The sequence below is a fragment of the Curtobacterium sp. MEB011 genome, from assembly GCF_030209655.1.
GTDB lineage: Bacteria > Actinomycetota > Actinomycetes > Actinomycetales > Microbacteriaceae > Curtobacterium > Curtobacterium poinsettiae.
The window spans coordinates 1-112205 of sequence record NZ_JARVRN010000006.1; the positions used below are offsets into that span (position 1 = coordinate 1).

117 protein-coding genes, 1 tRNA gene and 1 pseudogene (1 of these 119 running past the window's edge) are annotated in these 112205 nt (G+C 70.6%); 52 read left to right on the forward strand and 67 right to left on the reverse strand.

What is annotated here, in order from left to right:
* The 3 genes and pseudogenes from QRN30_RS07235 to QRN30_RS07245 form a co-directional block, all read right to left on the reverse strand.
* Nucleotides 1–244: pseudogene (locus QRN30_RS07235) on the reverse strand (acyl-CoA desaturase); the annotation flags it as partial.
* A gap of 134 nt (nt 245–378) precedes the next feature.
* The gene (locus QRN30_RS07240; protein WP_262160095.1) at nt 379–1422 is read right to left on the reverse strand and encodes a helix-turn-helix domain-containing protein; all 1044 of its coding nucleotides are present in this window, start codon (nt 1420–1422) and stop codon (nt 379–381) included.
* Nucleotides 1416–1748, reverse strand: coding sequence for a hypothetical protein (locus QRN30_RS07245; protein WP_140449285.1), 333 nt, complete (start codon nt 1746–1748; stop codon nt 1416–1418). Before QRN30_RS07245 ends, QRN30_RS07240 begins: the two co-directional genes overlap by 7 nt.
* A 184-nt stretch (nt 1749–1932) precedes the next feature.
* On the opposite strand from QRN30_RS07245, the gene QRN30_RS07250 reads away from it, so the two are divergent.
* The 4 genes from QRN30_RS07250 (at nt 1933) to QRN30_RS07265 (ending at nt 5291) form a co-directional block, all read left to right on the forward strand.
* Nucleotides 1933–2739: a helix-turn-helix transcriptional regulator gene (locus QRN30_RS07250; protein ID WP_284760747.1), complete on the forward strand. Its 807-nt coding sequence runs from the start codon at nt 1933–1935 to the stop codon at nt 2737–2739.
* A complete protein-coding gene (locus QRN30_RS07255; protein WP_056071097.1) occupies nt 2732–3445 on the forward strand; it encodes a GAF and ANTAR domain-containing protein in 714 nt (237 codons plus the stop codon). The genes QRN30_RS07250 and QRN30_RS07255 overlap by 8 nt, the downstream gene beginning before the upstream one ends.
* The gene (locus QRN30_RS07260; protein ID WP_284760748.1) at nt 3442–4155 is read left to right on the forward strand and encodes a GAF and ANTAR domain-containing protein; all 714 of its coding nucleotides are present in this window, start codon (nt 3442–3444) and stop codon (nt 4153–4155) included. The genes QRN30_RS07255 and QRN30_RS07260 overlap by 4 nt, the downstream gene beginning before the upstream one ends.
* A gap of 89 nt (nt 4156–4244) precedes the next feature.
* Nucleotides 4245–5291 (forward strand): LacI family DNA-binding transcriptional regulator, encoded by a 1047-nt coding sequence (locus QRN30_RS07265; RefSeq protein ID WP_284760749.1) that lies wholly within the window; start codon nt 4245–4247, stop codon nt 5289–5291.
* A gap of 130 nt (nt 5292–5421) precedes the next feature.
* On the opposite strand, the gene QRN30_RS07270 is transcribed toward QRN30_RS07265, so the two are convergent.
* The 4 genes from QRN30_RS07270 to QRN30_RS07285 are packed head-to-tail and all read right to left on the reverse strand — an operon-like array spanning nt 5422 to nt 11068.
* Nucleotides 5422–7881 (reverse strand): glycoside hydrolase family 31 protein, encoded by a 2460-nt coding sequence (locus QRN30_RS07270; RefSeq protein ID WP_194590119.1) that lies wholly within the window; start codon nt 7879–7881, stop codon nt 5422–5424.
* Nucleotides 7882–7891: 10 nt separating this feature from the next.
* Nucleotides 7892–8803 (reverse strand): carbohydrate ABC transporter permease, encoded by a 912-nt coding sequence (locus QRN30_RS07275; protein ID WP_042540454.1) that lies wholly within the window; start codon nt 8801–8803, stop codon nt 7892–7894.
* Nucleotides 8800–9771 (reverse strand): carbohydrate ABC transporter permease, encoded by a 972-nt coding sequence (locus QRN30_RS07280; protein WP_017886934.1) that lies wholly within the window; start codon nt 9769–9771, stop codon nt 8800–8802. The genes QRN30_RS07275 and QRN30_RS07280 overlap by 4 nt, the downstream gene beginning before the upstream one ends.
* 25 nt (nt 9772–9796) lie before the next feature.
* A complete protein-coding gene (locus QRN30_RS07285; protein WP_159557859.1) occupies nt 9797–11068 on the reverse strand; it encodes an ABC transporter substrate-binding protein in 1272 nt (423 codons plus the stop codon).
* A gap of 241 nt (nt 11069–11309) precedes the next feature.
* On the opposite strand from QRN30_RS07285, the gene QRN30_RS07290 reads away from it, so the two are divergent.
* Both QRN30_RS07290 and QRN30_RS07295 read left to right on the forward strand, forming a co-directional pair.
* Complete coding sequence (locus QRN30_RS07290; RefSeq protein ID WP_017886936.1) at nt 11310–11594, forward strand: YrhK family protein; 285 nt, start codon at nt 11310–11312, stop codon at nt 11592–11594.
* A 53-nt stretch (nt 11595–11647) separates the two neighbouring features.
* Nucleotides 11648–13477, forward strand: a complete 1830-nt coding sequence (locus QRN30_RS07295) for a BCCT family transporter (protein WP_228501053.1) — start codon at nt 11648–11650, stop codon at nt 13475–13477.
* 135 nt (nt 13478–13612) lie between these two features.
* Here QRN30_RS07295 and QRN30_RS07300 read toward each other — a convergent pair whose 3' ends face one another.
* Nucleotides 13613–14767, reverse strand: a complete 1155-nt coding sequence (locus QRN30_RS07300; protein WP_284760752.1) for a low temperature requirement protein A — start codon at nt 14765–14767, stop codon at nt 13613–13615.
* 151 nt (nt 14768–14918) lie between these two features.
* On the opposite strand from QRN30_RS07300, the gene QRN30_RS07305 reads away from it, so the two are divergent.
* From QRN30_RS07305 to QRN30_RS07315, 3 genes are all read left to right on the forward strand, one after another.
* A complete protein-coding gene (locus QRN30_RS07305; RefSeq protein ID WP_284760754.1) occupies nt 14919–20390 on the forward strand; it encodes a discoidin domain-containing protein in 5472 nt (1823 codons plus the stop codon).
* A 374-nt stretch (nt 20391–20764) separates the two neighbouring features.
* On the forward strand, nt 20765–21010 hold the full coding sequence (locus tag QRN30_RS07310; RefSeq protein ID WP_284760756.1) for a hypothetical protein: 246 nt from the start codon (nt 20765–20767) through the stop codon (nt 21008–21010).
* Between the two features lie 5 nt (nt 21011–21015).
* Nucleotides 21016–21324: a hypothetical protein gene (locus QRN30_RS07315; protein WP_042540463.1), complete on the forward strand. Its 309-nt coding sequence runs from the start codon at nt 21016–21018 to the stop codon at nt 21322–21324.
* Here the strand turns inward: QRN30_RS07315 and QRN30_RS07320 are convergent.
* The 6 genes from QRN30_RS07320 to QRN30_RS07345 form a co-directional block, all read right to left on the reverse strand.
* Nucleotides 21293–22213, reverse strand: coding sequence for an NmrA family NAD(P)-binding protein (locus QRN30_RS07320; RefSeq protein ID WP_284760757.1), 921 nt, complete (start codon nt 22211–22213; stop codon nt 21293–21295). The two genes, QRN30_RS07315 and QRN30_RS07320, sit on opposite strands and share 32 nt — an antisense overlap.
* Nucleotides 22210–22803 (reverse strand): MarR family winged helix-turn-helix transcriptional regulator, encoded by a 594-nt coding sequence (locus QRN30_RS07325; protein ID WP_042540505.1) that lies wholly within the window; start codon nt 22801–22803, stop codon nt 22210–22212. The genes QRN30_RS07320 and QRN30_RS07325 overlap by 4 nt, the downstream gene beginning before the upstream one ends.
* Nucleotides 22804–22978: 175 nt before the next feature.
* Nucleotides 22979–23623 carry a signal peptidase I gene (locus QRN30_RS07330; RefSeq protein WP_284760759.1) on the reverse strand — a complete coding sequence of 215 codons (645 nt, stop codon included), beginning with the start codon at nt 23621–23623 and terminating at the stop codon, nt 22979–22981.
* The gene (locus QRN30_RS07335) at nt 23620–24888 is read right to left on the reverse strand and encodes a ricin-type beta-trefoil lectin domain protein (protein ID WP_284760760.1); all 1269 of its coding nucleotides are present in this window, start codon (nt 24886–24888) and stop codon (nt 23620–23622) included. Before QRN30_RS07335 ends, QRN30_RS07330 begins: the two co-directional genes overlap by 4 nt.
* Nucleotides 24885–25472: a hypothetical protein gene (locus QRN30_RS07340; protein WP_017886943.1), complete on the reverse strand. Its 588-nt coding sequence runs from the start codon at nt 25470–25472 to the stop codon at nt 24885–24887. Before QRN30_RS07340 ends, QRN30_RS07335 begins: the two co-directional genes overlap by 4 nt.
* Entirely contained in the window at nt 25469–26038 is a 570-nt protein-coding gene (locus QRN30_RS07345) for an alternate-type signal peptide domain-containing protein (RefSeq protein ID WP_017886942.1), read from the reverse strand. The genes QRN30_RS07340 and QRN30_RS07345 overlap by 4 nt, the downstream gene beginning before the upstream one ends.
* Nucleotides 26039–26376: 338 nt before the next feature.
* Here QRN30_RS07345 and QRN30_RS07350 point away from each other — a divergent pair, with 338 nt between their 5' ends.
* Both QRN30_RS07350 and QRN30_RS07355 read left to right on the forward strand, forming a co-directional pair.
* Nucleotides 26377–27024, forward strand: coding sequence for a MerR family transcriptional regulator (locus tag QRN30_RS07350; protein ID WP_017886941.1), 648 nt, complete (start codon nt 26377–26379; stop codon nt 27022–27024).
* Nucleotides 27021–27980: a hypothetical protein gene (locus QRN30_RS07355; RefSeq protein WP_017886940.1), complete on the forward strand. Its 960-nt coding sequence runs from the start codon at nt 27021–27023 to the stop codon at nt 27978–27980. Before QRN30_RS07350 ends, QRN30_RS07355 begins: the two co-directional genes overlap by 4 nt.
* 35 nt (nt 27981–28015) lie before the next feature.
* Here QRN30_RS07355 and QRN30_RS07360 read toward each other — a convergent pair whose 3' ends face one another.
* Nucleotides 28016–28582 carry a TetR/AcrR family transcriptional regulator gene (locus tag QRN30_RS07360; protein WP_262118572.1) on the reverse strand — a complete coding sequence of 189 codons (567 nt, stop codon included), beginning with the start codon at nt 28580–28582 and terminating at the stop codon, nt 28016–28018.
* 78 nt (nt 28583–28660) lie between these two features.
* On the opposite strand from QRN30_RS07360, the gene QRN30_RS07365 reads away from it, so the two are divergent.
* From QRN30_RS07365 to QRN30_RS07405, 9 genes are all read left to right on the forward strand, one after another.
* On the forward strand, nt 28661–29596 hold the full coding sequence (locus QRN30_RS07365; RefSeq protein ID WP_284760763.1) for a ketopantoate reductase family protein: 936 nt from the start codon (nt 28661–28663) through the stop codon (nt 29594–29596).
* A gap of 116 nt (nt 29597–29712) precedes the next feature.
* A complete protein-coding gene (locus tag QRN30_RS07370) occupies nt 29713–30885 on the forward strand; it encodes an ROK family transcriptional regulator (RefSeq protein WP_056071133.1) in 1173 nt (390 codons plus the stop codon).
* A gap of 187 nt (nt 30886–31072) precedes the next feature.
* Nucleotides 31073–32188 (forward strand): sugar ABC transporter substrate-binding protein, encoded by a 1116-nt coding sequence (locus tag QRN30_RS07375; protein ID WP_042540478.1) that lies wholly within the window; start codon nt 31073–31075, stop codon nt 32186–32188.
* Between the two features lie 130 nt (nt 32189–32318).
* Entirely contained in the window at nt 32319–33083 is a 765-nt protein-coding gene (locus QRN30_RS07380) for an ATP-binding cassette domain-containing protein (RefSeq protein ID WP_111038920.1), read from the forward strand.
* On the forward strand, nt 33080–34348 hold the full coding sequence (locus tag QRN30_RS07385; RefSeq protein WP_056071139.1) for a sugar ABC transporter permease: 1269 nt from the start codon (nt 33080–33082) through the stop codon (nt 34346–34348). The genes QRN30_RS07380 and QRN30_RS07385 overlap by 4 nt, the downstream gene beginning before the upstream one ends.
* A gap of 134 nt (nt 34349–34482) precedes the next feature.
* The gene (locus QRN30_RS07390; protein WP_284760765.1) at nt 34483–35097 is read left to right on the forward strand and encodes a TetR/AcrR family transcriptional regulator; all 615 of its coding nucleotides are present in this window, start codon (nt 34483–34485) and stop codon (nt 35095–35097) included.
* Nucleotides 35094–35441: a DMT family transporter gene (locus tag QRN30_RS07395; protein WP_111024483.1), complete on the forward strand. Its 348-nt coding sequence runs from the start codon at nt 35094–35096 to the stop codon at nt 35439–35441. The genes QRN30_RS07390 and QRN30_RS07395 overlap by 4 nt, the downstream gene beginning before the upstream one ends.
* Entirely contained in the window at nt 35441–35755 is a 315-nt protein-coding gene (locus QRN30_RS07400) for a DMT family transporter (protein WP_194590128.1), read from the forward strand. The genes QRN30_RS07395 and QRN30_RS07400 overlap by 1 nt, the downstream gene beginning before the upstream one ends.
* Nucleotides 35756–35806: 51 nt before the next feature.
* Nucleotides 35807–35950, forward strand: coding sequence for a hypothetical protein (locus QRN30_RS07405; RefSeq protein ID WP_502869532.1), 144 nt, complete (start codon nt 35807–35809; stop codon nt 35948–35950).
* 24 nt (nt 35951–35974) lie between these two features.
* Here the strand turns inward: QRN30_RS07405 and QRN30_RS07410 are convergent, their stop codons facing one another.
* The 5 genes from QRN30_RS07410 to QRN30_RS07430 form a co-directional block, all read right to left on the reverse strand.
* On the reverse strand, nt 35975–36982 hold the full coding sequence (locus QRN30_RS07410) for an SPFH domain-containing protein (protein ID WP_284760955.1): 1008 nt from the start codon (nt 36980–36982) through the stop codon (nt 35975–35977).
* A gap of 209 nt (nt 36983–37191) precedes the next feature.
* Nucleotides 37192–38025 carry an acyl-CoA thioester hydrolase/BAAT C-terminal domain-containing protein gene (locus QRN30_RS07415; protein WP_197068609.1) on the reverse strand — a complete coding sequence of 278 codons (834 nt, stop codon included), beginning with the start codon at nt 38023–38025 and terminating at the stop codon, nt 37192–37194.
* A 22-nt stretch (nt 38026–38047) separates the two neighbouring features.
* Entirely contained in the window at nt 38048–38416 is a 369-nt protein-coding gene (locus QRN30_RS07420; RefSeq protein WP_082046784.1) for an SdpI family protein, read from the reverse strand.
* A 51-nt stretch (nt 38417–38467) separates the two neighbouring features.
* Nucleotides 38468–39070, reverse strand: coding sequence for a hypothetical protein (locus QRN30_RS07425; RefSeq protein WP_284760767.1), 603 nt, complete (start codon nt 39068–39070; stop codon nt 38468–38470).
* Nucleotides 39067–39933, reverse strand: coding sequence for an SMP-30/gluconolactonase/LRE family protein (locus tag QRN30_RS07430; RefSeq protein WP_201300458.1), 867 nt, complete (start codon nt 39931–39933; stop codon nt 39067–39069). The genes QRN30_RS07425 and QRN30_RS07430 overlap by 4 nt, the downstream gene beginning before the upstream one ends.
* A 57-nt stretch (nt 39934–39990) precedes the next feature.
* Between QRN30_RS07430 and QRN30_RS07435 the strand changes: the two genes are divergently transcribed.
* Nucleotides 39991–41022 carry an LLM class flavin-dependent oxidoreductase gene (locus QRN30_RS07435; protein WP_284760769.1) on the forward strand — a complete coding sequence of 344 codons (1032 nt, stop codon included), beginning with the start codon at nt 39991–39993 and terminating at the stop codon, nt 41020–41022.
* A 96-nt stretch (nt 41023–41118) separates the two neighbouring features.
* On the opposite strand, the gene QRN30_RS07440 is transcribed toward QRN30_RS07435, so the two are convergent.
* From QRN30_RS07440 to QRN30_RS07450, 3 genes are all read right to left on the reverse strand, one after another.
* Entirely contained in the window at nt 41119–42333 is a 1215-nt protein-coding gene (locus QRN30_RS07440) for a glycosyltransferase family protein (protein WP_027464806.1), read from the reverse strand.
* The gene (locus tag QRN30_RS07445) at nt 42330–43142 is read right to left on the reverse strand and encodes an HAD-IIB family hydrolase (protein WP_284760771.1); all 813 of its coding nucleotides are present in this window, start codon (nt 43140–43142) and stop codon (nt 42330–42332) included. Before QRN30_RS07445 ends, QRN30_RS07440 begins: the two co-directional genes overlap by 4 nt.
* Nucleotides 43143–43312: 170 nt before the next feature.
* Nucleotides 43313–43699, reverse strand: coding sequence for a MerR family transcriptional regulator (locus QRN30_RS07450; protein WP_284760774.1), 387 nt, complete (start codon nt 43697–43699; stop codon nt 43313–43315).
* 213 nt (nt 43700–43912) lie between these two features.
* Between QRN30_RS07450 and QRN30_RS07455 the strand changes: the two genes are divergently transcribed.
* On the forward strand, nt 43913–45430 hold the full coding sequence (locus tag QRN30_RS07455; protein ID WP_284760776.1) for a SulP family inorganic anion transporter: 1518 nt from the start codon (nt 43913–43915) through the stop codon (nt 45428–45430).
* Between the two features lie 35 nt (nt 45431–45465).
* Here QRN30_RS07455 and QRN30_RS07460 read toward each other — a convergent pair whose 3' ends face one another.
* Nucleotides 45466–45663 (reverse strand): hypothetical protein, encoded by a 198-nt coding sequence (locus QRN30_RS07460; RefSeq protein ID WP_017887151.1) that lies wholly within the window; start codon nt 45661–45663, stop codon nt 45466–45468.
* 144 nt (nt 45664–45807) lie between these two features.
* Between QRN30_RS07460 and QRN30_RS07465 the strand changes: the two genes are divergently transcribed.
* The 3 genes from QRN30_RS07465 to QRN30_RS07475 all read left to right on the forward strand — a co-directional run bounded on the left by QRN30_RS07465 (nt 45808) and on the right by QRN30_RS07475 (nt 48230).
* Nucleotides 45808–46752 carry a GNAT family N-acetyltransferase gene (locus tag QRN30_RS07465; protein WP_017887150.1) on the forward strand — a complete coding sequence of 315 codons (945 nt, stop codon included), beginning with the start codon at nt 45808–45810 and terminating at the stop codon, nt 46750–46752.
* 133 nt (nt 46753–46885) lie between these two features.
* Nucleotides 46886–47425 (forward strand): RNA polymerase sigma factor, encoded by a 540-nt coding sequence (locus QRN30_RS07470; RefSeq protein WP_083389453.1) that lies wholly within the window; start codon nt 46886–46888, stop codon nt 47423–47425.
* A 25-nt stretch (nt 47426–47450) separates the two neighbouring features.
* Entirely contained in the window at nt 47451–48230 is a 780-nt protein-coding gene (locus QRN30_RS07475) for a hypothetical protein (RefSeq protein ID WP_071252399.1), read from the forward strand.
* 61 nt (nt 48231–48291) lie between these two features.
* Here the strand turns inward: QRN30_RS07475 and QRN30_RS07480 are convergent, their stop codons facing one another.
* Together QRN30_RS07480 and QRN30_RS07485 are read right to left on the reverse strand one after the other, a co-directional pair.
* The gene (locus tag QRN30_RS07480; protein ID WP_284760780.1) at nt 48292–49362 is read right to left on the reverse strand and encodes a magnesium and cobalt transport protein CorA; all 1071 of its coding nucleotides are present in this window, start codon (nt 49360–49362) and stop codon (nt 48292–48294) included.
* Between the two features lie 239 nt (nt 49363–49601).
* Nucleotides 49602–50153: a hypothetical protein gene (locus tag QRN30_RS07485; protein WP_159557817.1), complete on the reverse strand. Its 552-nt coding sequence runs from the start codon at nt 50151–50153 to the stop codon at nt 49602–49604.
* A 111-nt stretch (nt 50154–50264) separates the two neighbouring features.
* Between QRN30_RS07485 and QRN30_RS07490 the strand changes: the two genes are divergently transcribed.
* On the forward strand, nt 50265–50960 hold the full coding sequence (locus QRN30_RS07490) for a helix-turn-helix transcriptional regulator (protein ID WP_159557815.1): 696 nt from the start codon (nt 50265–50267) through the stop codon (nt 50958–50960).
* Between the two features lie 112 nt (nt 50961–51072).
* Nucleotides 51073–51450 (forward strand): VOC family protein, encoded by a 378-nt coding sequence (locus QRN30_RS07495; protein WP_284760781.1) that lies wholly within the window; start codon nt 51073–51075, stop codon nt 51448–51450.
* Nucleotides 51451–51460: 10 nt separating this feature from the next.
* On the opposite strand, the gene QRN30_RS07500 is transcribed toward QRN30_RS07495, so the two are convergent.
* Nucleotides 51461–51856 (reverse strand): MerR family transcriptional regulator, encoded by a 396-nt coding sequence (locus QRN30_RS07500; protein WP_194590138.1) that lies wholly within the window; start codon nt 51854–51856, stop codon nt 51461–51463.
* Between the two features lie 56 nt (nt 51857–51912).
* Here QRN30_RS07500 and QRN30_RS07505 point away from each other — a divergent pair, with 56 nt between their 5' ends.
* A complete protein-coding gene (locus tag QRN30_RS07505) occupies nt 51913–52623 on the forward strand; it encodes an SDR family oxidoreductase (RefSeq protein WP_262160122.1) in 711 nt (236 codons plus the stop codon).
* A gap of 9 nt (nt 52624–52632) precedes the next feature.
* On the opposite strand, the gene QRN30_RS07510 is transcribed toward QRN30_RS07505, so the two are convergent.
* Nucleotides 52633–53286 (reverse strand): FMN-dependent NADH-azoreductase, encoded by a 654-nt coding sequence (locus QRN30_RS07510; RefSeq protein WP_262160124.1) that lies wholly within the window; start codon nt 53284–53286, stop codon nt 52633–52635.
* Between the two features lie 124 nt (nt 53287–53410).
* Here QRN30_RS07510 and QRN30_RS07515 point away from each other — a divergent pair, with 124 nt between their 5' ends.
* From QRN30_RS07515 to QRN30_RS07530, 4 genes are all read left to right on the forward strand, one after another.
* Entirely contained in the window at nt 53411–53845 is a 435-nt protein-coding gene (locus tag QRN30_RS07515; RefSeq protein WP_308113199.1) for a winged helix-turn-helix transcriptional regulator, read from the forward strand.
* Nucleotides 53846–54064: 219 nt separating this feature from the next.
* Nucleotides 54065–54643 carry an NADPH-dependent FMN reductase gene (locus QRN30_RS07520; protein ID WP_228501061.1) on the forward strand — a complete coding sequence of 193 codons (579 nt, stop codon included), beginning with the start codon at nt 54065–54067 and terminating at the stop codon, nt 54641–54643.
* 402 nt (nt 54644–55045) lie between these two features.
* On the forward strand, nt 55046–56242 hold the full coding sequence (locus QRN30_RS07525) for an MFS transporter (protein WP_194590141.1): 1197 nt from the start codon (nt 55046–55048) through the stop codon (nt 56240–56242).
* Between the two features lie 57 nt (nt 56243–56299).
* Complete coding sequence (locus tag QRN30_RS07530) at nt 56300–57547, forward strand: MFS transporter (protein ID WP_284760782.1); 1248 nt, start codon at nt 56300–56302, stop codon at nt 57545–57547.
* A 150-nt stretch (nt 57548–57697) separates the two neighbouring features.
* Here the strand turns inward: QRN30_RS07530 and QRN30_RS07535 are convergent, their stop codons facing one another.
* Both QRN30_RS07535 and QRN30_RS07540 read right to left on the reverse strand, forming a co-directional pair.
* Complete coding sequence (locus tag QRN30_RS07535) at nt 57698–58762, reverse strand: amidohydrolase family protein (RefSeq protein ID WP_081612183.1); 1065 nt, start codon at nt 58760–58762, stop codon at nt 57698–57700.
* Between the two features lie 99 nt (nt 58763–58861).
* Nucleotides 58862–60052 (reverse strand): ABC transporter permease, encoded by a 1191-nt coding sequence (locus QRN30_RS07540; RefSeq protein ID WP_284760783.1) that lies wholly within the window; start codon nt 60050–60052, stop codon nt 58862–58864.
* Between the two features lie 78 nt (nt 60053–60130).
* Here QRN30_RS07540 and QRN30_RS07545 point away from each other — a divergent pair, with 78 nt between their 5' ends.
* Nucleotides 60131–60748, forward strand: a complete 618-nt coding sequence (locus QRN30_RS07545) for a TetR/AcrR family transcriptional regulator (protein ID WP_017885862.1) — start codon at nt 60131–60133, stop codon at nt 60746–60748.
* Between the two features lie 72 nt (nt 60749–60820).
* Here QRN30_RS07545 and QRN30_RS07550 read toward each other — a convergent pair whose 3' ends face one another.
* Complete coding sequence (locus QRN30_RS07550; RefSeq protein ID WP_284760784.1) at nt 60821–61486, reverse strand: SDR family NAD(P)-dependent oxidoreductase; 666 nt, start codon at nt 61484–61486, stop codon at nt 60821–60823.
* A gap of 117 nt (nt 61487–61603) precedes the next feature.
* On the opposite strand from QRN30_RS07550, the gene QRN30_RS07555 reads away from it, so the two are divergent.
* Nucleotides 61604–62167 carry a TetR/AcrR family transcriptional regulator gene (locus QRN30_RS07555; protein WP_052481587.1) on the forward strand — a complete coding sequence of 188 codons (564 nt, stop codon included), beginning with the start codon at nt 61604–61606 and terminating at the stop codon, nt 62165–62167.
* Between the two features lie 88 nt (nt 62168–62255).
* On the opposite strand, the gene QRN30_RS07560 is transcribed toward QRN30_RS07555, so the two are convergent.
* Nucleotides 62256–62678 carry an ester cyclase gene (locus tag QRN30_RS07560; RefSeq protein ID WP_017885865.1) on the reverse strand — a complete coding sequence of 141 codons (423 nt, stop codon included), beginning with the start codon at nt 62676–62678 and terminating at the stop codon, nt 62256–62258.
* 44 nt (nt 62679–62722) lie between these two features.
* Here QRN30_RS07560 and QRN30_RS07565 point away from each other — a divergent pair, with 44 nt between their 5' ends.
* The 8 genes from QRN30_RS07565 (at nt 62723) to QRN30_RS07600 (ending at nt 70164) form a co-directional block, all read left to right on the forward strand.
* Nucleotides 62723–63217, forward strand: a complete 495-nt coding sequence (locus QRN30_RS07565) for a MarR family transcriptional regulator (protein WP_042536897.1) — start codon at nt 62723–62725, stop codon at nt 63215–63217.
* A complete protein-coding gene (locus QRN30_RS07570) occupies nt 63214–64197 on the forward strand; it encodes a zinc-binding alcohol dehydrogenase family protein (protein ID WP_284760786.1) in 984 nt (327 codons plus the stop codon). The genes QRN30_RS07565 and QRN30_RS07570 overlap by 4 nt, the downstream gene beginning before the upstream one ends.
* Nucleotides 64198–64286: 89 nt before the next feature.
* Nucleotides 64287–64472: a hypothetical protein gene (locus tag QRN30_RS07575; protein WP_017885868.1), complete on the forward strand. Its 186-nt coding sequence runs from the start codon at nt 64287–64289 to the stop codon at nt 64470–64472.
* Between the two features lie 127 nt (nt 64473–64599).
* Entirely contained in the window at nt 64600–66420 is a 1821-nt protein-coding gene (locus QRN30_RS07580; protein WP_284760787.1) for an LAVTG motif-containing sortase-dependent surface protein, read from the forward strand.
* 177 nt (nt 66421–66597) lie between these two features.
* Nucleotides 66598–67527 carry an ABC transporter ATP-binding protein gene (locus tag QRN30_RS07585; protein ID WP_284760788.1) on the forward strand — a complete coding sequence of 310 codons (930 nt, stop codon included), beginning with the start codon at nt 66598–66600 and terminating at the stop codon, nt 67525–67527.
* Nucleotides 67524–68294 (forward strand): ABC transporter permease, encoded by a 771-nt coding sequence (locus QRN30_RS07590; RefSeq protein ID WP_017885871.1) that lies wholly within the window; start codon nt 67524–67526, stop codon nt 68292–68294. The genes QRN30_RS07585 and QRN30_RS07590 overlap by 4 nt, the downstream gene beginning before the upstream one ends.
* A 23-nt stretch (nt 68295–68317) precedes the next feature.
* Entirely contained in the window at nt 68318–69535 is a 1218-nt protein-coding gene (locus tag QRN30_RS07595) for a sensor histidine kinase (protein WP_284760789.1), read from the forward strand.
* On the forward strand, nt 69532–70164 hold the full coding sequence (locus QRN30_RS07600) for a response regulator transcription factor (RefSeq protein WP_159557791.1): 633 nt from the start codon (nt 69532–69534) through the stop codon (nt 70162–70164). Before QRN30_RS07595 ends, QRN30_RS07600 begins: the two co-directional genes overlap by 4 nt.
* A gap of 62 nt (nt 70165–70226) precedes the next feature.
* On the opposite strand, the gene QRN30_RS07605 is transcribed toward QRN30_RS07600, so the two are convergent.
* The gene (locus QRN30_RS07605) at nt 70227–71093 is read right to left on the reverse strand and encodes an ATP-grasp domain-containing protein (protein WP_056071205.1); all 867 of its coding nucleotides are present in this window, start codon (nt 71091–71093) and stop codon (nt 70227–70229) included.
* A gap of 445 nt (nt 71094–71538) precedes the next feature.
* Between QRN30_RS07605 and QRN30_RS07610 the strand changes: the two genes are divergently transcribed.
* The 4 genes from QRN30_RS07610 to QRN30_RS07625 all read left to right on the forward strand — a co-directional run bounded on the left by QRN30_RS07610 (nt 71539) and on the right by QRN30_RS07625 (nt 74884).
* The gene (locus tag QRN30_RS07610; RefSeq protein ID WP_139179885.1) at nt 71539–71982 is read left to right on the forward strand and encodes a hypothetical protein; all 444 of its coding nucleotides are present in this window, start codon (nt 71539–71541) and stop codon (nt 71980–71982) included.
* 105 nt (nt 71983–72087) lie between these two features.
* Complete coding sequence (locus QRN30_RS07615) at nt 72088–72945, forward strand: hypothetical protein (protein ID WP_140449250.1); 858 nt, start codon at nt 72088–72090, stop codon at nt 72943–72945.
* Nucleotides 72933–74225: a hypothetical protein gene (locus tag QRN30_RS07620; protein WP_284760792.1), complete on the forward strand. Its 1293-nt coding sequence runs from the start codon at nt 72933–72935 to the stop codon at nt 74223–74225. Before QRN30_RS07615 ends, QRN30_RS07620 begins: the two co-directional genes overlap by 13 nt.
* Nucleotides 74222–74884, forward strand: coding sequence for an ABC transporter ATP-binding protein (locus QRN30_RS07625; RefSeq protein WP_017885878.1), 663 nt, complete (start codon nt 74222–74224; stop codon nt 74882–74884). The genes QRN30_RS07620 and QRN30_RS07625 overlap by 4 nt, the downstream gene beginning before the upstream one ends.
* 243 nt (nt 74885–75127) lie before the next feature.
* Here QRN30_RS07625 and QRN30_RS07630 read toward each other — a convergent pair whose 3' ends face one another.
* Nucleotides 75128–75643 (reverse strand): GNAT family N-acetyltransferase, encoded by a 516-nt coding sequence (locus QRN30_RS07630; protein WP_284760794.1) that lies wholly within the window; start codon nt 75641–75643, stop codon nt 75128–75130.
* Between the two features lie 693 nt (nt 75644–76336).
* Here QRN30_RS07630 and QRN30_RS07635 point away from each other — a divergent pair.
* Nucleotides 76337–77191: a DUF2510 domain-containing protein gene (locus QRN30_RS07635; protein ID WP_140449247.1), complete on the forward strand. Its 855-nt coding sequence runs from the start codon at nt 76337–76339 to the stop codon at nt 77189–77191.
* Between the two features lie 138 nt (nt 77192–77329).
* Here the strand turns inward: QRN30_RS07635 and QRN30_RS07640 are convergent, their stop codons facing one another.
* Nucleotides 77330–77509 carry a hypothetical protein gene (locus tag QRN30_RS07640; RefSeq protein WP_284760796.1) on the reverse strand — a complete coding sequence of 60 codons (180 nt, stop codon included), beginning with the start codon at nt 77507–77509 and terminating at the stop codon, nt 77330–77332.
* Between the two features lie 269 nt (nt 77510–77778).
* On the opposite strand from QRN30_RS07640, the gene QRN30_RS07645 reads away from it, so the two are divergent.
* On the forward strand, nt 77779–78195 hold the full coding sequence (locus QRN30_RS07645; protein ID WP_156155311.1) for a hypothetical protein: 417 nt from the start codon (nt 77779–77781) through the stop codon (nt 78193–78195).
* A gap of 241 nt (nt 78196–78436) precedes the next feature.
* Here the strand turns inward: QRN30_RS07645 and QRN30_RS07650 are convergent, their stop codons facing one another.
* From QRN30_RS07650 to QRN30_RS07680, 7 genes are all read right to left on the reverse strand, one after another.
* Nucleotides 78437–79246, reverse strand: coding sequence for a class I SAM-dependent methyltransferase (locus QRN30_RS07650; protein ID WP_017885883.1), 810 nt, complete (start codon nt 79244–79246; stop codon nt 78437–78439).
* Nucleotides 79243–80046, reverse strand: a complete 804-nt coding sequence (locus tag QRN30_RS07655) for an ABC transporter ATP-binding protein (protein ID WP_042538413.1) — start codon at nt 80044–80046, stop codon at nt 79243–79245. The genes QRN30_RS07650 and QRN30_RS07655 overlap by 4 nt, the downstream gene beginning before the upstream one ends.
* Nucleotides 80043–81068, reverse strand: coding sequence for an ABC transporter substrate-binding protein (locus tag QRN30_RS07660; protein ID WP_017885885.1), 1026 nt, complete (start codon nt 81066–81068; stop codon nt 80043–80045). The genes QRN30_RS07655 and QRN30_RS07660 overlap by 4 nt, the downstream gene beginning before the upstream one ends.
* Before the next feature lie 43 nt (nt 81069–81111).
* Nucleotides 81112–82218 (reverse strand): FecCD family ABC transporter permease, encoded by a 1107-nt coding sequence (locus QRN30_RS07665; RefSeq protein WP_284760799.1) that lies wholly within the window; start codon nt 82216–82218, stop codon nt 81112–81114.
* A gap of 366 nt (nt 82219–82584) precedes the next feature.
* Nucleotides 82585–82658, reverse strand: a tRNA-Pro gene (locus tag QRN30_RS07670).
* A 137-nt stretch (nt 82659–82795) separates the two neighbouring features.
* Nucleotides 82796–83377: a DUF2238 domain-containing protein gene (locus QRN30_RS07675; protein ID WP_140449293.1), complete on the reverse strand. Its 582-nt coding sequence runs from the start codon at nt 83375–83377 to the stop codon at nt 82796–82798.
* Nucleotides 83374–84204 carry an endonuclease/exonuclease/phosphatase family protein gene (locus tag QRN30_RS07680; RefSeq protein ID WP_284760801.1) on the reverse strand — a complete coding sequence of 277 codons (831 nt, stop codon included), beginning with the start codon at nt 84202–84204 and terminating at the stop codon, nt 83374–83376. The genes QRN30_RS07675 and QRN30_RS07680 overlap by 4 nt, the downstream gene beginning before the upstream one ends.
* A gap of 70 nt (nt 84205–84274) precedes the next feature.
* Here QRN30_RS07680 and QRN30_RS07685 point away from each other — a divergent pair, with 70 nt between their 5' ends.
* Together QRN30_RS07685 and QRN30_RS07690 are read left to right on the forward strand one after the other, a co-directional pair.
* On the forward strand, nt 84275–85750 hold the full coding sequence (locus tag QRN30_RS07685) for a hypothetical protein (protein WP_284760802.1): 1476 nt from the start codon (nt 84275–84277) through the stop codon (nt 85748–85750).
* A gap of 76 nt (nt 85751–85826) precedes the next feature.
* A complete protein-coding gene (locus tag QRN30_RS07690) occupies nt 85827–87983 on the forward strand; it encodes a RecQ family ATP-dependent DNA helicase (protein ID WP_209082408.1) in 2157 nt (718 codons plus the stop codon).
* A 99-nt stretch (nt 87984–88082) separates the two neighbouring features.
* On the opposite strand, the gene QRN30_RS07695 is transcribed toward QRN30_RS07690, so the two are convergent.
* The 16 genes from QRN30_RS07695 to QRN30_RS07770 all read right to left on the reverse strand — a co-directional run bounded on the left by QRN30_RS07695 (nt 88083) and on the right by QRN30_RS07770 (nt 102402).
* Nucleotides 88083–88406, reverse strand: a complete 324-nt coding sequence (locus QRN30_RS07695; protein ID WP_017885891.1) for a hypothetical protein — start codon at nt 88404–88406, stop codon at nt 88083–88085.
* Between the two features lie 46 nt (nt 88407–88452).
* Nucleotides 88453–88974, reverse strand: a complete 522-nt coding sequence (locus tag QRN30_RS07700; protein WP_017885892.1) for a hypothetical protein — start codon at nt 88972–88974, stop codon at nt 88453–88455.
* Between the two features lie 172 nt (nt 88975–89146).
* Nucleotides 89147–89773 carry a hypothetical protein gene (locus QRN30_RS07705; protein ID WP_156155312.1) on the reverse strand — a complete coding sequence of 209 codons (627 nt, stop codon included), beginning with the start codon at nt 89771–89773 and terminating at the stop codon, nt 89147–89149.
* A 127-nt stretch (nt 89774–89900) separates the two neighbouring features.
* Entirely contained in the window at nt 89901–91421 is a 1521-nt protein-coding gene (gene der / locus QRN30_RS07710; protein ID WP_284760805.1) for a ribosome biogenesis GTPase Der, read from the reverse strand.
* Between the two features lie 145 nt (nt 91422–91566).
* Nucleotides 91567–92262, reverse strand: a complete 696-nt coding sequence (gene cmk / locus QRN30_RS07715; RefSeq protein WP_042538571.1) for a (d)CMP kinase — start codon at nt 92260–92262, stop codon at nt 91567–91569.
* 194 nt (nt 92263–92456) lie between these two features.
* A complete protein-coding gene (locus tag QRN30_RS07720; RefSeq protein ID WP_071252367.1) occupies nt 92457–93569 on the reverse strand; it encodes a prephenate dehydrogenase in 1113 nt (370 codons plus the stop codon).
* Between the two features lie 58 nt (nt 93570–93627).
* Nucleotides 93628–94416 carry a pseudouridine synthase gene (locus tag QRN30_RS07725; RefSeq protein WP_284760956.1) on the reverse strand — a complete coding sequence of 263 codons (789 nt, stop codon included), beginning with the start codon at nt 94414–94416 and terminating at the stop codon, nt 93628–93630.
* Between the two features lie 1129 nt (nt 94417–95545).
* Nucleotides 95546–96244 (reverse strand): SMC-Scp complex subunit ScpB, encoded by a 699-nt coding sequence (scpB, locus tag QRN30_RS07730; protein ID WP_259496364.1) that lies wholly within the window; start codon nt 96242–96244, stop codon nt 95546–95548.
* The gene (locus QRN30_RS07735) at nt 96234–97037 is read right to left on the reverse strand and encodes a segregation and condensation protein A (RefSeq protein WP_017885899.1); all 804 of its coding nucleotides are present in this window, start codon (nt 97035–97037) and stop codon (nt 96234–96236) included. Before QRN30_RS07735 ends, scpB begins: the two co-directional genes overlap by 11 nt.
* Nucleotides 97021–97896, reverse strand: a complete 876-nt coding sequence (locus QRN30_RS07740) for a ParA family protein (RefSeq protein WP_017885900.1) — start codon at nt 97894–97896, stop codon at nt 97021–97023. The genes QRN30_RS07735 and QRN30_RS07740 overlap by 17 nt, the downstream gene beginning before the upstream one ends.
* Nucleotides 97897–97955: 59 nt before the next feature.
* Nucleotides 97956–98771, reverse strand: coding sequence for an SseB family protein (locus tag QRN30_RS07745; RefSeq protein WP_056071245.1), 816 nt, complete (start codon nt 98769–98771; stop codon nt 97956–97958).
* A 4-nt stretch (nt 98772–98775) separates the two neighbouring features.
* Entirely contained in the window at nt 98776–99522 is a 747-nt protein-coding gene (priA, locus tag QRN30_RS07750) for a bifunctional 1-(5-phosphoribosyl)-5-((5-phosphoribosylamino)methylideneamino)imidazole-4-carboxamide isomerase/phosphoribosylanthranilate isomerase PriA (protein ID WP_042538431.1), read from the reverse strand.
* A gap of 97 nt (nt 99523–99619) precedes the next feature.
* Nucleotides 99620–100258, reverse strand: a complete 639-nt coding sequence (gene hisH, locus QRN30_RS07755; protein WP_017885903.1) for an imidazole glycerol phosphate synthase subunit HisH — start codon at nt 100256–100258, stop codon at nt 99620–99622.
* Nucleotides 100255–100857 (reverse strand): imidazoleglycerol-phosphate dehydratase HisB, encoded by a 603-nt coding sequence (gene hisB, locus QRN30_RS07760; RefSeq protein ID WP_027464776.1) that lies wholly within the window; start codon nt 100855–100857, stop codon nt 100255–100257. The genes hisH and hisB overlap by 4 nt, the downstream gene beginning before the upstream one ends.
* Complete coding sequence (locus QRN30_RS07765; protein WP_042538436.1) at nt 100854–101960, reverse strand: histidinol-phosphate transaminase; 1107 nt, start codon at nt 101958–101960, stop codon at nt 100854–100856. Before QRN30_RS07765 ends, hisB begins: the two co-directional genes overlap by 4 nt.
* Nucleotides 101961–102024: 64 nt before the next feature.
* Nucleotides 102025–102402 (reverse strand): LysM peptidoglycan-binding domain-containing protein, encoded by a 378-nt coding sequence (locus QRN30_RS07770; RefSeq protein ID WP_284760809.1) that lies wholly within the window; start codon nt 102400–102402, stop codon nt 102025–102027.
* A 236-nt stretch (nt 102403–102638) separates the two neighbouring features.
* Between QRN30_RS07770 and lexA the strand changes: the two genes are divergently transcribed.
* Nucleotides 102639–103283 carry a transcriptional repressor LexA gene (gene lexA / locus QRN30_RS07775; protein ID WP_017885907.1) on the forward strand — a complete coding sequence of 215 codons (645 nt, stop codon included), beginning with the start codon at nt 102639–102641 and terminating at the stop codon, nt 103281–103283.
* A 209-nt stretch (nt 103284–103492) separates the two neighbouring features.
* Here the strand turns inward: lexA and hflX are convergent, their stop codons facing one another.
* On the reverse strand, nt 103493–105034 hold the full coding sequence (gene hflX / locus QRN30_RS07780) for a GTPase HflX (protein WP_056071260.1): 1542 nt from the start codon (nt 105032–105034) through the stop codon (nt 103493–103495).
* Nucleotides 105035–105095: 61 nt separating this feature from the next.
* Between hflX and QRN30_RS07785 the strand changes: the two genes are divergently transcribed.
* Nucleotides 105096–105707: a class I SAM-dependent methyltransferase gene (locus tag QRN30_RS07785; RefSeq protein ID WP_017885909.1), complete on the forward strand. Its 612-nt coding sequence runs from the start codon at nt 105096–105098 to the stop codon at nt 105705–105707.
* A gap of 41 nt (nt 105708–105748) precedes the next feature.
* On the opposite strand, the gene dapF is transcribed toward QRN30_RS07785, so the two are convergent.
* The 8 genes from dapF to QRN30_RS07825 form a co-directional block, all read right to left on the reverse strand.
* Nucleotides 105749–106639 carry a diaminopimelate epimerase gene (gene dapF / locus QRN30_RS07790; RefSeq protein WP_194590163.1) on the reverse strand — a complete coding sequence of 297 codons (891 nt, stop codon included), beginning with the start codon at nt 106637–106639 and terminating at the stop codon, nt 105749–105751.
* Nucleotides 106636–107631 (reverse strand): tRNA (adenosine(37)-N6)-dimethylallyltransferase MiaA, encoded by a 996-nt coding sequence (miaA, locus tag QRN30_RS07795; protein ID WP_284760813.1) that lies wholly within the window; start codon nt 107629–107631, stop codon nt 106636–106638. Before miaA ends, dapF begins: the two co-directional genes overlap by 4 nt.
* A complete protein-coding gene (gene miaB / locus QRN30_RS07800) occupies nt 107618–109114 on the reverse strand; it encodes a tRNA (N6-isopentenyl adenosine(37)-C2)-methylthiotransferase MiaB (protein WP_263137238.1) in 1497 nt (498 codons plus the stop codon). The genes miaA and miaB overlap by 14 nt, the downstream gene beginning before the upstream one ends.
* A 26-nt stretch (nt 109115–109140) precedes the next feature.
* Nucleotides 109141–110055 (reverse strand): regulatory protein RecX, encoded by a 915-nt coding sequence (locus tag QRN30_RS07805; protein WP_052481723.1) that lies wholly within the window; start codon nt 110053–110055, stop codon nt 109141–109143.
* Nucleotides 110052–111113 carry a recombinase RecA gene (recA, locus tag QRN30_RS07810; protein WP_027464767.1) on the reverse strand — a complete coding sequence of 354 codons (1062 nt, stop codon included), beginning with the start codon at nt 111111–111113 and terminating at the stop codon, nt 110052–110054. The genes QRN30_RS07805 and recA overlap by 4 nt, the downstream gene beginning before the upstream one ends.
* Nucleotides 111114–111385: 272 nt before the next feature.
* Nucleotides 111386–111610 (reverse strand): DUF3046 domain-containing protein, encoded by a 225-nt coding sequence (locus QRN30_RS07815; RefSeq protein ID WP_017885915.1) that lies wholly within the window; start codon nt 111608–111610, stop codon nt 111386–111388.
* Nucleotides 111611–111696: 86 nt separating this feature from the next.
* Nucleotides 111697–112005, reverse strand: a complete 309-nt coding sequence (locus tag QRN30_RS07820; RefSeq protein WP_027464765.1) for a helix-turn-helix domain-containing protein — start codon at nt 112003–112005, stop codon at nt 111697–111699.
* A 154-nt stretch (nt 112006–112159) separates the two neighbouring features.
* On the reverse strand, nt 112160–112205 hold the final stretch of the coding sequence (locus tag QRN30_RS07825; protein WP_052481724.1) for a CinA family protein. Its footprint extends 482 nt past the window's final position; 46 of the gene's 528 nt are visible here — the last part of the coding sequence; its start codon lies beyond the right edge, outside the window; the stop codon is at nt 112160–112162.

Below are 112205 nucleotides of genomic sequence, written 5' to 3' on the forward strand. Positions count from 1 at the left end.
CCCCCAGCGCACCGGCCACGATCAGCTGGAACCACGAGTCACCCAGGAACGCGAACGCGACCCAGGTGAGGGCAAGGCTGCCGACGAGTGCGCTGAACAGTGCCCAGTAGAAACCGGTACGACGGCGGAGCAGGCCGTTCTCCTTCACCTGCGCCAGGAGCGCGGAGTAGGTCGAGGTGCCCTTTCGGGCTCCCGTAGCGGGGCGAGTGCGGGTGTAACCCGGAGCGAGCGGAGTAGTGGTCATGTGGACCGCTTTCAGTCACGGATCGGTCCTTCGACCGGTTCGAGAGAGTTCACGCGATTGCGCTTGCGGCGACCCTAGGGGCCGAACTTGCGTGTTCACCGTGGTGTCCGGAACACGTCGCACGACCTTCGAGATCACCCCGCGTGTCGCTCCGGACCCGCTGCGCACGCACCGGACGATGCGCGCAACGTCTGGCCCGGGTACTCGCCGAATCGGCGGAAGTAGGTGCCTGAGAAGCGCCCCAGGTGACGGAAGCCCCATGTCAGGGCCGCCTCGCTCACACTGGTCTCCTGCCGGCTGCCGGACTCCAGCGCCGCGCGCACCCGGTCGAGCCGCATCCGCAGCAGGAACGTCATCGGCGAGACGCCGTGTTCCCGCATGAACGCCGTCTGGAGCGTGCGGGGGCTCACACCCACCGCGTCGCAGATGTCGGCGAGGCAGAGCTGCTGATCGCAGTGTCCTTCGAGGTACGCCATGGCGAGTTCGACCGTCGACGGGGTCACGGCACGCCGGAGGATCACGGGCACCCGCGTCCCGAACGCTCCGAGGACGGCCTCGACGAGCGCGACCTGCGCGCTGGTCCTGGCGCCCTGGGTGAAGCCGTCACGCGTCGCGGTGACCGCCACCTGTTCGACGCACCGGCGCAGGTGTTCGAGCACCCCCGCGGCGGGTTCGGCACCTCGGTCCGGCAGCTCCGGCGCCGCGGCTCCGAGCGAGGAGCGCACCTGGTCGAGGAGTGACCGGTCGATGCTCACCAGCTGCAGCGTGCCCGTCGGGGCGCGGACGGAGAACTCCCCCGACGTCGGCATCCGGACGGGCGTGCCGGGCCGGGTCTCGAGGACGGCACCGTCCTGGACGGCGATCCGGACGCCACCGGTACTCGACCACCCGACGACGATGCGGTCGACGGGTTCGAAGGTCCCGGAGAAGCCGGAGGTCGCCGACGCCGTGACGAGGCTCACGCATCCGTCCCGGCGGGTTCGGTACCGGAACCGGAAGGGCAGCCGGGAACTGTCGTCGTCGACGTCGAAGCGGACGTCACGACCGTGCCCGGCCTGGGCGAGCACGCGCGCGGCGAAGGACCGGTCGGTGCCGGAGCGTTCGGTGTGGCGGCGCTGGGTGTCGATCCGCGCGGTGACGGTCCGGGCCGCGTCGTCCCCGTGGACCGCGGTCAACACGGTGCCTCGTCGAGGTGCTGTCCGCATCGCTGCTCGAACCAGGAGCGGGCGTCCCGCAGGCTCGCAAGCCGTTCCTGTTCGTGCAGTGTCGCCATGAGCGTGCAGTCGACCCCGTCGACAGTGCGCTCGACGCAGCCGAGGAGCATGTCCGGGTCCCCCCAGGCGGATGCAGCGTCGACGACCCGCCAGCACCCGGCGTCGACCGGCTGCACCCGGATGTCCGTCGGGTCCGTCGGGGCGAGTGCCCGGATCCGTTCGGTGTGGACGACCTGCTGTCGCACGACGGAGTCGATGACCATGGTCGAGGTTCCCTGTGCGTGTCCCATCGCGCCTCCCTGTCGGTTCGATGTGGTGCACTGCTTCGACCAGCGGCGCACGAGACACTTTCAGTATCAACAGGACGTTTCCCGTCACGTCAGGGGTTGACACCTGACCGCGTCCGGCGGATCATCCGCGGCCCGGATCGGGGTCCTGGCAACGCACCGTGGACGGTTCCCGTACGGTCGGCCCATGAACGACGGGAGCGGTGCGGCACGGGACGTCCCGCCTCGGCTCTCACGTGCTGTGCGGGACGCGCTCCGGTTCGTCCAGGAGCACGCGACGACCCACATCACCGTCACGGACGTCGCCGCGGCGGTCCAGCTGTCGCCGCGGAGTCTGCAGAAGCGGTTCCGGACGGAGATCGGGCAGACGCCGGGCGCCTTCCTGCGCGCAGTGCGGCTCGAGGGGGTGCGTCGTGACCTGCAGGCGGCATCCGGCACACCCGACCGGCGGACCATCGCGGCGATCGCCCAGCGGTGGCAGTTCAGCAACGCGGGTCGGATGGCTGCGGCGTTCCGTGAGGCCTACGGGATCGCGCCCTCGTCGGCGCTGCGCTCCTTCGCGCCCGAGGACGGCGAGGACTGCGAGGACGACGAGGACGGCGCGCCGAGCCTGTCGGACCGGAACCAGCGGCGCTTCCGGCTGGTGCTGGACTGCGAGGTGGACGTCGACGACCCCCAGACGGTGCTCGCCGGGGCGCTGCAGCGTGCTGGGGCCGGTCCATGGCGCGACTACCGGCCGGACGGCGGCAGCGAGGACCTGATGGCGTTCCTGCTCGGCAACGCGGTGCGGACGGTGGTGCGCGAGACCTCCGGCCTGACGCTGGTGGCCCTGGACGCGATGCTCCGGGTGCAGGACGAGCAGGGGACGTACCCGCCCGCCGAGCTCCCGGCCTGGCGTGCCGGCCCACCGCCGAACGTGCCCGCGCCGTCCGGATCGTCCGACACCGCCCAGCGCGTAGGATCGAGAGACGGCAGGGAAGGCGCCCATGGATGACGCATTCGAGCGTGCACTCCGTGCGCTCCGGTCGGCGGACGTCGCCGACGACCAACTCAGTCGGCCGTTCGCGCTCGCGCTGCCGATGGGCGGTGTCTCGATCTCGACCTTCGGTGAGCTGTGCCCGAGCGAGACCGTGTCCGCGACCGACGAGGTCGCCACCCGGATCGACGAGATCCAGCTCGACCTGTCCGAGGGACCGTGCTGGGCCGCGCTCTCGACCGATGCCCCGGTGCTGGAGACGGATCTGGTGGAGCGTCCGAACGCCGCGTGGCCAGCCTTCAACGAAGCCGTCCGGAGCGAACCCGTCGGCGCGGTCTTCGCCTTCCCTGTCGCCTTCGGGCCGTTCCCGCTCGGCGCGATCGACGTGTACGTCCCGCAGCCCGCGACGATCGAGGACGACACCGTGCGCCAGGCCATGACCCTCGCCTCCGCAGTCAGCCGCCGGGTGCTCCGCCGAGCCCTCCGCTCCATCGCGGACCAGGACGACGCCCTGCTCGACCGGAGCCCGTCGTCCAGGCGTGTGGTGCACCAGGCCACCGGTGTGGTGCTCGCGCAGCTCGACATCAGCCCCGAGGACGCCTACCTGCTGTTGCAGGGCCATGCCTTCGCCCGCCGGACGACCATGCGCCGGGTGGCGGAGGAGATCCTCGACGGCACGGTCCGGTTCGAGAAGCGAGGCGACCTGATCGAGGAGGTCCAGTGACGACGGCAGGCCGAGAAGCCCGGATCCTCGAGACGTTCACGTCGCTCGCCGACACCCTGGTGGACGCCTACGACGTCGTGGAACTGCTGCAGACCCTGGTCGAGACCTGCGCCGAGGTACTCGGCATCGACGCTGCGGGCATCCTGCTGGCCAACGACGACCAAGAGCTCGAGGTCGTGGCCTCGACCTCTGAAGCGAGCCGGCTCGTCGAGGTCCTGCAGCTCGACGCCGAGGCCGGACCCTGCATGACCTCGTTCGCGACCGGACGGGTCGTGGCCTGCCCGGACATCGAGTCAGCGCCGGCGGAGTGGGCGATGTTCCGCACGGGCGCGGTCGAACTCGGGTTCCGGTCGGTGCACGCCGTCCCGCTCCGGCTGGGCAGCACCGTCATCGGCACACTCAACGTGTTCGGCATCGCCGTGGGTGCCCTCGGGGAATCGGACCTGCGCGTCGCCCGTGCCCTGGCCGACGTGGCGACGATCGGCATCCTGCACGAGCGGTCCCTGCGCGAACACGAGGTCGTCCGCGCGCAGCTGCAGCGCACCATCGGCTCGCGCGAGGTCATCGAGCAGGCCAAGGGCGTCGTGTCGTACCTGCGGGGTGTCTCGATCGAGGAGGCCTTCGCGGTGATCCGCGGGTACGCGCTCGAGCACCGCGAGCCGCTCTCCGAGGTGGCCCGCGCGGTCGTGCAGCGCCGACTCGTCCCCTGACGACCGCGGGCGAGCAACCCCGACCGCGGGGGAGCACGCACGACCACGGGCGAGCAACCACGGCCCCCGCCGCCCGCTACGGTGAGCGGATGGGCAAGGTCACGCTGCAGGACGTCGCCGCGCACGCCGGCGTCTCGATGAAGACCGTGTCCAACGTCGTCCGTGGCTACCAGCACGTCAGCGACCCGATGCGCAGCCGGGTGCAGGCCGCGATCGACGAACTCGGGTACCGCCCGAACGTCTCGGGCCGGTCCCTGGCGACCGGACGTTCGAACATGCTCGCCTTCGCGTTCCCCGACCTCCGACGCCCGTACTTCGCCGAACTGGCCCACGTCTTCTCGCGGGTCTGCGCCGACCGCGGCTACCAGCTCCTGCTCGAGGAGACCGGCGGCGACCCCGACGGTGAACGCTCTGCGGTGCGGGGACGCGAGGCCGGTGTGGTCGACGGGGTCGTGATCCACCCGCAGGTGCTCACGCCCGAGGCGATCGACCGGATCCGCGGCGACACCGCCGTGGTGTTCCTCGGCGAGGACGTCCGGCCCCCGCACGCCGACCAGGTCGTGATCGACAACGCCGGGGCCGCCACCGAGGCCGTCGCGCACCTCGTGGCGCTCGGCTGCCGCCGCATCGGGTTCTTCGGGCACGAGACCGGCCCGTCGTCGCGCACGTCCGGACTGCGCCTGGACGGCTACCGCGCCGGACTCGTCGCCGCGGGCCTGCCGCTCGACGACGCGCTGCTGGTCCCCCGCGAGGTCGGCGACGCCGCCGGTGCCGAGGTCGCCTTCGGCGCTGCACTCGACGCCGGACTCCGCGTCGACGGCCTGCTCTGCCGCGACGACCTGGCCGTACTCGGAGCGCTCCGGGCGATGCGCCTGCGCGGCCTGGACGCCCCCGGCGACGTCGCCGTCGTCGGGTGGGACGCGGTCGGCCTCGGGTCGAGCCTGGTGCCGAGCCTGACCTCCGTCGCGCCCGACACGGTCGCCCTCGCCGACACCGCGCTCGACCTGCTGGTCGAGCGGATGGACGGCTCCGACGTGCCCGGCCGGCTGGTCACGGTCGGCCACCGCCTGCTCGTCGGCGAGAGCGCGCCGCACGCGGACGGCACGTCCGACCGGGCGGCGCCCCAGGGCGCGTGAACGGCGGACGGGAGGCCCGTGGCGGCGCCGCCACCCCTCCCTCGCAGGCTCGGTCGGCGCGGCCCGCGTGCCGCTGGCGCGACACTGCTGAGCGAGCCGCGCCCGTCCGCCTTTCCCCCGTCGCGTGCCGTCAGCGACCTGCGGGAGCCGACTCCCCCGGGTGCACGCTGCCGAGCAGTTCGACGACGACGTCCCGCAGGGCGTCGGGCAGCCCGACGGTGCCGAGCTCGACGATGCGGTCCGCACGCGGCAGATCCTTCGCCACGACCTCCCACGCCTCGAGCTTCTCCGCGTTGCCGGCCTGCGCGCCCTCGAGGACCTGCCGGACGGCGTCCCGCGCGTCGACCCCGACGACCGGAGCACCGACCAGCGTGATCGATCCGCCCGACGCCGAGTCGACGGACAGGTCGACAGAGAACCGGTCGACCGAGCGAGCCGATGTCGGTTGCCCGTCGGCCGGCGCGGCGAGGAACGTGATCCGCCAGTCGCGGTGGGTGGGGACGACGTCGAGGGCTCCGGTGGTGCCGTGCACCCGGAACTCGGCGTGTTCGGGATCCCAGGTCAGACGGGTCCGGGCGGTGCGGCTGCCCTCGCCCTCGTGGTCCTCGACCAGGGTGAACTCGCCGGGTGCACCCGGTGCGACGAGGACCTCGAACGCCGTCGGGTTGACGGTGGCGTCGAGCTGGTCGGCCGCCGCGAGCGGCAGGACCCCGCCGGCGCGCAGCAGGGCCGGCACCGTGTCGAGCGTGCGGTGCAGGTCGACGAACCGGTCACCCGCGTACACCGTGCCGGTGAAGACGTCGGTCCAGGAGCCCGGCGGCAGCCAGGCCCGGGCGACCCCGTGCCGGCTGACCGGGTCGCGCGGCGCCACGATCGGGGCGACGAGCAGCTCCGAACCGAACGCGTAGGTGTTCGGCGCCCGGTACGCCTCGTCGCGGCGCGGCTCCAGGTGGTAGAGCGGCCGGACCAGCGCGGTGCCCTCGGCCGTGCCGTGGTTCATCGTGTGCAGGTACGGCACCAGGCGGTGGCGGAAGCGGAGCGCCTCGCCCATCGCGGCGCGGGCCTCGGCCGGGAACACCCACGGCTCCTTGCGGATGAACGGGTTGTTGGCCGAGTGCAGGCGCATGATCGGCGAGAACACCCCGAACTGCACCCAGCGGGTGGCGAGCTCGTCGTCGCGGACGCCGCGGGTGTGGCCGCCGATGTCGTGGCTCCACCAGGGGTAGCCGATGTTCGCGGCGGTGGCGGTGAACTCGGGCTGGAACGCCAGGGACGCCCACGACACGACGGCGTCGCCGGAGAACCCGACGGCGTACCGGTGGCTGCCGGGGCCGGCGTAGCGCGAGAAGGTCATGCCGTCGACGGGGGCCGGCGCTGCGTCGGCGTCCGGGCCCGCGTCGGCGCCGCCGGACGGCGCGTGTCGTGCCGAGTCGAGCAGGTGGAAGTGGTTGAGCAGCCAGAGCGGGTCCACCCCGGGTAGCCCGGTCTCACGACCCTGCTGCCAGTCGATCCACCAGAAGTCGACGCCCTGCTCCTCGAGCGGGCGGTGCAGCTGTTCGAAGTAGGCCTGCAGGAACCGGCGGTCCGTCGGGTCGAACGGGATCGGCTGCTCGGTCTCCGGGTCGACGCCCATCGCCCGGGCCACCGCGGGGTAGGCATCCTCGAACGCCCGCACGCCGTCGGCCGGGTGCAGGTTCAGCGTCGTGCGCATCCCCCGGCGGTGGAGTTCGGCCAGGAACGCCTCGGGGGCCGGGAACAGCGACGGCTCCCACGAGTACCCCGTCCAGCCGTTGCCGAAGCGCGGCGGCACCGAGTCGACCCGGTGCCAGTCCATGTCGATGACGGCGACCGAGAACGGCAGGTGTTCGTCGGCGAAGCGGTCCAGCAGCTCGAGGTACGAGGTGTCGCTGTACGGGTGGTACCGGCTCCACCAGTTGCCGAGTGCCCACCGCGGCATCCGTGACGGCGGGCCGGAGACGGCGTGGTACGTGCGGAGCGCAGCGTCGTAGTCGCGGCCGTACGCGAAGACCGTGACGTCGCGGCGACCGGGGACCCGCGTGCCGATCCAGCCGTCGTCGGCGAACAGGAACGACTCGCTGTCGTCGAGTGCGGTGATGCCGTCGCGGGCCAGGATCCCCGCCTCGAGCGGCATCCGGCCGTCGACGTCGTCGAGGGTGCGGCCGGTGCCGCCGAGGTCGCGCGGCTCCTGCCCCCACCGCCAGCGGTTGGCGTCCGGTCCGGTGGTCTCGACCACCAGGCCGCTCGGGCTGAAGGGGCGGCCGTCGTAGCGCAGGCGTGCGCGGTCGGTGGTGACGACGACGCCGTCGGTGCCGGTGCCGTCGGTGGCGGCCGTCTGCTCCACGGTGAAGGCCGGCACGGGCAGGCGGCGGCGCAACGCGAAGGTCGAGGCGCGGTCCTCGAACCCGCCGTCGTCGCTCCACTCGATGCGGAACGCTCCGGCGTCGAGCACGGTGATGCGCCAGCGGTCGCCGGTGACGACGGCTGCAGGGTCGGCGACCGGGTCCGAACCCGGGAACGGACGGATGGTGGGGAGGACGGTGCCGGTGGTGCCGGTGGTGCTGCTGCTCACGTGGTGCCTCTCAGCTCTTGACCGCACCCTGGGTCACGCCGCTGATGACCCAGCGCTGCGCGAACAGGTAGACGATGATCGTGGGGGCCATCGCCATCAGGTACGAGGCGAAGGCGACGTTGTAGTCGGTTCCGAACTGACTCTGGAAGATGTTCTGCACCACGGGCAGGGTCTGCAACCCCGGGTCCGCCGTGATGAGCGACGGCATCATGAAGTCGTTCCACGATGCCAGGAACGCGAAGATGCCGACCGTCGCGTTCATCGGGCCGAGGAGCGGCAGGATGATCCGCCAGAAGATCTGCCACGTGGACGCCCCGTCGATGCGGGCGCTCTCCTCGAGTTCGACCGGGATCGACCGCAGGTACGCCGAGTAGAGCAGCACGCTGAACGACAGTTGGAACATGGCGTGCAGGATCCCGACGCCGATCGGGTTGTCGAGGCCGATCTCGGCGGTCAGCTTGATCTGCGGCAGCGCCACGACCGGGAACGGCAGGAACATCGCCGCGAGCAGGTAGACGAACGAGTACCGGAAGAACCGCTTGTGCCAGTTCCGGACGATCGCGTACGAGGCGAACGAGCTGAGCAGCAGGGTCGCGACGACGGTGAGCGCTGCGACGCCGAGCGACACCGAGAAGGACACCGGGAACCGGGTCAGCTGCCAGGCCTCGGCGAACGAGCCCGGGTTGAACGGGAACGGCAGCGAGAGTGCATTGCCGTCGACGGACTGCTCGGTCGTCTTGAACGCCATCGAGAGCGTCACGTACAGCGGGACGAGCACGGTGAGCGACGCGAGGCCGAGGACCACGGTCAGCGCCCAGTTCGTGCCGCCCAGTCGTCGGCGGTGTCCGCGGCCGGAGCGTCCGCCGCCGCCGGTGGTCACGGCTCGGGTGTCGGTCGGGGGTCGTGTGTCGGTGGCGGTCATGCGAGTCGCAGGTTCCTTCCGCGGGTCGCCGCGAGCTGCAGCACGGAGATGAGGACGGTGATGATGAAGAACACGGTCGCGTTCGCCATCTGGTAGGCGTAGTCGCCGCCGGTGAAGCCGCCGAAGATCGTCATCGCGACGCTGCTGGTCGCGCTGCCGGGGCCGCCGTTGGTCAGACCGACGATCACGTCGTAGGCGCCGAGGTAGCCCTTCACACCGAGCACGGTGTTGATGACGATGAAGCCGCCGAGGAGCGGGAGCGTGATCGCCCGCAGCTGCTTCCAGCCGGTCGCCCCGTCGAGTGCACTGGCCTCGTACAGCTCCTCGGGGATGGACGTCAGGCCTGCCGTGTAGATGAGGAGCGCGCCGGGCACGGTCTGCCAGGCGGACACGATGACGATCGCGAGCCAGGCCAGGTTCGGGTCGCCGAGGATGCTCTGCTCGAGCGGGCCGAAACCGACGCTCGTGGCCAGGGCCGGCACGGTGTTCGAGAACAGGAAGTTGAACACGTAGGCGACGATGATCCCCGAGATCACCATCGGGATGACGAACACCGAACGCAGTCCGGCGGCGAACCGGATCTTCTTCGCCAGGGCGATCGCGAGCGTCAGCGCGACGACCTGCGTGACGACGACGGTGACGGCCGCGAAGCCGAGGGTGAACCCGTACGACGCCAGGATCGCGGGGTCGGAGACGAGCGCCTTGTAGTTCTCGACGCCGATGAAGTCCCACTGCCCGAACCCGAGGTAGTCGGTGAAGCTGTAGAAGACGCCGACGCAGGCGGGGGCGACGACGAACGCCGTGAACAGCACGAGGGCCGGCACGAGGAACAGGTAGTACATGCCCTCGGTGCGGCTGAGTGAACCGACGCCGCGGGAACCCACACGACGGTGCGTGCGGGCTGCGTCGGTGGCCGGCCCGGACGTCGCCGGGTCGGTGTCGCGGGAGAGCGGGGTCTGCATGGTCATGGTGACTCCTGGTTCCTGGTCCGGCTCAGACCGTCGCGGAACGGCCGGCGAGCCGCCGCCAGTCCGAGTCGAGCCGCCGCAGCATCGAGGTGAAGTCCCCGCTCCGGATCGCCGACTGCAGGTAGTTGCCGAGCGGGATCGACGTGGGGATGAAGGTGCCGGCGCCCTGGTAGAACGCCGCGTCGTCGACGTACTGCTGCAGGCCGGCGAGCCGCTCGTCCTGCTGCGGCGGTGCGTCGATGCGGGGCGAGTACGCCAGGTTGTCGCGGTTGTAGGCGTCGATGACATCGGGCTGCATGAGGAACTCGACGAGCTCCTTCGCCTGCTCCGGGTGCTCGGACGCCGTGGGGATCCAGAGCCCGAGGTCGATGTTGACCCGGGCCTTGCGGTCGGCCGGGTCGTTCGACACCGGCAGGGCGAAGGTGCCGACGGGCAGCTCCGCGTCGATCAGCGCGATCTGCCCGAGCGCCCACGGGCCCTGCAGGTACATCGCGGCCTCGCCCTTGCCGAACGCCAGGTTGCCGTCGGCGTAGGCCCGGGTGGCGTGGTCGCGGTTGAAGAACGACGAGATGGTCTTCGCGCGCTCCATCGGCACCGCGAAGTCCTGCTCGAACGACACCTCGGAGTCCGGGCCGACGTCAGCGCCCAGGGCCTTCATCTTGCGGAAGAACGAGCCGGTGTCGACGAGGCTGCCCACCGAGTAGTCGAACAGGCCCTGCCAGAGCGTCCACGTGTCGCGGTCGGTGGCGTAGATCGGCGTGACGCCGGCCTTCTGCAGGGTCCGGCAGACCTCGACGAAGTCGTCCCACGTCGTCGGGACCGGCAGGTCGTGGTCGGCGAAGATGCGCTTGTTGTAGATCACGCCGGCCGCGGCGAGCGAGTACGGCAGCACGCTCGTGCGGTCCTCGAACGTCGCGTACTGGTTCGTCAGGGTGTCGATGTCGGGTCGGACCCGCGCGGCCGACGGCAGGTCGCCGAGGTCGCTGAGCACGCCGCGCGAGATGTACCGGGCGAGCTCGAGGTTGTCGTTGAAGCACCCGACGTCCGCCGGTTCGCCGCGGACGAACTGCGGGGCGATGGCCGCGGTGCTGTCGTGCACGACCGACGTGCCGGCGTGCTCCCCCTCGAAGTGCCGCAGCAGCTTGTCGAAGTACGCGATGACCTCCTGCTTCTGCTCGTAGAAGCGGAGCGTCGTGGCTCCACCGGCGGCACGCCCCGGGGTCGCGCACCCGGCGAGCGCCATCGTGCCGAGTGCGATGCCTCCGGCCGCGCCCGCGAGGAACCCCCGCCGGCTCACCGCGGCCTGGAGTGTTGCGGTCCTGCTTCCCACCATCGGGTCTCTCCCTCGTCGCGCATCGTCGCGCAGGCTCCTGTTTACAGCGCTGTAAAGCGTACGTCAACGTTGTAATCGCATCTGGCCGTGCCTGGAGGGACGGTGCCAGCCCGCCCCGCGCCTCCCGTCCGCCGCGCAGCGCTTCCACGGCCGCGCCCCGCCACCCACGGGGCCGGACGCGCCACAGAACTGACAGGATCGTCTGATGGCGCAGGACGAACGGGACATCGCACTCCGGGTGGGGCACGAAGAGCTCCGCATCCGCGGGCTCTACGAGACCATCAGCATCGTCAACGACGTGATGGTGGCGCTCTGGTTCATCGTCGGCAGCGTCCTCTTCTTCTCCGAGAGCACCACGACGGCCGGCACGTGGCTGTTCCTGATCGGGAGCATCCAGCTGCTCATCCGCCCGGTCATCCGGCTGTCGCGGAGGCTCCACCTGGGTCGGGTCGGCCGCGGGAACCCCTCGGAGTCCGCGCGCGACTTCTGACCACGACACGCCTGGGCGAACACACAGGAACGCGAGCAGGCACCATGGACTGCATGGCAAGCACCACTCCTCCCCTGCCCGGACCCGTGACCACGACACCGCAGTTGCGGCGGTGGGTGTTCTGGCCCGCCGCCGTCATCGTGCTGGGGTTCGTGGCCTTCACCCTGATCTCCCCCTCCACCGCCGAGGCGATGTTCCTCGGACTGCAGGACGGCATCGTCCAGAACTTCAGCTGGTACTACGTGCTGATCGCCGCGTTCTTCGTCGGCTTCTCGCTGTTCGTCGGCTTCAGCCGCTTCGGTGACATCAAGCTCGGCAAGGACCAGGACGAGCCCGAGTTCTCGACCGGTTCGTGGTTCGCGCTGCTGTTCGCCGCCGGCATGGGCATCGGCCTCGTGTTCTACGGCGTCTCCGAGCCCCTCAGTCACTTCGCCTCCCCGCGCCCGGGCGTCACCGGCAACGAGAAGGAACTCGCGCAGCAGGCACTGACCCAGACCTTCCTGCACTGGGGCCTGCACGCATGGGCGATCTACGTCGTCCTCGGCCTCGCCCTGGCCTACGCGATCCACCGCCGGGGTCGCCCGGTGTCGATCCGCTGGGCGCTCGAACCGCTGCTCGGCAACCGCGTCCGCGGCGGCTGGGGCAACCTGATCGACGTCATCGCCCTGGTCGGCACGCTGTTCGGTGTCGCGACCTCGCTCGGCCTCGGCGTCATCCAGATCGGCGCCGGACTCGAGAGCGCCGGCATCGCCGACAGCAGCATCGTCAGCCAGATCGCCATCATCGCGGTGATCACCGCCGTCACGATCGTCTCGCTCGTCACCGGTGTGACCAAGGGCATGAAGATCCTGTCGAACTTCAACCTGCTGCTCGCCGCCGCGCTGCTGCTCTTCGTGCTCATCGTCGGTCCGACGCAGTTCCTGCTGCGTGACTTCGTGCAGTCGATCGGCTCCTACCTGCAGAACATCGTCGGCCTGTCGTTCAACGTCACCGCGCAGCAGGGTGCCGAGGGCGAGGCCTGGCAGGGCGCCTGGACCACCTTCTACTGGGGCTGGTGGATGTCGTGGGCGCCGTTCGTCGGTGTCTTCATCGCCCGCATCTCCAAGGGCCGCACGGTCCGACAGTTCGTGTTCGGTGTCCTCCTGGTGCCGACCGCGCTCACGTTCCTGTGGTTCGCCGTCCTCGGTGGTGCGGCCATCCACCGCCAGACCGACGGTGCCGGCGGCCTCGTCGGCTCGGACGGCTCGGTCGACATCGAGGGGTCCCTGTTCGCGCTGCTCGGTGACCTGCCCGCCGGCGTGGTGCTGACCTACGGCGCGATCCTGCTCATCGGCGTGTTCTTCGTGACCTCGTCCGACTCCGGGTCGCTCGTGATGGCGATGATCGCCTCGGGTGGCGACATCGAACCGAAGAACTGGCTGCGCGTCTTCTTCGCCGCTGTGTCGGCACTGCTCGCCGTCGCACTGCTGCTGAGCGGCGGGTTGAACGCGCTGAAGACCGCGGCGATCACGACCGCGTTGCCGTTCAGCATCGTCCTGATCCTGACCTGTTGGTCGACGATCATCGCCTTCACCCGCGAGCGCCGGGCCTACGACAAGGCCGAGCGCGAGGTCCTGCTCGAGCACGTCGGCGCCTACTACGGGCTCGAGGTCGAGGCGCCCTCCGAGCGTCCCGCACGGTCCGCTCTCGGCCGTCCGTGGGCAGCGGTGAAGAGCCGCGTGCGCGGTGGCCGCGGAGCCGCGGCTCCGACGGTGGAGGCCGGTGCGCTCGAGGACTTCCCCGTGCGACCCGAGTCGATCTCGGCGGACCCGGCGGTCGACCCGAGCCTCGACGCGCGTCCGACGTCGGCCGACACGTCGGCGACGGAGCAGCCGGAGCGCTGACGCGCCGTCGACGCGACCACCTGACGGACGGGAGGCACGGTGCCAGCTGGCACCGTCCCTCCAGGCACGGTCGTCCCGCCGCTGGCGCGTCGCGCCGGTACCGGCTGCTGGGGCCCGCCTCCCGTCCGTCGTCCGTCAGGTGTCGGTCCGCGCGGACGCGACCTCGAGGGTCACGACGACCGCCGCCACGGCGAGCGCGGTGAGCGGCAGCGACACCGCCGGCACCGCGATCGACGCGAGGACGACGAGCACCAGGGCCACCACCGCGGCGTTGGCCCGCGTGGACAACGACGGCCGGATCGCGAGCGCCCAGATCGACAGCACGAACACCGCGACCGGCACCGCGACGGTCGCGGCGACCGAGGCGGACGACAGTGCGACGTGTCCGGCGTCGGCGCTGACCGCGACCTCGATGCCGGCCGGCAGCGCGCCGGCGGCGGCGAAGACGAAGAAGTGGCCGTAGCCGAACACGAGCGCGGTGGGCAGCGAGCGGATGTGCGCGTGCTGCTCGCGGGAGAAGTAGATCCACCACATCCCGCCGGTGATCACCAGTCCGCAGCCGGCGAGCGCCAGCAGGGCTCCGAGGTGCTCGGTGTGCGCGAGGGCGTCGATCACCGCACCGGCCGAGGCCACCAGTCCCTCGCCCAGGACGATGAGGGTGAACAGCGAGAACCGCTCGGCCAGGTGCCGGGTGTGCCACGGGGTCGTCCCCGTCGAGGTCTGTGCCCAGATCGGCACGGACAGCTCGGCGAGCACGAGGAACGGTGCCGCGTACCCCCAGACCTCGTCGGGCAGGGCCAGGGAGAGCACCCAGAGAAGCTGCACGACCGTGACGCCGACGGCGTGCAGGACGGCGGTGCGGCGGGAGCGGGTGGAGGACACGGCGGCGCGGATCCACTGCCCGACCAGCGCCAGCCGCATGACGACGTAGCCGATGACGCCGATCGTGAAGTCGTCCTCGACCATGGCCGCGTGCACCCCGGCGGCGAGGACGAGCACCCCCGCCATCTGCACGAAGGTCATCACCCGGTAGAGCCAGTCGTCGGTGTCGAACGACGTGGCGAACCAGGTGAAGTTCATCCACGCCCACCAGATCGAGAAGAACACCAACCCGTAGGCCAGGACGGCCGAGGTGACGTGCCCCTCGACCTCGATCTCGTGCAGGTTGGTGGCGGCGAACCCCACGGCGACGACGAACACCAGGTCGAACAGGAGCTCGAGCGGACTCGCTGCCCGGTGTCGTTGGTCGGGGTCCCGCGGCACCATCCGGCGCAGTCCGATGGTCGGCATGGGGCCAACGGTAGGGCATCCCCAGAACGCGGACTGCTGACGGCGGGACCGGTGCTGCCGATCTGTCCGGGTGCAGGCCCAGCACCACCAGACCCCGCCGTCCACGGCCGTGTACGTCGTGCGCGGCCGAACCGTTCCGACAGGAGTCCCGGTGAGCTCACCGCGTCCCGCCGTCCGTCCCAGGTCGTTCCGCCGAGCGGCCGTCAGCGCCGCAGCCGGCGCCCTGACCGTCGCCACACTGCTGGCGTCCGCCGTCACCACGGCGCACGCCGCGACGTCCGACACCCGGCGGTCGCCGGCTGATCCGGGTGCTGCGGTTGCCGCACCGCAGGGACAGCCTGGAGGCTCGTCCCGCGTCGGTCCCGCCGCCGACGGCGTGCAGGTGGGTGCCGGCTCCTACGCGCCGGCCCCGCCCGACGAGATCACCGACATCGCGGACGTGCGGAAGACGCTCGACCAGGAGCTGTACATCGATCCGTCGAAGGCCGGCGAGCCGGTGCCCACGAACCAGTGGTGGACGGACCTGCTGGTCAGCAAGTACTCCGGCGACATGTGGGCGTACCCGTTCGTCTCGTCGAACAGTGCCGCCGGCACGAAGCTCACGATCCCGACGCGGTGGAACAGCGACGGCACGGCGATGCGTCTGGAGGCACCGGTGACGGTCGGCGGGACCGTCGAACCGAGCCCGGACGCGAGCGACCGCACCCTGGCGGACTTCGAGGACGGGCTGCCTGGCGGCTGGACCGCGACCGGTGACGCGTTCACGGCAACGGCCACGGGGACGGCCGCCGGGCAGAGCGCGGTCTCCGGGTGGCTCGGCGGACGCTTCCTGAACTCGTTCAGCGACGAGGACGGCGACGGCGCGACCGGCACCCTCACGTCGCCGGCGTTCACGATCGACCGTTCGACCCTGGCGTTCCTGGTCGGCGGTGGCCGGCACCCCGACCACGAAGCCGTGCAGCTGCTGGTCGACGGCGACGTCGTGGCGAGCAGCACCGGGACGGACAGCGAACAGCTGCGGTGGGACAGCTGGGACGTCTCCGCGCACCGGGGGCAGTCCGCGCAGCTGCGGATCGTGGACGACCTGCGCGCCGGGTGGGCACACGTCCTGGTCGACCAGGTCCTGCTCACCGACGCCCCGGACGGCCTCGCCGAGCGCTTCGCGACCACGTTCCGGGCGAAGCAGGCCGACGCGCTCCGCTGGGGTGACTGGAACGTCAGCTGGCGGATGCCGCAGGACGGCCCGGGCGGACAGTACATGGACGTCACGAGCGTGCAGGGTTCGCCGTACGAGTGGTTCGAGTTCCACGGCATGACCCCGCGCCTGACCCTGCAGGACGGCGCCGAGATCACCGACGGGGACGGCGAACCGCTCGACCTGCCGGTGACGACGGACCGGTTCGAGATCCGCCAGGACGGCCACGTCTTCGGGGTGCACGCCCCCGACGACACCACCTTCACCCGGGTCGGGAACACGCTGGAGGCCTCGTCGGGCACGCCCTACCTGGTGCTCAGTGCGGTGCCCGAGCAGGGGTTGTCCCTCGACGACCTGCACCGCACCGCGTTCGCGGTCCCCCGTGACACGACGATGACGTACGCGTACGACCCGGCGGCGGCGAACGTCCGTCAGCAGTGGTCGATCCGCACCGACACGCTGCAGGGCGACAGCCACGACACCGTCCAGGGCTGGCTGCAGCACCAGTACGCCGACGCCACCACGAACCTGCGCTTCACCGGCGCCACGTACGAGACCCCGCGCGGCACCATGCGGACCACCGTCGGCCACGGCGGCTGGACCCTGGACTACGCGTTCACGGGCATGACCCCGATCGGCGCCACACCCGAGGCGGTCGGCGACGACCCGTACTCCGAGCGCATCATGCGCGAGTACCTGCACGACTACGCCGCGAAGACGACGTACGGCGGGGACACCTACTGGGGCGGCAAGGACGTCCTGCAGCTCGCCGAGTACATGACGATCGCGCGGCAGATCGGTGCCACCGAGGACGCCCGGACGCTGCAGGACACCCTCGAGCGCGCCCTGACCGACTGGTACACGTACACGGACGGCGAGGCGGAGCACTTCTTCGCGATGTACCCGACGTGGAAGGCCCTGATCGGGTTCGCCGACTCGTACGGGTCCGCGCAGTTCAACGACAACCACTTCCACTACGGCTACTTCGCGGTCGCGACGGCGATGCTCGGCCGGGTCGACCACGCGTGGGCGGCGAAGTACCAGGGCATGGCGACGCTCGTCGCGAAGCAGTACGCGAACTGGGACCGCGACGACGCCCGGTTCCCGCACATGCGCACGTTCGGGGTCTGGGAGGGCCGGTCGAACGCCGGTGGTGTGTCGTCCCCCGGCGGCAACAACCAGGAGTCCTCGTCCGAGGCGATCCAGTCCGAGGCGGGGCTCTTCCTGCTCGGCTCGGTCCTGGGCGACGACGAGATGCAGGCCGCCGGTGCGGTGCAGTACGTCACCGAGCGGGCCGCCGTCCGCGCGTACTGGCAGAACGCCCGCGGCAACCCTGCCTCGGCGTCGTACGACGGCAACGGCGCGTTCCCGGACGAGTACGAGCACGGGCAGGCGGGGATCCTGTTCGACTCCGGGCAGGCCCACGCCACGTACTTCTCCGGCGACCCCGCCTGGATCTCCGGCATCCAGTGGATGCCGATCGCCCCGTGGTTCGACTACTTCGGCTGGGATCCCGGCTTCTCGAAGGCCCTGATGGCCGAGATGATGGCCGCCCGCCCGGAGTCCATCGGGCAGGCCGGGGTCACCGACGGCAACGCGGCACGCATCCAGATGCTCACGAAGAAGTGGTGGGGCGTCGGCAGCTACGGCGACGTGAAGATCACCCGTGACCGGCCGGCCGCGATCGGCGAGCTGCAGGACGCGATCCGCGCCGTCGAGACGAACCACCCCGGGTACGTCACCCGACGAACCGCAGCGAACCCCCTGTACGACCCGGCCACCGACACCCTGCTGGTGAGCGTGGACGACGACGGACGGGTGGTGTTCCCGGACCGGTACTGGACCCCGGAGAACCTGCCCGACTCGCTGGTGCCCGCCGAGCTCGACGGCCCCACCGCCGACCGGAGGCCCCAGGACTGGCCGACCCCGTCCCCGCTGATGCCGTTCCTGGTGGACGACTTCCGCGCCGACACCCGGACCATCGACCAGCTGTACGGCGTCGACCTCACCGACCACACGCCCGGCGAGGACACCGAGCACGCCGCACGGGTGTTCAGCGGCATGGGCGACGCGCTCGGCAACGTCGTCCTCGGGTTCCTCGGGCAGTACGACCCGGACACCTACGCCGACGTGCACGCCGCGCTGTGGAAGGCCGACGACCCGGCCGTGACCGGGCAGTCGATGGCCGGCCTTGTGTACCACCAGGCGATGTCGAACCGGACCGTCGGCACCGAGGTCACCGACCGGCACACCTCGGACCCGCTCAGCCAGGTGTTCCGCGCACCCGACGGCACGATCAGCTACGTGCTCGACAACCCCGACACCGTGCAGCACACGTACGACGTCTACGAGGGCGCCGAGGTGATCGGCCAGATCGCGGTCCCGGCGCAGACGCAGATCACCTCGCACCTGGACGCGCGGCTCACCGAGGTGGTCGTCAGCGCCCAGGGAGCCCCGAAGACGATCGTCCCCGGTGCGACCACGACCTTCACCGCCACCGGCTACGACCAGTACGGCGCCACCGTCGCGCTGGACGACGTCACCTGGTCGACCGACACCGGCACGATCAGCGCCGACGGCGTCCACCGTGCATCGGAGCGCGCGGAGCGGGCGACCGTCACCGCCACGATCGGCGGCGTGCACGGGTCGTACGCCTTCCGGGTCGCACCGGCACCGGTCCTCACCGGGTTCGACGTCACGCCCGGCTTCGACCGGCTCGTCGTCGGGACGCCACAGCGGTTCCGTGCCGCCGGCCACGACCAGTACGGCGACCCGGCGGCCCTGCCCGCCGACGTCACCTGGTCGTACACCGGTGCCGGAAGCGCCGGGAGCGACGGCACCGTGACGACCACAGCCGCGGGCTCCGGGTACGTCGTCGCGACCGGTGGCGGTGTCGAGGGCTCGGCGGTCGTCGCCTCGGTGACGTCGATCCCCGACGCCGCAGCGGGTGCCGACGTCGACGCGAGCTCCTCGGACGGCGGCAACGTCGCCGGGAAGGCCGTCGACGGGGACCGCAGCACCCGGTGGGAGAGCGCGCACGGTGTGGACGAGGTCGACTACACGATCGACCTCGGGCGGCTGACCGACGTCGACACCGTGCGGGTGGACTGGGAGAACGCGGCCGCCGCCCGGTACGTGCTGCAGGTCCGGGACACCGCCGACAGCCCCTGGCGCGACGTGCGGACCGTCGACAAGACCACCGCCGACGCGGACACGGTGCCCGTGGGCGAGACCGCCCGGTTCGTGCGCCTGCACCTGACCGACCGCCTCACCGGGTACGGGTACTCCATCTGGGAGGTGCACGTGTCCGGCACCCCGGCGGCCTCGACCGTCGACGTCGAGGACGTGCTCGTCGCACCACGCACCACGACCGTCCGCGCCGGTGACACGGTCCGGATGGCGGCCTACGGGTTCGACCACGACGGGTTCGGCGGGCGGCTCGCCGCGGACCGCCCGGAGTGGGCCGTCGACGGCGGCGGAAGTGTCGAACCGGACGGTGTCGTCACCGCAGCGGCCGAGGGCGGTGTGACCGCGACGGTCACGGCCACCGTGCCGGGAGCATCCGGGACGGCCACCGTCACGACCCTCGACGAGGCGACCGACGGTGACGACGACGGCGGAACGGCACCCGCCCGCTCTCGCGACGTGGCCGCCGGCAAGCCCGTCACCACCTCGTCGGACGAGCGCGGCGACCTGTCCGGCGGCAACGCGGTGGACGGCGACGCCCGGACCCGGTGGGCCAGCGCAGCACGCGACGGTGCGTGGTTGGCGGTCGACCTCGGGCAGGTCGTGCCGATCGACCAGGTGCAGCTCGACTGGGAGGCCGCGTGGGCCGAGGCCTACCGCGTCCAGGTCCGCGACGACGCCGACGCCCCCTGGCGGACCGTCGCGGAAGAAGCCCACGGGACCGGCGGCGAGGTGATCCACCGGCTGGAGGGCGACGACGTCACCGGCCGCTGGGTCCGGGTCGTCGCGGACCGCCGGCACACCGCGTTCGGCGTCTCCCTCTGGGCGCTCCGCGTCACCTCGACGCAGGGCGAACCGACGCCGGACCTGGCACGACGGGCGACCGTGTCGTCGTCGGCCGACGAGGGCGACGGCGTCCCCGCACGGAACGCCGTGGACGGCGACCCGGGATCGCGCTGGGCGAGCGGGCGCACCGACGACCAGTGGCTCGCCGTCGACCTCGGCGCACCGCAGCGCCTGCACGGAGCGGTGCTCCGGTGGGAGGACGCCTTCGGACGCTCCTACCGGATCGAGGCGCGGAACGCGGGCGACGACGGGTGGACGACGCTCGCCACCGAGACCGACGGTGACGGCGGGACCGACCGGCACGCCCTGGACGGCTCGTGGCGGTACGTCCGCGTGCACGGCGTCGAGCGGGCGACCCCGTACGGCTACTCGCTGTACGAGCTCGAGATCCGGTAGCGCTGACGCCCCGCTTCCCGCACACCTGTCCGGCGGCGACGTCGTCGCGAAGGCCTCCACGATCCGGACCACCTGACCGCCGTCCGCAGGTTCCGGCGTCCGACTCGGTCCGAGCGGTGGACGCGACCAACCGGCAGACTGGAGGCGCGGTGCCAGCTGGCACCGGGCCTCCAGTCCGCCTGTCGGCACGACTGAGTCGTTGCAGGATCGAGACACCGGTCCGGTCCGGCGTGCGGCATGGTTGAGTAACCGATCGCGGACAGGACGGAGCGCACGGTGGAACGCGTGCGGATCAACTGATGCCGCTCGGGGAATGTGTCGCGGAGCGACCGTGCGAGGATTCGTCAACCGCACTCCCGAGGGGAACGACCACCATGACCACAGCCCGCACACTCCACTGGGTCAGCACCGTGCTCCTCGCCGTGGGGTTCCTCGGCGTCGGTGCCCTGATGTACGAGGCGTTCTTCGGCCCCGAAGGCGGCGGGGCGAACATCGGCCTCGGCCTCGTCCTCATCCCGTGTCTCGGATCAGGCGTCGTCGGGCTCGCCCTCGGGGCAGCAGCCTTGGTCGCGACGTGGTGGGGCACCCGGGCCGAGCGCTCGCGTGCCGCGGCCCGGTGACACAGATGCCGGCCCAGTCCGCTTCGCGCCCGTGGACCCTGATCGCCGTCGTGGTGCTGGTGGGTTGGGCGCTGGTGACGGCACTGCTGTTCCCGGTCACGGGGATGGACGAGCACGAGGGGCCCGGCGACCAGGTCTGGCGGACGTCGTCGAGTGCACTCGGTGTGCCGCTCTCGCCCGAGTGGGACGTCCTCGTCTGGCTCGCCGCACTCACGCTGGTGCCGGTCGTCGTCGTCGGGCTCGCGTTCCTGCTGCGCCGCCGACGACCGCGCACCGCGCCCGTCAGTCCGTCGCCGGGTGGCCCTGCGCGTTGAGGTGTGCGCGGAGCACGTCACGGACGCTCGTCCACGACTGCACGCCGTAGCGGTCGTTGTCGACGTGGTGCAGCTCCGCCTGCCCGCTGAACATGCTCACGAAGTACTGCATCCCCTGCCACGCCGGGAACGTCTGGTCCGGGTTCTTCGACAGACGCCTACCGACGGCGCTCATCGCGGACAGCGTGCCGGTGGTGCCGGCCCACTGCAGCCGGAAGCGCTCCCCCGTCAGTTCGCCCATGGTGAGCGCGACGTCGCGGGCGGTGACCCGGTCGCCCGCCATCTCGATCACCCGCGGAGCATCGTCGTCCAGCGCGGCGAGCGCCGTGACCCGGGCGACGTCGTCCTTCGTGGTGAAGTCGAGCACCTGGTCCGCCGACGACCAGAACAGCACGAGCCGACGGCCGAACAGGATCATCGGGGCGTCACCGGTGAGCAGGTCCGTGAACATGCCCGTCAGGATCGAGGTCGCCTGCACCGGGGCGGCGTCGAGGTCGGCGGCGAACTCGCGTCGCAGCTCGAAATTGCGGTTCGTGCCGGGTGCGATCCGCCGGTAGTCGGCGGAGTAGTCGGACGGGATGAACCGCCGGACGCCCGCCGCCACGGTCGCCGCGAGCAGCGCGCGCTGGGCGTCGACGATCACCGGGCGGGTCCCGCTCACGGCGGAGACCACGACGTCGGATCCGCTGACGGCCCGGGTCAGGCCGTCGTGGTCGCTGTACTCGGCGGTGACGATGTCGACCCGGGGGTCGTCCCCGAAGCGCTCGTCGGCGGTCGTGCTGCCGGGCCGGGTGAGGACCCGCACCCGCACGTCGTGCTGGGTGAGTTCGCGGACGATGCGGTGCCCGAGGTCACCGGTGGCGCCGGCGACGAGGATGGTGGTGGTCATGGGCGGGGCCTCACTGCAGTGGTGGTCGACGTGGTCGTCGTGGTGCGCCGTCGGGATCGCTCCGGGACGGCGAGGGGGTGTTCGAACGAGGGGTCGGCGTGGTCGGGTCCGGCGGGGCCGAGCCCGGCGGTGAGGGCGACGCGGGCCAGCAGCCGGCGCAGCGTCGTCTGTTCGTCGTCGTCGAGGTGCCGCATGAGCACGCCCTCGGCGCTGCGCAGGGCGGACCGCGTCCGGGCGAGCAGGGCCCGGCCGGCGTCGGTGGGGTGGACCTGCCGCACCCGCCGGTCCGTCGGGGCGGGGCGGCGTTCGACGAACCCGCCCGTCTCGAGCGCGTCGACGATGTAGGTCATCTGCGTCTTGTCGATCCCGAGGCGCTGCGCGAGTCCGAGTTGCGACGACGGTTCCTCGGTGGTGGTCGCGACGAGCACCTGGTAGCCGCGGGGACCGCCCGGTACGTCGGCGACCGCTTCGCTGCCCAGCCGCGTGAAGCCCTGGAGCGCCAGCGGCAGCGCCCACCCGAGCTCGGATTCGATCCCCTCGGCACCCCAGTCGATCTCGGGGAGCGCATCGGTCGGCATCGGACTGTCCATGGCGAAGAACGTACCGCAACAAGATCGTCTTGTTCAAAGAACATCTGCGATCAGGACGGAGCGCATCACCCCGTTCACCATCGACGTCCCCCGGACAGAGCTCGACGACCTGCGCCGACGCCTGCTGGTCGAACACTGGTCGACGCGCGACGCCGGTACACCGACCTGGTGTTCTTCAACGAGGTCGCGCGCGGCGGGCACTTCGCGATGCTCGAACAGCCGGGCCTGCTCGTCGGCGACGTCCGTGCGACGTTCCGCGGGCTCCGGTGAAGGCCACCGACCGCACCACCAGGAACAGGGCGTAGCCGATCATCGCGGCGCCCAGCGTCGGCACGAGCCACGCGCGGGCGTCGCCGTCGACGGCGGTGTTCACGAAACCGAGTCCGGGGATCGAGTACCAGACCCGGCCCATGACCTGCGCGGCGACGACCCGCTCGGGGTCGACGGCTGCGTTGTTGTCACCCTTGAAGGTGAACAGGCGGCGACCGTCGGCACCGACGGCGATGGCGACGACCCGGTGCGAGATCACCCCGGGCCGGTCGACCCGGATCTGGTAGGTGACGATGTCGCCGACGCCGATGTCCGCGGGGTCCACCGGGCGGACGACCGCCAGGGTGCCCGGCGGCATCCCCGGCTCCATCGAGCTCGTCAGCACGGTGAGCGGCACCGACCCGGTGATCCGCGGCACCGCGATCGCCAGCGCGGCGATCCCCACCACGGCGATCAGGAGCAGGACCGCGACCGTCTGCCCCAGCAGCCGGAGTGCGCCCGACCAGCGGGTGACCGGCGCCTGCTCCCGCTCCGGCGGCGCGGACGTCACGACGTCGATCGCAACGAGAACAGCTGGAGGGCGGACGTGCTGCAGTCGGCGACGGTCATCGTGTTGGTGCTGCCGGACCCGTTCGACGCCGTCAGGCACAGGTCGTTCCGGTTGCGGAACCGGAAGAGCCCGCTGCCCGCGCCGACCGCTTCGGCCGTCCACTTCTGGGCGCTGATGTCGTTGACGGGACGGAGCACGGCGGACCGGTCGCTCGGGGCGTCCCAGTACAGCGACGAGTTCGACGGTGAGGTGACCCGGAGCCAGGACTCCTCGGGCGTGAACTGCCAGGTCTGGGTCGCGCTCGTCGTGCAGGACGTCGTGACGATCGGCGAGCCGGAGGCCGTCCCCCCGCTGGCGATGCACGTGCCGGTGGCGTCGTTCCGCAGGACGTAGCGGCTGGTGGCGGTGAGCCACCCGGTGGCGTGCTGGATGCCCGGCGACATCGGCGAGGCGTTGCCGCCCGTGCCCGTGGCGACCGAGCGCACGGTGTACGCGTAGTACTTCGAGACCAGCAGCCCGGTGTCGGTGAAGGACCGGACGGACGCCGGCACGACGCGGACCAGGACGCCGTCCCGGTACACGGCGTAGGAACCGATGCCGCTCGTGTCCGCGGGTGCTGCCCACGTGAGCGTGATGCTGCTGTCCGTCTCGGCGGTCTTCGACGGCACGGACGGTGTGACGGTGTCGGCGATGACCTGGGCCGCGCGGGCGTGCGCGGTGCCGGTCCAGGACCCTTGTCGGGCGGTGACGGTCGCGTCGAGCGTGGTCGCGCCTCCGGACAGGTCGAAGCGCTGCCCTTGACTGACCGACGTCCGCACACAGGTCGAACGGCTGACACCGGCAGCGAGGGTGGCGACCACAGGGGCGATCGTCGCGCCCGAACCGGTGATCGCAGCACTGGACGGAGCGCCGGAGCAGGGGTTGGCGTTGGTGGACTGCCAAATGTCGACCTGGACGGCGCTCGACAGGGCCGATCCGGCGGTCGCGGCGAGCGTCAACGTGGTGGCCGCGGGGACGGACCCCGAGTTCGACACCGTGACGAGCGCGGTGTGAGTCAGCGCGTCCGAGGAGTACGTGGTGGCGAGATCCTCGACACCGCGGATGCCGACCGAGACGGAGCCGGTCGTCGCGGCGGCCCGGACGGACTGCGCCGGGGCGGTCCAGGTCGCCCAGGCAGTCCCGCCGCCCGCGAGCTCGATCGCGACGACCGCGGCGGCCGTCGCTCCGAGCAGGAGCACTCGTCGACGTCGTGTGCTGTCGGTCATGATCCTGCCTGCGTCCCGCTGATGGTGGTGGTGAAGTCGGCGCTGAGGCCCTGCTGCGAGGCGGCCGCGTCCGCCGGCATCGCGACGGCGAGGCACAGGACGACGTCGGCCCCCGGCCGCAGGGTGATGCCTGCGGACCGCGGCGAGGTGGAGTCGAGGCTGCCGGACCACGTGGGGCGCACGCTGCCGGACCGGCACGCAGCCGCCGACGTCGCAGCGCCCACGGTCACCCGCAGGTCACTGCGCACGGCGGACGCCGAACCCGACGCCGTCGTCGTGCCGGCACGTCCCGTCGCGACACCGAGGTCGAGCGGGACGTCCCCGGTGTTCGTCGCGGTGACCACGCCGAACTCGGTGGCGCCCGGGTACAGCGGTGCAGACGGCAGCGTGAGGCTGCTCAGCGACAGGTCCGCCGAGCCGGCAGTGATCGTCGCCGGTTGAGTGGACGACCGGGCGCTGAGGAGTGCGAACGTGCCACCGTCGGTCGAGATCGCGACGACGGCCACGACCCCCACCGCGGCGACGGCGAGCAACGTCGCCGCCGGCCAGCCGGTCAGCGCAGCCCCACGGCGCCGGTGTTTCACGCCTGGGTCAGGGTCACGGCGATGGCGTCGAGGTCGACCGACCCGTTCTGCATGCCGTCCTCGACACCGGCGGTGGTGCTCTTCGGGAACGTGATGGTCACCCCGACGCGGACGTCCTGCTGCGAGCCGGTCTGCCCGGTCACCGTGTACGGCGCACCGGCACCGGAGACCCCGTCACCGCTCGCGGTGAGCACGGCGTTCGCCGACAGGTACTTCGCCAGCGCGACGTCGGCGGGGGCGGACGTCGAGGTGGCCTCGACCGAAGCCGGATCGACGGCCAGGGTCGCCTTCAAGCCCTTGCCGTTCGCGGTGACGACCATGTCCTGCGAGTAGGTGACGACGTCGCCCGGCACGATCGGGTAGCCGTCCAGGGTCGAGAGCGGCGACCCACCGTTGACGGTCCAGCTCGCCGCCTGCGTGGTCGGCTTGATCGCGAGCGCGCCGGCGACGATGTGGCCCCCGGCGGTCGCTGCGCTGGAGTTCCAGAGCGCGAACGTCCCGGCGCCTCCGAGCAGGAGTGCGACGCCAGCGGCGCCGATGATCGAGGCGGTGATGATCTTCTGCATGGTGTGCTCTCTACGACGTCGGACGTCGGATACGCGTCGACCATGTCCAGTCGAACAGCTCGATGAGCTGGTGGCAGCCGGCCCCTGGTGAGGGGGCGGCGCATCGACCGAGGGACGTGGTGCTCGACCTGCTGGGAGTGGCAGGTGCAGGAGACGAACCCTGCGAGCAGTGACCGGCCGACGGCCGACCTTGCTGCTGCGCTGAGTATGACATGACAACGACCCACGTGCCGAACTGCGCGGAGGCACAGGCGGACTGACAGCTTGACGGTCCCTCATGGATCGGCAACGGTCCGCCGCCCCTTGTCGGCAGGTTCAGATAGCGCTACTCTCCGATAGTGCGAATATCCGAACTTGCCCGAGCGTCGTCGACGCCGGTCACCGCCGTCAAGTACTACCAGCGCGAGGGCCTGCTGCCCCCTGGTGAGAAGTCCGCGCCGAACCAGACCGCCTACGACGACCGGCACGTCGAGCGGGTCCGGCTCGTCCGGGCACTCCTGGAGACCGGCGGGCTCTCCGTCGCCGTCGCGAAGCAGGTCCTCGCCGTGCTGGACGCCGAGACGGCACCGCTGGCCGAGGTCTTCGCCGTCGCCCAGTACGCGATGACCACCCCGCGGTCCCCCGAGTCCGCGGCGACGCCGGAGGCACGTGCCCGGATCGAGGAACGGGTGTCGGCCGCCGGCTGGTGCGCGACGTCGGACAACCCGGGACTCGAGACCGCGGCGCGGGCACTCGACGGGCTGCGCACCATCGGGTTCGACGCCCCGGACGACTACCTCGACGCCTACGTGTCGGCAGCGGCGAGCGCGGCACGTGCCGACGTCGCCGCGCTGCAGCACCGCGACGGCCGGACCGCGATGGCGGAGCTGATGGTGATCGGCACCGTCCTCGGTGATCCGCTCTTCGCGGGACTCCGGCGCCTGGCGCAGCAGGACGCCACCCACGACCTGTTCCCCGTCGCCGACACGGACGAGGCCGGCGCATGAGCGCGCCAGGCCGGATCGCCGCCGTGCGCCGAGCGGTGGCGTGGCACCCGGCACTCATGGCCGTGGCCGGCCTGATGGTCGTGGCCACCGCGGTCTGCGTCGTCGGCCTCGTCGTGGACCCCCGGACCATCCTGGGGGCACCGGCGTGGGCGAAGCCGCTGAAGTTCTCGCTGTCGATCCTGCTCTACGCCGTCACCTGGGCGTGGCTCATCGCCCACCTGCCGAAGTGGCGGACGCTCGCTCGGCGGCTCGGCACCGTGGTCGCCGTGGCCCTGGTGGTCGAACAGGCACTGATCGTGTGGGCCGCCGCGACCGGCACGACGAGCCACTTCAACGTGTCGAACAGCGTGCACGTGGTCGTGTGGGCGGTGATGGCGGTGGCGATCACGACGCTCTACCTCTGCACCTTCGTCACCTCGATCGCCCTGTTCTTCCTGCGCCTGCCGACCCCGGCGCTGACGATCGCCGTCCGTGCCGGTGCCGTCATCGCACTCGTCGGCATCGGGGTCGCCTTCCTGATGACCGGCCCGACCCCCACCCAGCTCACTGCTCCGGACGGGATCGTCGGCGCCCACACGGTGGGGATCGCGGACGGCGGCCCAGGGGTGCCGCTGCTCGGGTGGAGCACCGTCGCCGGTGACTACCGCGTCGCCCACTTCGTCGGCATGCACGCCCTGCAGGTACTCCCGCTGGTCGCGCTCGTGCTCGCCGCCGCCGGTCGGCGCCTGCTGTGGCTGGCAGACCAGACCACGCAGGTGCGGATCGTGGTCATCGTGGCGGTCGCGTGGGCAGCGGGCACCGTGCTCCTCACCGTGCAGGCCGCGGTCGGACAGTCGGTGGTCCACCCCAACGGCGTGGTGGCAACCGCGGCGTGGGCACTCGTGCTGCTCGCCGCGGCCGCGAGCGTGACCGTCCTGCTCCGCGCCCGCACCGCTCCGGTGGGGCGACTGCGCTGACGGGTCGCGGGCCGGACGACCCCACCGGTCGCCGGTCAGCGGGCCCGGAGCCCTCGGGAGACCAGGTCGGCGGCAGCACGGGCTTCCATCGCCCACCCGGGGCGATCGATCCCGGCCCCGATGCCGTGCAGCAGCATGAGCACCGTGCCGGAGGTGACGTCGGACCGGATGGCACCGTCGGCGGCCGCGCGCGCCAGCAGCTCGGCGAGCGTCCGCTCGAGCTCTCCCCCGCCTTCCGCCTGGGTGGTGGCGTCGACCACGGCTGCGAGGGTGCGCGCGAGCCCCGCGTGGTCGACCACGTACTCCACGAACCCGCGCAGGAAGTCGTCGAGGCTCTCGCCCGGGGGGAGCGTCGAGTCGCGAGCACGCCGGCACAGGACATCGACCTCGCCCCGGTACACCGCCGCCGACAGCGCTGCACGCGTCGGGAAGTGCCGGTAGAGGGTGCCGACCCCGACCCCGGCGCGTCCGGCGAAGTCGTCGAAGCGCAGCTGCTCGTCACGCTCGAACGCCGTCCGGGCAGCGGCGATGATCGCGTCGCGGTTCCGTCGGGCGTCAGCACGCATCGGCTTCTCGGCGGGCATCGGCTGCTCGTCCGGCACAGGCACTCCTTGACAAGTGGAAACGATCTCCATATCTTCCAAGTGGAGATCGTCTCCAGACTAGCGGACAGGTGCCTGATGCGGATCCTCATGCTCGGACGGGGCGTCATCGCGACGATCTACGGCCAGGCCCTCCAGCACTCCGGACACCACGTCGACCACCTGGTGCGGCCCGGGCGCGCGGCCGAGTACGGCGACACCGTGCAGACCGACGTCATCGACGGCCGCCGCGGCCCCCTGGGCCGGCGGACCCGGACGACGTCGCCGACGCGACTGGTCGAGTCGATCGAGACGGCGGACGCGTACGACCTCGTCGTCGTCAGCGTGGGGCACCATCGGCTGCAGGATGCCGTGAGCTCCCTGGCGCCCCACATCGGTGACGCGACGGTGCTGGTCCTCGGCAACGTGTGGGACGAACCACTCGCCGCGGTCGCACCGCTCGCCGCGGACCGGGTGCTGTTCGGGTTCCCGGGCGCCGGCGGCGGGTTCGACGCCGACGGGGTCCTGCACGGTGCCGTCCTCCGGTCGGTCCGGCTCGGGACGACCGGCACGGCTCCGGGCCGGCAGGAGCTCGTGCGGTCGGTGTTCCAGCGGGCCGGGTTCACCGTGCAGGACGAGGACGACATCCGCGGGTGGCTGTGGCTGCACGTCGTGCTCGACGCCGGCATGTTCGCGCAGGCCCTGCACAGCGGTGGTCTGGCGACGATGGTCGGGGATCGGCGGGCGCTCCGCGAGGCGTTCCGGATCGGGCGGGAACTCCTCCCGGTGCTGGAGGCGCGGGGCGTCGACCTCTCCCGACACCGCTCCACGACGCTGCCCGTCCGGCTGCCGGGGACGTCGGCAACGCTCGTCGCCGCGGGCACTGCGCTGGTCCCGATCGCGCGTGCGAGCCTCGCCGCGCACGACGACCCGACCGCCGCGGAACCCCTGGCGGTCCTCGAGGACGTCCGGCGGACCGCCGCCGCCCTGGGCATCCCGACCCCGCGCCTCGACCGGGCGGCGCGACGCGCCTGACGACGGGTGCGGGCGGTGGACGCGACCAGCAACGGCCTGGAGGCTCGGTGCCAGCTGGCACCGAGCCTCCAGTCCGGCACGGCGAGCGTTCCGGACCCGCCCGTTACGCTGTCCCCGTGTCAGAGCCGCGCCGCAGTCCGGGGAACCAAGCTTCACTGCGTGAAGCCAACCGGGGCCGGGTCGTCAGCGCGGTCAAGCGGCACGGCGGGCTGACCCAGGTCGAGCTCGCCGGGGTCACCGGACTCTCCCCCGCGACCGTGTCGAACATCGTCAAGGAGCTCGTCGCGACCGGCGCCCTGCACGCGACGCCGAGCACCTCGAGCGGCCGCCGGGCGCTCCGCGTGACCCTGCCGCACGGCCTCGGGCTGGTCGCCGGGGTGCACGTCTCACCGCGGCACCTACGGCTGGCGCTGTCGGACCTGAACGGCGCCGTGCTGGCCGAGCGGCACATGCCCCTGGCCCGCGACCACCGGGCCGATGCCGAGCTCGACAAGACCGCGCTGCTGGTGCTGGACATGGCGGAGTCCATCGAGTCGTCGATGGACGAGGTGCTCGCCGTCGGCCTCGCCGTGGCCGCCCCGATCGACGCCCGCACCGGGATGACGGCGCGCGGCGGGATCCTGCGCGGCTGGGACGGCATCGCACTCGGCCAGTCACTCGCCCGGCGGATGGACAAGCCCGTGCAGGTCGACAACTCGGCCAACCTCGCCGCCCTGGCCGAACACCGGAGCGGCGCCGCCCGGGGTCGCGACACCGTCGTGACGCTCGACGTCGGCAACGGCATCGGCGCCGGACTCGTGCTGGGCGGGCACCTGTTCCGCGGGCACCACGGCATCGCCGGCGAGTTCGGGCACACCCCCGTCCTGCCGAACGGGCCGCTGTGCCGGTGCGGCAACCGCGGGTGCCTCGAGGCGATCGCCGGAGCACCCGCCGTGCTCGAGGGCGTGCGCGACGAGGTCGGCACCCTCAAGCTGGCGGACCTGATCCTGCGCGCCATGGCCGGTGACCAGGTCTGCATGCGCGCCGTCGCCGAGGCCGGGCGGGCGATCGGTTCGGCGGCGGTGGGCCTGTGCAACGTCCTCGACCCCGAGCGGGTCGTCGTCACCGGCGAGTTCGCCCGTGCCGGGGAGCTGCTGCTCGGCCCGATGCGGCACGCCCTCGAGTCGTCGTTGATCGTCGACGTCGACGGCACCCCGGACGTGGTGCAGGGACAGCTCGGCGAGAAGGCCTCGGTGACCGGCGCGCTGGCCCTGGCGATCGAGGCCGTGGACGTGACGCGCGCACGCTAGGCGGACCCGCGCCGGGGCGTGCCGGCCGGGGCGCTCCGTGTTGCACCGGCCGCACCGCTCCGCGCCCACCGGATAACGTTTTCGTCACGGCACGCGGTCCTTGCGTTCAACTCTTGCAGCCAAGAACGCTCACTGTCACACTCAGGGCACCGCCGATGGGGGCGGTCCACTGTTGGAGGACGTTTCAATGAAGAAATCCACCACACGAGCGATGCTGGGCGTCAGCGCCCTGCTGCTCGCGATCACCACCCTGGCGGGCTGTTCCAACGGCGCGGACGCCGGGACCGGTTCCGGCGGAGGCGGCGGAGACGCGTCGAAGGCCAAGATCGGCCTGCTCCTGCCCGACTCCGTCACCGCCCGGTACGCCAGCGCCGACCGCCCGCTCTTCACCGCCGAGGTGAAGAAGCAGTGCAGCGGCTGCTCCGTCATCTACGCGAACGCCGACGGCGACGCGTCGAAGCAGCTGCAGCAGGCCCAGTCGATGCTCACGCAGGGCGTCAAGGTCCTGGTCCTCGACCCGTTCGACGGCGAGGCCGCTGCGTCCATCGTCCAGCAGGCGAAGGCCAAGAAGGTGCCGGTCATCTCGTACGACCGACTCATCAACAGCCCCGACCTGAGCTACTACATCTCGTTCGACAACGAGAAGGTCGGTGAGCTGCAGGGGCAGGCCCTGGTCGACGCCCTCAAGGCCAAGAAGGTCCCCGAGGGCTCGGGCATCATCATGGTGAACGGCTCCCCGACCGACAACAACGCCTCGCAGTTCAAGAAGGGCGCCCACTCGGTCATCGACGACAGCGGCTACAAGGTGCTCGCCGAGTACGACACCCCCGGATGGGACCCCGCCAAGGCGCAGGACTGGGCAGCCGGCCAGATCAGCAAGCTCGGCAAGGACAAGATCACGGGCGTCTACGCGGCGAACGACGACACCGGCGGCGGTGTCATCGCGGCCCTGAAGTCGGCCGGCGTCACCGAGCTCCCGCCCGTCACCGGGCAGGACGCCTCGCTCGCGGGCATCCAGCGGATCCTCGCCGGTGAGCAGTACATGACCGTCTACAAGGCCTTCAAGCCCGAGGCGTCGAAGGCCGCCGACCTGGCGATCCAGTTCGCCAAGGGTGAGACCCCGAAGGGCGACACGACCGTCGACACCGCCGGCGGCGCCAGCGTCCAGTCGACGCTGCTCGACCCGGTCGCCGTCACCACGGACAACGTCGAGTCGACGGTCGTCAAGGACGGCCTGTACGAGGTGTCGAAGATCTGCACCGCGCAGTACAAGTCGGCCTGCGACAGCGCCGGTATCAAGTAGGTCCGACCCCCCTCTGCCCGCCCGGCCCGACTGCGGACCGGGCGGGCCTCACCGATCGAGGACGACACCCGTGAGCACGACACCCGTGAGCAACGCGTCACCAGCAGCACACCCCTCCGCCGAACCGGTGATGTCCCTGCGCGGGATCACCAAGCGGTTCGGCGCCGTCCAGGCCCTCAGCGACATCGACTTCGACGTCTACCCGGGCGAGGTGGTCGCCATCGTCGGCGACAACGGCGCCGGCAAGTCGACGTTCGTGAAGATCCTCGCCGGGGTCTACACGCCGGACGGCGGCACGATCACGTTCGGCGGCGACGAGGTCACCGTCCCGAACCCCGCGGCGGCCCAGACCCTCGGCATCGCGACGGTGTTCCAGGACCTCGCCCTCGCCGACAACCTCGACGTGGTCTCGAACCTGTTCCTCGGCCGCGAGATCGCCCACCCGTTCCTCGACGAAGAGGAGATGGAGCGCCGCTCGTGGGAGCTCCTGCAGCAGCTCGCGGCCCGGATCCCGTCGGTGCGGATCCCCATCGCGTCGCTGTCCGGTGGGCAGCGGCAGACCGTGGCGATCGCCCGTTCACTGATCGGCGACCCGCAGGTGGTCGTCCTCGACGAGCCCACGGCCGCACTCGGTGTCGCGCAGACCGCCGAGGTCCTGAACCTCGTCGAACGCCTGCGCGAGCGCGGCCTCGGCGTCGTGCTCATCAGCCACAACCTCGCGGACGTGCAGGCCGTCGCCGACCGGGTCGCGGTCCTGCGGCTCGGGCGCAACAACGGCACGTTCCGCATCGACGACGTCTCCTACGAGGAGATCATCGCGGCCATCACCGGCGCCACCGACAACGCCGTCACCCGTCGCGCCGCCGCCCGGACCGAGCAGGAGACCAGCGCATGAGCAAGACCGACGAGACCCTCACCGCGGCGACCCCGACCCCCTCGGCGGCCGACCTGCAGGACGAGCGGCTCCTGCGCGACCAGGGGATCGGCGGCGCGGCGAAGGCGTTCGTCCGGCGGGTCCGCGGCGGTGACATCGGCTCGCTGCCGGTGGTCGTCGGGCTCATCGTCATCTGGGCGGTGTTCCAGGCGCTCTCCCCCGACTTCCTGTCCCCGGGCAACCTGGTCAACCTCGCCCTGCAGTGCGCCGCGGTCGGCACCATCGCGATCGGCATCGTCCTCGTGCTGCTGCTCGGCGAGATCGACCTGTCCGTCGGCAGCGTCAGCGGGCTCTCCGCCGCGATCCTCGGTCAGGGCCTCACGACGCTCGGCTGGCCGCTGTGGCTCGTGATCACCGTCGCCCTGGCCGTCGGCGCCGCCGCGGGCCTGCTCTACGGCCTGCTGTTCACCCGCTTCGGGGTGCCGAGCTTCGTCATCACGCTCGCCGGTCTGCTCGGGTTCCTCGGGCTGCAGCTGCTCATCCTCGGCCCGAACGGCTCGATCAACCTGCCGTACGACTCGCCGATCGTGCAGTTCGCCTCTGCGTCGTACCTGCCGCCGTGGCTCGCCTACCTGCTCGCCGTCCTGGCCGCCGGAGGACTCTTCTTCACCGAGATCCGCCGCGCTGCCCGTCGCCGTCGCGCCGGACTGTCGACCGGGGCGGTGTCCCTGACGATCGTGAAGTCCGTCGCCCTGTTCCTCGGCCTGGCGCTGATGGTCTGGTACCTGTCACGCGACTTCGGCACCGGCACCTCGTTCGTGTTCTTCATCGTGCTGGTCGTGCTGATGAACTTCGTGCTCAAGCGCACCCGCTGGGGCCGTTCGGTCTTCGCGGTCGGCGGCAACGTCGAGGCTGCACGGCGCTCCGGCATCCGGGTGAACCGCATCTACATCTCGGTCTTCATGCTGACCTCGCTCTTCGCCACCGTCGGCGGCATCCTCGCCGCCGCCCGCCTCAACTCGGCGAGCCTGTCGTCCGGTGCCGGCGACACGAACCTCAACGCGATCGCCGCCGCGGTCATCGGCGGGACCAGCCTGTTCGGCGGCCGCGGCAGCGCCTGGTCGGCCCTGCTCGGCATCATCGTGATCCAGTCGATCTCGAACGGCCTCACCCTGCTGAGCCTCGACTCGTCGATCCGCTACATGATCACCGGCGCGGTCCTGCTGCTGGCCGTCATCATCGACTCGCTCTCACGGCGCAGCCGCGCCAGTCATGGCGCGGCCTGAGCGGGGCCCTGGACCCCGCCACGTCGGCGGACAGGAGGCACGGCGCCAGCTGGCACCGTGCCTCCCGTCCGTCGTCCCTGACAGTTCACTGCCGTACTTGGCCATCTGGCCAAGTCCGGCGGTACGGTCGGTCCATGACCCTCCACCAAGAGCACCGCAGCATCGAGGAACGGCGGCAGCAACTCGTCGACGCCGCGATCGCCGTCCTGCGCGACGGCGGGATCGCCGCGCTCACCACGCGCGCCGTCACCACGGCCGCCGGACTGCCGCACGGCGCGTTCCACTACTGCTTCGCCTCGAAGTCGGCGCTGTTCCGGGCGGTGCTCGAACGACAGCTGCGGGGCGCGATGGCGGCCGCGTTCGCGACGCCGACCACACGGCTCGTTCCACGGGCGCGGATCGCCGCGGGCCTGGCGGCGCACCTCGGGCAGACCAAGAGCGACCCGGCGACCGCACTCGCCCTCGTCGAACTCGTCACGCACTCCCGTCGCGATGCCGACCTGGCAGAGCTCGCCGTGTGGGAACAGGGGGCGTACCTCGAAGCCGTCCGCGCGCACGTCGACGCCTGGTCGAGCGAGGACGGGATCACGTGGGCGGTACCCGTCGAGCAGGTCGCACGCCTGCTCATCGCGACCGCCGACGGCGTCAGCGGGTCGTGGCTCGCCGATCGTGACGACACCGCCGCTTCCGAGACCGTCGCCACGGCGGCTCGGGCGATCGCCAGCCTCGTCGGCGGCGGTGCCTCGTGAAGTGGCTCTTCCTCGGGACAGCGATCGTCGCCGAGGTCACGGGAGCCCTGTCGATGCAGGCGGCCGTCGAGCAACCCGCCTGGTACGCCGTCGTCGCCGTCGGGTACGTCACCGCCTTCGTCATGCTCATCCGGGTGCTCCGGAGCGGCATGGCCGTCGGGGTCGCCTACGGCATCTGGGGCGCGTCCGGGGTCGCGCTGACCGCGGTGCTCGCCGCCGTCCTGTTCGGGCAGGCCCTGACGCTCACGATGATCATCGGGATCGCGCTCATCGCGGTGGGCGTGCTCCTGGTCGAGATCGGGTCCCAGCGGGCGCTGGCACGTCGCGAGCAGGAGGCCCGCTGATGGGGTGGGTCCTGCTCGCGATCGCGATCGTCACCGAGGTCGGCGCGACGATCAGCCTCAAGCTCGCGACGGACGGGAAACGCGTCTGGTACGTCGCCGTCGTCGCGGGGTACCTGACCGCGTTCAGCCTGCTCGCGGTCGCGTTGACGCTCGGCCTGCCGATCGGGGTGGCCTACGGCATCTGGGCCGCGACCGGCGTCGCCCTGACCGCCGTCCTCGGACGAGTGCTCTTCCGCGAACCGCTCACGGCGCTCATGCTCGGCGGGATCGCGCTGATCATCGTCGGCGTGCTCCTCGTCGAGCTCGGGCACTGAGCGCCGTGCCAATTTCGCCTGGTGCGAGGTTGCACGCGTGGTGCGACCCTGATGCCTCGCACCACGTGTGCAACCTCGCACCGACTGACCGCCGTCCTCGGACGCGTACTCTTCCGCGAACCACTCACGGCGCTCATGCTCGGCGGGATCACGCTGATCATCGCCGGCGTGCTCCTCGTCGAACTCGGGCACTGAGCGCCGTGCAGGGGCCCGCCGCCGTCACTTGCTCTTCGAGCCAGAGGTCCCCGGCAGGCTGAGGATGTTGTCCGTGCCCTGCGGCACGACGATCAGCGAGCCGTTGTCGCCGGCGCTCTTGAGGGCCTCGATCTCGCGCTGCTTGAGGGCGGCGTCCGACAGCGGGTGCTCGTTGAGGACCTCGTTCGCGTCGGCCTGCCCCTGCGCCTCGGCGACCTGCTGCTGCGCCTGCACCTTCTTGGCGTCCAGGAGCGCGCGCTCCTTCGTGACCTGGATCTGCGCCTGCTGCGCGGTGGCGTAGGCATCGATGACCGACTTCGGCGGCGTGATCTCCTGGAGCGCGAAGTTGTCGACGTGCACGCCGGAGCCCTTCCACCGGGCCTCGAGCGCCTGGATCATCGCCTTCTCGACCGTGCCGCGCTTGGTGATGAGCTCGATCGTCGTGAAGTCGTTCGGGACCTGGCGGACGACGCTGCGCACCGAGTTGCCGATGAACTGCGTCTTGAAGTTCTCCTCGGTCTTGTAGGACCGGTAGATGTCGGTGACCGACTTCGCGTCGATGCTGTACTGCAGGTTCAGGCTGACGTTCGACGAGACGCCGTCCTGGTCCTGCACCGTGACGTACGGGCCGGAGCGGACGTTGCCGTTGTTGTCCGAGTCGGAACCGTTGACCGCGTTGATGTAGGTGACGGTCTGGTTCCGGATGTTGAACGTGTGCAGCGTGGCCCACGGCGCCTTGAAGTGGAACCCGGAGTCCGTGGTCTGCCCGACGATGTTGCCGGAGATGTCGACCTGGACCTTCGACTCACCGGTGTCCTGCGCGTACAGGGTGCTGCCGAGCTTGAGTCCGACGAACAGGACCCCGGCGGCGGCGGCGGTCCACGCGGCGATGAGGTTCGGGCGGCGCGTGGTGACGGCGGGACGCGCCTCGCGACCGGGTGTGGCGGGGCGCGCGGCGGTGGAGTAGGTGCGTGTTCGGAAGAAGAGCGCAACGAGCGCGATGACGAGGAAGACGATGGCGGCGACGAACATGACGATCACTCCTGGATGCTGGTCCGTCGAGTCTGCCGTACGCGGAGGGGTGCGGGTGACGCGGGTGCGCGTGGTGGCGGGTGGGGTCGCGCCGCGTGTCACGCGTGGCGCTGGTTCCGCCTGGTGCGAGGTTGCACGCGTGGTGCGAGCCTGATGCCTCGCACCACGTGTGCAACCTCGCACCGATCGGCGACAGACAGCCCCTGCGGTCAGCTCGATGAACGGAAGCGGTCCTGAGCAAGGGCGATCCGGATCGTCTCGAGTGCCGTCAGCCCGAGCGCCGCGTCGGCGGTGGCGGTACCGCCGCGCACCATCGCGATCCCTCCGGCCACGACCGGCTCGGTCGGCAGGACTGCCCGGTGCCCTGCGTGCCGATGGATGACCACGGTCGTGGTGTGCCCGGCCGCGGTTCGCCGAGCTGCGATGCGGCGAACGCTCTGGGCGCTGGGCCAGACCTGGTCGTCCTCACCGGCGATCAGGACGAGCTGCGGTATCCGCTCGACGGGTACCGCCGCTGCCCGAACCCGGTCCGCGGCAGCTTCGTACGAGTGTTCGTAGAGCGATCGGAAGCGCGGTGGTTCTTCCCGCCGCCAGGTGTCCCACGCCAACGGCACGTGCGGCAGTGGCGAGCCGTCGAGGGTCCAGTGCGATCGTTCCACGCCCTCGTCGTCCGGCCAGGGCCACACCACGTCGGTGGGCGCGAACGCGATGACACCCGCGACCGAGGGGCGGAGGGCGCCGAGGACCAGCGCGGCCTCGGCCCCGAGGGACGTCCCGACGAGCCAGACCCGATCGCAGGTCCGCTCGAGATCGTCGATACGGGCGAGGAACAGCTCGAGGGGGACGGACCACGGTCCCGGTTGCTGGCCGGCTCCCCCGAACCACCGGATCGATTCAGCGACGTGCCCGAGTTCCGCGAAGACCCGCGCGCGGTCCTCGTCGATCCGCCCGCTCGACCCCGCGAGCACCAGGACGCCGGTCCCCGATCCGCGGGGAGGGACGAACCGAACACCTTCTGGGTCGCTGAGCCCGATTCGCTGCACGGGACCAGCATGGCCGCTCCGATCAATCGTCGCGAGGAACGCTGTTCGCAGCACGGGACGCCGACACCGCACCGACGACGAGCGCCGCCAGCGTGGTCGCCAGGGACAGCCCGAGCAGCACCACGTAGAGCACCGGGATGAGCTGGGCCGGTACGGACACGATCGCCACGACCGCGGCGGCGATGAGCAACGGCCGCATGACCCGGCGGGCGGCCCGGTGTCCGGCGTGCCAGGCAGCGTCGCTCCGCATGAGCGACGGCAGTCGGATACCCGCTGCGCGGTTCCGTCCCAGGCCCTCTGCAGCGATCGACACGATGCCCCAGATCGCCGCCTCGACGATGAGCAGGAGCACGGCGCAGCCGATCGCGGCCCACCAACCTGGACTGTCCATCACGGCCTCCCCGCACCACGCTAACGCGCGGTGGAGGCGGCGCGCGCGAGGTCAGGAGACCGGCGCGCCTGCCGAATCGATCTCGGCCAGGATCCAGTCGCGCCGCCGCTTCTCGATCATCGACAAGACGGTGACGAACGCTGCAGCGCAGACGATGAGCACGACGAACAGCCAGCGCCACGGACCCAGCGTGGCGAGTGCGGACCCCGCCAGGCCGAGGAGGCCGAGGCCCATACCGATGAGCGCCGGGATCGCCATCCGCGTCGACCGTCGCTGCCACGCGAGCAGCGCCCGCACGAGCGGCATGGTCTCGGGCGTCATCGCGGCCCGCCCACTGAACTGCCGGGTCACGGACTTGCGGTCCGCAGGGGTGAGCGCGCCGAGCGGCCGTTCGGGCGTGTCGACGATGTAGGGCAGCAGCCTGCGGTGCCGTCGAGCGCGGACCCAGGCGGTCACCGCCACGACCGCTCCGGCGACGGCGAGGAGGAACCAGACCAGCATGCTGAGCCGCAAGGCGGCGGGGGCAGTGGCGGCCACCCAGAGGACCGACAGCGCGGCGAGTCCCGCCTGCTGCGACATGACGACCACGGTCGGCCCGTGCTCGACCAGGTGCTCCGCGCGCCGCGTCGCCTCGGCGAGGTCGCTCGGGTTCACCACCCGGGTACCTCGACCCGGACCGAACTGATCCGGCCGGAGCGCGTCGTCGCCGTCACGGCCGGGTCGTAGCTGTCGGCTGTCGCCAGGTAGAGGGTGCGACCGTCCTCGCCACCGAGCGCACAGTCGATCGCGCACTCCCCGGGCGCGTCGACGCGGTCGGTCACCTCGCCGCCCTCGACGACCCGCAGGAACTCCCCCGTGTCGACCGAGCAGACCCAGACGGCACCGTCACGGTCCACGGTGCTGCCGTCCGGGGTCACGCCGCCGGGCAGGGCTGCCCACTCCCGACGCCCGGTCAACGAACCGTCGTCCTCGATGTCGAACGCGGTGAGCCGGCCGCCCCACGTCTCGCTGACCACCAGGGTCCGGGTGCCGGGCAGGACGTTGGCGCTGTTCGGGAACACCAGGCCCTCGGCGGCCAGACGGACGGAGCCGTCGGGGTCGATCACGTAGAGCGGGCCGGGGCGCAGTTCCTCGCCCGCGTACAGGTCGTAGCCGAAGGCACCGATGTAGGTCCGGCCGGTCTGGGCGTCGACGACCAGGTCGTTCACGAGCGACGACTCGATCGTGGACAGGTCGGCGAACACCGAGGTGCTGCCGTCCGGCTCGACGGCGACGACCGTGCGGGACTCCATCGAGCTGATGATGAGACGTCCGTCGGCCAGCCACCCGAGTCCGGACGACTGCCCGTCGACGGTGGCCTCGAGCCGGGGGCCGTCGGTCGAGGACGGGTCGACCGAGAAGACTTCGCCGGTGTGCATGTCCGAGTACCAGAGCCGCCCGTCGTGCCAGCGGTTGCCCTCCGGGAACCGGATGCCGGAGATGACGATGTCGGTCGCAGAATCCAGGGTGATGTGCACGGATACACCCTGCCATCCGGACCCCCGCGCCACCCGATGGTCTGGCACGATCGACCCATGCCCCTCGACGGAACTCCCCTGCACCGGCTCGGCTTCCTGACGATCGGGTCGTTCGACCCCGCCCGACCGTCCGAGGGCCACGAGGACACCCTGCGCGTGATCGAGCGTGCCGAGGCCGTGGGTTTCGACAGCGCGTGGCTGCGCCACCGGCACCTGCAGCACGGCATCTCCTCCCCCGTCGCGGTGCTGGCCGCCGCCTCGCAGCGCACCTCGCGCATCGACCTCGGTACCGCCGTCACCCCGATCGGCGCCGAGAACCCGTTCCGCCTGGCCGAGGACCTCAGCACGGTCGACGTCCTGCTCGGTGGCCGCCTGAACCCCGGGTTCTCCGTCGGGACCCCGATGAACTTCGACCTGTACCGCGACGCGATCTACCCCCACACCCTGGAGCACGAGGACCTCGGCAACGACCGGCTCCTGCGCTTCCGTGACCTGGTGCGCGGTGACCCGGTGACGGACACCGAGACCGTCGAACGTCGGGGCATCGAGGAGTTCGCGAGCACCGTCCAGCCGCACAGCACCAGCCTGGCCGACCGGATCTGGTACGGCACCGGCAGCACGAAGTCGGCCGTGTGGGCGGGCGAGAACGGCTTCCACCTGCTCACCTCGAGCGTCACCCGCAGCGAGGTCGGCACCGACTTCGCCACGAACCAGCGCGCCCAGATCGACGCATACCTCGACGTCCACCCCGACCCCGCTGCCGCCCGCGTCTCGCAGGGCCTGGTCGTCATCCCGACCGACACCGCGACGAGCGAGCAGGAGGCCCGCTACCGCGCCTACGTCGACAGCCGCTCGAGCCGCGTCGGCGTGCCGATGGGTCCAGCAGGGATGCTCTTCGCTGCGGACCTGGTCGGCACGTCGGCCGAGATCGCGGACCGGCTGCGCGCCGACGTCGGCTACCAGGCGGTCACCGAGGTCGCCTTCGCGCTCCCGTTCTCGTTCGAGCCCGACGACTACGCGCAGATCATCACCGACATCGCGGAGCGTCTCGGCCCGGAACTCGGTTGGGCGGCGCAGGGCGCGGCCTGAGAACGGCGCCAGACCGACGGGCGGGAGGCACGGGCCAGCTGGCACCGTGCCTCCCGTCCGCCGTTTACTCGCGCCCAGCGCGCGCAGGGCGCCGGATCAGTCCTGCTGGTCCGCCTCCACCGCGTCGCGCAACCGGTCGAGCACGTCAGGCACCGCCGAGCGCACCCGGCTCCAGCTCGGGATGAACGGCTTGTCGTTCGGCCGCGCCGTGAAGGCGCCGCCGGCGTCGAGGATCGCCTTCGTGAAGAGCTCCACGGCGGCTTCCTCGGCGTGCTGGTCGAACGCGAGCCCGCTCATCTCGGCCTCGTGCCGGTAGACCTCGACGATGTCGAGCGCGTTCCGGTAGTACGTCGCCTTCAGCACCCGGAACGAGTCGGATGTGAGGGGGACGCCCATCGTCGCGAGCTTCCGGAGCAGCGACTGCACGATGTCGTTGCCCATCCGGGCCAGGCCGCCGGTGCCGTCAGCCTCGGCGAGGGGCTGGTGCTTGTGGTCGTAGGCGTCGGCGATCTCCACCTGGCACACCTGCCGGGTCGCGTAGTCGCGGTAGACCTCGGAGAGCATCCCGATCTCGAGTCCCCAGTCGCCGGGGATCTTCAGGCCGTTCAGCACGTGGGCGCGCATCGCGAACTCGCCGGACAGCGGGTACCGGAAGCTGCTGAGGTACTCCAGGTACTCGGACTCCCCGTAGACCTGGCGGAGCGAGCGGAGCAGCGGCCCGACGAGCAGCCGTGCGGCGCGGCCGTTGATCCGGCCGTCGGCGACGCGTGCGTAGTAGCCCTTCGAGAACTCGTAGTCGAACGCGGGGTTCGCGACCGGGTAGAACAGCCGCGCGAGCATGCCCCGCTCGTAGGTGGTGATGTCGCAGTCGTGCAGGGCGATGCAGTCCGCCCGCTCCGATGCCAGGGCGTAGCCGGTGCAGTACCAGACGTTCCGGCCCTTGCCGGGCTCCCCCGGTGCCAGGCCCGCACGCTCCAGTTCGGCGTCGAGTTCGCGCAGCCGCGGCCCGTCGTTCCACAGGATCCGGTGCCGCTGCGGCAGCCGCGAGAAGAACTCGCGGGCGTGCTCGAACTGCGAGCGGTCAGCCCGGTCGAGCCCGATCACGATCTCGCTGAGCCAGTCTGCCTCGGCCAGCTCGTCGACGATCCGCGACAGCGCCGGGCGCTCGAGCTCGGAGTACAGCGCCGGCAGGATCAGGCTCATCGGACGCTTCTCGGCGAAGCCCCGCAGGTCCTCTTCGAGGCTCGCGGTGCTGCGGCGACCGAGGTCGTGGAACGTCGTGATGACGCCGTTCTGGTGGAAGTCGCTCATCGGTGGCTCCTGACGGACGGGGTGGTGAACCGGGTGAGGCCCTCGGTCCAGCCCTGCGGGCCGGGGACGGTCGTGCGGTGGACGCGCTCGGGTCGGTCGTCGGCGAGCGGCCCCGGTGCCGGGCCGTGTCCGCGGACCACGACGGCGAAGTCGACGGCGTCGAGCAACGCGGTGTCGTTCGGGCCGTCGCCGAGTCCGATCGTGCGCGGGATCGTGCCCGTTCGGCGCTCGTGGTCGGCGATCAACGTCCGGACCGCCGCGCCCTTGTCGCGGCCCGTCGGCAGCACGTGCCAGAACCGGCCACCGCGCACCAGGTCGAGGCCGACCGCGGCGAGCGCCGCGCGGAACGCGTCCGCCCGGTCGTCGTCCTCGGCGTGCCAGAGCAGGACCTCGGACGCCTCGCGCTGCTGCGCTCGTCCGGCGGCTTCGAGGTCGAGGCCCGTCCACGCGGCGACGACCGCGTCGGTCACGCCGCCGAAGGTCTCGAAGTGCAGCTCCAGTGACTGGCGGACGCGGACGAGCTCCGCGTGCAGCCGCTCGAGGTCCCCGTCGCGCGGTCCGACCAGCGCCTCGCCCGCCGGTCCGACCACGACCGCGCCGTTCTCCGCCACGAAGGCGTGCCCGTCGAGCCCGGTGCGAGTCTGCAGTGCCGTCATCTCGGCGCGCGTCTTGCTGCTGCAGAACACCACGGGGACGTCGTCCGCCCGCAGCTGTTCGAGCATCGGCAGAGCCGCGTCGAACGAGTAGTCGTGGTGGTCGAGGAACGTCCCGTCGAGGTCCGTGACGATCATCAGGTCGGGTGTTGGCATCGTGCTCCGCTGGCGGCTGGCTGGGCTGCGGGCGACGATGCCCCGGACCACCCTGCCACGCGGACGCGTCGGTTGGGTGAACAAGCCGGCGTCGGTCGCGCGACGCGACCAGCGGACGGACGGGAGGCACGGCGTCAGCTGGCACCGCGCCTCCAGTCCGTCACGGCGCCTCAGTGCCGGCGCAGGATGCCGAGGAACTCGTCGGCCCACTCGAGGTTGCGGGTGAGCTTCGCCCGGCGTTCCTCGGTGTCGACGACGTACGCGTCGAGCTGCGCCTGCAGCCGGTCGCGCTCGATGCCGTCCGCCGTCTCGAGCCCGTCGAGGATGCCGAGGAGCTCCGCCATCTGCTCGAGGGAGTAGCCGAGGGGCTTCATCCGGCGGATCACGAGCAGGCGATGCAGGTCGTCGTCGGAGTACAGCCGGAAGCCGCCCTCGGTCCGTCCGGTGGGGTGGAGCAGTCCGACGTCGTCGTAGTGGCGCACGGTCCGGATGGAGAGCCCGGTCCGGTCTGCGAGTTCACCAATCCGCATCGTCGATGCACCTGCTGCGTCCGTCACTGCTGACCCCTTCCGCCCGGTTGCCCGGTCCGGACCGATCGTACCGATGCTTGCGCAGCAACCCTTCCGTTGCGTTAGAGTCAGACACGACCGACTCTTCCGTTGCGGAAGGTTCTGGTTCCTGGCCGCACTCGGTCAGTGCGCGACGAAGCGCCCCCACGACATTCCCCCGCGGACGCCGAGCGTCCGCCCCCCCCTCACCGAAGGAGAACCGTGACGACCGTCACGCCCGCACCGGCTCCGGTGCACGCCAGTCCCACCGTCCTGTCCGCCCTGCGGAACCCGAAGATCCTGCTCCGCGAGGTCCTCGCCGGCCTCGTCGTGGCCCTCGCGCTGATCCCGGAAGCGATCTCGTTCTCGATCATCGCGGGCGTCGATCCGCGCGTCGGCCTGTTCTCGGCGTTCGTGATGGCCGTGGTGATCTCGTTCGTCGGCGGGCGAGCCGCGATGATCTCCGGTGCGACCGGGGCGATCGCACTCGTCGTCGCGCCGGTCATGCGGGACCACGGGCTCGACTACCTGATCGCCACCGTCATCCTCGGCGGCGTCTTCCAGCTCGTCCTCGGTGGGCTCGGCGCAGCCAAGCTGATGCGCTTCGTGCCGAGGTCGGTGATGGTGGGGTTCGTCAACGCCCTCGCGATCCTGATCTTCACCGCGCAGCTGCCGAACATCATCGGCGTCGACTGGCTCGTCTGGCCGATCGGCGCCGTCGGCATCGCGATCATCGTGCTGCTGCCCCGTGTCACCAAGGCCATCCCGGCACCGCTCGTGGCGATCGTCGTCCTGACGCTCGTCACCGTGCTGGCCTCGATCGCCATCCCGACCGTCGGCGACGAGGGCAAGCTGCCGGACAGCCTGCCGACCCTGTTCCTCCCGAACGTCCCGCTCACGCTCGAGACGCTGACGATCATCGCCCCGTACGCCCTCGCGATGGCGCTGGTGGGCCTGCTCGAGTCGCTGATGACGGCGAAGCTCGTCGACGAGGTCACCGACACCGGCTCCCGCAAGACCCGCGAAGCGCTCGGGCAGGGCGTGGCGAACATCTGCTCCGGGTTCATGGGCGGCATGGGTGGCTGCGCGATGATCGGCCAGACGATGATCAACGTGAAGGCGTCCGGTGCCCGCACCCGGATCTCGACGTTCCTGTCCGGCGTGTTCCTGCTGGTCCTCGTCGTCGGGCTCGGTGACGTCGTCGCGATCATCCCGATGGCCGCACTCGTCGCCGTGATGGTCATGGTGTCCGTCGGCACCTTCGACTGGCACAGCATCAAGCCCTCCACCCTCAAGCGGATGCCGGTCGGCGAGACCGTCGTCATGGTCCTCACCGTCGTGATCGTCGTCGCCACGGACAACCTGGCCATCGGCGTGATCATCGGGGTGATCGCCGCGATGATCGTCTTCGCCCGCCGGGTGTCGCACTTCACCAACGTGTCGCGGAGCATCGAGACGCTCAGCACCGGTGAGCAGCACGCGCTCTACACGGTCGAGGGCGAACTCTTCTTCGCGTCGAGCAACGACCTCACCACCCAGTTCGACTACGTCGACGACCCCGAGCTCGTCGTCATCGACATGACCGGGTCGCACATCTGGGACGCCTCCACCGTCGCCGCGCTCGACGCCATCGAGACGAAGTACCACCAGCACGGCAAGCGGGTCGAGATCGCCGGGCTGAACGACGCCAGCCGAGCCTTCCACGGGCGCCTCGCCGGGAACCTCGGCGCCGGTCACTGACCTCCTGACCTCGGCCCGCCACCTGGCAACGCCCGTCAGCGTCGGCCGTTCGCCGGGACGAGCGCGAAGACGAACCCGACGAGCGCGGACAGGACGCCGATGACGACGACGAACGTCGCCCAGCCGCTCCAGACCGCCGGCGCGAACCAGATCATCAGCAGTCCCACGAGGATCAGCGCGATGCCGACTCCGAAGCCCAGGTTCACCGCACGTTGTTTCTCACGCATCTGCATCGCGGCAGTCTCCCTCGCGCTCCGTGGCACTCGCGTCCCCCGGGAGGCTGACACGGCCTCATCCGCAGGAAGGCCGACGCGCAGCGGATCCCGGAGCAGCGCGGGCCTGGCGGATCGACCGCCGATCCGTCAGGCTCGTGCTCGATGACCGACTCCTCCCCGCAGCTGCGGATCCGACGCGCAACGCCCGACGACGTGCCGGCCCTCACCCGCTGGAGCAGCGACGAGACCGTGGCGTGGGTCGACGCCGAGCGCCTGACCGACGAACTCCGCACGGGCAACTACCGACCGCAATGGTCGTGGATCGCCGAACGCGCAGGGCAGCCCGTCGGCCGAGCGCTCTGGTGGGGGCAGGCAGACAGCGAACGACCCGCCACCCTGGACTGTCTCTCGACGAGTGTTCGAGGCGCCGCCGCGGTCGACGTCGGTGCCGCGTTGGTCCGGGCCGGGCTCGACGCGTTCGGCGCCGGCGCTCCGCTCGAGTACAACGTGGACGTCGCGCCGACCTGGACGGACGACCCGGCAGCAGTCGAAGCGGTCCGGTGGCGACACGAAGCAGCGCACCTCGGCGGCTTCACCCGGACCACCGAGCGCATCAGCTTCGCGCGCACCGCTGCGACCCCGAGACCACCGCGTCCGACGCGGCTCCGGTTCGCCCCGGCTGAGGACACGACCTTCCGGGCGCTGTTCGCGGCCGTCGCGCCCGGTTCCCTCGACGACCACACCAACGACATGGTCGCCCGCGAGGGCGTCGATGCACTGGCCGACGACGATCTCGAGTTCTACCGCTCGCTGCCCGGCGACCGGCACGCGTGGCGCACGGCGCACCTGTCCGACGGCAACGCCGTGGGGTTCATCATCCCCACCAGGACGGCGTACGACGCGAGCATCAGCTACCTCGGGGTCCTGCCGGAACACCGCGGACACGGGTTCGTCCACGACCTGCTGGCCGAGATGACCCACGTCCACCACGACGACGGGCAAGACCGCATCGTCGGGACCACCGACGCCGCCAACACCCCGATGCGAGCGGCCTTCGAACGAGCCGGCTTCGCCGTCACACGCGTGCGGATCGTCCACGCGCAGTGACGAGCGCGGGCGGGCCGTGGACGCCGGGCAGAGCCAGAGCCACGGCGGGAGCGCAGACCCGACGACACGCCCGGCGACGACCGATCTGTGAGGATGTCCCCTCCGTGCACACTGCGGAGTGAAGGGGGTGGACATGAACCGATCAGCCGAGCCGGACAGCGCGCTCGTGGCGGCAGCCGCGCGCGGCGACCGCAGTGCGGTCACCGCGTTGTTCGACCGTCACGCCGAGACCATGACCCGGTACACGTGGGCACTGGTCACGCGGCGCATGGACGTCGAGGAGATCGTGCAGGACGCGTTCCTGACCCTCTGGCAGAAGGCCGACACCGTGGAGGTCCCCGGGGAGTCGCTCCTGCCGTGGCTGCTCGTCGTGTGCCGGAACCACGCCGCGAACCTGCGGCGACAGCAGCGGCGGCACGAGGGTGTCGACCTGCCCGACGAGCTCGCCGCGCCCGAGCCGGACGACGACGCCCGCGAACGGCTGCGGTGGGTCCGCGCCGAGATCGACGCGCTCGCACCACTCGATCGCCAGGTGTGCGAGCTCTGCCTCATCGAGGGCCGCTCCTACGCCGAGGCCGCCGACCTGCTCGGCATGAGCGTCGGCGCCGTCACCCAGCGCGTGTGGCGGTCCCGTGCACGGATCAAGAAGGCGGTGACGAACGATGAACGATGAACGACGAAGCGACCACGGGTCCCCGATGAGCAACGAGCCGCCCGGTGGCGACGACATGCGCCGGATGCTCGCCGGCATGCGGCAGCAGGTCGTCCGGGGCATGCACGACAAGCCACGCCCGGCCTCCGCACGCCGTCGCGTCGGCCTCATCGTGGCGTTGATCGGGGTGCTCGGCATCGGCACCGCGAGCGGTTCGGTGGCGCTCGGACTCGTTCCGACGCCCTTCGCCGCAGCACCGGCACCCGTGCCGTCCTCTGCACCGCCGACACCGGCACCGACCGGGTCACCGTCACCGTCCGCGGCCCGCATCACGCCGACCCCGGCGCCGGCCGACACCACGGCGACGATCCCCGGGGCGTGCACCGATGCTGTGCCGGCCGCCGATGCTCCGCGCTTGTTCGGTTCGCTGGAGATCACCCAGTTCCGCCCCCAGGTACCGGGCGGCAGGACCGACTACTACATCGACCCCGAGATCCCGTTCAAGGAGGACGCGGAGCTGGTCTGTTCCTGGACACCGGGCGGTACCTCCGAGGGCGACGAGGGGCTGTTCCTCGAGATGGGCACGGCAGATCGTGACGTCCTGCAGGCTCGCCTCCGCGTCGTCGCCGACAAGGACTGGACCTGCACCGACACGCTCGGTGGACGTTCGTGCCAGCACACCGAGACGTCGATGTACTACTCGGATCAGGTGGAGACGACGCACACGTTCTTCGTGCGCGGCGACACCTGGATCTCGATCACGCAGTCGAACGTCCCGACCGACGGCCTCCTCGAGGCCCTGGTGCAGCAGACCTGGACGGACTGACCGACGGACTGGAGGGACGGTGCCAGCTGGCACCGTCCCTCCAGTCCGTCGCCACGCACGCTCAGAGCCAGTGCCGCCGCTTGAACACCGCCCAGAGCACGACCGCCAACACGACCATCGCGACGATGGCCGCCGGGTACCCCCACACCCACCGCAGCTCGGGCATGTGCTCGAAGTTCATGCCGTAGATCGACGCGACCAACGTGGGCGCGAACAGGATCGCTGCCCACGACGAGATCTTCTTCACCTCTTCGCCCTGCTCCATCGACGCCCGCGCCAGCCGCCGGCTCTCCTCCCCCTGCGCCAGGCTCGCGCTGGTCATCCTCCGCATCGCGTCGTTCTGCTCCTGCGTCACCAGGGTCGAGTGCAGCGTGAGCGCGTTCTCGAGCAGCGTCCGGAAGGTGTCCACGCGCTCGGTGACACGGATCGCGTGGTCGAGGACGTTCCGCAGCTGGTTCTGCACCTCGATGTCAGTGCCGTACTTCTCGGCGCCGCGCAGCAACGCGTTGAGCATCCCGGGCAGCGGGCCGATGGCGCGCTGGAACCCGATGACCTCACTGAGCAGCTGGTAGATCCGCCGCGAGGACGCCGGGTCGACGTCACCGTCGAACAGGTCGTCCTCGATGTCGTCGATGTCGTCCTGCAGCCCGGCGACGACCGGGGCGTAGCTGTCGATGACCTCGTCGAGGACCGCGCAGAGCACCGCCTCGGACCCGCGCCCCAGGGCGTCCGGATCGGCTTCGAGTCGTTTCCGCACGTCGGCGAGGTTCGGCTGCTCCGCATGCCGGACGGTCACGACGAAGTCGCGCCCGGTGAACAGGTGCACCTCACCGAACTCGACCGTCTCCTCGTCCTCGTCGTACCAGGCGGGTCGCAGCACCACGAACAGGGTGTCGCCGTACCGCTCGAGCTTCGCCCGCTGGTGCCCCTTGTGCGCGTCCTCGACGGCGAGCGGGTGCAGCCCGAACTCGTCGGCGACGGAGGCCAGTTCGTTGGCGGTCGGTCGGAACAGCCCGATCCAGGCCATCGCACCGCTTCCGGCAGCGTCGAGCGCCTCGTAGGTCAAGCTGAGGTCCTGCGGCGACTCCGTTCGGGTTCCGTTGACGTAGATGCCGTTGTCGATGAGGGCCACCGGTGTCCTCCTGGTTCCGTGGTGCATGCGGGCAACCTGCCGAGCATGCCGGACCGCCGACGGCGCGGGCGCTTCCCTGACGGACCCCTCACGCTGCGCGCCGGATTCCTGTCGGAGTCCTGACACGCCCTGGGCGCAACCCCAGGACGGACTGGAGGCACGGTGCCAGCTGGCACCGTGCCTCCAGTCCGTCAGCCGTCGCGTTCAGGACCGCCGGCAGTCCGATCCGCTCGGTGCGTTCAGGGCACGTCCTCGCCGAAGGCGAGCAGCGTCCACGGCTCCAGGTCGTGCATCCCGACGCTGGTCTCCCACTCGGTACGATCCGGCCGGAACTCCCGCTTGACGTAGTCGACGAGATCATCGCCGTAGATGACCACGTCCGTCTGGTGCACCGAGAAGACGGGCGCCCCGCTGCCGAGCGGCGCGGCAGGCAGGTAGCGGTGCGAGTACAACGGCACCAGCTGCGGCCACTGCCGCAGGTGCCGCGCAGCCACCTCGAGACGCTGCGACTCGTCGCCGGGTCGCTCGCCCCACGACCCGGGCCAGAAGGCGTCGTGACGGACGTCGAACAGGGCGCCGTCGACCGGCCACCGGATCGCTCGCCGCAGTCGCTCGTCGTTCCGCGCGCGCCAGTCGAACCAGCCGTCCCCGCTCGGCAACGCGAGGGAGAGCAGGGCGCGGTGGTCCGCTCCGAACCGGACGCCGTACCGACGCTCGGCCCGGGCCAGTTCCCGTTCCGTCAAGCCGGGTTCGAGAGCAACACCGAACGTCCGGAGGAGTTCGACGGTCATGGCTGCGGACACCCTCGCAGCCTAGGCCGACGGACGCGAGCCCCACGAGCACGTGGCAGACGAGACGGCGTGGATCTGACGGAACATCGGGACGACCGCGAAGATGGCGAGGTGAATCGCACCGATCGGCTCTACGGCCTCGTGGAGGAGTTGCGCGCCGTCGCCCCGCAGCCGCGGAGCGCGCGTCGTCTCGCGGAGCGGTTCGAGGTGTCGGTCCGGACCATCGAACGGGACATCTCCGCGCTGCAGCAGTCGGGTCTGCCCATCTGGGCGGAGCCCGGCCGGACCGGCGGGTACGTCATCGACGCGTCCGCGACGCTCGGCCCGGCGGGTTTCACGCCGGACGAGGCCCTCGCGGTGCTGATCGGGCTCGGCTCGCTGGGGCGTAGTCCGTTCCGGCAGGCGGCGCAGACCGCGGCCAGGAAGACGCTCGCGGTGATGCCCGCCGGGGACGCCGCACGAGCCAGCGCACTGGCATCCCGGGTGCACTTCCTGGAGGACGACGAGGACACGGCCGTCCCGGCCGAGTTCGCGGCGGCCCTGCGCGCGGATCGGGTCGTGCGACTCCGGTACCGGGACGCCGGCGGAGCGGAGTCCGTCCGCGACGTCGAACCACTGGGGTCGATCGGGAAGGACGGTCAGTGGTACCTGATCGCCTGGTGCCGGACCCGCGACGGGGTGCGGGCATTCCGCGGCGACCGGATGCTGTCGGTCGAGGTCACCGACGAGCGGCCGGCGCAGCGCGTCCTGCGATCCGAGGACCTCGCGATCCAGTACGGACGACTCCGGCCGGTCCTCGACGACTAGCGCGGTCGGTCCCCGGAAACGCGGTCGGTTTCCGGAAACACCGACAGGACGGTGTCGCGGCGGCCGGTGAAGCTGGTCGCTCCGAGTCAGCAGCACCACCGTGAGGAACCCCATGTCGTTCGCATCCGTCCGCATCATCACCGACGACCTCGAGGGCATGGTCGCCTTCTACGAGCGGGTCACCGGCCAGCCGGCCGAGCGCCCCGCACCGGTCTTCGCGCAGTTCAGCGGCCCGGGTGCGACCCTCGCGATCGCCAGCACCGCCACGGTCGCCATGCTCAGCGGCGCGCTGACGCCGGCCACGAGCCGTTCCGTGCTCATCGAGTTCGAGGTCGCCGACGTCGACGGCGACTTCGCCGGACTGCAGCTCGGCAGCGACGACGTCGTCCTGGAGCCGACCACGATGCCGTGGGGCAACCGTTCCGCACTGGTCCGCGACCCGGACGGCAACGTCGTCAACCTGTTCAGCAGGCCCGCCGCCGCCAACTAGGCGGAGCGGCTCAGGCGGCGGCGGCGTTCGCGGACGAGCGGCACTCCTCCGGTGGTCGCCCAGCGACGGACTCCGCCGCGATGTCGCGGAGCCGCGCGAGGCGGTCGTGGGTGGCACCGAGGGCCTCGATCTGGCGTCGGATGCGATCGCTCTCCTCGTCGAAGTGGTCGAGCATCGTCCGCGTGGCGACCCCGGTGTCGAGGAAGGGCAGGAGTTCGACGATCCGACGACTCGGCATGCCCGCCGCGTAGAGCATCTGCATGAAGCGCACCCGCGCGACATCGGGCTCGCGGTACTCCCGGTGTCCGCCCGTGGTCCGCTCCGACTCGAGGAGCCCCTGCTCCTCGTAGTACCGCAGTGACCGGACGCTGACGCTGGCACGTTCTGCGAGTTCACCGATCCGCATCGTTCTGTCCCTCGGGCTTGATTCTCACGTTGACGTCAGGTTCTACCGTAGCGGGCATGAACCTCTCTGGAGCCACTGCCCTCGTCACCGGCACGAACCGCGGTATCGGACGCCACCTCGCCGCACAGCTGATCGCACGCGGGGCAAAGGTCTACGCCACCGCCCGACGCCCCGAACTGATCGACCTCGAGGGCGTCGAGCGCCTCGCCCTCGACATCACCTCCCCCGCGTCCGTCGCAGCGGCCGCCGCGGTCGCGACCGACGTCGATCTCCTGATCAACAACGCCGGGATCGCGACCACGGCGACCCTGCTGGGCGATCTGGACGCAGCGCACGCCGACATGGACACGAACGTCTGGGGCACCCTGTCCGTGATCCGCGCGTTCGCACCCGTCCTGGCGGCGAACGGCGGTGGGAGCATCGTGAACATCGCCTCGGGTGCCTCGTGGCTCGCCATGCCCGGAGCCTCCGCCTACGCGGTGTCGAAGGCCGCCCTGTGGAACATGGGCAACGCGTTGCGGCACGAGCTGGCCGGCCAAGGGACCGCGGTGATGTCCGTGCACCTCGGAGTGGCCGACACCGAGATGACCGCGGGGATCTCGATGGCCAAGACCGACCCGGCGGACGTCGCGCGCGCGACCCTGGACGGGGTCGAACGTGACGACTACGAGGTCGTGGTGGACGAGCAGGCCGCGTTGATCAAGCAGATGCTCGCCGGGGACCCCAAGGAGCTGTACGCGGTGGTGGCGCAGATGCTCGCGTCGTAGGAGTCGGCTTCACGCAGCCCTCGGCACGGCCGCCAACGTGCGGCCGTGCCGAGCCGCCTGCTCCTCGGCGCGGACCCGCAGTTCGTCGGCCAGCTCCGTGAACTGGTCGAGGGCGGGGTTCACCCCGACGAGCGTGAACTCGCGCGTGACCACGTCGAGGTCGAGCTGCCAGACGTCCTCGAGGATGCGGCGCATCCAGGCCGTGGCGTGGTCCCAGCCCTCCCTGGGCGTGCCGGCGGAGTAGTTGCCGCCCTGCACCGTGACGAGGACGGCCGGCTTGCCCGCGGTCGCGGGCACGGCGCCGGGTGCCATGCGCGGGTCGGTCAGCACGAGGTCGATGTAAGACTTGAAGTGCTGCGAGACGCCGAAGTTGTAGAGCGGCACGGCGAACAGCAGCGCGTCGGCACCGGCCAGCTCGTCGGTCAGCTCGGCGGCCAGGGCGACGGCGGCGACCTGGGCCGCCGTGCGCTCAGACTCGGGCGTCGCGGAGCCGGCGACGGCGTTCGCCCAACTGTCGGCGGGCACGGGGTCGGTGCCGACGTGACGGCGGGTCACCTCGGCGCCCGCGTGCACGGCACTCCACTCGGTCTCGACGATGTCGCCGAGTGCTCGGCTGGTGGAGCCCTCGGTGCGGATGCTGGCGTCCAGGCGGAACAGTGTCATGACACTCCTTCGATCGTTCCCGAGTCGACGACCCGGGCTTCGGTTACGATGAGTAACCCTGCCCGCCGGGTTCCCGTTACCGCAAACGATCCCCTGTTACCCGGCAGTAACCACGGGAGACCCCATGACGGACCAGACCGCGCTGGAGACATTGCAGGCCCGGCTCCACCAGTCGATGCCCACGATGGCCGAGCTGTGCACGAGCGAGGACCCAGAACTCTTCCGGTCGCTGCTGTCCCGGATGGGCGACAAGTGGACGTTGTTGGTGATCGGGGTGCTCGGTGACGAGCGGCGGCGGTTCACAGAGCTCTCCGAGGTCATCCCCGGCATCTCACGCCGGATGCTGACCGTGACGCTGCGCGCACTCGAGCGCGACGGGCTCGTCTCGCGGACTGTCCACGCCGAGGTGCCGCCGCGCGTCGAGTACGAGCTCACCGACCTCGGACGGTCGCTGCAGTACGTGGCCCTCGCCCTCGCCGACTGGGTGCGGGAACACCAGCAGGTGATCGCCGGCAACCGGCAGGTCTTCGACGGTGACGGTGACGCCCGAGACCGATGACGACGGCGACGCGCGCGCGACCGCCGACCGACTACTGAGACGGTTTGGTCACTCGCGGCCGCCGCGGGTCAGGACCGCGGCGGTCCGGCACCTGTTTTCGAAGCCGACGGCAGCCTGATCATGCCGCTTGTCGGGTAGCCGATCGGCTAGCGTGCGTCGTGACACCGGCCGTACAGATCGCGCCAGTTCGGGCTGCGACCCACTCGGTACCGTGATCGGATGGTCTCCTTGCGTCTGCCCGTCATCTCATGCAGCCTCGACCCCGCTAGCTCCAGCCGCCGCCTCGCCGAGCAATCGGCAGCCCTCCTCACCGCGACTGGCCACCAGTCCGACGTCGTTGATCTCGCAACGGTCGCGTTGCCGGCTTTCGACAATGACCGGGTGTTCGACAGTGATGCGTTCAACGCGCTCCACCAGCTCATTCGTGAGGCTGACGGGGTGGTGCTGGCATTCCCGATCTACGACTGGGCTCCGTCGTCCGCCGTCAAATCGCTGATCGAGGCCACAGGCGCGACGGGCGACGGTCGTCGCGCGGCTTGGTTCGACAAGGTCGTTACCTTCGTGTGCGCTGCCGGCCTGCCGCACAGTTACATGGCGACCGGCGCCCTCGCGCAGTCGCTGATGTTGGACTTCAAGTGCGTGGTGAACCCCTACACGGCGTACTTCTCGGAGCGGGACTGGGAGGCAGACGCGCTCAGTGAGGAGCGGGCAGCCCGCCTGAGCAAGACCATGACGGTGCACGCTGAGCTCGTGAGTCTGCTCCGCGACAGAACCTACCGGTCGGACTGGGAGGTGTGAGCCAGACTGTCGCGTGTCCGATAGCCGATCGCCAACTGAGACGGCACGTTGATCTCTCATCTTGAGCGCTGCTAGCGTTCGTTCGACTGGTCCGATGATGGCGAAGGGTGGCAACGATGCCGTTCTGTGCCCCTCGTCGACTGTTCTCCACCAAGCCTGCGCCCGAGTTCGTCGGACCGCGGCCGATCCCTCCCGGAGTCATGGCAACGCAGAACTGAGCTGACCACGAAGGTCGGCCCCTCCCCGCCGCGAGCGTTCTGCTCGCGTGCTTCTGCTTGCCCGCGCCGTCGTGCGACGACGGCGCGACGACTTCACGGGACCACGTCCATGCTCTTCACCCCGGCCCGGTTTCGGGCCTCACTCGCGAGCTTGCGCGAACACCGTTTCGTCACCTTCGCAGTCTTGACCGACACCGTCGGCGCCGGCCTCACGCTGCCACTGACGATCGTCTACTTCACCATCACCACCGACGTGACGCTTGCAGTGCTCGGCGCCGTCTCGACCCTCGCGACGCTGGCTGCTCTCCCGATCGGACTGGTCGGTGGCGTCCTCACCGATCGATTCGGCGCGAAGGCGTCGATGATCCTCAACAACCTCCTCTCGGCAGCGGGCTTCACGCTCTACCTGTTCGCCCATGACCCGATGATGATCTTCGCGGCGATCTTCCTCGCCAACGGCTCCGAGCGGCTCTACTGGACCTCATGGACCGCGTACGTCCACGACCTCGCTGAAGGCCGCCCGTTCGAGCGGTGGTTCGCGTTCCTCGAAGCGACGAAGGCCGCAGCGCTCGGCGCTGGCGCGATCATCGCCGCGGTCACCCTCGCGAACGGCCACCAAGACGGGTTGCGGTGGCTGATCCTCGCCAACGTCGTCACCAGCGTTCTGGCGGCCGGCGTGTTCGCGACGCAACCCACCGGGCATCGATCCACGCCGCCGTCCGCCCTCGCAGATGCGGAAGGGGCGGACACGACCGGGTCACTTCGTTCCTTCATCGCCGACCGGTCGATGCGACTCATCACGCTCGGACAGTTCCTCATCGGTCCCGCAATGGTGTTGCCGAACGTCGCGTTCAGCGTTCTGTTTGTCGAGCAGTGGGGCATGTCCCCAGCGGTCGCGCCCGTCCAGTTCGCTGTCGCTACGGGCCTGTGCGCGTTGCTCCAGACCTCCGTGACCCGCTGGGTTGCTGGTCAGCAGCGTGGAACGCTCATCGCGCTCGGTGCAGTCTTGACTGCCGCGACCGCAGCACCGCTCGTCGTTCTTCCTCCGCTGCACGGGCTGGCGGCGTGGTCCTTCGTCATCGTGGTCGCGATCCTGCTGGCAGCTGCGGACATGATCTACCTCCCGGCCGCCAACGCGGTCATGGCCGAAGCTCCACACCCTCGAATCCGCGGCCGAGCGATCGGGGTGTTCCAGACCGCGAGCTCGATCGGCATGGCACTGTTCCCGCTCACTCTCGGACTCTTGGACTCGCGCACGCCCTGGCTGCTCTGGCTCATCGCCACGGGTGTGTTCCTCGCCGCCGCCTGGGCTTGGCACAGAGCGGTCCGGGGTTTGCCGGGACGCGTACAAGTCGCCGAGCCGACCGACATCGACGCTTGAACAGTGTCTTGGGCGAATTGTCTTGCTCGCAGCGTCGCGGTCTGCCAGCGTTGGCGCATGGGCGAGGACGCGACCACGCTGCGCCGAGTACCCGGGTTCCGCTCGTACTGGTCCGCCGCGACCGTCTCATCGTTCGGATCAGCAGTCAGCGCGGTCGCCGTACCGGTTCTCGTGGTGACCGTGCTGCACGCCAGCCCGTTCGAGGTGGGGCTGGTGAACGCTGCCCAGTTCCTCCCGTACGCGTTGTTCGGGCTGATCGTCGGCGCGTACGTCGATCGATTCCGGCGCAAGCCACTCCTGATCTGGGCGAGTGTCGGTCGTGGCGTGTGCCTGGGCGCGATCCCGGTGCTCTGGTTCACCGGGCTCTTGAACCTCTGGGTGACGGCGGCGGCGTTGTTCGTGTTCGGCATCCTGTCCGTCATCGGATTCGCCGCGACGCAGTCCCTCCTCCCTCGAATCGTCCCTCGCCCGCTCCTCCTGGCGGCGAATGCGCGGGTCGACCAGAGTGATGCGGCAGCGCAGACGGTGGGCCCGGCTCTCGGAGGTGTCCTGGTCAGCATCGTGACCGCGCCGGTCGCGATCGCCCTCGACGCGGTGAGCTACTTCATCGACGCCGTCCTCATCGCGCGCGTCCGCGTCATCGAGCAGACGCCAGCGCGCACGGCGGGTGCGCGGTTGCGGAGCGACATCGCCGACGGTCTGCGGTGGACGTACGGTCATGCGACGCTCGCACCGCTGGCGCTGTCGACACATCTCTGGTTCCTCGCCAACGCCGCCGGACTGACGGTGTTCGCGACACTCGCGCTCCGCACCTTCGCGCTCCCAGCGGCCGTGTACGGGGGCATCCTCGCCGTCAGCGGTGTCGCGATGCTCCTCGGCGCCACCGCTGCGCCGCGCCTCGGTACCCGCTTCGGTGCCGGCCGGACGATCATCGCCGCTCGAGCCGCGTACCCGGTCGCCTGGGCCGCCGTCACGCTCACGACGGTCGGCACCGGCACCGCAGGAACACCGGCGACTGTCGCGGTGTTGTTCGTCGCCTTCGCCGTGCACGGCGCTGCAGCGGGCTGCGAGAACGCGAACGAGATGAGTCTCCGCCAGACCGTCACACCCGACGCGCTGCTCGGTCGGATGAACGGCACGATGCGCAGCGCGAACAGGACCGTCGCGGCTGCAGGAGCAGTGGGCGGCGGCGCGCTCATGACCGTCGCTGGAGATGGCGTCGCGCTGCTCGCGGTGACGCTCGTGTTCGCCGGCGCCGTCGTCGTGGCGATGTGCTCACCACTCAGGACGATCGCCGTTCGGTAACGGGGAGCTCGAGCACCACGCCGCGTTCATCCGCCGCATGGTCGGTGCCGCGTCGGACGCTGCGGATCGGCTCCGCGGGTGAGACCCCGCGGACACTCGGCTGAACGGTCAGGCTGGTGCAGCCTGGCGGCTCACGGACCGCTTCGACACTCACTCGCTCCCCGGAACGCGCTCGGCGCTCAAGCGGGGGAAGAGCTGCTCGGCGGCTGTTCGGTGCACCTCGCCCAGTCGTTCTGCGCCGGGGCCGTCGTAGGTGTCCAGGTCGTGGTCGAAGCGGGCGCTCCAATCGGGGTGCGCGTAGGGGAAGTCGCTGCCGTAGAGGACATGGCCGGGTTCCGCGAACGCCAGCAGTGACGGCAGCGAGGCGGGAGACGCGGACAGTGCGGTGTCGAAGTAGAACTTCCGGAGGCCCGCCTGGATGCTCTCCGGCGTGGTGTCGGGGTTGAACATCGCGGCGGCGCTGAATCGACTGGCTGCGTAGGGCAGGAACCCGCCGGCGTGGGAGAGGATGACGCGGAGGTTCGGGTACCGGTCGAACACGCCGTGCGCGACGAGGTCCACGGCGGTGCGGGTGGTGTCGAACGGGAAGTCCAGCAATGCAGTCGGCATCCCTGGCAGCTGGGTGATCGGTGGTGCGGTGGGGTGCACGAAGACCACGGCCGAGCGCGCGGCGAGTTCTGCCCAGAGCGGCTCGTACGCGGGGTCGCCGAGGTACCGTCCGTGCGCGTTCGACAGCAGGAGCACCCCGTCGGCGTGGAGTTCGTCGAGTGCTCGCACGGCCTCGGCGACGGCACCATCGAAGTCCGGCAACGGCAGCACCGCGAAGTGCCCGAACCGGTCCGGCGCCTCACGGACCAGCTCGGCCTGGTAGTCGTTCAGTTCGCGGGCGAGTTCCCGCGCCGCGGCGTCGTCACCGAAGTGCACGCCGGGTGCGCTGATCGAGAGCATTCCGGTCTCGATTCCCGCCTCGTCCATCATCTCGATCGCCGCTCGGGGGCTCCACTCCGGCATCAGCCAGCCACCGATGGCCCGAGGCCCTCGTCGCGGTGCGGTCCCGCCGCTTCCACCCCACGGGTCCCACTGCGCGGACCCTCCGGTCGCAGCCGGCGCATCCCCCGGGGCGCCGGCCCCCATCGCTTTCGATCCTGCCGCTGCCAGCGCCTCGAAGTAGCGGGGCGGGAGCAGGTGCTGGTGGACATCGATCTTTCCTGGCATGGTGCGGTCCTCCGATCGTCCTCAGCAATGAGGGCTGGTTGTCGTGTGCAGGAGTGGGTGCCTCGAGGGATCCCCGCCCGTCGAGGACCCCTGTTGCATTCAGGGCGTTGGGGTCAACGGCAGCAAGGCCGCGTTGGGCGTGACTGCAGCGGCCTCGAGGTGGGAGCCCGAGGGTCCGGCCGTCTGGCGGGGATCGTGCTCGGAGCGGAGGCCGCCCTTCGGTCGAGCCGCGGCTTCGCGTCGGTTCCGGATGAGCATCGCCGTCAGCGTGAGCAGGATGCCTGCCACGGCCCAGATGCTCAGCCGGATGATCGGGGCGGCGACCGCGGCGCCGTCGAAGTACTGGACGGACCGCAGCAGGTCGAGCGCGTCGCCCTGTGGGAAGACGTAGTAGAGCGTCTGGAAGAAGTCGTTGAGGACGTGGATCCCGAGCGGGCCACCGGACGACGTGTTCCCGAGGATCACCAGGGCGAGCGTCATCACCAGAGCCGCGATGGTTCCGCCGAGTGCTGCGACGCCCGTGACCGCTCCCCCGATGGCGAGTCCGGTCAGCCAGAGGGTCCCGAACACGGCCCAGGGGCCGACGGTCACCGCTCCGAGTGCGGAGTCGATCCACAGGGTGATCAGTCCGGCGAGGAGACCGGTGTAGAGCACGAGGACGATGCTGCGCTCGATGAACTTCGCCGCCGTGTCGACAGTGCCGAGGATGCGTCCGAACACCGTCGCACCGAGGGCGGCCCCCAGGCCGGCGAAGAGGATCGCGTAGAACTCGATCGATCCGGCCGGGTCCTGCTTCGGCAGGGGTGCGAGGTCTGCGGCCGTGTTGGTGGTCCGCAGTTTCGCTGCGATCGAGTCACCGATACCGGAGATCGCCTGTCCGAGGCCACGGCCGCCGCCGCTGGCGATGTAGGTGGTGACGCCGGCGCCCTTCCCCGGAGCAGGTAACACGACAGCGCCGTCGACGTCGCGGTCGAGCACCGCGGTCCGCGCCTGCTGGTCAGAGGCCACGACGGTGAGGTCCAGCGATCCTTGCTGCTCGAGCGCGACGATCGCGTCAGCGTCGCCGGTGACCGCGAGGTGCACGTTGTTCGGCGTCGGGTCGCCGAACGCGCTCGAGTAGCTCGTCAGCATCGCCATCGCGAGGAGCAGGATCGCGATCCCGCCGAGGATCACGTTCCGGTAGCGATGAGCCGATCCCGGCCCTTCGGAGTTCAGCGTTCCGCCCGCGACCGCCGCTTCGAAGGCCGGGTGCTGCGGGCCGTCTCGCCGGTCCGGTGCGGGTTCGGTCACGTGCGTCATGGTGTCCTTTACATTTGTCCAGTAGATGACGAACGTACATCAGAGCTCTCAGTCTGGCAAGATGGACGCATGACGGAGGGAACGCCCACGGCGGCACTCGCGAGCCAGCGGGTGGACCCGCGCATCACCCGCACCCGCGCCGCCCTGATCCGGGCGTTGACCGCACTCGTGTCCGAGGCGCCGAAGGGCGAGACGATCTCGATGAGTGCAGTGGCGCAGCGAGCTGGCTTGAGCAGGCAGGCGCTCCACAACCACTACAGCAACGTCGGTGACCTCGCGACAGATGTCTGGATCAGTCGACTCCTCGAAGACCATCTTCCCCTCGACGAGGGCGCGGCGAACCTCGCGCAGGCCCTCACCGACGCCGTTCGCGAACGCGGGATCGAACCGCTGCTCACCGCAGGACGATCGGATCGGGAGTTCTTCGACAAGCTCCGTGCCATCCCGCGCGGCGAGCGGGTCACCGAGGTGCTGGCTTCGGCGATGACGACGTGGCTGACGGAGTCCGATTGCGATGGCCCCCGACCGGTGGTCGCACTCAGCGGGGACGCCCGCACCTTCACGATCGGCGGCATGATCGCGCTGGTGTCGACGTGGCAGATGGCCGACGCACCGCCGAGCACCGCGCAGCAGGTCGCCACGCTCCGCACGTTCGCAGCCGCGGCAGCCGGTGCCCGCACCGACTGACGTGCAGAGCGCCACCATGCAGAGTTCGCGGCAGCCACCCGTCCAGGCCGGCCGGCCCGGACGGGTGTGTCGTCAGCCGTCGTAGGCGACGTAGTGCAGTTCGGCGTCCCGCCGCTCGTCATGGAGCTTCACGTACGACTGCGCGATGACCGCGGGCTCCGCATCCGGTCGCCCACCTCCGATCAGGGCGGTGATCGCGACGAAACCGACGTAGACACCCTTCTCCGCGACGGCGGCACCGAGGTTGAGGATCCAGTTCCGGAGCCCTGCGGCTGCGATGTTGACGTTCCCGCGGACCGGAGTCCGGGCGAGCGCACCACCACCGGTCGTCACGAGGACCGTGCCTCTGCCCGCGGCGATCATGTCGGGCAGCACCGCACCGACGGCCGCGATGGCGCCACCGAGGTAGAAGTCGATCTGTGGCTGCAGGTTGTCCATCGTCACGTCCACGGCATCGACCGACTCCAGTGCCCGATCCGCCGGCGAGTACTCGAGGACGTCGATCGGACCGAGCGACTCCCGGATCGACCGGAGTGCGCCTCGGATCGTGTCGGGCTCGCTGACGTCGGCGGTGAACCCGCGAGCCTGGATGCCCTCCGCGACGAGCGCACTCGCCAGGGCATCCACCTTCGCCTGGCTGCGGGCAACGAGCGCGACGTCGAAGCCCTTCTTCCCGAAGGCGCGAGCGATCTCGAGACCCAGTCCGGGTCCCGCGCCGATGATGGTGATGAGGGGCATGATGTGTCCTTTCGTGGCCCACCGCCGGGCCCTGCAAGCTGGTGCGGTAAGTTGAGAACGTCCTCAAATCCACTGCAGCATATGTTGAGACCGCCCTCAAGATCCTTCGGAGTCGCTGTGAGCACCCCACCCCGTCTGCGTCGAGACGCGCAGGCGAACCTCCAGAAGCTGCGCGCCGCCGCCATCGCCGTGTTCTCGCAGCGAGGGTTGTCCGCTCCCCTGGAGGACATCGCCCGTGAAGCCGGCGTGAGCATCGGCACGCTCTACAACCGCGTCGGGTCGCGCGAAGAACTCATCGACGCCGTCGTGCCCGACATCGCAGGGGCAAAACTCAAGACCCTGCGAGACCGGACACTGTCGCAGGACAGTCCCCGTTCCCAGTTGGAGACCTTCATCGCCGAGATGATCGACCTCCAACGAAGCGACCCGGCCATGAACGACGCAATGCTGCGGCGCTACCCGGACGCCGTGCTCCTCATCAACGCTTGCGAACGATCCATGGCGCTCGGCGCCGAACTCGTCGCCAACGCACACAGCGCCGGAGTGCTCGCCGAGGACTTCACCGCCGACGACCTGATGGCCGTCCTGTGGCTGGCCGGGATGGCCAGCCACGACCCTGCAGCCCCGGAAGGATGGCGTCACGTCGTGGACCGGAGCGTGTCCGCAGCCTGGCTTGCCTGAGGGTCATGCCACGGCGATCGTCACGGAGTACCACTGACCCACCGGGCAGCCGCCCCGTGTCGCGCGAAGCCGATCGCACCCTGACCGTTCACCTGATTGCCGACGGGAGCGCCCCGATCTGCCCGAGGATGCTGAGCACGTCCGGCTGGCCGACCTCGTCGACGATCAGTCCCTCGTCGAAACGGTAGAAGTTGCTCGCGTTCGCAACCACCGTCCTCCCCGTAGCGGGGACACCCAGGAACTCGCCGTCGTGCGTGCCGCGCAGTTCGAAACATGCTGCGACTTCGTCGCCCTCGACGACGATCCGGTCGGTGCTCCACTGGATGTCGGAGAACGCGCCCCGCATGATCGTCAGGATCTGCATGTACCCCGGCAGCCCGCGCAGCGGCTCGGGCGAGAACGGCGTCAAGAACGCCGCTTCGGGTGCGATGACCGTCTCACCGATGGACGGGTCGGCGCTGTTGATGAAGTCGACGAATCGCAGGAAGGAGAGGCGTGTGTCTGTGGTCATGGACAACTACTTTACATAGCAAGTAGATGCCGTAGAGTCGAAGCATGAGCACGGACCTCGCACCCCTCCCTGGAATCGACGCCCCGGATGACCGGGCTGGGCGAGCGGCGCGTCTGCGGGAGTACTTCGCCGCGCTGGTGCGGCACGAGACCGACGTGTGGAACGCGGTCGAGAAGCGGATGCGGGGCGAGGGCGTGCTGAGCCTGGCCCGACTGGAGGTGTTGCGGATCGTCCAGGCAGCCCCATCGGGCGCCCGGGTGCAGGACGTCGCGACCGGCGTCGGGACGTCGATCGCTGCAGCCAGTCGCTTGCTCGACCGGCTCGCCGCCGATGGTTTCCTCGAACGTTCGACGGACCCGGACGATCGGCGCAGTGTCCGGAGCGTGCTCTCGCCCCAGGGGAGAGACGCCTTCGCCCTCGCGGACGAGCGGTTCGACCAAGCGCTGGACGCCGTGCTCTCGGATGCCGATGCCGCGGCGATCGCAGACGGCATCGCGGCACTCGAGCGCCTGCAGTCGACGTTGGAGGCAAGGCGATGACGGCGACCATGCGGGCCGTCGTGATCGACGCACCCGGTGGCCCCGACGTGTTGCACCTCCGTGAGCTGCCGGTCCCGATCCCAGGCCCGGGCCAGGTGCTGATCCGTGTGGAAGCGTTCGGGCTCAACCGGTCCGAGCTGCACTTCCGCCGCGGCATGGGCCATTCCGGGACCTTCCCACGGGTGCCCGGGATCGAAGCCGTCGGGACCGTGGAGGCAGTCCCAGGTGGAGAGTTCCCCGCCGGTACCCAAGTAGCCGGACTGATGGGCGGGATGGGTCGCGACTTCGACGGGGGCTACGCCGAGTACACCGTCGTTCCGGCCAGCAGCGTCGTGCCGTTCCGGAGCAGCCTCGACTGGTCCGTGCTCGGTGCCGTCCCCGAGATGCTGCAGACCGCGCACGGGTCGCTCACCGTGGGCGTCGGTGCCCGCCGGGGCGACACGATCCTGATCCGCGGTGGCACGTCGTCGATCGGCCTGGCGTGCATCGTGCTGGCGAAGCAGCAGGGCATGACCGTCATCGCCACCACTCGCAACCCGGACCGCGCCGAGCGACTGCACGCCACTGGTGCGGACCACGTCGTGGTGGACTCGGGCAGGATCGCCGACACGGTCCGTCGAATCGTGCCGGACGGCGTCAACGGAGCGGTCGAGTTGATCGGCACCGGCACGCTGCCCGACACACTCCGGGCGACAGCCGTCCACGGCACCGTGTCGTTCAGCGGGATGCTCTCCGACGTCTGGACCATCCCCGACTTCTACCCGATGGCGGTGATCCCCAACGGGGTGCGCCTCACCGCGTACTCCGGCGAAGCGAGCGACCTGCCGGCATCGGTACTGCAGGCGTTCCTCGACACCGTCGCAGCCGGCACCGTGCAGGTCCCGATCGCGAAGGTGTACGCGCTCGAGGAGATCGTTCAGGCCCACCGCGACATGGAGGACGGGACCCGGTCAGGCAAGCTCGTCGTCACCATCCGATGATGGGTACGGGTTCTCCGTAACCCCGCTCTCGGGGTGGAACCCGTTCGTCCTCGACAAGGGCGCCAGCCAGTGCAAGTCAGGAAGGTCTGATGTCTCCTCGCAGCTACAAGACCACCTTGGCCATCCTCGGCCTGGTCAGTCTCCTGCTCGTGCCGTTCTTGGTGCAGGGCGCCCTGCCGGCGATGTACGGCACGGTCGCACTCGTCGTTGTCGTCGCCTGGCTGCTCTACGGCGTCGTCAGCTCGAAGCTGACCCGACGATCCGGGCCCAGCTAGGCAGGTCCCACGGTGCTGCCGTGTCCGGCAGCACCGTCCGGTCACCTCCAGGTCAAGGGCTGTTCACCCGCTGGCACTAACTCTGCTGGTCGGACCGCCGCCCGAGGGTCCCGATACCGGAGGACCCATGAACACCCGCACCGCACTGTCCTGCGTTGCCGTCGCTGCCGTCGCCTCGCTGGTGTTCGCGACACCGGCGCACGCCGACGAGGCCAGCTTCACCAGCAGCAAGCAGCCCTACATCGCCCCCAGCCAGTCGGACATCGACGCCTACTCGCCTGCCCCGACGGGCTACTCCCCCGTCGCCACGGAGTCGGTCGCCCGGCACGGTTCCCGGGGGCTCTCCGCGTACAAGTACGACGCGCTGCTGCACCGTCTCGCCGCGACCGCGCAGGCCGAGAACGGGTTCCTGACGCCTGCGATCGGGAAGGAGTTCTCCGCGAACCTCGACGCCATCACGGCGGCGAACGTCGCGAACGGCTACGGCATGCTCACCGGTCAGGGTGCAGCCCAGCACCAGGGCATCGGAGCGCGAGCCGCGCAGCGCAACAAGCAGCTGTTCGCCCGTGCGGCGAAGACGGGCGGGCGTGTCGTCGCCGAGACGTCGGGCGAGTCTCGCGCCACGGAGTCCGGCGAGAACTTCTTGCGGGGCTTCGGTGCCCCTGCTGTCAAGCTCGAACCGCGCCCCGACCTGCTCTACTTCCACGAGGTCGAGAACCCGGACGGCACCGACAAGGCCGAGGGGTCACCCGAGCGCCAGCGCGCCCAGGCGTACGAGGACTACATCGCCGAACAGACCGGTGACGGCGGCACGATCGCTGCGGCCTTGCGGTACATCGAGGCGAAGCCGCGATCGGTCCAGGCGGCGCAGGACCTGCTCTCCGGCATCTTCACGCCCGGGTTCATCGCCGAGATCGGCACCGACAAGGCACACACCTGGTACAACACCGCCGACGGCTCCAAGGGCGGCGCGGTGGCGTGCGCGCCCGGCGCCGACACGAAGGCCGATCCCGATGCCTGCGGCGACCCGAAGAAGTCGATCAAGAGCACCGTCGATGCGGCGATGTCGCTCTACAACCTGTACATCATCGCGGCCGACATGCAGGTGGAGAACGTCGCCCCGCACCGGTTCGACTTCGCGCAGTACTTCGCCGGCCGGCCGGCGGATGCCGAGTGGTTCGCCTACTTGCTCGACGCCGAGGACTTCTACGAGAAGGGCCCGAGCCTCGCCGGGCACGACGAGACCTACTCGATCGCCGAGCCCCTGCTCGACGACTTCTTCGCCACGATCGACGCCCGCGTCGCCGGCGGCGACGTCGTCGCGACCTTCCGCTTCGCGCACGCCGAGACGATCATCCCGTTCGCGGCGCTGCTGCGGCTGCCGGGTTCCACCGTCGCCGCGCCGGACAACGCTGCTCCGGCATCCGACGCCGACGTCTACGGGTACGCCACCAACCCGTGGCGAGGTTCTGCGGTGACGCCGATGGCTGCGAACGTGCAGTGGGACGTCGTCTCGCGAGCAGGCATCGACCCCGCCACCGGAGCGGCCTACACGCCACTCGTGCGCATGCTCTACAACGAGCGGGAGATCGCGTTCGCCCCCGGGTGCCGTGCAGTCGCTGCAGGGTCGCACTGGGTCAAGGAGACCGAGCTCAAGCACTGCCTGACCGGCACGGCGATGACCGAGAGCCCGCTGATCGCTGCAGCCACGCCACGACCGACCGCGACGCCCACTGCGGAGCCCACGCCGACCCCGACGACGACGCCGGCGGTGACTCCGGCGACGCAGGGTGTGGGCACACCGACGGCCCGGGCGACGGGCACGCTGGCCGCGACCGGTGCACAGTCGCCTGCCGGACCGGCGTTGCTCGCGACGCTGCTCCTCCTGGCCGGTGCCGGGACCCTGGTGCTGCGTCGCCGCCGTCGCCTGCGTCGTCACACCGACTGACGCCGGCGCACCGCGCCAGCGGGGTGACGGCCGTGCCTGGAGGTGGGCCCCACGCCGGCGCCCCAGGGTCAGGGACTCGACCGAGCCGCGGACCTCGGCCACCAGTGACAGATGTCATGCCGGGATCGTGACGTCCGGCCAAGGCACCGCACGCGGGGCTGCACGAGGCTGGGTCCCATGAACGACACACCGGTCATCCAGCTCCGCGACCTCCGCAAACGCTTCGGCGAGGTGGCTGCGGTCGACGGCGTCGACCTGACGATCCGTCCGGGCGAGGTCGTCGCCCTCCTCGGCCCGAACGGCGCCGGCAAGACCACGACGGTCGACCTCGCGCTCGGGCTGTCCGTGCCGACGAGCGGCGGGGCCCGGCTCTTCGGTGAGGAGCCCCGCGCCGCGGTGGTCACGGGGCGGGTCGGCGCGATGCTCCAGGGCGGCGCGCTCCTGCCGGACATGACGGTCCGGGACGCGGTCGCCCTGGTTGCTGCAGCGCACCGTCGTCCGATGTCGGTCGACGAGGCCCTCCGCCGTGCGCGCTGCACCGAGATCGCCGGCCGCCGGGTGAACAAGCTCTCCGGCGGTCAGCTGCAGCGGGCGAGGTTCGCGGTCGCCGTGGTCTCCGACCCCGACCTGTTGGTGCTCGACGAACCGACCGCGGCGATGGACGTCGAGGCGCGGCACACGTTCTGGTCCTCGATGCGCGAGTTCACCGACGCCGGGCGCACGGTCGTCTTCGCCACCCACTACCTCGACGAGGCCGACACCTTCGCCGACCGCATCGTCATCATGCGCGCCGGTCGGATCGTGGCCGACGGCACACCCGTCCAGATCAAGGCGATCACCGCCACGCGTGCGGTCCGGTTCTCCGGGGTCGGCACCGACGCGCACGTCGCGTTGCGCGGTCTCCCCGGTGTCCGCAGCCTGGAGGCCCGGCACGACTCCGTCACGCTCCGTTCGGACCGCAGCGACGACACCCTCCGGGCCCTGCTCACGTCGTTCCCGCAGGCGCACGACATCCAGGTGGTCGCCTCGACCATGGACGACGCCTTCCTCGCGCTCACTGCCGACCCCGCCACCACCGACACCGCTCCCGAAGGGATCCCCGCATGACCACCGTCACCGCGTCCGGCCGGATGCCGATCCGTTACGTCTACCTCGAGACGAAGCGGCAGCTCCGCAACGTCCGTGCGATGGTGTTCACCTTCGCCGTCCCGGTGATCATGCTGCTCGTGTTCGGTTCGGCCTTCGGCTCCCAGACCGACCCGACGACCCGTCTGCAGTACCTCGTCGTCACGACGCTGCAGATGGCCGCGTACGGTGCGATGATGGCCGCGCTCAGCCAGGCGTTCGCGATCGTCAACGAGCGATCGATCGGCTGGAACCGGCAGCTGCGGGTGACGCCGCTCTCCGGGTGGGGCTTCATGGTGTCGAAGGTGATCGCCGCGATGGCCTTCGCCGCGGTGTCGATCGTCATCACGGTGCTCGTCGCGACCGTCGGCATGCACGCCTCGCTCGACCCGCTGCGCTGGTTCGCCGCCGGGTTCGGCATCTGGTGCGGAGTGATCCCGTTCGCGCTCATCGCGATCCTGATCGGACAGTTCGCGAAGCCGTCCTTCGCGCAGCCGCTCTTCATGGTGGTGTTCATGGGCATGGCGATCCTCGGCGGTCTGTGGGTCCCGCTGTCGGTGATGCCGGAGTGGATGGGGACCGTCGCGCACCTGCTGCCCTCGTACTGGTTGAACCGGATCGGACAGATGGGGGCCGGGGCCACCGGTTCCTCGGGCATGGTCGAACCCGCGATGGTCCTGGCGTGCTGGGCGATCGTGCTGGCCGCGGTGATCGTGTGGCGCTACCGCCGCGACGCTGCACGGCAGTGACCGACGGCCCTACGCTGGCACCGATGTCCGAGGCGACCAGCACGACCGACGCAAGTGGCACGGACGACGCGCCACGCGCCTCCCGGCCATCCCCACGCTCGTTCCCGTGGGCCGTCCCGCCGGGGGCGAGTGACGACGACATCCGCATCGGACGCCGTCGGTGGTACACCGGCGCGGTGTTCGCGCTCCTGTGGCAGGTGCTCGAGATCATCGCCGTCTGGACCGACGGACGGAGCCTCCGCGCGCACGTCGTCTCCTCCATCGCCCTCGCCGTCGTGTACGCGGCGTACCTGTTCGCACCGGAGCTGATGTGGCGACGGAACCTGCGCGAGCGGGTGCTCGTGCTGGCCGGGGTCGCGCTGCTCGCCGGGCTCCTGCTCCTCGTGGTCGGGCCGCTCGCGGTCTGGACCTGGCTGCTCATCGCTGCACTCTCCGGGTTCGTCGCCGAGCGGTTCTGGGTGGCCGCTGTCGTGGTGCTCGGGATCGTCGCCGCGCAACTCCTCGTCGCCGTGAGCACGGGCTGGGGCAACGCCGTGGACAACGGCATCCTCTTCGCCCCGGTCATCACCGTGTCCGTCGGGGCCTCGATGCTGTTCTTCGGACGGCAACGCGAGGCGGAGCAACGGCTCGGGGTCGCGCAGGACGAGATCACCCGCCTCGCCGTCGTCGAGGAACGCGCCCGGTTCTCCCGCGACCTGCACGACGTGCTCGGCCACTCCCTGACCGTCGTCGCGATGAAGTCCGAGCTCGCCACGCGGTTGGTGGACGTCGACCCGGCCCGGGCGAAGACCGAGATGCAGGACGTCGAACGGCTCTCGCGCGAAGCACTGCAGGGGCTCCGACGCGCGGTCAGCGGCTACCGCGAGGCCGACCTCGACGCCGAACTCGTGTCGGCGCGAGCAGCACTCGAGGCCGCAGCCATCGACGCAGCACTCCCCCGGGACGCCGACGCAGCAGCCGATGACGTTCGGAGCCTCTTCGCGTGGGTCCTCCGAGAAGGCGTCACGAACATCGTCCGGCACGCCGCCGCGAGCCGGGTCCGCGTGACGCTGACCCGGACTGCGCTGACGGTCGAGGACGACGGCACCGGGGTGCTCGCTCCCCCGTCGACCGCGGCCGTGCTCGGCGGGAACGGGCTCCGCGGCCTCAGGGAACGCGCGGAAGCGGTCGGAGCGGTCCTGACCACCGGCACGAGCGACCTGGGCGGATTCCTGCTCCGGGTCGAGAGGAGTCGACGATGACCGAGGTGATCCGAGTGCTCATCGCCGACGACCAGGCGCTCGTCCGTGGCGCACTCGCCTCGCTGCTCTCGCTCGAACGGGACATCGCGGTCGTCGCCCAGGTGGCCCGTGGCGACGAAGTGCTCGACGCAGCACGGGCGTCCGGCGCCACGGTGGCCCTGCTCGACGTCGAGATGCCGGGGGCGGACGGCCTCACGGCGGCGTCGATCCTGGCTCGCGAGCTGCCGACCTGCCGCTCGCTCATCGTCACGACGTTCGGCCGACCCGGGTACCTCCGGCGAGCGCTCGAAGCCGGGGCAGCCGGGTTCGTCGTGAAGGACACCCCCGCCGAACACCTCGCCGATGCCGTGCGCCGTGTCGAAGGGGGTTTCCGTGTCGTCGACCCCGTGCTCGCCGCCGAGTCCCTCGCTGCCGGGCCCTCCCCGCTCAGCCCTCGGGAGACCGACGTGCTCATCGCCTTCCGCACGGCGCCGACCGTGGCCGGGGTCGCCGGCACGCTGCACCTGTCCGAGGGCACCGTGCGGAACCACCTGTCGTCCGCGATCGGGAAGACCGCGGCGCGCAACGCGACCGAGGCACTGCGGATCGCGGCGGACAACGGCTGGCTGCTCGGCACGGGACGGCCCTGATCCGGTCGCGGAACGATCGGCGCTCGGTCCGGTCCTTCGCGGTTCGGCGGCGGTCGCAGGCGTCAGTCAGCCGATCGACGGAGCGGCTCCGCCTGTCGCTTCCCTGCCGACGCCCGCACGGACTCCTTCACCGCGGCGACGAAGGACGTCCGGGTGCGCTCGTCGAGCAGGTCGAGCGACAGGTACGGGTTGAGGTCTTCCAGCTCCACGAGGAGCAGTGCTCCGTCTCGGGTGCGGCAGGCATCGACGCGTTGGACACCGTGCTCGATCGTGTTCCACCCGATGAACTGTTGCGCGAAGGCCCAGTCGTCATCGCTCGCGCGGTACTGCTGCAACTCCCACCGTTTCGTCGGGTCGGGAGCGTTGAGCGCGTACTGCGGGACGTGGTCCACGTAGTAGAAGGAGACTTCGTACTGGAAGTCGATGCGGGGTTGCACGAGCAGGTTGTCGTAGTGCAGCCCGGCGAGCTCGTCACGGCCCACGACTCTCAGCCCGATCGAGTCCGCGCCCAGCTTCGGCTTCGCGATGTAGTCCGCGGTGTCCGGGAGCTGCGCGATGTCCGCGGCGGCATCGATCGTGGGGATGACCGGGTACCCGGCTCGGAACAGGTCGAGGAGGTACTGCTTCCCCCTCTGGTCGGCTCGTCCTGTCAGGTCCGTGAACACAGGGATCCCACGAGTCCGCGCGGCTTCGCGGAACGCATCGTACGCAGCCAGGTAGTGCAGCACGGGTCCACTGTTGCGCACCACGACGACGTCGAACGCGTCCATCAGGTGCTCGGCAGCCAGCGGTGGGCAGATCGCGACGTCGAACTCCGCGCTGAGCTCGCCGGACAGGTAGATGTCCTCGTCGCAGTAGCGTCGGCCCTTCGCCTCGTACCCGAGGTCACTCACGTAGAGGACGCGAAGGCGCTGGCGCTCTCCGTTCATGCCCGTGCGCCTTCCGCGGGCGACGGACCTGATGCACGTCCATCGATCAGCAGGCGCCAGCCGGGGGCGAGTGGGCCGTGTTCAGTGCGCATCAGGATCTCCGGGTCGGAACGGGTGGGGACGGGTGGCGAAGGCAGTTGGGAGACGATCGTACGAGTCAAGGTGACCTGCCGCCCTGAGAAGCACCGCAGCCCTCACCGTCTGGATGGGGCTCGGGATCGTCTCGACAGGCAGCCGTGCGTCTGTTGCGAAGCCCTGTCCTCGGAATGTCGCCGCATGTGGTGGCTGGCTTCGAGCACCGGGACGCCGTTGTCGTCCTGCCAGCCACCCCCCTGTACCAACGGAGCCCGCCGTGTCCGGGCGGAGGTCCGTTCGACAAGCTGCTCCCTTCCTGGCATGTTAACGACTGAAGGGCTGGATATCAGTTCCCGGGAAGGAGTGGGAAATGAGCAAGAACGATCACCGATCTCGGCGGGTTGCCGCTGGCTTCGCCGCTGTGGCTGTCGGCGGGGCGGTGTTCCTCGGCGCGATCCCCGCACAGGCGCAGGACGGCGTCGGGAGCGAGGGGGTCATCGGTGGATGGTCAGAGAGCACCGGGACCGTCGACGGCGCAGGAACCGGAATGTCGGTGTTGGCGGTGAACCACCGCGGTGCAGCGGAGAAGAAGACCATCAGTGGGACGACGCACAAGCGTTCGCATGGTTGGACGACCTGGGCAGGCGTGCAGCACTACACGCGTGCGCGGCTCGAGCACGGCAGCAGCATCATCGCTGACTCTGGCCGGAAGTGGGGCAAGTCCGGCACGGAAGCAGTGACCGTGTGGAAGCCGTACCGGCCGAACCGGCCCGGCAACGGTGTCGGTACAGCGAAGACCTACTACGGCAGGTGACGCATCGCAGCGGGTGCGAGCCGACGGCTCGCACCCGCTGCTGCGTGAGGAGAAGACGTGACGAAGCAACAGACCACGGCGATCGCGGGCCTGCTCCTGCTGGCCATGCTGCTGACGGTGTTGATCGGGGTGTTCGACGCTCGCCGAGGTGTCATCGCTTCTGAAGGCAACGATCTCCGCAGCGGTCAAAGCGTGTGGGTGAACGCGACACTCGACGAACTCATGCGTGCCCGGAACGCATTCGAACCGGGAACGAAGGTGTTCGTGCGCCTCGAGGGCGATGTCCGCGCCGTCGCAATGTTGTCGGGACGGTGGACAGATGTCCCGCTGCACGACGGGCACGCACTGACCGGGCGCCCCGGCGAGGCCCTCGCCGGGGCTGACGTTGCCGTCCGCGGTGACGACATCGTCGTCGATGGCAAGCCCTACGACGTGGTGGGCCGTCTCGGCGTCCGGGCCGACAGTCTGCTGTCCGATGACGTCATCGTCGCCGATCCGTCGCGGTTCTCGGCGTCACCACAGCGGCTCCTCCTGGACGGCCCGAGCAGTGTCCGCCACTACAGCGCAGAGTTCCCTGGCCGAAGTGTCGAGATCGTCGACGACGGCACGAACCGCAGGACGAACGTCGACGCCGTGTCTCCGGTTCTGGTCACGCTCGGCGTGCTCGTCGTCATGCTCATCGGCGTGGTCGCAGGCCTGCAAGCTGGGCGATGGGAACTCCGCACTGCCGCCGTCCGCTTCACCACGGGGATCCGACCGCTGAGCACCCTCCGCAGCGCGGCCACCAGAGTCAGCGTGATCACCATCGCCGCCTGTACGACCGCTCTCGCGGGCGCGGCAGTGGTCAGGCAGGCCACCCTCCTCGACCTCGACGTCACCACTGTGGTCGTCTCGGTCGGAACCGTCGTGCTTGCCGTGTCCGTCGCTTCGTTCTGGCAGGGAACCCGTCGATGGAACTGCTGAACGACCTCCGGTCCAACTGGACGATCATCGTCGCCAAGATCGTCCTGCTCGTGCTGCTCGCACTCTGCTGGTACAACGTGGCGTCCTTCACCCAGTCCACCTCGCAGGCCGTGGCCCAGGGCTTGTCCGCCGATGCCGACGTCGACCTCTACACGGTGGTCGACGATCTCGGCCCGGATGCTTTCGAGGCGATCCGGCGAGACGAGCACGCACTCGACGACGTCGCCTCGTTCGTCGACCGCATCGACGACGAGCCCGGGTTCGACTTCATCTCCTCGTACGACCAGCCCGTCACCGTTCAGGACTTCCGCGGCGACGACCGCTTCGACGTCGGCTACGGCACCGAGTACACGCTCAACGGGAAGTACCAGGACGAGTCCGGCGGGAGCGTTCAGGACATCAAGTCCATCCAGCTCAACGAGAACGCGTACGAGTTCGCGGGGCTCTCCGTGCAGGACGGCAAGCCCATCGAGTGGAACGTTGTCGACTGGGGATCCGGTCGGATCCCGGTGCTGCTCGGCAACGAGTACCGCGGCGTGTACGAGCTCGGGGAGCGATTCACCGGAGCGGTCATCCTGCAGGAGCAGGAGCTCGAAGTCGTCGGTTTCCTCGAACCGGACAGTGCCATGTACTTCCGCGGTGAGGCAAACCACTACCTCGACGACACCGTCATCGTGCCCTACCCGCCAACACTCGCCGGACTCGACCGAGCAGCACTCGACCGGCTGGATCCCGAGCTGTTCGGACGCCTGGCGTTCCAGGTGCTCAACGCCGATCTCGCCGTCGATCACAGCCTCGATTTCGGGGACGTCGTCGCGCGTCTCGACGCGATCGGAGACGACACCGGCTTCCGGTCGTACACGTTGCTCGGAGTACCGGCCTACCTCGTGCAGCTCTCCCTCGTTCGCCAGCTCATCCAGGACAACCTGGTGCTCGTCACCGCGCTGCTGGTCGCCCTCACCGCTGGCGTGGGCATCATCACGGCGTTCCTCAACCGACTCCTGCATCACCGTCGAACGCCAGTGGCGCGGGTGCACCATCTCCTCGGGAGGAGCCCGAGTGCCACGAACCGGCTGTTCCGCGCAAGCCGCCTCACCGAGTTCACCGCGGCGCTCGGGCTGTTCCTCGCGACCAGCGCACTGCTCCCCAACGACAGCGAGATGGCTCGACTCGGCGCCGGCACCGCCCTGCTCCTCTGGTGCGTGGCGGACGGCGCACTCGGCCGGCGAGCCATCCGCATCGAACTGACCGCCCAACAGCGAAGAGGTACCTCACGATGATCGTGCTGCGTGACGTCTCGAAGACCATCACCGAGCCCGACGGATCGATCCGAGCACTGTTCGACCGGCTCGACTTCGACCTTCGCGACGACGATCGATCCGTGGCCATCACGGGGCGCAGCGGATCCGGCAAGAGCACGCTGCTCCGGATCCTCGCCGGACTCGACACCGACTTCGGCGGGACCTACGAGCACGACGGCCACGTGCTCGAGCGCACCGCACGGAGGATGGCGGAGCACCGACTCCGACACATCGGCATCGTCACCCAGGACCACAGCCTCCTCGGCGACCGCAGCGTGCTCGACAACGTCCGGCTCGGCGTTCCTGCTCGCGCTGACTCCACCGCCCGAGCACATGAGGCGCTCGACGCGGTCGGCATCAGCCACCTCGCTGGCAAGCGCCCACGACGACTGTCAGGAGGAGAAGCGCAGCGCGTCGCGATCGCTCGAGCCATCGCGAAGCGCCCTGCCGTCGTCCTCGCCGATGAGCCCACCGGCGCACTGGACGAGACGACCGAAGACGACGTGCTCGCCCTCTTCGACCGGCTGCAGCAAGCAGGAACCAAGTTCGTGATCGTCACCCACAGTGAGCGCGTTGCACAGCGATGCGAACGGCAACTCCAGCTGCACCACGAACGACTCATCGCGCGCGGCGCGTGACGGACGGGAGGCCGGCCCCACCAGCCGGTACCGGCGCACCGCGCCAGCGGGGTGACGGCCGAGCCTGGAGGGACGGTGCCAGCTGGCACCGGGCCTCCCGTCCGTCAGCGGTTGCGCTCCGAATCCCCGATCACGCGTGCGCAGTACGTTCGCGGCTGGAGAACTCGGCGAACATCTCCCGTTTCGCTGCGTGCGAGTCAGCCTCGAGCTCGAGTCCCTCCACGTTGACCGGTGCCTGATCGGCTACCGGGCCAGCGCGCGTTCGTAGAGGCTGGAAGCGAGTTGCCGCCCACCGTCGGGGGCGCTGACCGTCACGTCGCGGACGTGCCGGAACCCCTGCTGTTCGTAGAATCGCCGCAATCCGGGGTTGTCAGTCGCGCAATCCAGCCGCACGAGGGCCGCCCCGCGCCCGGCGGCTCGCTCTCCTACCCACACCAGCAGTCGCTGCCCCAGCCGGCTGCCACGATGCGTCTGCGCCACGACCAGACGGTGCACGTACACAGCGGGATCGTCCTCCACGCCCCACGTCTCGGAGTCCGAGTCGGACACCGTGACCATCGCCACGATCACCCGGTCCTGACGTACGACGAAGAGGTTCCCCTGCTCTGCGGCGCGCAGCAGAACCGCGTCCGGCACCCGGTCCTGCCACTGGTCGATCCCACGCGAGCGGAGCCACAGCCTCGCACCGTCGATGAGCACCTGAGCCGAAGGAACATCCGCGGCCGTGGCCGCTTCGACCGCCAACACGTCTTGATCCACGAGACGACGCTACGGGCTGACCTCAGCGGACACGAGCGGAAGTGGGCATGATCCGGCATCCTCGTCTCGTGGAGTTCTCATGGTGGACGTGGTGGGGGGCTCCTGCTCATCGCGCTGACGGGGCTCGGGCTGATCGGGCGCGCTGCTGTCGTCTCCTGCTGATCCCGTGGGTCATCGCACTCGACAGCTGACTGCAGACACACCGAGATCGGCTCGGCAGAGAATCGTTCACCGCCCGGGTCTTCACGAACCCTCTGAGCCGTGTGGACGGACCGGAAGAGCTTCGTCGCAACTCCGGCCCGCGCAGGAGCTGGTGAAACCCCTGCACGTGACCGTAGCCCCAGGGACGCAACAGCAGCGGCAACAGCCCGCGGTACGTCGCGCCGAGCGGCCGCCGTCAGGTCTTCGCGAGGGCACCGGCCGTTGTGACCGCCGCGACCCAGTCGATCTTCGCGACCGGGGCAGGGGCGTGGAACTGCAGCCGTCCGCGCGCACTGCGACCTCGGTCGCCGTGTGCAGCGGGTTCTCGAACCCGGCGATGAGCGCAGCGACAGCGAGCGACATCGCCTTCAGCACTCCATCACCCTGCACATTCAAAGGCAGCCATTGCGGCCGCCCGACACCCCGAATCAGGGGTATTGAGCGCCTGTCGCGTCTCTTAGGCTTGGACGGTTCCCTCTGTGAAAGGCTCCTGTGCGCGACGACGACGCCCCACCTGCTGCGCCTGCTGGCTGGTATCCCTCAGTGGTTGATGGCCGCGAACGTTACTGGGACGGCGCCGAATGGATCGCCGAGCGCGCCAGCCGGGAAGACGTCGAGACGATCAGCGTCGAAATGTCTTCTGAAGAAGAAGCAACGGTGGCCGGACCGCGCGACTGCGCAGCCCAGTCGAAGCCCGCCGCGGCAATCCCTGATCCTGGCGCGAAGACAGGGGCGAACAACAACGTTCGCCGCGTCGGCTGGCACGAGCACGGGTGGAAGCGAAACACGTGGCGGTACTGGACCGGCCGCACCTGGTTGAACGAGGGCGACACCGGGTTCGACGCCATCGAGCAGCCCCGCCCGGTGAGGAAGTCCCGTCAGGTCCTTCCCGTGGGCTGGTGGTTCACCATCATCGCCATACCCACCCTCGCCCTTATCGTGGCGATGGTGGCCATGAGCGTCGATGTTCCCGACACAGGGACCCGTACCGCCTCCGATCCAGCCGACGACACTGCTCTGGTGGAGACCTCTCCAGACCTGCCGGCCGGGTTCCAGGACGCAGGTTCCGGCATCGCGCTGAAGTGGCTCAGCCGAGGCGACGACGGCTTCGAGGGCGGCTGCGAGTACTCGTTCGGCTCCTGTTTCAAAGCGAAGGTCTACGCGTACGACGCCTGCCCGTCAGGCGTCTATGTTGGCGTCAACGGCCTCGACAGTTCAGGCACGGTCGTCGCGTCGTCGAACGACACCCTCTACGCCCTCGGCGAGGGCGAGACGGGTGCGCTCGAGTTCACCTTCACCCGCAGCGGCGTCTCGACGGCCAAGTTCACCCAAGCGACCTGCCGCTGAACCTGACCGGGCCGGCCGATCCGAGGACGGCGTCGAGCGCAAGCAGCGTTTTCGTTGCGCGACTGCTCACGACTCGCAGCCGACCGTTCACTGAGCGGCTGCCGGACGGCCGTGGGGCTGGTCGACCCCCCGGGAGCGTCAGAAGAACATGCGCCCTCGCGCGATGTCCGACTCGGCCTGCCGAAGAGCCTCCGCGACTTCGGGGTCTGTCCCCTCGAACTCCGCCGCCCGAGAGCCGAAGTTGGTGTACCGGTGCATGACGAACCGCAGCACGAGGAGCGCCGCCAAGACCACGCCGGTTCCGATCCACCACCACATGGGGGCAGCGTACGTGCGACCGACAGCGGGGGCAAGCGCTGCGATACGCCGTTGCAGGATCGGCGATCGGGGAGCTCCCGCGGGTTCGTACCTGAAGCGCTCGTCTACGCTGGGCTCCTCACGAGGGGGATGCAGTGGGTTTCGGAAGATCTGTGGTGCTGGCCAGCTTGGCGACTGCGAGCGCCATCGTGCTTGCTGGGTGCGCAGCGTTCCCTCCAGCTCCGAGCACGGTGGGCTCCGACTGGCCGAGCACCGGGGTGCCATCCGCCGTGCGATGGCCGTGCGACTGGGTCGACAGCCTGTCCGGTGAGTCCGAAGCCGTGGGCGGTCCGATCGTCGGGCTCCGCCTTGAGTACGGAGCGGAGCACTGGGTCTGGCGGATCCGCAGCACCGACCCGGGAAAGACCGACGCCCTCGGCGAGTCCAACGCAGAACCGACCAGCGGTGTCGAGGCGCTCGTCGACGCCACGGACCTGAGCCTCGTGCGGCGACACGAGGTCACCCTGACCAAGGCTGAAGCCACGGGGACGGACACCAGCTACTACGACGCCGTGAAGGCCTCGGGTGAGGAGTGGCCCGGCCCACGACTGGTCGAGCTGGTGCGCGTCGTCGACGACGGCCGGCCGACGTGGCGCGTCACGACGTACGACACCGAGGACGGCCACCTCGCCCCGCGGACGCTCTGAGCACGCGCGCTGAACGATCTCGGGTGCGGAACCGAGTCGCTCACCCGATCAGCGCCGATGCCGCCGTCATGACTGGCAACAGCGGCCGTCGTCATCCGAGGCGAGAGCCTGCTCGTCATCGATCGATTGCAGGACGGTCGAAACTACTGGGTGATTCCCCGCACGAGCGCGGAACGCTGCCGCCGTCCCGGCCGGACTGATCCGGCTTCCGGAGGACGCGTCCCGCGCTCGCCAGTACCGCCTACCGAACGCCGTACACGACGTGGTCGTCGAGGTACTGCCAGACAGTTCCGACCTCGGCGAACCCAGCGCTGCGGAGCGACTCGATGTGGAAGCCGAGCGTCACCTTCGGCGGCGCTTCGTGGAGTTCCGCGCCCCACACCGCGTCGCGTCGCGCGATCGCTTCGGCGTACCGCGGCGTCTCCGCCACCGCTGCCCACCACGCGTCCCACGTGTCCGCGCCGGCCGCGAAACCATCTCGCTGCGTCACGGCGTCATCGCGCGCTGCGATGGCGGCCAGGGTGCTCTCGTCCCGCTGGTAGGACAGGTGGTCACCGTTGAGCAGGATGCCACCGGCGCGGAGGAGGTCCGCGGTCCGTCGGTGGACATCGACGAGCGTGCCCGGCTGGAGCCAGTGCAGGGCAGTCGAACTCACCACGGCGTCGAACGGTGCGTCCGCGATCGCAGGGTGCTCCGCCCAGCGCCGATCGGCGAGGTCGACCTCCGCGATCACGAGCCGACGGTCGGCGGCGGCGAGGTCCGCGGCGATGGCCAGGAGCGCTGGATCCTTGTCCGCCACCACTGCCGTGGCGCCAGGGACCGCGGCGAGGACTGCTTCCGCGAGCGCTCCGGTTCCGCCCGCGAGGTCGAGGATCCGCGGCGCGGTCGTCTCGGCGCAGACGTCGGCAACCACGCGGGCGATCGTGGCGAACCGCTCAGCCCGGTGCCGGATGTACGCGGTCTGCTGAGCATCCCACCGGGTCGCCAGGTCACGTGCCCGCGCGGTGTCGGCCTCGGTGGCGATCGGTGTGGTGGTTGTCGTCTCGGTCATGGGGTGGTTCCTTCCAGAGGGGCGAGTGGGACGGCCGGTGGTGCTGGCAGGCGGAATGTGAGGTGGATGTCACCGTCAGGGTCGTCGCGACGGGTGGTGTGGACGTCGTAGACCGTATCCAGGAGCGCGGGGCGGAGGACATCGGCGGGTGGGCCGGAGCCGACGACGCGGCCCGCGGCGAGGATCACCAGGTGGTCGCAGACGCGGGCGGCGGCCTCGAGGTCGTGCAGGACGACGACGACGGTCGGTGCGATGTGCGGCAGGAGTTCGAGGACTTCGAGCCGGTGTCGCAGGTCGAGGTGGTTGGTGGGTTCGTCGAGGAGGACATGGTCGGCACCGTGAGCGATCGCGCGGGCGAGGCCGACCCGCTGGAGTTCGCCGCCGGAGAGTGCGGCCAGGGAGTCGCCGGCTCGGTGCGTCAGTGCGACCGCGTCGAGGGCTGCCGCCACACGCTCGTCGGGGTCGACACCGTCGCCGCGGCCCGGGCCGACCTGGGCGAGGCCGCCGAGCGCGACCTCGTCCGCCACGGTGAGCGCCGGGTCCGGGTCGAGTCGCTGCGCCACGCTCGCGACGCGTTGCGCGATCCACCGGCGTGACCGGTGCCGGACATCCTGTCCGTCGATCTCGACACGGCCTTCCTGGATGGGGACGGCTCGGAGGAGCGCGCGGATCAGGGTGGTCTTGCCACTGCCGTTCGGCCCGACGATTCCGGTCACGGAGCCCGTCGGCGCATCCAGGTCGACGGTGTCCAGGAGCAGCCGCCGTCCGGCGCGCACCGTCACCGCGTGTGCGCGGATCACCGCAGTGCGTCGAGCTGCCGTGTGAGTTCAGCCGGGCCCGAGACCGACAGGGTCGAGGGCGGATCGGTGAACGGGAAGCGGAGTGCGACGATCCGGTGGTGGCGCACCGCGGAGAGGCCCGATGTACCCGGCGCCGTCAGGAAGCTGTCGATGGTGTCCTGCGCCGTGCCGCTCGAGTAGAGCAGGACGATCGTCTGCGGGTCGCGGGAGATGATGTCCTCGACACCTGCATCGAAGACGCGCTCGTGCGAGTCGGCGTACACGTTGCGCAGTCCGACCGCTCGGAACACCGGCGTCACCATGCTCGGACCGCCGTACGGCGAGAGGACGCTGCCGCCGGAGGACACGTAGAGGGCAGCGGCTGTTCCTCTGTCCTTCGGGGACTGCGTCGCGAGCGTGGCACGGCCCGAATCGATCGCATCGGAGGCCAGCGCCGGTTCGCCGAGCACTGTGCCGAGTGTCCGCAGTTCGCTCCAGACACGGCCGAACGTCGCCGTCCGGCTCAGGTCGGGACCGGGGTTCGCGCAGTACGCCGACGGGGTGTAGAGCGGGATCCCGGCAGCCTGGAGCGCGTCCCGGTCGACGGCGTTCGCGGGTGCGATCACCAGGTCCGGCTTCGCGCCGAGCAAGCTCTCCTGGGACACGACGGAGCCGCCTGTCGACGTCTGCTTCGTCGAGAGGGCGTGGAGGTCTGCGAGCTCGCGGTAGGTCTGCTTCGTGTAGAGGTCCGGAGCCAGCGGTGCGGTGACACCGACGATCCGGTCCACGGCGTGGAGCGCTTCGAGGTTCGGGAGTTCGTCGTTGTTCACGAGCACGATGCGTCGCGGGGTCGCGGTGATCGTCACCTGGGATCCGCAGTTCTGGATCGTGACGGGGAAGTGCGTGCCACCGCTCGAGCTCGTGCGCGGGTTCGGCTCGGTGGCTCCGGACGATGTCGTGCAGGCGCTCAGGCTGAGCACGGCGACGGTCGCCAGCAGACCGATCGCTGCTGCGACCGTGGTGGACCGGGTTCGGGTTCTCATGTGGGGCTTTCCGGTGGGGTGCGATGGACCGTGGGGTGGAAGGTCAGGGGGCTGTTGCGGGGGCGGTGCGACGCAGGAGGACCAACAGGAAGGGCGCACCGAGCACCCCGGTCACGACCCCGACGGGGATCTCCTGGGGCGCGAACGCGATGCGGGCCACGGTGTCAGCGATGACGAGCAGGGACCCACCGAGCAACGCCGACACCGGGAGCACCGCTCGGTGTCGTCCGCCGACGAGTTGGCGTGCCAGGTGCGGCACGACGAGACCGATGAAACCGACGCCGCCGACAGCCGCGACGATGACGCCGACCATCGCGGACACTGCGACCATCAGGCCGAGTCGCGCGCGTTCCGGGTCGATGCCCGCTGACCGTGCGGAATCGTCTCCGGAAGCGAGCGCGTCGATGAAGGGTGCGATCACCACGAGCGCGACCAGTCCGACACCACCCGTGATCGCCGCGGCGGCCAGGGCGATCGGCTGCACCGACGTGAGCGAACCCAGGAGCCAGAACAAGACCGACCGGGCGGCCTCCGGAGAGTCGCTCCAGAAGACGAGGAAGCTCGTCGCCGCGTTCAGGGCGTACCCGACCGCCAAACCGGCGAGCACGAGCCGAAGCGGCCCCCGACGGCTCGCGGTCCCGGCCAAGGCCACAACCAGGAGAACGGCACCGATCGCGCCCGCGAGCGCCGCACCGGAGAACACCAACGCGCTCCCCGACCCGATGACGAGCACCACGAGGGCGACGCCGGTACTGGCGCCGGAGTTGATGCCGAGCAGGTACGGATCGGCGAGGCTGTTCCGGACGAGCGCCTGCAGGACAGCTCCGGCCACAGCCAGCACGGCGCCGGCGATGATCCCCATCACGACGCGGGGTGCCCGCGTGCCCCACACGATCTCATCCGCCGACGCAGACCAGTGGCCCGCGCGGGCCCCGCTGACGTGCTCGACCAGGATGCCGATGACGTGCGTCGGTGCGATCGGCACAGGACCGATCATCATCGCTGCGACGGTGACCAGGGCGAGCACCACGGCGAGCACCGCGATCCGCACGGCCGCACGCCGACGGGCTCGACGCATCAGGCACAGGACCGCATCGATCCTGCCCGACCGCGACGGCGCCGGGAGGACCGTCGATAACCGATCGGGCATGAGACTCCTTAGTGATAACGAGTCTCATTACTAGCAGGTCGGCCAGGGTTTCACCAAGTCCTCGACGGTGCCGACGGACGCCCTGCGGCCGCCCCCAGCACAACGCGCTGGCGCACACGCGGGCGCCGACAGTGATGGCGGGTCCGAGAACTGATCGGGTCGGAACGATCCCTGGATGAGACAGCGGTCTTCCAGCCAGCGCAATGCGACTCGACTGAGCGAGAACCCCTCACTGCTCGACTCGCACCGACGGTCCGGTCGTCTCGTTGTTCCTTGCCCCGGCTCGCCGGGACGAGGTCGATCCCAACGCAAGAAGCCCACCGAGATCCTCGGTGGGCTTCTGTCATCGTGTCAGACACGTTTCGGTCGGGCTGACAGGATTTGAACCTGCGACCCCTTGACCCCCAGTCAAGTGCGCTACCAAGCTGCGCCACAGCCCGCGAGTTCCGGAGAACCCAGGACCCCGGAGGATCCTCGCCCGCGTCCGACCGGAGCGCGAGCGACCGGTCCAGCATAGCGGACGTCAGACCCCCTCCGTGCCACGGCGAGTCGCAGCAACGCGACCCGAACGACACGCTCAGCCCGGCCGCACCACCTCACGCCGCGCCGCCAACCACGGCAACCCGAGCCCCACGAGCAAGCCCCCGGCCCCGTCCGCCGCCAGGTCCCCGATCGTGTCGTCGTACCCGACGAAGATCTTCGCGTCGACGAAGTTGTGCCCGAGCCACTCCCCCATCTCCCAGACCGCGCCGACCGCGAGTCCCGCACACAGCGCGAGCACCGCGACGACCACCCGGCGCTCCCCGTGCGGGGCCGGCACAGCACGCAGGTCGGCACCGATGACGTAGAGGACGGCCGCGAGCAGTCCGGTCAGCACGACGTGCATGAACTTGTCCCACAGGAAGACGGTCGTGTACCACTCGAGCACGCTCGACCACCCGGCGACGAGCACGAGCACGCACACCGCCAGGTCGAAGACGGGTCGCAGCCCGAGCATGCGCGGCACCACGACCCCGAGCAGCGCGAGCGCCATGACCGGGAACGCCGTCCCACCCCACCCGACACTCGCCACGACGACGCTCACGAGCGTCAGGGCGCGCACCACGTCGGCCGCCAGGAACCGCGGCCGCAGGAAGGTCGACCCGAGCGCCCGGATCACGACGCCCACCGGACGACCGCGTGCACGGCGGCGTGGTCGGACGGCCACACGCCGCCCGGCCGCCGCACGTCGACCGCGACGCGGTCCACGGCCGCCCCAGCGGTCACGAGCACCCCGTCGATCCGCCGACCACCAACGCGCGGACTCCCGTAGTGCGGGTACGTCCCGTAGGGCTCACCCACCTGCCTGGAGGCCCGCCCCCAGCTGTCCTCGACCCCCGCCTCCGCCAGGGCTCGCCACGGTGCGGAACCGGCGGGGGTGTTCCAGTCGGCCATGACCACGGCGGGCAGGCCGCGCTGCCGGACGATCCGGCCGAGCAGTTCGGCGGACCGCAGTCTGGCCCACGGTGAGGCGACGTCGAGGTGGGTGGCGATCGCCAGGAACCGGACGCCGGTCGCGCGGTCGTCGACCACGGCGCCGACGGCGTGCCGGGGGAAGGACGTGGCCCACGACCGCGAGCCGGGGCGGTGGGGTGTGCGGGAGAGCGCCCAGGTGCGGCGCTCGACGACGACGAGGCGGGAGCGGTCGAGGAACAGGCCGACCTGTTCGCCACCGCCGCGCGCTCCTCGCCCGGCCAGGACGGGCTCCCAACCCGACCCCAGGCCGGCGGTGAGGTCGTCTGCCTGCGTGGGGAGGGCCTCCTGGACGGCGAGGACGGTGGGCGCTTCGGACGTGACGAGCGCGAGGACGGCGTCGCGGCGGCGATCCCAGGCGTCCGGGTGGGTCGACCGTCGCGGCACGCGGCGACGCACGTTGAGCGTCATGCAGTGCACCTCGGGCGACCGGACCGGTCCGATGAGCGGGCGGTCGTCGGGGTGGTGGGGCATGCATCCCTTCTACGAGACGACACCCGTCGGATTCTCAGGGACCTCTCCGCCTGGCTCGTAGGGTGGCCCGATGCGCTCTCGTTCCACCCCTCGTGTCCTCGTCGCGATCGCCGTCTCCGGCCTGCTGCTCGGAGCCGCCGGGTGCACGTCGAGCGAACCGGACACGAGCCGCCCGACCCTGGCGAAGGCCTCCGCCGACACCGTCACGGTGGCCGACGCTGCGGACGCCGCAGCGCGGTCGGTCCGGGTCAGCAAGGCGCTGTTCGCCAGCGCTCCGGGCGCGGTCGTCGCCCCGGCCGACGACGCCGACGGGATCCGCGACGCAGCGAAGACCGCGGCGAGCGCCCACGTCCCGGTGCTGCTGACGACCAAGAACAAGGACGCTGCCGTCGCCCGCGAGCTCGACCGGCTCGGTGCCGGCTGGTACCAGGCCGAGGGCGACGTGTCGCTCGACACGGACGTCGAACAGCGGCAGGCGCCGGACGGCGGTGACGCGCCGGAGTCGACCCGGGCCTCCCGGCAGGCGACCGTGGTGGTGGCGGACACGCGTGCGGACGCTGCTGCCGTGGCAACCGCGAAGGCTGCCGGTGCGCGGGTCGTGACCATGCCGAAGGGCGTGACCGACCCGGCTGCCGCACCCGACGTGGTGACGGCGCTGCACGAGCGGGCGAAGCACCCGACGGTCCTGGTCGGTGCGGCGTTCGACGCCCTGCCGGACCCGGAGTGGACGGTGCGGGCGGCCGAGGGCGGGTTCCAGCTGCGGAACGGCGGCCAGCGGCCGTTCGACGGGCACCGGTACGTCGCGCTGTACGGGGCTCCCGGGGCGCCGGCGCTGGGAGTGCTCGGCGAGCAGGGGCCGAAGCAGACCGTGCAGCGGGCCGAGCAGGTCGCGAAGCCGTACCGGGCCGAGTCCGACGAGCTGGTGACGCCCGCGATGGAGGTCATCGCGACCGTCGCCGCCGGGGACGCCGGCGCCGACGGCGACTACTCGACCGAACTGCCGGTCTCGACGCTCGAGCCCTACGTCGAGGCCGCCCACGATGCGGACATGCCGGTCATCATCGACCTGCAGCCCGGGCGGTCGGACTTCTTGTCGCAGGCGAAGAAGTACGAGTCGTTGCTGAAGAAGCCCGGTGTGTGGCTGGCGCTCGACCCGGAGTGGCGGCTCACGAAGGACCAGGTACCCCTGCAGCAGATCGGCAGCGTGTCGGCGTCCGAGGTGAACAAGGTCTCGTCGTGGCTGGCTGCGCTGGTCAAGCAGGAAGGGCTGCCGCCGAAGGCCCTGGTGCTGCACCAGTTCCGGCTGTCGATGATCCAGGACCGCTCAGCACTGCAGACCCACCCGGAGCTCGACATGCTCGTGCACGTCGACGGGCAGGGGTCGCAGCCGGACAAGCAGGCGACGTGGAAGGCGCTGCACCAGGGCGCGCCCGAGGGGCTGCACTGGGGCTGGAAGAACTTCCACGACGAGGACACGCCCATGCTAACGCCCGCGCAGACCATGCGGGACGTGCGGCCGACGCCGTCGCTGATCACGTACCAGTAGGGCCCGGTTGGTCCGGTTGTCCACAGCCGGGAGTCGCGACCCGCGTTTCGTCGGTCGGTGCTGACAGCATGGGGGCATGTCTGGTCTTGGTGTCGGGTCCACTGCGTCGTCTTCCGTCTCCCCCTCTGCGGACATCGCCGCCGAGGCGCAGCAGGCGCTCGCTGCGCTCACGGGGCGCCCCGACGCGGTGTTCCACCCCGGCCAGCTCGAGGCGATCTCCGCGCTGGTGGAGCACCGGCAGCGTGCCCTCGTCGTCCAGCGCACCGGCTGGGGCAAGTCGGCGGTGTACTTCCTGGCGACGCTGCTGCTGCGCCGACGCGGGGGCGGCCCGACGGTCCTGGTGTCGCCGCTGCTCGCCCTGATGCGCGACCAGGTCGCCGCTGCCGCGCGGGCCGGGGTCCGTGCGGTGTCGATCAACTCCGCGAACGCGCACGAGTGGGGTGAGACCCAGGCTGCCCTCGCCCGTGACGAGGTCGACGTGCTCCTCGTCTCCCCCGAGCGCTTGAACAACCCGAAGTTCCGCGACGAGCAGATGCCGACCCTGATCGCCCGGATGGGCATGCTCGTGGTCGACGAAGCGCACTGCATCTCGGACTGGGGCCACGACTTCCGGCCGGACTACCGGCGTCTGGCCGAGCTCATCCGGTCGCTCCCCCACGGCGTCCCCGTCCTGGCCACCACCGCGACGGCGAACGAGCGCGTGGTCGAGGACGTCGCCGAGCAGCTGACCGCCGGCCCGGCCGACCCGGTGTTCACGATCCGTGGGTCCCTGGCCCGCAAGTCCCTGCGCCTCGGCGTGCTGACGCTGCCCGATGCCCGGCAGCGGCTGGGGTGGCTCCTCGCCCACCTCGGCGACCTGCCCGGCAGCGGCATCATCTACACGCTCACGGTCTCGGCGGCCGAGGACATCGCCCGGCTGCTGCGCGACAACGGGTACGCCGTCCGCGCGTACACCGGGCGCACCGACACCGACGAGCGCGAGCAGCTCGAACAGCAACTCAAGGGCAACGAGCTGAAGGCCCTCGTCGCCACGAGTGCGCTCGGCATGGGGTTCGACAAGCCCGACCTGGGGTTCGTCGTGCACGTCGGCGCTCCGTCGTCGCCCGTCGCCTACTACCAGCAGATCGGTCGCGCGGGTCGTGCGACCGACAACGCCGACGTCCTGCTCCTGCCCGGGCGCGAGGACCGCGAGATCTGGCAGTACTTCGCCAGTGCCTCGATGCCGACCGAAGCCCGTGCCGCCGCCGTGCTGGGCGCCCTGTCGACCGACACCGCGATGTCCACCGTGGCGCTCGAGGGCCTGGTCGACATCAAGCGCTCCACCCTCGAACTCCTGCTCAAGGTGCTCGACGTCGACGGCGCCGTCCGACGCGTCACCGGCGGCTGGGTGTCGACCGGACAGCCGTGGGAGTACGACGCACCCCGGTACGAACGCGTCGCCGCGGCCCGTGCTGCCGAGGCCGCGTCGATGCTCGACTACGAGTCCACCTCGGCCTGCCGCATGCAGCTGCTGCAGCAGGACCTCGACGACCCCTCGGCCGAGCCCTGCGGCCGATGCGACAACTGCGCCGGGGCGTGGTTCCCGACCGCCGTGTCCGACACCGACTCGTCCGGAGCTGCGGCCGCGCTCGACAAGGTCGGCGTCGAGATCGCCCCGCGTGCCCAGTGGCCCTCGGGGATGTCGTCGCTCGGTGTCTCGGTGCGGGGCAAGATCGGTCCGGACGAGCTCGTGCAGCCCGGCCGTGCGGTGGCGCGTCTGACCGACCTCGGCTGGGGTGGTCCCCTGCGTGCACTGTTCTCGCCGTCCACCCCGGATGCCCCGATCTCGCGCGAACTCGTCGACGGCTGCGTCCGGGCGCTCAAGGACTGGCCGTGGGAGACCCGGCCGACCGGCGTCGTGGCGATGTCCTCGCGGTCACGGCCCGAGCTGGTGGGGTCCCTCGCCCAGGCGCTGTCCACGATCGGGCGGCTGCAGTTCCTCGGCACGCTCGGCCGTGCCGGCGGGACCCCTCGCGGCGACGGTGCGACGAACAGCGCCTACCGGTTGTCCGGCGTGTGGGACACCTTCGTGGTCGATCCGTCGCTCGCCGCCGCCCTGCAGTCGCACGAGGGCCCGGTGCTGCTCGTGGACGACCTGGTCGACAGCCGGTGGACGATGACCGTCGCCGGCCGGGAGCTCCGGCGCGCCGGGGCCTCCGCCGTGCTCCCGTTCGCCCTGGCCACGGTCGCGTAGCCCCCGCACCTGTTTTGCGACAGTCCACGTGTCGATCGACCCGTGGGTTGTCGCACACCTGGTCCGGCATCCACCGGAAACCGCTCCGGCGCGCAGCGGTCAGGACCCGCTCGACCCCAGTCCTGCGGCGAGCCACGACGAGAACACGCCGACGAAGAGGTCGAGCAGCAGCGCCCCACCCGCGACGAACAGTCCGGCGGCGGCCAGTCCGACGACGAACGCCCGCTGCGCACGGCCGACGATGAGCGCCACGAGGGTCATCACGAGGGCGACCAACGCCACGAACCCCGAGACCAACCACCACGCGAAGGAACCGCTGCTGGTGAACATGCTGACCAGTGCTCCGACGTTCCACAGCCCGGCTCCGAGCGCCACGACCGAGGGCACCACGAGCAACCACTGACCAGCCGAGTTCTCGCGCACCAGCCCATCGTGCCACGACGGTGCGCCACGGCGGCCGACGGCAGCCTCAGCGCCGCGCGGGCTTCGGGAACGTGGCCCGCATGTGGTCGCTCGTCAGCACGTCGCCGATGCCGACCATCAGCACCGAGAACAGGATCTGCTCGATGACCATCCAGAACGGGTAGAGCCCCGGGATCGCCGCGACGATCAGCGTCACGATCGGGAAGATCCGGCTGAACAACCGCAGCCGCTGGTACGCCCAGTAGTACCCGAGCTGCGCCCGCCAGGCGAACACGTAGAGCGTCAAGGTGATCAGCAGCACCACGGTGGACCGGAACCACACCGCCCACGACAGGGACTCCCCGGCGCGGGTCAGCAGCACCGCGACCACGATGGCGGTGAGGCCGACGACGGTCTCCGCGACGAGCAGCCACCGGATCCACCGGAACGAACGGACCGTGTCCGGGTGTTCGAGCATGTCCTCGCGGATCACGTACCCGGACTGCCGGCCTCCGGCCAACCGGTCGAGCCGAAGACGGCACCACACACGGTCGGCGAGCACACCGAGTCCGTCGTTCTGCTGCGTCACCAGTACATCGTGCCCCATCCCGGCGGTAGCGGCGGACGCGGCACCGGCACGAGCACCGATGCGGAACGACACTGTCGACGTCGGACGACCACGACGGTGTCGTTCTCCGTCGGCGCAGCGCAGCACAACCCCGCGCAGCCCCAACCCCGCGCAGCCTCAGCCTGCGCCCCGCTCAGTCAGACGGGACGAGTGCCGCGCCGCCCAGCACGGTGCCGGTGTCGGCGTCCAGCAGGACCAGGGAGCGGACCTCGTCGGGCAGCGTCCACGGCTCGCCGAGCACGACGGTCAGCCCCTGTTCGACCCCGTCAGCCTGGAACAGGTCGTAGGACTCCCCGACCGGCGTCCACATCGGCTTCGAGCCACCGCGCACCGTCCCCGCGGACAGCACGACGTCGACCGGGCCGCCCCCGCCGGTCTCCAGGTGGTCGATCTCCACCGCGAGGGTCTCGTCGCCCGTGTTCGCGGTGATCCGGACGTGCCCGGAGGCAGCCGCCCCGATGCCGACGATGTCACCGGAGACCGGCGGGACGCGCCGCCACCACGGGTCGATGGGTGAGCCGTCGACCGGACGGACGGGTTCGGGCTCGATCGGCTCCCCGAGGGCGTCGGACGGCGGCAGCCGGACGTCGGGCGACTGCGCCGGTTCGGGGCCCACTGCGTCGGCACGGGTGACCGGTTCGCCGTCGTCCGGTGCGTGCGAGCTCGTCCACAGGGACACCGAACCCACGAAGACCACCCCGACGAGGACACCCACCAGGGCGAGCCGACGTCGGTCGGCTGCCCACCGCCCGGTACCCACGCCCCCATGATGCCGCACCGGCGCGCCAGACCGGCCCCGGGCCTCCAGGCCGACCGCGGACGCGAACGCAGAACGCAGAACGCGCCCCGACGGATCGGGGCGCGTTCTGCGTGACGGGTGGGGAGGCTCAGCGCTTCCGGCGCTCGCGCACCCGCATGTTGACGTTGATCGGCGTGCCGGAGAAGCCCCAGACCTCGCGGAGTCGACGCGTGATGAAGCGTCGGTACTGCGGGTCGAGGAACGCCGACGTGAAGAGCACGAAGGTCGGCGGCTGGCTCGACGCCTGGGTGCCGAACAGGATGCGGGGCTGCTTGCCGCCGCGCACGGGGTGGGGGTGCTCCTGCACGAGCTCGGCGATGAAGGCGTTGACCTTGCCGGTCGGGATGCGGGTGTCCCACGACTCGAGGGCGGTCTCGAGCGCCGGCACGAGCTTCTCGAGGTGACGGCCGGTGCGGGCCGAGATGTTCACGCGCGGGGCCCAGGCGACGTGCGCCAGGTCCTGCTCGATCTCGCGCTCCAGGTAGCGGCGGCGTTCGTCCTCGAGCAGGTCCCACTTGTTGTAGGCCAGCACGAGGGCACGGCCGGACTCGAGGACGAGGTCGATGATGCGCAGGTCCTGCACGGACACCGGCTCGGTGACGTCGAGGACGACGACGGCGACCTCGGCCTTCTCGAGCGCGGCGGTGGTGCGGAGCGACGCGTAGAAGTCGGCGCCCTGCTGCATGTGGACGCGCTTGCGGATGCCGGCGGTGTCGACGAAGCGCCAGACCTTGCCGCCGAGCTCGATCTGCTCGTCCACCGGGTCGCGGGTGGTGCCGGCGATGTCGTTCACGACGACCCGCTCTTCACCGGCGGCCTTGTTGAGCAGCGAGCTCTTGCCGACGTTCGGGCGGCCGAGGATGGCCACGCGGCGGGGGCCACCGACCTCCTGCTTGGCGACGGCCGAGGTGTCGGGGAGCGTCTTGATGATCAGGTCGAGCAGGTCCGCGACGCCGCGGCCGTGTAGGGCGGACACGGGGTGCGGCTCGCCGAGGCCCAGGTTCCAGAGCTCGGAGGCTTCGAGTTCACGGCGCTCGTCGTCGGCCTTGTTCGCGACGACGATGACGGGGCGGTCGGTGCCGCGGAGCATCTTCACGACGTGCTCGTCGGTGGCGGTGATGCCGACCGTGACGTCCACCACGAACAGCACGGCGTCGGCGAGGTCGATCGCGACCTCAGCCTGGGCGGCGACGGAGGCGTTGATGCCCTCGGCGCCGGGCTCCCAGCCGCCGGTGTCGACGAGCGTGAAGCGCTTGTCGTTCCAGTCGGCCTTGTAGCTGACGCGGTCGCGGGTGACGCCGGGGACGTCCTGCACGACGGCTTCACGGCGACCGAGGATGCGGTTGACGAGCGCCGACTTGCCGACGTTCGGGCGACCGACGATCGCGAGCACCGGGTAGGCCGGCAGGTAGTGGACGCCGTCTTCGCCGATCTGGCCCGCTTCGAGCAGGGCGAGGTCCTCGTCCTCGAGGTCGTACTCCTCGAGGCCGGCGCGGAGCGCGGTGGCACGCTGCTCGGCCTCTGCCTCGTCGAGTCCGGCGAGACGCTCGCCGAGGGCGTCGTCGTACTCCGGGAAGTCGTCGTTGTCAGGATTGTCCAGCTGAGCCATCTTGTGTTCCTCGCGAGCGGCCGGGGCCGCGGTGTCGGTGGCCGTTGCCGGCCGGGCCGGGGGTCCGGCCGTGGTTGACCGTCCCGCCGGAGCGTTCTGGTCTGCGTCAGTGCGTGAGCGGCCCGCCGAGGCGGTCCGGTCTGCGTCAGTGCGTGGCCGCGCGGGCCAGGTCGACGACCGCCTGCACGGTCTGGTCGAAGTCGAGGTCGGTGGAGTCGAGCGTCGTGACGCCGTCGGCGGCGTTCATGAAGTCGACGACCTTCGCGTCCGCCGCGTCGCGACGAGCGAGTGCTGCGGAGGTCTCGGCGGCCGACTGGGTCGTGACCTCTGCCGAGCGTCGGGCCATTCTAACGGACTCGTCGGCCGTCAGCAGGATCCGGACCTCGGCGTCGGGTGCGACGACCGTGGTGATGTCCCGGCCCTCGGTGATGATGCCGGGGGCGTCGGTCTTCCGCATGACGGTGCGGAACAGCTGGACCAGGCGCTTCCGGACGTCCGGGAGCTTCGCGATGTGGGCCACTGCACCGGTGACGTCGGGGGTGCGGATGGCCTCGGTCACGTCGGTCTCCCCCACCTTGACGTAGTAGTCGTCGGGGTCGGTGCCGATGGCGTAGTCGAAGGTGTCCCAGCTGGCCAGGACCGCCGCGGCGTCGTCGAGGTCGACCCGCTGCTGCAGGGCGTGCCACGCGAGTGCACGGTAGGCGGCGCCGGTGTCCTGGTAGCCGTAGCCCAGGGCACGGGCGGCCGCACGGGAGACGCTCGACTTGCCGCTGCCGGCGGGGCCGTCGACGGCGATGACGATCTTCGCCACGTAGGCGCCGTCGGCCAGGCCGGACGGTATCGGGGCGCTGGTCGAGCCGGGCTCCCCGCCGGGCTCGCCGAGGCCGCCGGCAGGACCGCCGAGTGCGCCGCCGTCGCCGCTGCCGCTGAGCGGGCCGCCGGCACCACCCTGGCCCGGGGTCGGGAGGCCGGAGTCGGGCCCGTCCGGTCCGCCGGTCACACCGGAGTCGTTCGTCGCTGCGTTCGTGTCGTCGTTCAGGCCCATGCTGCTGCGATCCTCCATCCGCGCCCCTCGAGTTCCTCGACGAGTCGCTGTTCCTGCTCGGGCAGCACCGACACCTCGACGATGCCGATCTGTGCGCCCGGTGAGTGCTCGAGGCGCATGTCCTCGAGGTTGATGCCGATCTCCCCGATGAACGTCAGGAGTGCGGCGATCTGCCCGGGGGTGTCGTCGACCAGGACGACCACCTGGGCGAAGCGCTTGGTGGTGCCGTGCTTGCCCGGCAGCCGTTCGACCCCGCGGTTGCCGTCGGCGATGGTCTCGGCGATGGTGCGCGGCGATCCGGCACCGTCCGGGTCGTCGAGCGCGTCGATCACGCGGGTCAGGTCGTCGCGCAGGTCGGTGAGCACCGGCCGGATGTGCCCGGCGTTCGCGCCGATGATCTGCACCCAGAGCCCGGGGTCGCTCGCGGCGATCCGGGTGACGTCGCGCACGCCGCCGCCGGCCAGGCCGAGCGACCCGTCGGGGGCATCGCGCAGGCGCGAGGCCATCAGCGTCGACACGAGCTGCGGCGCGTGCGAGACGTACGCCACGGCGAGGTCGTGCGACTCGGGGTCCATCGGCACCACGGTCGCGCCGACGTCGAGCGCGAGGTCCTCGACCACCGCAGCTCGCTGGTACGTGATGCCGTCGTGTCCCGCGATCACCCACGGGCGTCCGACGAACAGGTCGGCGCGGGCGGCGGTCGGACCGCTGCGCTCGCGTCCGGCCATCGGGTGCGACCCGATGTAGCGGGAGACGTCGGCCCCGGCCGCCACCAGGGCGGCGAGCGGCCCGGACTTCACGCTGGCGACGTCGGTCACGACGGCGTCGGGGTGGGCGGCGAGCTCACGCTCGACCACCGTCGCGACGACGTCCGGCGGCACCGCGACGACGACGAGCTCCGGCTGGTCGCCGGCTGCCGGGCGACGCCCGGCGCCGTAGTCCACGGCGAGCGCCAGCGCGGCGGGCGAGACGTCGTCGAGGACGACGTCCACACCCTTCTCACGCAGGGCCAGACCGATCGAGGCGCCGAGCAACCCGGCACCGACGACCCGGACCGGGCCGCGTAGACGGCGGTCGATGTCGGTCGGGGTCACGTCGGTCACCGGGCAAGCCTACCGATCGAGGCTCGGGCATCGGTCGATGCCCGAGCGTCGGGGTCGGTCAGTCCGCCGACTCGTCCTCGTACTCGTCGTCGTCCTGGTCGAGTGCGACGTCGCGGTCGTCACGAGCGGACGGCTTCGCGTCGCGGACGGTGCTGAGCAGCTTGCCGACCTCGACCGTGCCGAGCTCGCGCATCTTGCCCGGCGGCAGGCTGCCCAGGTGCAGTGGTCCGAACGACCGGCGGACGAGTTCGAGGACCGGGTGGTCGACGGCCTCGAGCATGCGTCGGACGATGCGGTTGCGGCCGGAGTGCAGGGTGATCTCGACGAGCGACTCACCCCGCGAGGACTCGAGCAACCGCACCTTGTCGGCCTTGATCGGACCGTCCTCGAGCTCGACGCCCTCGGTCAGGCGCTGCACCACGGCGGGGTTCACGTTGCCGTGGACCTTCGCGATGTACGTCTTCTGCACGCCGAACGACGGGTGCGCCAGCACGTGTGCCAGGTCGCCGTCGTTCGTCAGGACGAGCAGCCCGGAGGTATCGGCGTCGAGACGGCCGACGTTGAACAGGCGCTCCTCGTAGCGGTCCACGAACTCGGTCAGGTCGCGGCGCCCGCGCTCGTCCTGCAGGCTCGAGACGACGCCGGTCGGCTTGTTCAGCACGATGTAGCGCCGCGACGAGTCGATCTGCACCGGCACGCCGTCGACGCTGATCGCGTCCTTCTCGGGGTCGACGCGACGCCCGAGGGCGTCCACGACCTCGCCGTTGACCGTCACGCGGCCCTCGACGATCAGGTTCTCCGCGACCCGGCGGGATGCCACGCCGGCAGCGGCGATCACCTTCTGCAGGCGCTCGCCCTCTGCCTGGAGGCCCGGCTCGGCCCCGGCAGGCGCCGTTCCGTCCGCCGCGTCCCAGTCCTCGATGATCGGCCGTTCGGGCGTGCCCTCGGCCGGGTTGCCCCGGTCGTCGCGCTGCCCGCTCGGCTTCGGCGTGGTGCGGTCGCTGTTGCGGACGCTCGTGGTGCCGCCGACGTAGCGGCGGCCGTTGTGCCAGACGCGGCTCTGCTGGCCGTCGGGGGTGCGGCGGTCGTCGCGGCCGCGGTCGTCCCGACGGTCGTCACGGGGTGCCGAGCTGGTGCGGTCGTCACGGCCGCGGTAGGCACCACGGTCGTCACGCGGAGCCGAAGCCCCACGGTCGTCACGACCCCGGTACCCACCACGGTCGTCACGCGGAGCGGAGTTGCCGCGGTACCCACCGCGGTCGCCGCCACCGGATCGGTCGTCGCGACCCCGGTACCCGCCGCGGTCGTCACGTGGAGCCGGAGCCCCGCGGTCGTCACGGCCGCGGTAGCCACCACGATCGTCACGCGGAGCCGAGTTGCCGCGGTAGCCACCACGGTCGTCACGCGGAGCCGCGCTCCCGCGGTCGTCGCGACCCCGGTAGCCACCACGGTCGTCACGCGGAGCGGAGTTGCCCCGGTACCCACCACGGTCATCGCGCGGAGCCGAAGCGCCACGGTCGTCACGGCCCCGGTAGCCACCACGGTCGTCACGCGGAGCGGAGTTGCCGCGGTACCCACCGCGGTCGCCGCCACCGGAACGGTCATCGCGGCCCCGGTAGCCACCACGGTCATCGCGCGGTGCGGAAGCCCCGCGGTACCCACCACGGTCACCACCACGGTCGTCACGCGGAGCCGAAGCCCCGCGGTACCCACCACGGTCGTCACGCGGAGCCGAAGCCCCGCGGTACCCACCACGGTCGCCGCCACGGTCGTCACGCGACGGGTACCCGCCACGACGGTCGTCGTCCCGCGGCGGGCGTGCGCCCCCACGGTCGTCGCGACCGTACCCGCCGGAGCGGCCACCGGCACCGGAGCCGGCCCCGCCGCGTCCGCCGGCCGGGCGGCCGGGGCGATCTGGGCCTCCTGAGCGTCCGTTGCGGTCGTCTCGGTCTCGGGGCGCGCCGCGCCCCCGGTCGTCAAACCCTGCCATCTGGGATCCTTTCGTTCTGCTCGAAGCCGTCCGCGCCGTCGTCCAGGAGGGGCGAGATGAGCGGCAGCTCGTCGAGCGAGTTGATGCCGAGCTGCTGCAGGAGCAGGTCGGACGTGACGTAGTTGATGGCGCCGGTCTCGGCGTCGGTGAACGACTCCTCGATGAGGCCGCGTGCCACCAGGGTCCGGACGACGCCGTCGACGTTGACGGCGCGGATCGCAGCGATCTGCGATCGGGTGATCGGCTGCTTGTAGGCGACGACCGCCAGGGTCTCGAGTGCGGCCTGCGACAGCCGCGAGGGGCGCTCGGCCTCGACGAACTGCTCGACCACGGGGTCCAGGTCGGCGCGGACGTAGAAGCGCCAGCCGCCCCCGACCTCGCGCAGTTCGAAGCCACGGCGGATCGTGCCGTCGACGCCGTCGAAATCCGCGACCAGGCGTTCGATCGCCTGGCGCACGGCGGGGACGGGCGAACCGACGGCGGCACCGAGCGCGACGAGCGACTGGGGCTCGTCGGCGATCATCAGGATGGCCTCGAGCTGGCGGTCGAGCGGGATGGCGGGGTGGGCCGGCGATGCAGCGTGTTCGGCGTGGTCGTGGATCTCGTGCTCGATCGCGCGGGCGTCGGCCATCTCGTCGGCGCCGCCGGGTTCGGCGCTGGACGTGTCGTGCACGTCATCCGTCATAGTCGGCTCCCAGGTTCGCGAGGCTCTCGTCGGACCAGTCCTCGGCGGTCCACCGCAGTGTCAGCTCCCCGAGCGGCTCGAGCTGCTCGAACGAGATCGACGCGTTCCGGTACAGCTCGAGGATCGCGAGGAAGCGAGCCACCACGATACCCGTCTGGTCGACGCCCGCGACCAGTTCGCGGAACGAGACACCCTCACCATCACGGGTGCGGAGGATCGAGACGACGATCGCGGCCTGCTCACGGATGCTGATGAGCGGCGCGTGCAGGTGGTCGAGGCCGACGGTCGGGATCTCCCGCGGGGCGAAGGCGAGCGTGGCGAGGGCGGCGAAGTCCTGCACGGACAGGGTCCAGACGAGCTCCGGCGTCCGCGCGCGGAACCGCTCCTCGAGCCGGACGCTGCGGACGTGCCGGCGCGACTCGATGCCCCACCGCTCCCCGAACCAGTCGGCGGCCTGCTTGAACGCCCGGTACTGCAGCAGTCGGGCGAACAGCAGGTCGCGGGCTTCGAGCAGGGCGACGTCCTCGGCGTCCACGAGCTCACCCTGCGGCAGCAGCCCGACGATCTTCAGGTCGAGCAGGGTCGCCGCGACGACCAGGAACTCGCTGGCCTCGTCGAGCTCGTCGGCGGACTCGGCCTGCCGGACGTACTGGATGAACTCCCCCGTCACGGCACCGAGCGAGACCTCGGTGATGTCGAGCTCGTGCTTCGTGATGAGCGACAGCAGGAGGTCGAACGGTCCGTCGAAGTTGGTGAGCCGGACCCGGAACCCCGGCTCAGGCGACGGCGCCACGCTGGACGAGCTCTCGTGCGAGCTGCCGGTAGGCGTGGGCGGCAGGGTGGTCCGGCGCGGTCTGCGTGATCGGTCGTGCGGACACCGTGGCGTCCGGGAACTTCACGGTGCGGCCGATGACGGTGTCGAGCACGCGGTCGTCGAAGGTGTCGACGACCCGCTCCATGACCTCGCGCGAGTGCAGCGTGCGCGAGTCGTACATGGTCGCCAGGATGCCGTCGAGCTTGAGCGCCGGGTTCAGGCGGTCGCGCACCTTGTCGATCGTCTCGATGAGCAGCGCGACACCGCGCAGCGCGAAGAACTCGCACTCGAGCGGGATGAGCACGCCGTGCGCAGCGGTCAGGGCGTTCACGGTGAGCAGGCCGAGCGACGGCTGGCAGTCGACCAGGATCACGTCGTAGTCGTTCGCGACCTTGCGCAGCACGCTTGCCAGGATCTGCTCGCGGGCGACCTCGTTGACCAGGTGCACCTCGGCCGCGGACAGGTCGATGTTCGCCGGGATGACGTCGAGGCCGGGGGTGTTCGTCGGCTGGATGACCTGGTTCGGGTCCTTCACGGCACCCATGAGCAGGTCGTAGACGGTGTGGATGTCGTGGGTGCGGACACCGAGGCCGGCAGACAGCGCACCCTGCGGGTCGAAGTCCACGGCGAGCACCTTGCGGCCGTACTCCGCGAGCGCGGCACCCAGGTTGATGGCGGTCGTGGTCTTGCCGACGCCGCCCTTCTGGTTGCAGAGCGCGATGATGCGGGCGGGTCCGGTGCTGTCGAGCTCCTCGGGCACGGGGAAGTCCCGGACGGGACGCCCCGTCGGACCGTGGGTGGTCGCGCCGGTGGGGTTGGTCGTCGGGTTCGGGCTCACCCCGTCATCGTACCGGCGACGTCGGGGTGGGCCGGGTCGCACCGCCGCACTGCTGCTCGTCAGGCAGCGCGCAGGGCGACGCGCATGCTGTCGACCCGCTCCGCGATCACGGGGTCGGCCGACCACCGCTGCTGCAGCCGGCCGACGAGCTCGCCGACCTGCTCGCGGTCGAGCCCCGGGTGCAGCGCCAGGCCCACCGTCAGCTCCGGTCCGGCGAACCGGCCGACCGGGTCGCCCGGCGCGAGTTCGACACGGGCCACGCTGGGCTCCCCTTCGACCGAGGCCGCGAAGGCACGGGCCACCTCGGGGTCCTCGAAGCACGGGGTCCACGGCAGGTCCTGCCCGAGTGCCCACACCGCCGGACGACGCAGCACGAACTCGGTCGGCGACTTCGGGTCGAGCACGACGAGCTGGGTGTCCTCGCTCGCCGCGGCCATCGCAACGCGGCGGGACTCCACCGGCACGGGGCGCGCGTCCGGGTCCCACGCGTGCATGGCGTCGACCGAGGTGAACGCGGGCATCACGCTGCGACCGTCGGGGCCGGCGACCGTCACGATCGAGAGTTCCTGGGTCTTGTCGACGAGCTTGCCCGCGTCGGTCTCCCCCACGTCGCCGGCCTCGGCGATGAGCGGGATGAGCAGGCGGGCGGAGCGGAGCGCATCGACGATCGCGGCCTGGGACGCACCGTCAGCGAGTGAGCCGATGGCCGCGACCACCGCGGGGTCGGCGAGTCCGTCGTCGTCCGCGAACGCGGTGTCGTGGTGGTCGAACGTGCGGCCTTCCCACGAGAACCCCGCCGAGTCCGCCGCCCCACCCGGGGTGTGCGCGTCGTCGGTCTCCGGCCCGGTGCCACGACCGTTCGAGATGCCCGCCACGGCGTTACTCCGAGGCGATGTCGAGAGCGGCGGGCAGCGTGAACGCCCCGGAGTACAGCGCCTTGCCGATGATCGCGCCTTCGAGCCCGTACGGCACGAGTTCGCGGAGCGCACGGAGGTCATCGAGGGTGGAGATCCCGCCCGAGGCCACCACGGGCTGGTCGGTCCGGTCGCACACCTGGCGGAGCAGTTCGACGTTCGGGCCCTGCAGCGTGCCGTCCTTCGTGACGTCGGTCACCACGTAGCGGGCACACCCGGCGGCTTCGAGGCGGTCGAGCACCTCCCACAGGTCACCGGCATCCTCGGTCCAGCCGCGGCTCGACAGCGTGGTGCCGCGGACGTCCAGCCCGACGGCGATCTGCTCGCCGTACTCGCCGATCACCCGCGCGGCCCAGTCGGGGTTCTCGAGCGCTGCGGTGCCGAGGTTCACGCGCGCCGCACCGGTCGCCAGGGCCGCTTCGAGCGAGGCGTCGTCGCGGATGCCGCCGGAGAGTTCGACGGAGACCCCCTCGACCTCGCGGATCGCGTGCGCGATCACCCGGCGGTTGTCGCCACGGCCGAAGGCGGCGTCGAGGTCGACGAGGTGGATCCACTCCGCGCCCTGGTCACGCCAGGTGCGGGCAGCGGCGACGGGGTCGCCGTAGCCGGTCTCGCTGCCCGCCTCGCCCTGGGTGAGTCGCACGGCCTGTCCGTCGACGACGTCGACGGCCGGCAGCAGGACGAGGGGCGGGGTGTCGGTGAGGTCGGTCATGGTCCTGTCGGTTTCGTTGCGGTGGAGAAGGGGCTGCGGACAGCCGGGAGGCCCGGGGCGCGTCCGGCACGGCCGTCGCGCCCGGTGCAGGCCGGGTTCAGAGCGAGCGGACCCAGTTGGAGAGCAGGCGGATGCCCGGCTCGCCGGACTTCTCGGGGTGGAACTGCGTGGCGGTGAGCGGTCCGTTCTCGACCGCGGCGATGAACGGCTGCCCGTGCTCGGCCCAGGTCAGGCGGGGCGCACGGAACGGCCCGTACGCCTCGAGCGGGAAGTCGGTCACGCCGTAGGAGTGCACGAAGTAGAAGCGCTCGTCGTGCAGGCCGTCGAACAGCACGGAGTCCTCGGGCGCCTGCACGGTGTTCCAGCCCATGTGCGGGAGCACCTCGGCCTGGATCTCCTGCACGGTGCCGGGCCACTGGCCGAGCCCTTCGACGTCGGCACCACGCTCGATGCCCCGCGAGAACAGGACCTGCATGCCGACGCAGATGCCGAGCACCGGGCGCCCGCCTGCCAGGCGGTGGTCGACGATCTCGCCGCCCTGCACGCCCTCGAGCTGGTCGATCACGGCCGCGAACGCCCCGACACCGGGGACGAGCAGGCCGTCAGCCTTGAGCGCCGCCTGCTTGTCCGACGTCAGGGTGACGTCAGCCCCGGCGCGCTCGAGCGCCTTGGCGGCGGAGTGGACGTTGCCCGACCCGTAGTCGAGGACGACGACGTTCGGCTTGGCGGCGGTCACAGGGCGCCCTTCGTGGACGGGATGCCGTCGACGCGCGGGTCCAGCTCGACCGCCTTGCGCATGGCCCGGGCGAACGCCTTGAACTCGGCTTCGGCGATGTGGTGGGGGTCGCGGCCCTCGAGCACGCGGACGTGGACGGTGATCCCGGCGTTGAACGTGATCGCCTCGAACACGTGACGGACCATCGAGCCGGTGAAGTGCCCGCCGATGCGGTGGAACTCGAAGCCCGCGGGCTCGCCGGAGTGCACCAGGAAAGGACGCCCGGAGACGTCGACGACGGCCTGGGCCAGCGCTTCGTCCAACGGGACCAGGGCATCGCCGTACCGGCCGATGCCGGACCGGTCGCCGAGGGCCTGCTTGATCGCCTGTCCGAGCACGATGCCGGTGTCCTCGACCGTGTGGTGCACGTCGATGTCGGTGTCACCCGTGGAGCGCACGCGCAGGTCGATCAGGGAGTGCTTGCTGAACGCGGTCAGCATGTGGTCGAAGAACGGGACGGAGGTCGAGATCGACGAGGTCCCGGTGCCGTCCAGGTCGAGCTCGAGTTCGACACTCGATTCGCTCGTCGAACGGCTGATCGAGGCGGTGCGGGCGGTCATGCGTCAACCCTAACCGGCGGCTGCTCGGCGGCGACCTGCCGCATGGCGTCGAGGAACGCGGTCGTCTCGGCTTCGGTCCCCGCACTCACCCGCAGGTGGTTCGGGATGCCGAGGTCGCGCACGATGACGTCGCGCTCGAGCAGCGCCTCGAACGCAGCGTTCGGGTCGGCGACACCGCCGAACAGGACGAAGTTCGACCAGGTCTCGTAGGTCCGGTACCCCATGGCCCGCAGCTCGGTGACCATGCGGTCGCGCTGCGCCTTGATGTCGTCGACCATCGCCAGCATCTCGGGGGCGTGCCGGAGTGCCGCGATCGCTGCCGCCTGGGTGAGCGCGGACAGGTGGTACGGCAGCCGGACCAACCGGACGGCGTCGACGACGGCGGGGTGCGCGGCCATGTACCCGACCCGGGCACCGGCGAACGCGAACGCCTTGCTCATCGTGCGGGAGACCACGAGACGCTCACGTGCGGGCAGCAGTGTGAGCGCGCTCGGAGCGTCGGACGGCATGAACTCGGCGTAGGCCTCGTCCACCATGACGATGCCGTCGGTCGCGTCGTAGGCCGCCGCGATCGTCTCGATGTCGAGCGGGGTGCCCGTCGGGTTGTTCGGCCCGCACAGGAAAACGATGTCGGGCTTGTGGTCGCGAATGGCTGCGACGACGGTCTCGGGCGAGATGCGGAACTCGTCGTCCCGCTGGGCCGGGATCCACGTCGTGCCGGTACCCGACGCGAGGATCGAGTGCATCGAGTAGGTGGGCGGGAACCCGAGGACCGAGCGACCGGGCCCGCCGAACGCCTGCAGGAGCTGCTGCAACACCTCGTTCGACCCGTTCGCCGCCCAGAGCTGCTCGGCGGTCAGGTCGTGCCCGAGGTAGTCCGCCAGGGACTGGCGGAGCTCGGTGAACTCGCGATCCGGGTACCGGTTGACCGTCAGCAGGGCCTGCCGGATCGACTCGACGATGTCAGCGGCGACGTCGTCCGGAACGGGATGCGTGTTCTCGTTGACGTTCAGCTGCACGCGGACGTGCTTCTGCGGGGCGCCGTAGGGGCTCTGCCCGCGCAGGTCGTCTCGGATCGGGAGGTCTTCGAGCGTGAATGCCACCGATCCATCGTAGGCCGCTGTCACCGTGCGACGACCAGCCGTCTGGACGGGGCTGCCCGAGTGACTACTCGCCGTCGGTGTACTTGGTGGGGATGGAGAGCTCTTCGCCGGCCTGCAGCGCCGAACCGTCGAGCGCGTTGAGGCTGACGACGTCCTGCACGAAGTCGCGCGGGTCGGAGTCGGGGGCGGTCTGCTCGGCGAGCTGCCAGAGCGTCTCGCCCGGCTGGACCGTCACGGTCTCGAAGTGGGTGCGGGCGCCGCCGGCGGTGGCGTCACCGGCCGAGGCCTGTCCACCGTTCAGCACGCCGAGGGCGACGACGACGAGGAGCGGGATCGCGGCGAGCGTCGTGAAGACGATGTGGCCGCGACGCGTCAGACGCAGGCGGGTACGCACGGCGGGCGCCGCGGTGCGCTGGATGTCAGCGATGGCGATGGTGCTCATGTCGTTCTTGCCTTCCCGTTCGGTGGAACCGAAGTCCTGTACCGAACATAGTTTCGAATCGGACGACGCACAAGTCCTGGGAGAGGATTTCTGCGGGGTTTTCTTGCGACACGCTCGAACAGGTGTTTGTCCGGCCCTGGCTGGTCGGATACTGTTTCGATCGACTGGGACAAGCCTGACGGGTACCACCGACATTCCCGCCGCGGCCGGACCGGCACCGACGAAAGCGAGACGACGTGGTGGACGAACTGCGGGGCCAGAAGCCGCTGACGCCGAAGCAGCAGGCGATCTTCGACGCGATCCGTGCGTCGATCGCCTCGCGGGGCTACCCGCCGAGCATGCGCGAGATCGGCGACGCCGCCGGGCTCTCCTCGCTCTCCAGCGTCTCCCACCAGCTCGGCCAGCTCGAGCTCGGTGGCTGGATCCGCCGCGACCCGAACCGCCCGCGTGCGCTCGAGGTCCTGGTTGACGAGCCGACCTCCGACGTCGGCGGCCCGGACATCGACGCCACGACGCTCGTGCCGCTCGTCGGCCGGATCGCCGCCGGTGTCCCGATCACCGCCGAGCAGCACGTCGACGAGATCATCCCGCTCCCCCGTCAGCTCGTCGGCACCGGCGAGCTCTTCATGCTCAAGGTCGTCGGCGAGTCGATGATCGACGCCGCGATCTGCGACGGCGACTGGGTCGTCGTCCGGTCGCAGCAGACCGCCGAGAACGGGGACATCGTCGCGGCCATGCTCGACGAAGAGGCGACCGTCAAGGTCTTCCGCCAGCGCGACGGCCACACGTGGCTGCTGCCTCGGAACTCCGCCTTCGAGCCGATCCTCGGCGACGCGGCCTCGGTGCTCGGCAAGGTCGTCGCGGTCCTCCGCTCCCTCTGACCACTGCTCGCGCCGCACCGGCGCGGGACGCCGTCGTCACCGTACGACGCCCCCTGCACGACGAAACGCCGCCGGATTCGGCGGCGTTTCGTGTGTTCCGGGGTGTCTCGGTGACACGACGGCGTCTGACGGACCTGTGACGGGCCTCCAGGCCGCGCGGCAGCGCTCACCAGCGCCAGCCAGTTGCCAGCGCCAGTCGGAGCCGAGGGTCAGACGGTCGGGACGGGCGTGACCACGTAGGGCTCGAGCTCGGTGACCTGCCGTTGGAAGACGCGCACCCGCAGGCGCGTGCCGTCCTCGACGTAGTCGACGGACTCGACCGAGCCGGTGTCGTGCAGCGACGACACCAGGTCACCGCGGTCGTACGGCACCACGATCGTCAGGTCCACGTCGGGCTCGGGCAGGCGGTCCTCGATGACGCTGAGGAGCTCCGGGATGCCCTCACCGGTGCGCGCCGAAACGAACACCGCGTCCGGCACGAGCCCGATGAGCACGAGGCGCTGCGCGTCGTCGATCAGGTCGGCCTTGTTGAACACGACGACCTCCGGGATGTCGCCCGCACCGACGTCACCGATGACCTCGCGCACGGTGGACAGCTGCGCCCCGGGGTCGGGGTGCGAGCCGTCGACCACGTGCACGATGACGTCGGCGTCGCCGACCTCTTCGAGGGTGGAGCGGAAGGCCTCGACCAGCTGGTGCGGCAGGTTGCGCACGAAGCCGACGGTGTCGGCGAACGTGTACTCGCGGCCCTTGGTGCTCTCGGTCCGGCGGACCGTCGCGTCCAGCGTCGCGAACAGCTGGTTCTGCACGAGCACACCCGCGCTCGTCAGTCGGTTGAGCAGTGACGACTTGCCGGCGTTGGTGTAGCCCGCGATCGCGACGCTCGGCACCTCGTTGCGGTTGCGCTCAGCACGCTTGGCCTCACGGGCCGGGGTGAACCCGGCGATCTGCCGACGGAGCTTCGCCATCCGCGTGTGGATCTTGCGGCGGTCGAGCTCCATCTTCGTCTCACCGGGGCCACGAGAGCCCATGCCAGCGCCTCCGGAAACCTGGCCACCGGCCTGCCGGGACATCGAGTCACCCCAACCGCGCAGTCGAGGCAGCAGGTACTGCAGCTGGGCGAGTTCGACCTGCGCCTTCCCCTCGCGGGTCTTCGCGTGCTGGCTGAAGATGTCGAGGATCACGGCCGTGCGGTCGATGACCTTCACCTTCACGACGTCCTCGAGCGCACGACGCTGCGAGGGTGCCAGTTCGGTGTCGGCGATGACGGTGTCGGCGCCGGTGGCCTTGACGACCATCGCGAGCTCCTGGGCTTTGCCCTTGCCCAGGTAGGTGGCCGGGTCCGGGTTCGGCCGGCGCTGGAGGAGCCCGTCGAGCACCACGGCACCCGCGGTCTCGGCGAGTGCCGCGAGCTCGCGGAGGGAGTTCTCGGCGTCCTGCGCGTCGCCCTGGGGGTACACGCCGATCAGGACGACCTGCTCGAGCCGCAGCTGGCGGTACTCGACCTCGGTGACGTCCTCGAGCTCGGTGGAGAGGCCGGCGACACGGCGCAGCGCCGCACGGTCCTCACGGTCGTACTGGTCGCCGTCGCCCGTCCAGCTGCGATCGTCGGTCGACCGCGTCTGGATCGCCTGGGCGGGCGCGAAGATGGACGATGCTGCGCGGTGGTCTGCGTTGCGCAACACCCTCTCGACGACACCGTCTGCGCTGTCGTCGTTGGTCTGGTGGTTCTGCTGATGGGTATCCGTCATCCTGTGCACAGGCTACCTCCGCAGGCCCGTCGACACACTCGGTTGCCGGTACGGTTCATCCATGGCGAACGACCACTACTTCTCGGCCAACCCCGAGAGCGACGTCCGGCCCCGCCAGGTGGACGTCACGCTCGCCGGTCAGCCCCTCACCCTGTCGACCGCGGCGGGGGTCTTCAGTCCCGACGGCGTCGACCGCGGCACGAAGGTCCTGCTCGGTTCGGTGCCGGCACCCGCTGCTGACGGAGCGCTGCTCGACATCGGCTGCGGCTGGGGGCCGATCGCGATCACCATGGCGCTGCAGTCCCCCGACGCCCACGTCTGGGGCGTCGACGTCAACGAGCGGGTGCTGGGACTCGCCCGGGCCAACGCAGCGACGGCCGGAGCTGCGAACGTCACGATCGCGCTGCCCGACGACGTGCCGGCAGACCTGCGGTTCCGGACGATCTGGTCGAACCCGCCGATCCGGGTCGGCAAGGACGAGCTGCACCAGATCCTGCTGACGTGGCTGCCCCGGCTCGAGGTCGGGGGCGATGCCTGGCTCGTCGTGTCGAAGGACCTCGGGGGTGACTCCCTGCAGAAGTGGCTCGTCGGCGCCCTCGGTCCGGGCTTCGCAGTCACGCGCGAGTCGACGGCCAAGGGCTTCCGCGTCCTCCGGGTGCAGCACAGCGCGTAGGGCGCGCGCGACGCGCCCGCGCCGCGCAGCGCGTCAGACCGTCAGACCGTCAGGTCGCCGGAGAACACGAGCTCGGCGGGCCCGGACAGCGAAACGTGCTCGCCGTCCTCGGTCGCCGTCATCCGCACCGTGAGCAGCCCGCCCGGCACCCGCACGCGCCAGGTGTCCGGCGCCCCCGCACCGACCCAGTAGCGCGTGGCGAGGGCAGCCGCCACGGCACCGGTTCCGCACGACAGGGTCTCACCGCTCCCCCGCTCGTGCACCCGCATGGTGATCTCGCCGACCCCGTCCTTGATGAGCGGGTCGCCCGGCAGCACGAACTCGACGTTCGCACCGTGCTCGGGCGCCGGTTCGAGCACCGGCAGGAACGTCAGGTCGAGGTCGGCCAGTTCGTCCTCGGTCTCGACGGCGACGACCACGTGCGGGTTGCCCACGTCGATGCCGATGCCGGGGCGCGCCCCATCGAGGTTCTTCGCCCGGACGAGCACGTCGTCGGATCCACCGCCCTCGATGCCCAGGCTCCAGCGGCCGAGGTCGGCCGCGAACCCGTTCGTGGTGCGCTGGATGTCGACCAGCCCCTTGCGGCTGCCGACCGTCAACGTCTCGCCGGGCGCCAGTTCGACCAGGCCGGACTCGGTCAGGTACCGGGCGAACACGCGGATTCCGTTGCCGCACATCTCGGCGACCGTGCCGTCGGCGTTGTGGTAGTCCATGAACCACGTCGCCTCGGGTTCGACGGCGACGAGCGCGCGGCCCTCGGGGATCGCTTCGGACCGCACTGCGCGGATCACGCCGTCCCCGCCCACGCCGAAGCGTCGGTCCGCGATGGCACGGATCCGCTCGGGGGTCAGGTCGACGGTGGCGTCGGGGTCGGCGAACAGGACGAAGTCGTTGCCGGTCCCCTGGCCCTTGGTGAAGTGCAGCTCGGTCACGGCACGATCCTACGGGCCAGTTCCGTCAGGTCACCGCGGTCGGCCCCGGTGACGTCGAGCGTCTCGGCGTCGGCGTACCGGCGGAACCACGACACCTGCCGGCGGGCGTACTTGCGGGTCGCGATGCCCGTCGCCTCGACGGCCTGCTCGCGGGTCGACGTGCCGGCGAGCACCTCGAGCGCCTGCGAGTACCCGATGGCGCCACGCGCGGTCCGGCCCTGCTCGAGTCCCAGCCCGCGGAGCGCCGCGACCTCGTCGACGAGTCCGGCGTCGAACATCCGCGCCGCGCGCTCGTGCAGCGCCGACACGAGCTGCTCCCGGTCGCGTCGCAGGTGCAGGATGCGGGACGGTCGCCAGGCGCGGGGCGCGGCCGGGAGGCTCGGGGTCACGACCTCGGATCGGCTCGCGATCTCGAGTGCACGGATCAACCGCCGTGGGTTGCGTGCGTCGATCGTCGCGGCGGCCGCCGCGTCGAGGGCACGGAGCCGTTCGAGCAGGATGCCCGGGCCGAGCGCGTCGTGCTCGCGCTCCAGCTGCGCACGGAGCTCGGGGTCGGTACCCGGGAACGCCAGGTTGAACAGCACCGCGGAGACGTAGAGCCCGCTGCCCCCGACCAGGACGGCCACGCCACCGTCGGCCTGGATCCGGTCGACGTCGGTGCGTGCAGCCACCTGGTACGCGGCGACGCTCGCCTCATCGGTGACGTCGAGCACGTCGAGCTGGTGGTGCGGGATGCCGTGCCGCTCGGCCGGCGGGAGCTTCGCGGTGCCGATGTCCATGCCGCGGTACAGCTGCATGGCGTCCGCGTTGATGATCTCCGCGTTGCGACCGGTGGCACGCAGGCGCTCGGCGATCGCGATGCCGAGGTCGGACTTCCCCGTGCCCGTGGCTCCGACGACCGCGATCAGGTCGGCCTCGACGCCGGTACCGGTACCGGACCCGAGCGTCGAGCCGCTCGACGGCACGCCAGCGGTGGGCTCAGCGTCCGACACGGAGCGTGGGCAGCCCGAGCGAGACCGGACGTGGGCCGTCGGCTGCGGCGCCGGCCGGGGTCGGCACGCCGCAGCTCTCGGCCTGCGCGCGGTCCCAGGCATCTCCGGCCCGGGTTCGTCGGATGCGCAGCGGGGCGTCGTCGTCGGCGAGCAGGAAGTGCGGTGCCGCCCGGGTGATGTCGACGGTGACGACGTCGCCGGGGCGCGGGACATCGGACCCGGCGGGCACCGTGAAGTGCACGAGCCGGGAGTCCTCCGCACGACCGGAGAGCCGGCGGGTGGCGTCGTCCTTGCGGCCTTCACCCGAGGCGACGAGCACCTCGACGCTCCGGCCGACCTGCTGTGCGTTCTCTTCCGCCGTGATGCGTTCCTGCAGGGCGACGAGTCGCTCGTACCGCTCCTGCACGATGTGCTTCGGCAGCTGGTCGTCCATCGTCGCCGCGGGCGTGCCGGGGCGGATCGAGTACTGGAACGTGAACGCCGAGGCGAACCGCGCCTGCTCGACGACACGCAGGGTGTCCTCGAAGTCGGCGTCGGTCTCGCCGGGGAACCCGACGATGATGTCGGTGGAGATCGCCGCGTGCGGGATCTTCGCGCGGACGCGGTCGAGGATGCCGAGGAACCGCTCGCTGCGGTAGCTCCGGCGCATGGCCTTGAGCACCCGGTCGGAGCCCGACTGCAGCGGCATGTGCAGCTGGGGCATCACGTTCGGGGTCTCGGCCATCGCGTCGATGACGTCGTCGGTGAACGCTGCCGGGTGCGGGCTGGTGAAACGCACGCGCTCCAGCCCCTGGATGCCACCGGTGGCCCGCAGCAGCTTGCCGAACGCCTGTCGGTCGCCGAACTCGACGCCGTAGGAGTTCACGTTCTGCCCGAGCAGGGTGACCTCGATCGCACCGTCGTCGACGAGCGCCTGGATCTCGGCCAGGACGTCACCGGGGCGGCGGTCCTTCTCCTTGCCACGCAGCGAGGGGACGATGCAGAACGTGCAGGTGTTGTTGCAACCGACCGAGATCGAGACCCAGCCGCTGTGCGTCGAGTCGCGCTTGGTGGGCAGCGTCGACGGGAAGACGTCGAGTGCCTCGAGGATCTCGATCTGCGCCTCGTCGTTGTGCCGCGCCCGCTCGAGCAGGGTCGGCAGCGATCCCATGTTGTGCGTGCCGAAGACCACGTCGACCCACGGCGCCTTCTCGAGGATGACGTTCTTGTCCTTCTGCGCCAGGCACCCGCCGACGGCGATCTGCATGCCGGGGTGTTCGCGCTTGATGCCCGCGAGTTGTCCGAGATTGCCGTACAGCCGGTTGTCCGCGTTCTCGCGCACCGCACAGGTGTTGATGACGACGACGTCGGCCTGTTCGCCGTCCGCCGCGGTGTAGCCCGCGGCCTGCAACGACCCGCTCAACCGCTCGGAGTCGTGCACGTTCATCTGGCACCCGTAGGTGCGGACTTCGTAGGTGCGGGGGCGCGCTGCGACGGTGGCCATGGTCGTCCCAGTGTAGGTCGGAGCGGCTACTCGAACCGCACGGTCCCGCGGCCGGAAGGCGGCCGTCTGCCGCCGCCGTCGAGTGCGCGTGCGACAGCGATCCGGACGACGCCGGAGCTGTAGCCCTTGCGCATCAGGAAGCCGGACAGCCGGCGTTCCGCGGTGGCCCGGTCAAGGCCGCGCATCTGCGGCGCTCGCTTGTCGGCGAGTTCCTGCGCGCGGAGGAACTCGTCGTCCTCGTCGTCGGCGGCTTCGTCGAGTGCGGTGTCGATCGCCACCTGGTCGATCCCCCGGCGTCGGAGTTCGGTGACGACCCCCTGGCGGCCGAGGCCCTTGCGCGCGTGCAGCCGGTCGACCAGGTCGGTGGCGAGGGCGACGTCGTCCAGGAGCCCGACACGGGTCAACCGTTCGATCTCGTGCTCGACCACGTCGGGGTCGAGGTCCTGCTGCAGCAGCAGGGTCCGCATCTCGGACTCGCTCACGCCCTTGCGCCCGAGGGCACGCAGGCTGAGCCGTTCGGCGTCCGCGCGCTGTTCGTCGAGCGGACGAGGTGCGTCGGCCGGGTCGATCTCCTCGCCGCCAGCGATGGAGAACACCGACGCGGTGGTGGCGTCTGCGGTCTCGGAGTCGTAGCCGTCCTGCTCGGCACGGGTCGAGCGCCCGCTGCCGTCACCGATCACGGGCGACACCCATGCTGCTGGGCCCCGGGCACCGTGCAGGGGCACCGGCGAATCGGCGTCGAAGGGTGCCGGGAACTCGTCCGGCCGAGCGTCGCCGGATTCGGGCAGTGCCCACCCGTCGACGTCTCGTGGTTCGTCCGGTGACACCGGCGGTGCGGGGATCGCGGGCGTCACCGGGGTCACGGGAGCGCGACGACGCGACCTCGCACCGAACAGGTCGGTGACCGGTGCGAGGCCGTCGTCGTCGTGGTCGGTGCTCACGCGCCCTTGCGCTCCGCGAGCTTCGGCGCGATCGACTCGACCGGGGCGTCCTCGGCCTTGGCGCCGCCGACGCCGAGCTTGGCGAGGATCTTGCCTTCGATGTCGGCAGCGATCTCGGGGTTCTGGATCAGGAAGGAACGCGAGTTCTCCTTGCCCTGCCCGAGCTGGTCGCCGTCGTACGTGTACCAGGCGCCCGACTTCTTGACGATGCCGTGGTCGACACCGAAGTCGAGCAGCGAGCCTTCGCGCGAGATGCCGACGCCGTACAGGATGTCGAACTCGGCCTGCTTGAAGGGCGGCGCCATCTTGTTCTTGACGACCTTGACGCGCGTTCGGTTGCCCACCGCGTCGGTACCGCTCTTGAGTGTCTCGATGCGACGGATGTCGAGGCGGACGGACGCGTAGAACTTCAGCGCCTTACCGCCCGAGGTGGTCTCCGGCGAACCGAAGAACACGCCGATCTTCTCGCGCAGCTGGTTGATGAAGATCATCGTGGTCTGCGTCTGGTTCAGGCCACCGGCGAGCTTCCGCAGTGCCTGCGACATGAGGCGGGCCTGCAGACCGACGTGCGAGTCACCCATCTCGCCCTCGATCTCGGCACGGGGCACGAGGGCCGCGACGGAGTCGATGACGATGAGGTCGATGGAGCCGGAGCGGACCAGCATGTCCGCGATCTCGAGCGCCTGCTCGGCGGTGTCGGGCTGCGACACGAGCAGGGCGTCGATGTCGACACCGAGCTTCTTGGCGTACTCGGGGTCGAGCGCGTGCTCGGCGTCGATGAAGGCCGCGATGCCACCGGCGCGCTGGGCGTTGGCGATGGCGTGGATGGTGAGGGTCGTCTTACCCGACGACTCCGGGCCGTAGATCTCGACGATACGGCCGCGGGGCAGGCCACCGATGCCGAGCGCGACGTCCAGCGCCACCGACCCGGTCTGGATGACGTTGACGGGGGCGCGTTCGTCCGAACCGAGGCGCATGATCGCACCCTTGCCGAACTGCCTGTCGATCTGTGCGAGTGCGGTCTCGAGGGCCTTTTCGCGGTCTGCCGGTGATGGCATGGGGTGCTCCTTCGTGCTCGTGTTCGGCCGCCTGTAGGCTGTCGCGTCCACGCCGGCCGATGGTGCAAGGCCGATGGTTCTGCGACAAGGCTTCGGGCTGTTCCCGATGTCCATCAACCTATGGCGAGCCACCGACATCACTGCCGACGGTCACGCGATCTGTGGATGGAGCATCCGGGCGACGCCGCTGTGGAGGAAGTTACCACCGATCGAACACGCGTTCGAGCAACACGCCGAACACAGCTTCGGGTGCCGGACCCGCAGGACCGCGCTCAGTCCTGGGGTTCGGCCAGGCCCTTGCCGTGCCGACGGTCCATCGGGACGTCCTGCGAGTCGCACAGGGCATCCCACACCCGGCGGGCGTCGATGCCGGCGGCAAGGGCGTCCACGGCCGAGCGACCGCCCAGCCCCTCGAGCACGACGTCACGGGTGACCACGGACCCGTAGGCCTCGCCGAACACCTGGTCGACGGCTCGCCAGAACTCACTCACGCGCATCCGACCAGCCTAAGCGCGTCGTCGCGGGCCGGAACGCAGAACGCCCCCGCCGGGAAGGACCGGCGAGGGCGTTCGGTGCAGTGCGGTCAGCGCACCGCGAGGTCGTTGTCGAACTCGGCGACGAGGTCGTCCGGGAGCGTGTCGGGGACGGGGGTCAGCCCCTCGACGATCGCGAGGCGGTCGCCCACTTCGCGCATGATGGTCGAGATGGGCGTGTCCAGAGCATCCGCGACGGACGCGAGGATCTCCGAGCTGGCTTCCTTCTGCCCACGCTCGACCTCACTGAGGTACCCGAGCGCGACACTGGCCTTGGACGCGACCTGACGGAGGGTCCGGCCCTTCTGCAAGCGGAAGTCCCGGAGCACATCGCCGATTTCCTGACGAACGAGAACCATGAGAACTCCTCCTCTCTGTCGTCTCCGCGCCCGCTCGGTCCGGTGGAACGAGTTCGGGTTCAGCAACAATAGCGTTGCCGGTTGCAGCATGTTAGCCAGGCTGGCTGCCGTACTGCTGGAGATTTCGTGAGATGTAACCCAGTGGAAACGGGACCTATTCCCGGCCCCGGATCTCGGACGACATCCGTGCAAGGAGTTCG

Coding starts and splice junctions, on each gene's coding strand:
- QRN30_RS07245 (WP_140449285.1), bottom strand. CDS start 1,748: ATGGGACACGCACAGGGAACCTCGACCATGGTCATCGACTCCGTCGTG.
- QRN30_RS07250 (WP_284760747.1), top strand. CDS start 1,933: ATGAACGACGGGAGCGGTGCGGCACGGGACGTCCCGCCTCGGCTCTCA.
- QRN30_RS07255 (WP_056071097.1), top strand. CDS start 2,732: ATGGATGACGCATTCGAGCGTGCACTCCGTGCGCTCCGGTCGGCGGAC.
- QRN30_RS07265 (WP_284760749.1), top strand. CDS start 4,245: ATGGGCAAGGTCACGCTGCAGGACGTCGCCGCGCACGCCGGCGTCTCG.
- QRN30_RS07275 (WP_042540454.1), bottom strand. CDS start 8,803: ATGACCGCCACCGACACACGACCCCCGACCGACACCCGAGCCGTGACC.
- QRN30_RS07280 (WP_017886934.1), bottom strand. CDS start 9,771: ATGACCATGCAGACCCCGCTCTCCCGCGACACCGACCCGGCGACGTCC.
- QRN30_RS07290 (WP_017886936.1), top strand. CDS start 11,310: ATGGCGCAGGACGAACGGGACATCGCACTCCGGGTGGGGCACGAAGAG.
- QRN30_RS07295 (WP_228501053.1), top strand. CDS start 11,648: ATGGCAAGCACCACTCCTCCCCTGCCCGGACCCGTGACCACGACACCG.
- QRN30_RS07300 (WP_284760752.1), bottom strand. CDS start 14,767: ATGCCGACCATCGGACTGCGCCGGATGGTGCCGCGGGACCCCGACCAA.
- QRN30_RS07310 (WP_284760756.1), top strand. CDS start 20,765: ATGACCACAGCCCGCACACTCCACTGGGTCAGCACCGTGCTCCTCGCC.
- QRN30_RS07315 (WP_042540463.1), top strand. CDS start 21,016: ATGCCGGCCCAGTCCGCTTCGCGCCCGTGGACCCTGATCGCCGTCGTG.
- QRN30_RS07320 (WP_284760757.1), bottom strand. CDS start 22,213: ATGACCACCACCATCCTCGTCGCCGGCGCCACCGGTGACCTCGGGCAC.
- QRN30_RS07325 (WP_042540505.1), bottom strand. CDS start 22,803: ATGGACAGTCCGATGCCGACCGATGCGCTCCCCGAGATCGACTGGGGT.
- QRN30_RS07335 (WP_284760760.1), bottom strand. CDS start 24,888: ATGACCGACAGCACACGACGTCGACGAGTGCTCCTGCTCGGAGCGACG.
- QRN30_RS07345 (WP_017886942.1), bottom strand. CDS start 26,038: ATGCAGAAGATCATCACCGCCTCGATCATCGGCGCCGCTGGCGTCGCA.
- QRN30_RS07355 (WP_017886940.1), top strand. CDS start 27,021: ATGAGCGCGCCAGGCCGGATCGCCGCCGTGCGCCGAGCGGTGGCGTGG.
- QRN30_RS07365 (WP_284760763.1), top strand. CDS start 28,661: ATGCGGATCCTCATGCTCGGACGGGGCGTCATCGCGACGATCTACGGC.
- QRN30_RS07375 (WP_042540478.1), top strand. CDS start 31,073: ATGAAGAAATCCACCACACGAGCGATGCTGGGCGTCAGCGCCCTGCTG.
- QRN30_RS07380 (WP_111038920.1), top strand. CDS start 32,319: ATGTCCCTGCGCGGGATCACCAAGCGGTTCGGCGCCGTCCAGGCCCTC.
- QRN30_RS07385 (WP_056071139.1), top strand. CDS start 33,080: ATGAGCAAGACCGACGAGACCCTCACCGCGGCGACCCCGACCCCCTCG.
- QRN30_RS07390 (WP_284760765.1), top strand. CDS start 34,483: ATGACCCTCCACCAAGAGCACCGCAGCATCGAGGAACGGCGGCAGCAA.
- QRN30_RS07400 (WP_194590128.1), top strand. CDS start 35,441: ATGGGGTGGGTCCTGCTCGCGATCGCGATCGTCACCGAGGTCGGCGCG.
- QRN30_RS07405 (WP_502869532.1), top strand. CDS start 35,807: ATGCCTCGCACCACGTGTGCAACCTCGCACCGACTGACCGCCGTCCTC.
- QRN30_RS07410 (WP_284760955.1), bottom strand. CDS start 36,982: ATGTTCGTCGCCGCCATCGTCTTCCTCGTCATCGCGCTCGTTGCGCTC.
- QRN30_RS07420 (WP_082046784.1), bottom strand. CDS start 38,416: ATGGACAGTCCAGGTTGGTGGGCCGCGATCGGCTGCGCCGTGCTCCTG.
- QRN30_RS07435 (WP_284760769.1), top strand. CDS start 39,991: ATGCCCCTCGACGGAACTCCCCTGCACCGGCTCGGCTTCCTGACGATC.
- QRN30_RS07440 (WP_027464806.1), bottom strand. CDS start 42,333: ATGAGCGACTTCCACCAGAACGGCGTCATCACGACGTTCCACGACCTC.
- QRN30_RS07445 (WP_284760771.1), bottom strand. CDS start 43,142: ATGCCAACACCCGACCTGATGATCGTCACGGACCTCGACGGGACGTTC.
- QRN30_RS07460 (WP_017887151.1), bottom strand. CDS start 45,663: ATGCAGATGCGTGAGAAACAACGTGCGGTGAACCTGGGCTTCGGAGTC.
- QRN30_RS07465 (WP_017887150.1), top strand. CDS start 45,808: ATGACCGACTCCTCCCCGCAGCTGCGGATCCGACGCGCAACGCCCGAC.
- QRN30_RS07470 (WP_083389453.1), top strand. CDS start 46,886: ATGAACCGATCAGCCGAGCCGGACAGCGCGCTCGTGGCGGCAGCCGCG.
- QRN30_RS07475 (WP_071252399.1), top strand. CDS start 47,451: ATGAGCAACGAGCCGCCCGGTGGCGACGACATGCGCCGGATGCTCGCC.
- QRN30_RS07485 (WP_159557817.1), bottom strand. CDS start 50,153: ATGACCGTCGAACTCCTCCGGACGTTCGGTGTTGCTCTCGAACCCGGC.
- QRN30_RS07495 (WP_284760781.1), top strand. CDS start 51,073: ATGTCGTTCGCATCCGTCCGCATCATCACCGACGACCTCGAGGGCATG.
- QRN30_RS07500 (WP_194590138.1), bottom strand. CDS start 51,856: ATGCGGATCGGTGAACTCGCAGAACGTGCCAGCGTCAGCGTCCGGTCA.
- QRN30_RS07505 (WP_262160122.1), top strand. CDS start 51,913: ATGAACCTCTCTGGAGCCACTGCCCTCGTCACCGGCACGAACCGCGGT.
- QRN30_RS07510 (WP_262160124.1), bottom strand. CDS start 53,286: ATGACACTGTTCCGCCTGGACGCCAGCATCCGCACCGAGGGCTCCACC.
- QRN30_RS07515 (WP_308113199.1), top strand. CDS start 53,411: ATGACGGACCAGACCGCGCTGGAGACATTGCAGGCCCGGCTCCACCAG.
- QRN30_RS07520 (WP_228501061.1), top strand. CDS start 54,065: ATGGTCTCCTTGCGTCTGCCCGTCATCTCATGCAGCCTCGACCCCGCT.
- QRN30_RS07530 (WP_284760782.1), top strand. CDS start 56,300: ATGGGCGAGGACGCGACCACGCTGCGCCGAGTACCCGGGTTCCGCTCG.
- QRN30_RS07535 (WP_081612183.1), bottom strand. CDS start 58,762: ATGCCAGGAAAGATCGATGTCCACCAGCACCTGCTCCCGCCCCGCTAC.
- QRN30_RS07545 (WP_017885862.1), top strand. CDS start 60,131: ATGACGGAGGGAACGCCCACGGCGGCACTCGCGAGCCAGCGGGTGGAC.
- QRN30_RS07550 (WP_284760784.1), bottom strand. CDS start 61,486: ATGCCCCTCATCACCATCATCGGCGCGGGACCCGGACTGGGTCTCGAG.
- QRN30_RS07560 (WP_017885865.1), bottom strand. CDS start 62,678: ATGACCACAGACACACGCCTCTCCTTCCTGCGATTCGTCGACTTCATC.
- QRN30_RS07565 (WP_042536897.1), top strand. CDS start 62,723: ATGAGCACGGACCTCGCACCCCTCCCTGGAATCGACGCCCCGGATGAC.
- QRN30_RS07570 (WP_284760786.1), top strand. CDS start 63,214: ATGACGGCGACCATGCGGGCCGTCGTGATCGACGCACCCGGTGGCCCC.
- QRN30_RS07575 (WP_017885868.1), top strand. CDS start 64,287: ATGTCTCCTCGCAGCTACAAGACCACCTTGGCCATCCTCGGCCTGGTC.
- QRN30_RS07580 (WP_284760787.1), top strand. CDS start 64,600: ATGAACACCCGCACCGCACTGTCCTGCGTTGCCGTCGCTGCCGTCGCC.
- QRN30_RS07585 (WP_284760788.1), top strand. CDS start 66,598: ATGAACGACACACCGGTCATCCAGCTCCGCGACCTCCGCAAACGCTTC.
- QRN30_RS07590 (WP_017885871.1), top strand. CDS start 67,524: ATGACCACCGTCACCGCGTCCGGCCGGATGCCGATCCGTTACGTCTAC.
- QRN30_RS07595 (WP_284760789.1), top strand. CDS start 68,318: ATGTCCGAGGCGACCAGCACGACCGACGCAAGTGGCACGGACGACGCG.
- QRN30_RS07600 (WP_159557791.1), top strand. CDS start 69,532: ATGACCGAGGTGATCCGAGTGCTCATCGCCGACGACCAGGCGCTCGTC.
- QRN30_RS07605 (WP_056071205.1), bottom strand. CDS start 71,093: ATGAACGGAGAGCGCCAGCGCCTTCGCGTCCTCTACGTGAGTGACCTC.
- QRN30_RS07610 (WP_139179885.1), top strand. CDS start 71,539: ATGAGCAAGAACGATCACCGATCTCGGCGGGTTGCCGCTGGCTTCGCC.
- QRN30_RS07615 (WP_140449250.1), top strand. CDS start 72,088: ATGCTGCTGACGGTGTTGATCGGGGTGTTCGACGCTCGCCGAGGTGTC.
- QRN30_RS07620 (WP_284760792.1), top strand. CDS start 72,933: ATGGAACTGCTGAACGACCTCCGGTCCAACTGGACGATCATCGTCGCC.
- QRN30_RS07625 (WP_017885878.1), top strand. CDS start 74,222: ATGATCGTGCTGCGTGACGTCTCGAAGACCATCACCGAGCCCGACGGA.
- QRN30_RS07640 (WP_284760796.1), bottom strand. CDS start 77,509: ATGTGGTGGTGGATCGGAACCGGCGTGGTCTTGGCGGCGCTCCTCGTG.
- QRN30_RS07650 (WP_017885883.1), bottom strand. CDS start 79,246: ATGACCGAGACGACAACCACCACACCGATCGCCACCGAGGCCGACACC.
- QRN30_RS07660 (WP_017885885.1), bottom strand. CDS start 81,068: ATGAGAACCCGAACCCGGTCCACCACGGTCGCAGCAGCGATCGGTCTG.
- QRN30_RS07665 (WP_284760799.1), bottom strand. CDS start 82,218: ATGCCCGATCGGTTATCGACGGTCCTCCCGGCGCCGTCGCGGTCGGGC.
- QRN30_RS07680 (WP_284760801.1), bottom strand. CDS start 84,204: ATGCCCCACCACCCCGACGACCGCCCGCTCATCGGACCGGTCCGGTCG.
- QRN30_RS07685 (WP_284760802.1), top strand. CDS start 84,275: ATGCGCTCTCGTTCCACCCCTCGTGTCCTCGTCGCGATCGCCGTCTCC.
- QRN30_RS07690 (WP_209082408.1), top strand. CDS start 85,827: ATGTCTGGTCTTGGTGTCGGGTCCACTGCGTCGTCTTCCGTCTCCCCC.
- der (WP_284760805.1), bottom strand. CDS start 91,421: ATGGCTCAGCTGGACAATCCTGACAACGACGACTTCCCGGAGTACGAC.
- scpB (WP_259496364.1), bottom strand. CDS start 96,244: ATGACGGATGACGTGCACGACACGTCCAGCGCCGAACCCGGCGGCGCC.
- priA (WP_042538431.1), bottom strand. CDS start 99,522: ATGACCGACCTCACCGACACCCCGCCCCTCGTCCTGCTGCCGGCCGTC.
- hisB (WP_027464776.1), bottom strand. CDS start 100,857: ATGACCGCCCGCACCGCCTCGATCAGCCGTTCGACGAGCGAATCGAGT.
- QRN30_RS07770 (WP_284760809.1), bottom strand. CDS start 102,402: ATGAGCACCATCGCCATCGCTGACATCCAGCGCACCGCGGCGCCCGCC.
- hflX (WP_056071260.1), bottom strand. CDS start 105,034: ATGACGGATACCCATCAGCAGAACCACCAGACCAACGACGACAGCGCA.
- QRN30_RS07785 (WP_017885909.1), top strand. CDS start 105,096: ATGGCGAACGACCACTACTTCTCGGCCAACCCCGAGAGCGACGTCCGG.
- miaB (WP_263137238.1), bottom strand. CDS start 109,114: ATGGCCACCGTCGCAGCGCGCCCCCGCACCTACGAAGTCCGCACCTAC.
- recA (WP_027464767.1), bottom strand. CDS start 111,113: ATGCCATCACCGGCAGACCGCGAAAAGGCCCTCGAGACCGCACTCGCA.
- QRN30_RS07815 (WP_017885915.1), bottom strand. CDS start 111,610: ATGCGCGTGAGTGAGTTCTGGCGAGCCGTCGACCAGGTGTTCGGCGAG.
- QRN30_RS07820 (WP_027464765.1), bottom strand. CDS start 112,005: ATGGTTCTCGTTCGTCAGGAAATCGGCGATGTGCTCCGGGACTTCCGC.